This window comes from Olsenella sp. An270 (assembly GCF_002159735.1).
Lineage (GTDB): Bacteria > Actinomycetota > Coriobacteriia > Coriobacteriales > Atopobiaceae > Thermophilibacter.
Genome location: NZ_NFJF01000002.1, coordinates 1 through 110,252 on the forward strand (window position 1 = coordinate 1; position 110,252 = coordinate 110,252).

Sequence of the window (110,252 nt, forward strand, 5' to 3'; positions counted from 1 at the left end):
TGCCCGAGACGCGGCCCGCCCCGGGAGGGCGACATACGAGCGCGGCCCTGGCGCCGGGGGACCGGGGCCGGGGCGGATTTGTCGCTTGACGGAGACTCTCTCATATCAGAAATCCCGGCCCTTGTCCGGGTGCGATCTAAAAAACCCGGCCCTTGTCCGGGTGCGATCTAAAAAACCCGGCCCTTGTCCTCAAATTCGCCCGGAATCGAAGGGTTTTGCGACGCTGAATCCCTTCCGGCGGGACAAGGGCAGGCTTTTCTAGAACGCTCCCGGACAAGGGTCGATAATCCTAGAGCACCCAATGACAACAGCGGACTTTCCTAGAACGCGCCAGGACAAGGGCGGCTATTTCTGGAGTTGCCCTACGCCTCCGTTACGTCCTCAATCTGGAAGATCGGCTCAGAGAGGCGCGGGTCGGCGGCGATCTGCCCCTCGGTGGGCGTGGGGTACTCGTGCCAGGGAAGCTCCTCCTCCAGGCACTGGGAGAAGTCGTCGTCGATGGCGAGCAGCGCGTCAAAGCGCTCGGAGAGCACCTGCTCGTAGCCGTCCACCAGCGTGATGCGGTAGCGCCGCGTCTGCGTGCCCCCGCCCGCGAAGGAGGCCGTAGCCTCGAGCCTTGCCTGCTCGAAGGCGTCCTCTGCGCAGGTGAAGGAGCTCAGGTAGAGCGAGCGCTCCCATGCGACGAAGTCCTCCTGCGTGGCGGCGTGCGCGCGGAAGCTCTCGAGGTAGGCCTCGTGCGCGGCATCGATCTGGGGCTGCAGCGCCGCATGGTCTTGTTCCGCCTGCTCGTCGAGCGCCTCGATGCGCCCGAGGTGCTGCTCGTCCGTCTCGCCCTCGCGCTGCGCGTACTCGTCGTTGCTGGGGATCCACGAGCTCTGAAGGTCGAGCCACGTCTTGAGCAGCGTGAGCGTCTCGTCTGCCGTCCAGTAGGCGTCCTCGTTGGAAATCGTGAGGTAGGCAACGTCGTTGTCCGCGCCGGTCAAGCAGTCGAAGGCGAGCGAATCGATGTTGCCCTCCTCGTCGGTAGAGAGCGACACGACGGGGTACTCGTGAATCGGGTCGTGAACGCTCGGCCGGTCGATCGTGACGACGGGACTGTCCGTCACGCGGTACGTCACGGCCTCGAGGCCCTCGCCGCTCGCGCTGAGGTTGAGCGAGAGCTTGAGGTAGCTGCCGTACGTGCCGTCCTGCGGCATGAGGCCGTCGGGCGTGGCCTCCACGGCAATGGCCTCGCCGGTCTCGGCAGCCTGCGCGATAGCCAGGCCAAACGCGTTCTCGGTGCCGTCACGCTGAAGGAGCGCCGGCAGCCCCAGCGCCAGCCCTGCCGTGACGGCGCATCCCGCGGCCCCGACGAGCGCGACGCGGCGGCTGACAAGGACGCGGCGTCTCGGCTCCGCCTCCCGTGCTCGCAGCTCGCGCACGCGACTCAGCACGGCGTCGTCGAGCTCGGCGCTCGGACGCACCTCACAATACAGCTCGCCCAGGCGCTTCTCTACGCGGTTCTTCTCGCTCATGACATGCCTCCCAGGTAGACCCTCAGCTTTCGCATGGCGCGCGAGAGGCGCGTGCGCACCGCCGACTCCGAGATGCCGCATGTGGCGGCGATGGCGTCTGCAGGCAGCTGCTCCACGTAGCGCAGGTGAACGACGGCGCGATAGCGCTCGGGGAGCCGCCGGATGGCCTCCCAGAGCTGGGCGTCGGTCCAGGGTGCGTCGTCCTTCTCGGCCTGCGCGACCTCGATGCCCAGCGCATCGAACGACTGCGCGTGCCGCCTCCACCATGACCGCGCGAGGTCTCGGCAGCGGTTGAGCGTGGTACGCAGCAGCCAGGCGCGCAGGTGGTCATCATCCGCGAATTGGGTGTCGCAGCAGGCAAGCGCCACGAAGACGTCCTGGTAGACGTCCTCGGCGTCGGCGCGCGACCCGGTCTGCGAGAGCGCCAGCCGCAGCACGCTCGCTCCGTGGTCGCGCATCGCCGCGCGCAGGAACGCGTCATCTCTCGCCACCCGTTGCGGCACGTCTCGCTCCTCTCGTCTCTGCCTTGAACACGGGCCTGAGGGTAGTTTGTCCCAAGTTTTCCGCGAAGGACGACCCAAAGTTTCGCACCCAAGGCCCCCTCCCTCGCGGTTTGGGTTCACGTTTTCCGCCATCACGCGATCGCAAATTCGCTCAACTGGGCTTTCTCCGACTGCCGTCCGTTCCGTAGCGCGTGCACGAATCCAAACCGTCTGGGGGTTTGGGTTCGTGGGGTACACTGGGGCGAGAAGAACCGCGTCGCAGGGAGCCCCATGGACAAGATCGCCAGCTTCACCGTCAACCACCTCGTGCTCGAGCCGGGGGTCTACGTGAGCCGCGTGGACGCCGACCCCGCTACGGGAGCCGTGGTCACCACGTTTGACCTGCGTCTGACTGCCCCCAACCGTGAGCCGGTCATGGACACCGCCGCTGTTCACGCCATAGAGCACCTCGGTGCCACCTACCTGCGCAACGACCCTACCTGGCGCGACCGGGTGGTCTACTTTGGCCCGATGGGCTGCCGCACCGGCTTCTACCTCATCCTCTTTGGTGAGCACACCTCCGCCGAGGTGGCGCCGCTCGTGCGCGCGACCTTCGAGTTCATCCGCGACTTCGAGGGGGAGATCCCCGGCGCGCGCCCGGAGGAGTGCGGCAACTGGCACGACGCCGACCTCACGCAGGCCCGCTGGTGGGCGCGGCGCTACCTGGAGAACACGCTCGAGCACATCGACGAGGCGCACCTCGTCTACCCGGAGAGCTAGGGGGCACACGTGAAGATCGGAATCATCGGCGCGATGGACGTGGAGGTCGAGCTCCTGCGCGAGCGCCTCTTCGACCAGGAGGTCACCTCGGCCGTGGGCATGGACTTCTACGAGGGACGCCTGGGCGAGAGGGACGTGGTGGTCGTCAAGTGCGGCATCGGCAAGGTCAACGCCGGCGTCTGCGCGCAGGCGCTCGTCGATCGCTTCCACGTCACGCACCTGATCAACACCGGCATCGCCGGCTCGCTCGACCCGGAGGGCCTCGACGTCGGCGACCTCGTCGTGGCCACCGACTGCGTCCAGCACGACTTCTCCGTGGCGCCGCTCGGCTACGCGCCCGGCCTGATCCCCGGCCGCGACCGCGCGGAGTTCGTCGCCGACGCCCGCATGCGCGAGGTCGCGCTCGCGACGGCCGCCGAGGTTGCGTCCGACGTCCACGCCGTCGCCGGCCGTGTGGCCTCGGGCGACCAGTTCATCTCCGCCGAGGAGGACCGCGAGCGCATCGTCTCGACGTTCGGGGCCGTGTGCTGCGAGATGGAGGGCGCCGCGATCGCCCAGGTGGCGACCTTGAACGGCGTCCCCTTCGCCGTGGTGCGCGCCATCTCGGACAAGCCCGGCGCCGAGGGCCAGACCGTCACCTACGCCCAGTTCGAGCAGGCCGCAGCCCACCACTGCGCCAAGATCGTCGCCCACATGGTCGCCGCGCTGTAATCAACCTGCCCGCCACGGCGAGAGGGGGTAACGTCCGCCGCGAGTTCTTGCCGAGCGCTCTTCTCGGCAAGCTGTCTGAGCGCCGGATGTTGTCCCCTCTCGCCGCGGCTGCGCGGCTACATGCCCATGACCGCCATGCCAACGAGCGTGGGCCCCGTGTGCACGAGCAGGTCGGCCGAGATGCCGCAGCTGATGAACTCGACGGCGTTGCCCACGCGCTCGCGCAGGCGCGCCTCGAGCTCCCCGCGCAGGCTCGGGTCGAAGGTGCACACGGCCACGCGCACCTGGTTCCAGCGCGCCGCCTGCTCGGCGATGAGGTCGACCTGGGTCTTCAGGGCCTTCTGCCAGCCGCGCGGCTTCTTCTCGATCACGTACTTGCCCTCGCGCTCGTCGCAGGTGAGGACCGGCTTGATGTTGAGCATGGAGCCCACGCGGTAGACGGCCTCGCTGATGCGCCCGCCCTTGCGCAGGAAGTCGAGCTTCTGAACCGAGAAGTACACGCGCACGCGCTCGCTCACCGCCGTGAGCACGCTGCCCAGGCGCTCGAGCGGCATGCCGGCCTCGACCTGGCGCACCGCCTCCATGACGACCATGCCGGCGGCCACGCCGATGCTCTTGGTGTCCACCGTGACGACGGGGAAGTCCTCCATCTGCCGCGCGACCATGCTCACGGTCTCGTAGGTGGCGGAGAGGCCCGACGAGATGGTCACCACGACGGCGCCCGCGTAGCCGTCGCGCCTGGCCTGCTCGAAGGTCTGCTGGATCTTCATGGGGGAGGGCAGCGACGTGGTGGGAATCTCCTCGTCAAAGCGCCGCACGACGTCCTCGGTGGTGATGTCGACGCCGTTCTCGTAGCTCGAGCCGTCGGAGTAGTTGATGCGCAGCGGGATGACGCGCACGTCGTGAGCGGCGACGAAGTCTGCCGGCGTGTCCGTCCCGGAGTCCGTGATGATGGCGATTCGCTGGTCGTTCATGGGTCCCCCCAGGCGTGTCGGGCCGTACGTTCGCTATGATGGGAGCGTAGTTCCCCGCAACACGGTATTCAATACTAGATTGACTGTTTTTCGGTAACTGCACAGGAGCGGCACATGGGCGACAAGGACAAGATCATCGCGCTCCCGCACGTGGACGCCGCCGCGCGCGAGCGGCTCGCCGAGCGCATGCGCACCCTCCACATCACCCGGATCAGCGAGATGCCCCGCATCGAGCTCTACCTCGACCAGGTTCTCACGCTCGTGACCCAGGAGCTCGAGTTCATGCGGGTCCCCGGCGACGCCACCGTGACCGGGTCGATGGTCAACAACTACGTCAAGCAGGGCGTCATCCCGGCGCCGCACAAGAAGCGCTACACCCGCAGGCACCTCGCCTCGCTGCTCTTTGTCTGCGCGTTCAAGCGCGTCTTCTCCATCGCCCAGGTCAAGCAGCTCATGGAGCGCATCTACGCCTCGGGCGCCGACTTCGCCTGGCTCTACGACGAGGCCTGCGGCCTGCTCGAGCGCTCGCTCGCGGCCTGCTTCGACGGCGCCGACGCGCGCGAGTCCCTGCGCGAGGAAGGCGTCGGCCTGGGGGAGGCGGCCGAGAGGAGCCTCGACCCCGAGCTCGAGCGCCTGATCGAGGTGTCCGTGGCCTCGCTCGCCACGAAGGTCTTCGTCGAGCAGACGCTCCTTCTCGCCGACGGTGGCGAGCAGAGGTGACGCGCCCCGGGTCCATCTTCGACGAGCCGGCGGTCGTGCGCCGCCTCGAGCGCCGAAGCTCGCTCTCGCGCCTCACCTCGAGCAGCACCATCGCCGCCGCGGTCATGGTGGGCGCCGCCCTTCTCGCCCTCGTGGTGGCCAACTCCCCGCTCTACGAGGGGGTCGAGTACGTGCTCGAGCTGCCGCTCTCGGTGGGCGTGGGCCGCCTCTCGGTGGCGCTCACCGTGGAGCAGTTCGTCAACGACTTCCTCATGGCGGTGTTCTTCCTGCTCGTGGGCATCGAGCTCAAGTACGAGATGACGGTCGGCCAGCTGCGGCGGCCCCGACAGGCGGCGCTGCCCATGCTCTCCGCGGTGGGCGGCGTCTGCGTGCCCGCCCTCATCTACCTTGCCGTCAACGTGCTCGGCGGGGGCGAGCCGCGCGGATGGGCGGTCCCCATCGCGACCGACATCGCCTTCGCGCTCGGCGTGGTGTCGCTGCTGGGCGACCGCGTCTCCCCCGAGGCCAGGGTCTTCTTTCAGACGCTCGCCATCGCCGACGACATCCTCGCCATCGTGGTTATCGCGCTCTTCTACGGGCAGACGCCGGACCTCGCCTGGTGCGCGGCCTCGCTCGTCTTCGTCGCCGCGCTCGCCGCGCTCAACCGCGCCCGCGTCTACTCGGTGGGGCCCTACGTGGCCGTCGGCCTCGTGCTGTGGGCCTGCATGTTCAACTCGGGCATCCATGCCACGCTCGCCGGCGTCATCCTCGCCTTCGCGCTGCCGAGCCGCTCGGACGTGCGCCTCGCCGACCTCGGGGGCTGGCTCGCCGCACGCGCCCGCGACCTCGACGACACCTACGACGACGAGGGCCACGTCCTCGGCCAGCACGACTTCACCGACGGCGCCTGGCGCGTCGAGCGCGTCATGCACCACGTGACGCCGCCGCTGCAGCGCATGGAGCGCTACGTCTCGGTCCTCGTGAACTTCTGCGTGCTGCCGCTGTTCGCCTTCGTCAACGCCGAGCTCCACCTCGTGGGCGCCAACATGGCGTCGGTGCTCACGAGCCCCGTCGCGCACGGCGTCTTCCTCGGCGCCGTCGTGGGCAAGCCGATCGGCATCATCGGCGTGACCGTGCTGCTCGTGCGCCTGGGCTTCGCGCGTCTGCCGCGCGGCATGGACTGGGCCCAGGTGGTCACGGTCGGCCTCATGGGCGGCGTGGGCTTCACCATGTCCATCCTGATCTGCGGCCTCGCCTTCGCCGACCCCGCCGACGCCATCGCGGCCAAGTGCGCGATCCTTCTGGGCTCGGTCGCCTCGGCCCTTCTCGGCATGCTCTTCGGGCGGCTGCTCATCCGCCGCGGGCGAGAAGGGCGACGCCGGCGGTAGGCCCGTCCGCCGCCCGGGTCTCGCACCCCGTCATGTTGTCCGCCGCTTGGGGTATCCTAGGATGAAGACGCGGCGCCGCCCGGACGGCGCCTGATTGGAGACTCACATGCGCGGACTCAAACGTCTCTGTACGGTCATCTTCGTGCTCGCGACCGTCTTCGCCCTGGCAGCCCTCACGCTCACGTGGTACGGGCCGTGGACGGACGAGGCGACCGCCCTGCTCTACCTCGAGCCCTATGCGCTGGCCGTGCTCGCGTGCCTGATCGTGAGCGGAGTCGGGCTGCTCGTCCTTCTCGGCCGCGCGCTCTTCGCCGGGAAGCGCGTGCGCACGGTCGAGGTCGCCACGGTGGACGGCGGCGTCATCTCGGTGACGCGCGACGCCATCGCCGCGCAGGCCTCCCACATCGTCGAGGCCGACGGGACCTGCGTCGCCGCGCGCGTCCACGTGGACGCCAAGCCGCGCGGGCACGTCCGCGTGCACGTCCGCGTGCTGCCGCGCCAGACGGTCGACGTGGTCGCCAAGGGCGCCGAGCTGCACGCCGAGCTGGTGGACGGCCTCGCCGCCGTCTGCGGCGACACCGTCGAGAACGTGAGCCTGGAGTTCGTCGAGCCCGAGTCCGTGACGCTCGCCGAGACGGGCGAGGCCGAGGCCGTCGCCCCCGAGCGCGAGGCGACGAGTGCCCCGGCGCCCGAGGACACGACGAGCGAGATCACCGTCTCGATGGGCCCCGCGCGCGACGCGGAGAGGGAGGCGTAAGCGATGGCGGACGAGAAGACCCCGCGCCCCAAGATCGAGCTGGAGGACAGGGGCGAGCGCCCCGCGCCCGACGACGGCTCCTACACCGTCGGCGAGGCGGTCCGCGACGGCTCGGCGCGCCTCTTTGCCTGGGTGCGCCGGACGTTCCCGGGACACGAGCACGCCTTCTGGGGCGGCGTCCTCGGGTTCGTGGCGGCGATCCTGTTTCTGACGCTCGGCCTGTTCAAGGCGCTCGTGATCGTGGTCCTCGTGATTGTGGGCGTGGCCGCGGGCCAGGCGCTCGACGGCGACTCCAAGATCATGGACCTGCTCCGGAGACTGTTCTCACGTAACTAGCGACTGCGATTGGCCCTCGGGCGCGAGCCCCGGCAGCGAGGAGAGAGACGATGAGCAAGACGGAAGACGCGAAGACGCTTACCACCGACGCCGAGACGACCGCCGCCGCGGCCGAGGAGCCCACGATGCTCGCCACCACCACGGAGGAGAGCACCGACATCGAGGCCGTCGCCGACGACGAGGACGTGGACTCGGAGGACTCGCTGACCTTCTCCAACGGCGTCATCGAGAAGATCGCCGCGATCGCCATGCGCGAGGTGCCGGGCGTCGTGGGCATGAAGGGCAACTGGTTCAACCGCGTTCAGGACGCCTTCGGTGCGAGCGACTCCACCGCCGGCGTGACCGTGGAGGTCACCCCCGAGAGCGCCGTGCGCGTGAACATCTCCGTGCTGATCGAGTACGGCGCGTACGCGCCGCAGGTCTTCGAGGACGTCAAGCGCGCCGTGGTCAAGCAGGTCACGGGCATGACGGGCCTCGAGGTCGCCGGCGTCAACCTGCGCATCGAGGACGTCCTCACCGAGGAGGAGATCGAGCAGCGCTCGCGTCGCCCCAAGAGGGACGAGCCCGAGGACGAGGAGTAGCGGCCACGTCCGCGAGGAGGGCGACATGCGTGACAGCGTGAGCATCGCCGCCGTGGGCGCGGCGGCAAGCCACAACAACCGACCGGGCCCGGACCACATGAACTGCGGCGAGTCTGTCATCGCGGCGCTCTGGGACGCCTTCGAGCCCGACTTCCCGCGTGCCGTGGTGTCCGCGGGCGCGGGCATGGGCGCCGGAATCGGCGGGTCGCGCTGCCTCTGCGGCGCCCTCAACGGCGGCGTGGTGTTTCTCGGCCTCATGATGGGCACGATGGAGCGCACCAAGCCGCTCGCCGCCGAGCTGCACGACGCCTTCTGCGAGGAGACGGGTGTGCGCACGCCCTGCTGCTGCGTGCTCACCCGCGCGATGGAGTGGCACAGCGCCGAGCGCGAGTCCCGCTGCCAGGAGAACTGCGCCGTCGCCGCCAGGGCAGCGGCACGGATCCTCTGCCGCGAGCTCGGCGTGCGCGCGGAGGACTAGGACCTCTCGAACGTCTCCCTGAACTCGCGCGGCGTCAGGCTCTCGTCGCCCGAGGCCACCCTCGTCCTCCGGACGATTCCTCACGCGTAGGCTATGTGCAGTCCGTCCGATGTTGTGCGCACAATTGCACAATTTATACGGTACCATGCAACCGCATTTCTGCAGGTACGAAACATAGTGGTGTAAACATCAAGTGATGAACTGTGCACATACCCTCTGACGGAGTGCACATAACCTCAAGAAAGCGCGCGCCAGCAGGAGAGCGCGATGACCGCGAGCGCCGCGACGAGGCAGCACGCGTCCACGACGCCGCCCGTCTTGCAGAGGCGGGCGCTGAAGCCGTGGGGGAGGGGCCAGAACAGGCGCAGGCTACGGTAGGTGAGCGCGTCGAGTGCGAGGTGCGTGGCAAAGCCGAGCGCCAGGTACGGCGCGAGCGGCGGGCAGACCAGATAGGTCGCTGCGGCAAAGCCGGCCAGCGCGAGAAGCGAGTGCGAGAAGGATCGGTGCGCCGAGAGACGCGCAGCGCACGCGAGGGCGACGAGACCGACCGCCCCGAGCAGGAGTGGCCCGAGCCCGCGTGCCATCGCTTCCCGCGCGAGGGAGGCCCCGCTCACAGCGTCATAGACCAGTGCGCCGACGAGCAGCGCGGCGGCGCCGGCCCGCGTGAGCCGCTCCCGCCAGGGGTGCGCGGTGTCGCGCACGTCGAGGTCGGGCAGGACGGAGCCGGCGGCCCCGCCGGCGGCCGCGACCGCAAGGCCCGTGAGACCCGCGGCGGGACCCGCCGCCAGCATCGCCGCCGCCGCGCCCACCGCGAGATGCGTCCGTCCCGTCATCGCGCTCCGTTTCTCTCGTCGCCCCATGGTAGCGTGCGCTGCAATGTCGTGTGAAGTCGGCGTCAGAACGTGTTTCCAGCTGTCGGCAGAGTCGATTTGTCCCTCAGTACGGGCTCTCGTTGAGAGAGCCCTGCCTTCAAAACCGACTTCTGAATTGACGCTAGGCTCGAGCGCGCTTGACGCACATGTCACCTACCGTAAAACCCCAGATATATTTAATTCGAGAATTTGTTATTGCTCTCGCGCGAGTAGAAATCTATTCACAAGTCGGTTTTGAAGGCAGATTGTCTCCAAAATGAGCCACGCCTGCCTCCCATATGCGCGAACGGGCTTCGCAACCGCCGCCGCCCAAGCGTGCTACACTACCTAACGACAACGGGGGGCTGGCGCACGCCGGCTGAGATTGGGCCCAGGATCGCGGCCCTGACCCAGGAACCTGATCCGGGTAATGCCGGCGTAGGGACGAGCTTCGCGCGCAACGAGGCACCTACGAGAGACGGGGTGCCTTGGGTACCCGGAAGGGAGGGCGCGTGAACTGCTCGGTTGCGATTCAGTTCCTGCCCATGGACGCCACCACCGACGATGCCACGTGCGACGCGGTGGATGCCGTCATCGCCTACATCGACTCGACGGGGGTCGACTACTTCGTCGGCCCGTTCGAGACGGCGATCGAGGGCGACTACGAGACCTGCATGGAGATCCTCAAGAACTGCCAGCTCGTGGGCGCCAAGGCGGGGTGCAAGCACATGATGTGCTACGCCAAGATCAACTTCCGCCCCGACGGCGACGTCATGTCCACCGACCGCAAGATCGGCAAGTATCACCCCGGCGACCCCGAGTTCGCCCAGAAGAGCGTCGAGGCGGCGTAGCGTGTCCGCACCGAGCAAGGCCCGTCGTATAGGGGTGCCGCTCGCGGCCCTCGCCGCGCTGCTCGTGGTCTGGGAGCTTCTTGTGGACCTGGGCGTGGTGCCCAACTTCCTGCTGCCCACGCCGGTGCAGGTGGTGGCCGCCCTCGTCGAGGACGCGCCGCTCATCACCGGGCACTGCGTGGTCACGCTGGGGGAGGCAGCTGCGGGATTGGCCCTGGGCGTGGCGCTCGGTTTTGTCTTTGCGGTGCTGATGGATCGCTTCGAGACGTTCTACCTGGCCTTCGAGCCACTCATGACCGTCTCGCAGACCATCCCCACCGTGGCCATCGCGCCGCTTCTGGTGCTGTGGCTCGGCTACGGTGCCCTGCCCAAGATCGTGCTCGTGGTCCTCTCCACGTTCTTCCCGATCACGGTCTCGCTCGTCTCGGGCTTTCGCTCGGTGGACCCCGACGCCATCGACCTCATGCGCACGATGAACGCGTCGCGCTGGCAGATCTTCTGGTACGCCAAGCTGCCTGCCGCGGCCGACCAGTTCTTCTCCGGCCTGCGCATCTCCGCCACCTATGCCATCGTCGGCGCCGTCATCGCCGAGTGGCTCGGCGGCAACGTGGGCCTGGGCGTCTACATGACGCGCGTGCGCAAGTCCTTCGCCTACGATCGGCTCTTTGCGTCGATCATCGTCATCACAGCCCTGTCGCTGGGCCTCATGAAGCTCGTGGAGCTCGCCCAGCGCGTCTGCATGCCCTGGAAGAGGGCAGAAGGGAACTACCATGACCGATAAGAACCTCAGCCGCCGCCAGTTTGTCGCCGTCGCCGGCGGCGCCGTCGCCACGACCGCGCTCGCCGCGTGCGGGGGCGCCGGAACTTCCGAGCAGCCCGCCGCGGAGGGCGATTCCGACGTCGCCGAGACCACCAAGGTCTCGTTCGTCCTGGACTACACGCCCAACACCAACCACACCGGCCTCTACGTGGCCCTCGACCAGGGTTACTTCGCCGATGAGGGCCTCGAGGTGGAGATCGTCCAGCCGCCCGAGGACGGTGCGGACGCGCTCATCGGCGCCGGTGGCGCCAACCTTGGCATCTCCTATCAGGACTACATCGCCAACAACCTGGCCTCCGACCAGCCCATGCCCTACTCCGCCGTCGCCGCCGTCATCCAGCACAACACCTCCGGCATCATGAGCCGTGCCGAGGACGGCATCACGCACCCGGCCGCGATGGAGGGTCACACCTACGCCACCTGGAACATGCCCGTCGAGCAGGCCACGGTCAAGCAGTGCGTGGAGGCTGACGGCGGCAACTGGGACAACGTCGAGCTCGTTCCGTACGAGACCGACGACGACGTGGCAGGCCTGCGCGCCAACATGTACGACACCGTGTGGGTCTACGAGGCCTGGGCCGTCCAGAATGCGATCGTCCAGGACGTGGACGTCAACTACTTCAGCTTCATCTCGGTCGACCCGGTCTTTGACTACTATACCCCGGTCATCGCTGCCAATGACGACTTCGCGAAGGAGAACCCCGAGGTCGTGAAGGCCTTCCTGCGCGCTGTCAAGAAGGGCTACGAGTACGCCGTCGAGAACCCCGACGCCGCCGCGGACATCCTCTGCGCCCAGGTGCCCGAGCTCGACTCGGCGCTCGTCCACCAGAGCCAGACCTACCTTGCTGACCAGTACGTGGCCGAGGCCGAGGGCTGGGGCGTCATCGACCCCGACCGCTGGGCCGCCTTCTACGGCTGGCTGAACGACAACCAGCTGCTGGCCAACCAGATCGACGTCAACGCCGGCTACGACCTCTCCTACCTGGAGTAGCGCATGACGGCCGACGAGAGGAAGTCGCAGGCTCCTGCGCTCGAGGCACGTGACCTCACGCTCTCCTGGGACGGCGAGCGCATCGTCGTCCAGGGGGTCACCGTGGACGTTGCCCCGGGCGAGGTCTGCTGTCTCGTCGGTCGATCCGGCTGCGGCAAGACCACGATCCTGCACGCCCTCGCCGGCCTCACGACCCCCATGTCCGGTCACGTCCTCCTGCACGGGGAGGACGTGACCGGGCGGCCGGGCCGCGTGAGCTACATGCTCCAGAAGGATCTGCTGCTGCCGAGCCGTCGCATCATCGACAACGTGTGCCTGCCACTCGTGCTCTCGGGCATGCGCCGTGACGAGGCGCGCGCCAAGGCGGCACCTCTCTTCGAGCGCTTTGGCCTCGCGGGCTGTGAGCTCAAGTGGCCGAGCGAGCTCTCCGGCGGCATGCGGCAGCGCGCTGCGTTCCTGCGCACCTACCTCATGGGCGCCGACGTGACGCTGCTCGACGAGCCGTTTTCGGCGCTCGACGCCCTAACGCGCACGGACGTGCGTCGCTGGTTCGTGGACGTTGCCGCCGAGCTGGGGCTCTCCGCGCTCGTGATCACGCATGACGTGGACGAGGCCGTCTCTATGGCGAGCCGCATCTACGTGCTCGCGGGCGCGCCGGCGGCAGGGGAGCCCAGCCATGTGGCGGGCATCGTGACGGTTGACCGCGTGGCCAGCGAGAGCTTCGAGCTCACCGACGAGTACCTCGCAGCCAAGCGAGAGGTCATGGCTCTCCTCGGCTAGGTCTGCCCTCTGCATAAAAATGCCGCTCGTGCTACAAATCGGCGATTTGAAAATCAAAAGTCTCGCTCGTGTAGCGTTAATTTAGCCGAAAAAGTGAATTCGATTAAAAGAGATATATTCTTTCCTGCGGTTTCGTGATTCCCGGCGGCATAGGGAGCGATTTTTCCGAAAAACTACGCTACACGAACGAGCCTTTTGATCTCTCGAAGGCCCCTAATGCTGCACGAGCGACGGTTTTATGCGTCTGCGACCAACGCCCAGACATACGAACGGCAAGAAACAGCCCCGCCGGTTTTCCATGCGAAAGATTCTCGAAGAGTACTTCCGCGTGAAAACCGGCGGGGCGACAGACTTTCAGGCGAGCCAGACGCCTACGTGAGCTTGAGGAACTCGCGGTAGCCGCGGTAGGCCTCGTAGATGTCAGCCTTGCTCGTGGCCTCCCACGGGGCGTGCATTGAGAGCACGGGCACGCCGCAGTCGATCACGTTCATGCCGTAGGTGGCCAGGATGTAGGCGATCGTGCCGCCACCACCTGCGTCGACCTTGCCCAGCTCGGCGGTCTGCCAGGCGACGCCCCCCTCGTCCATCACGCGACGGATGGTGGCCACGTACTCAGCGTCGGCGTCGTTGGAGCCAGACTTGCCGCGGCTGCCCGTGTACTTGTTGAACGTGAGGCCGTGGCCCAGGTACGCCGAGTTCTTCGGCTCGAAGACGCTCGCGAACGTGGGGTCGAAGCCGGCCGAGACGTCGCTCGACAGCATGTTGGACGCCGCGAGGCAACGACGCAGTGCGAGCGGGCCCGACTGGCCGGCGAGCTCGAGCACCTCGGCCATCGTGTCCTCGAAGAAGTGGCTGGTCATGCCGGTGGCACCCACGGAGCCAATCTCCTCCTTGTCCACGAGCAGGCACACGGCCGTGCGCGCGGGCGTCTCGGCGTCGAGCTGCGCCACGAGGCTCGTGTAGGCGCAGGAGCGGTCGTCCTGGCCGTAGCCCAGGATCATCGAGCGGTCCAGGCCCAGGTCACGCGCCGCGCCGGCGGGGACGACCTCGAGCTCGGCGGAGAGCAGGTCCTCCTCCTCGATGCCCAGCTGCCCGCTCAGAACGGCAAGCACGCCGGCCTTGACCGGGGACTTCTTGGCATCCTCGCTCTCCTCCGAGCCCTCCTCGATCACGATCGGGCGGTTGCCCACCAGCACGTCGAGCATCTCGCCGTCGATGACCTCGCTGGCCTTCTTGCCCAGCTGCTCGCTCGAGAGGTGGATCAGCAGGTCGGAGATGCAGAAGACGGGGTCATCCTCGTCCTCGCCGATCACTACGTTCACGACGCTGCCGTCCTTCTTGGCCACGACGCCGTGGATGGCCAGCGGGATGGTGACCCACTGGTACTTCTTGACGCCGCCGTAGTAGTGCGTGTCCAGCGTGACGATCTCGTTCTTCTCCTCTACGGGGTCCTGCTTGACGTCCAGGCGCGGCGAGTCGATGTGGGCGCCCAGGATGTTGACGCCGCGCTCGAGCGGCTCGGTGCCCATGTGCAGCAGCATGAGGCTCTTGCCGCGGTTGACGGCGTAGACCTTGTCGCCGGGCTTGAGGGGCTCGCCGGCCTCGACGCGGCTCGCCAGGCTCACGTAGCCGGCCTCCTCGGCCATGGCCACCGACGCGGCGCAGCACTCGCGCTCGGTCTTGTTGTCGGAGATGAAGGCCTTGTAGCCCTCGCAGAGGTAGTGCAGCTCGTCGAGCTGCTCGGAGGTGTAGCCCTTCCAGGCGTTGGGACGCTCCATGTGACTCCCTTCTCGATCGATGTGCCGCAGAAGATTCTACCCACTTGCGCGGCGGGCGAGAAGGACGCGGGACTAGTTTGCTGGCGTATCCGGAGCGGCGGGCTCGGCCGGCGTGGCGTCGTCCTCCGCCGGCTGGTCCGCTCCGTCCGAGCCCTCGGTATCCGCCGAGTCCGAGGTGGCGTCGTCCGCTGAGATCGCGTCGTCGCCCACCGGCTCGGACTGCCCGGGCTCCTCGGGGTCGGCCGTGGCGTCACCCTGCGTCACGTCTCCGTCATCGGTCGTGACCTCGGGTTCCTCCGGTTGTGTCGTCTCGCCCTGGGGCTCCGTCTGCTGCGGCTGGCCCTGCGTGACCTGTTCCTCGGCGACCGGCGCTGCGACCTGCGGCTTGGACCCGATGCCGGAGCCCTGTGTTGCCAGGTTCACCACGAGCGCGTAGGCGAGCACGGCCACGACCCCCGCGGCCGCCGCGATCAGCGCCACGCGCCTGCGGACCCGGGCCCGCGTCCGCTCGCGGGCGGCGTCGCGCACCTCGGTCGGGGCGATCGGCGTGCCGGACGCCGCGACCTCCTCCACGCGGGCACGTCCCGACACCGAGCCGACGGCGCGCGTCTCGTCGGCCGCGTCGGACCCGAGCGCGCGGATTCTCTCGGCAGAGGAGGTGAGGATGTTGCGGTAGAGCTGCGTGGCCACCGCCGAGGCCACGGCGCCCACGACGGCGCCGATGATCGACCCGGCGATGCCGATCTGCGTCGAGAGGGCGAACGACGTCGCCGCCGCGAGCGCCGTCGCGAGCAGCTGGGAAATCGAGAAGTCCCCGAGCAGGCTGCCCGAGCGGTCGTTCTTCTCGGCCATGAGGCTCCTTCCGTGAACGATTTCACATCCCAAACGTACCCAATGGGGTCCCTGACGTGCGGCGCGGCGAGAAACGACACGAAGACCTTACAAGCCGGCGGGAAAAAGCGCGTCCCGCGGGCAACACGCCGGCATACGTGGGGGTAGAATGGACGGAGTTCTGTCCTTCGTTTTTCAACAACGTATGGAGGTCAACATGCTCGTCAACGCTACTGCCATGCTGCAGGCCGCCGCCAAGGGCCACTATGCCGTCGGCGCGTTCAACACCAACAACCTCGAGTGGGCGTCCTCGATCCTCGACGCCGCCGAGGAGCTGCAGTCCCCGGTCATCATCCAGTGCACCTCCGGCGCCGCCAAGTGGCAGATCAGCTACAAGGTCGTCGCTGACATCGTGAAGCAGCTCGTCGAGGACAAGAACATCACCGTGCCCGTGGCCCTGCACCTCGACCACGGCACCTACGAGGACGTCTTCAAGTGCATCGAGGCCGGCTTCACCTCCGTCATGTACGACGGCTCCCACGAGGAGACCTTCGACCTCAACCTCAAGCGCACCGAGGAGGTCGTCAAGGCCGCCCACGCCAAGGGCATCTCCGTCGAGGCCGAGGTTGGCGGCATCGGTGGCGTCGAGGACGGCGTCGCCTCCAACGGCGAGCTCGCCGACCCCCAGCAGTGCAAGGCCATCGCCGACCTGGGCGTCGACTTCCTCGCCTGCGGCATCGGCAACATCCACGGCATCTACCCCGACAACTGGGCCGGCCTCTCCTTCGAGCGCCTCGGTGAGATCAAGGCCCTGACCGGCGACCTGCCGCTCGTCCTCCACGGCGGCACCGGCATCCCCGTCGAGCAGATCCAGAAGGCCATCTCCCTCGGCATCTCCAAGATCAACGTCAACACCGACCTCCAGGTCGTCTTCGCCGAGGCCACGCGCGCCTACATCGAGGCCGGCAAGGACCAGCAGGGCAAGGGCTACGACCCGCGCAAGCTCCTCAAGCCCGGCCGCGACGCCATCGTCGAGCGCACCAAGGAGCTCATCGTCGAGTTTGGCTCCGAGGGCAAGGGCTGGGCGTAAGCGAGAAGAACGCGCCCGCCGCATAGGCAACGCAAGCGCCCGGTCCCGCATCGCACGGGGCCGGGCGCCATTTTATCTGTTGGTTCTTCTCGCCTGACAAAGGTGACAAAGGTGCCGGGGTTGTTTGTCAGGAAAAAACCTGACAAACAACCCCGGCACCTTTGTCAGGCTACATGGGCTTGGCGGTGCAGGGATCGGAGCCGTCGGGACGGATGAGGTCCGCGAGGGTCTTGGAGTCCAGGTAGCCCGCCGTCACGCGGCCGAGGTCGCGCCAGACGCCCACGGTGGGGCAGGTGCCCACCTGCGGGCAGATCTCCTCGTTGGTGCAGTCGAGGCAGCTCACGGGCGCGAGCGACCCCTCCGCGGCGCGCAGGAGCTCGCCGAGCGTGTAGTCCTCCGGCTTGCGCGTGAGCTTGTAGCCGCCGCCCTTGCCGCGTTGGCTCTCCACGTAGCCGGCCTTGTGCATGAGGGAGATGACCTGCTCCAGGTACTTGCGCGAGATGTGCTGACGGCGCGCCACGTCGCCGAGCGACACCCAGCCGTCGTGCGCCGCGAGGTCCGCCATCGCGCGCAGCGCGTACATCCCCTTCGTCGAGAACATGCCGGCCATGGCTACCCCCGCGCCTCGAGCATCTCGTCGAGCGTGCGCCAGGCGAGCTCGGCGCACTTCACGCGCGCCGGCATGTGCGCGATGTCGCGCAGAAGCACGCCGTCCTCCAGCGCCTCGAGCGCGGTCTCGTCGGTCTCCTCGCCGCGCACCATGCGCATGAACAGGGCGCAGAGCTCGCGCGCCTCCTCGGGCGTCTTGTCGATCATGAGGTCGCTCATGATGTCGGCGCTCGCCTGCGAGATGGCGCAGCCGTGTCCGGTGAACGCCGCCTCCTCGATGGTGCCGTCGTCGGCGAAGCGCACCGAGAACGTGAGCTCGTCGCCGCAGGAGGGGTTCACGCCCTCGTGGCTGCAGTCGGCGTCCTCCATCTGGTACTTGTAGTCGGGGTGCGAGACGTGGTCCATGAAGGCCGCGTTGTAGAGGTCAGTCACTGCCATGGAAGATCCCCCAGACCTGGCTCAGGCCGTCGACGAGGCGGTCCACGTCGGCGGCGTCGTTGTAGAACGCGAGGCTCGCGCGGCAGCACGCGAGGTTCTCCACGCCGAGCCACGCGAGCAGCGGCTGCGCGCAGTGGTGGCCTGCGCGGATGCACACGCCGGAGGCGTCGAGGATGCTCGCCACGTCGTGCGGGTGGACGCCGCGCACGTTGAAGCTGATGACGCCGTGGTGACGGGCGGGGTCGGCGCTGCCGATAAGATCGACGAAGTCCAGATCCGCCAGGCGCTCGAACGCATAGGCCACGAGTGCCGCCTCGCGCTCGGCCACGGCGTCCATGCCCACGGTCTCGGTGAGGTAGGCGAGCGCGGCGCCGGTGGCGTAGATGCCGGCGGCGTCCTGCGTGCCGGCCTCGAACTTCTCGGGCACGGGCGCCCACGTGGCGTCCTGCTCGCGCACGGAGTCGATCATCTCGCCGCCGGTGAGCATCGGCGGCATCTGGTCGAGAAGGTCGTGGCGCCCCCAGAGCACGCCCACGCCCATCGGGCCGAGCGCCTTGTGGCCGGAGAACGCGAGGAAGTCCGCACCCAGCTCGTCCACGTTGACGCGCAGATGGGGCACGGACTGCGCGGCGTCCACGACCATGATGGCGCCCACGGCGTGCGCGGCGTCCGCCAGCTTGCGAACGGGCAGCTCGCAGCCCATGACGTTGGAGACGTGCGCGCAGGAGACGATCTTGGTGCGCGGCCCGATCTTCTCGGCGATCTCTGCGTCCGTGAGCGTGCCGTCGGACTCGGGGTAGAGGTAGACGAGACGCGCGCCGGCGGCGCGGCAGGCCTCCTGCCAGGGAATCAGGTTGGAGTGGTGCTCCATGATCGTGATGGCCACCTCGTCGCCGGGGCCCAGGACGCAGGGCGAGAAGGACTTGGCCACGAGGTTCAGGCTCTCGCTCGTGTTGCGCGTGAAGACCACGTCGCGCGCATCGGGCGCGCCGATGAGGGCGGCGACCTGCGCGCGGACGTCAGCGATGGCCGCGGTGGCCGCCACGGAGAGGCTGTAGAGGCCGCGCAGCGGGTTGGCGTTCATGGTCTCGTAGAAGCGGCGCTGGGCGTCGAGCGCGCAGGCGGGGCGCTGCGCGGTGGCCGCGCTGTCGAGAAACGCGATCTCGGGGTGGGCGGCCAGCAGCGGGAAGTCCGCGCGATACGGGTTCTGACGGATGTCCATCGCCTACGCCTCCTCGTCGAGCAGGGTGCCGGCGCCCGCCTCCACGACGGCGCGGGCCTCGTCGCAAGGGGCGTGCATGAGGGCGTCCTCATAGAGGGCGCGCACGAAGAGTCGCTCGGCGTCTGCGCGGGAGAGGCCGCGGTCGGCGAGGTAGGCCAGCTGCTCGGGGCTCACGGAGCCGATTGTGGCGCCATGGTTGCCGGCCACGTCGTCCTCGTCGCAGAGGATCGTGGGCAGCGTCTTGTTGACCACGTCATCGCCCAGCACGAGCACGGTCTCTGCCTCGTTGCCCTGCGCGCCCTTGGCGCCGTGGATAAGGTCGATCGTGGTGCGCAGGCCCTTGCGCGCGGCGTCCTCGAGCACGCCGTTGTAGGAGAGCTCGGAGCGCGTGTTGCGGCCGTGCTGGCGCACGATCTCGTTGATGTCCAGGACCTCCGTGCCGCCGGCGTGGTAGCGGCAGCCCAGATCCACACGGGCGTGGTCGCCGGCGAGGTCGCAGGCAAAGCCCAGCGCGACGGTGCCGCCGCCGAGCAGGTACTGGTGCACGTCTACGCGGGCGTCATGCGCCGCGGAGATTCCCACGCTCTCGAGGTGCTGCTGGCCCGCGCCCACGCCCACGTACTCGTGCAGGTGCACGCGCGCGCCGGCCTCGGCGATCACGCGCACGAGGGACGCGGACGTGCCGGCCTCGCCGTCCTTCTCGCCTGCGCCCGCGGCCACGACGACGGTGACCTCGGCGCCGGCGCGGACCATCACGCCGGTGTCGGTGACGTCGCCCGAGCCCACGGCAACCACGATCGGCTCCTCGCGCTTCTCGCCGCGCGGGACCTCCACGTAGCGCGCGTCCTTCGCCTGGGACTCCACCCAGTCGGTGACCTCGCGACCCATCCCGCACTCCACGCCCTCGAAGAGGCGCGGCAGCGAGAAGTACACGTCGCCCTTGCGGCCGCGCGCGGGCACCGTGAGCGTGATGTCGTTCGTGCGCAGGCGGTTCCACGTCTGTGCGGGGGCAACGTTGACGCGCTCGAGGGTGAGCTCGGGCGCCAGGTCCTTCTCGGCCATCATCCGATCGCCCCTTCCATCTCGAGCTTGATGAGGTTGTTCATCTCCACGGCGTACTCCATCGGGAGCTCCTTGGAGACGGGGTTGGCAAAGCCATTGACCACGAGCGTGCGCGCCTCGGCCTCGGAGCAGCCGCGGCTCATGAGGTAGAGCACCGTGTCGTCCGAGATGCGGCCGATCGTGGCCTCGTGACCTACCTGCGCGGTGGCGTTGCGCACGTCCATCGCGGGGATCGTGTCGGAGCGGGAGATGTCGTCGAGCATGAGGCTCTGGCAGCTCACGCTGCAGCGTGCGCGGTCCGCGTGCCGGCCGATCACCACGGAGCTGCGGAACGTGTTCACGCCGCCGTCCTTGGAGATGGACTTCGTGCTCACGGACGCCGTGGTGTCCGCGCCGTTCATGATCACCTTGCAGCCGGTGTCCAGGTCCTGAGTGGCGCCGGCGAACGTGATGCCGGTGAACTCGCAGGTGCCGCGGTCGCCCGCCATGATCGTGGTGGGGTAGAGGTAGCTCACGTGGCTGCCAAAGCTGCCGGAGACCCACTCCATCTTGGCGTCGGCACCGATGGTGGCGCGCTTGGTGTTGAGGTTATACATGTTCTTGGACCAGTTCTCGATCGTGGAGTAGCGCAGGCGCGCGCCGTCCTTCACGAAGAGCTCCACAGCACCGGCGTGGAGGTTGGCCTCGTAGTACTTGGGTGCGGAGCAGCCCTCGATGAAGTGCAGGTCGGCGCCCGGCTCCACGATGATGAGCGTGTGCTCAAACTGGCCCGCGCCGGCGGCGTTGAGGCGGAAGTAGCTCTGCAGCGGGTAGGGCAGCGTCACGCCGGCGGGCACGTAGACGAAGGAGCCGCCGCTCCATACGGCGTAGTGCAGCGCCGCGAACTTGTGGTCGGTGGGCGGAATCAGCGTGCCAAAGTACTCGTGCACCACCGGCTCCCACTGGGGGTCGTGGAGGGCGTCCTCGATCGTGGTGTAGATGACGCCCTGCTCGGCCACCTCCTCGCGCATGTTGTGGTAGACGATCTCCGAGTCGTACTGGGCGCCCACGCCGGCGAGGCTCTCGCGCTCGGCCTCGGGGATGCCCAGGCGCTCGAAGGTGTCCTTGATGTCTGCGGGCACGTCGTCCCAGCTCTTGGCCTGCTTGGTCTTGGGCGAGACGTACGTGGAGATGTGGTCCAGGTCCAGGCCTTCGATGCTCGGGCCCCAGTTGGGCGCCATCTCGCGCGCGTGGTAGAGGTCGAGTGCGCGCAGGCGCATCTCGAGCATCCACTCCGGCTCGTCCTTCTTGGCGGAGATCGCGCGGACGATCTCGGGCGTCAGGCCGTCGTCGTAGCGCTCGTAGCCCTCCTCCGACTTGGTGAAGTCGTAGAGGGAGCGATCGACGTCGGCGACCTGCGTGCGCTTGCGCTCGTCGCTCACTCGGCATCACCGACCATGGGACAGCCGCCGCAGTCCTCGCACTTCTCGAAGCGCTCGAAGCCGTTCCTGTCGATGTCGGCGATGAGCTCCGCCGGGCCCTCGGCCACCATGCGGCCGTGGACCATGACGTGGGTGCGGTCGACCTCGAGGCGCTCGAGGATGCGCGTGTTGTGCGTGATCACGATCAGCGCGCCGCCCACCTGCTCGCGATAGGCCTGGATGCCACGGGAGACGATGCCCAGGGCGTCCACGTCCAGGCCCGAGTCGGTCTCGTCGAGGATGGCCAGCTTGGGCTGGAGCAGAAGGAGCTGCAGCATCTCGATCTTCTTCTTCTCGCCGCCGGAGAAGCCCACGTTGAGCTCGCGCATGAGGAAGCCCTGGTCGAGCTCCAGCTGGTCGGCGATGGCGCCCACGCGCTCGCGGAACTTGCGCGCGGTGGTCTTGAGTTCCGGGCGCATCTGGCAGATCGAGCGCAGGAAGCTGTAGAGCGGCACGCCGGGCACCTCGACGGGCGCCTGGTAGGAGAGGAAGATGCCGGCGAGCGAGCGCTTGTCGGCCGAGAGCTCGGTGACGTCGGCGCCGTCGAACTCGATGCTGCCGGAGGTCACGCGGTAGGCGGGGTCGCCCATGATGACGTGGCCGAGCGTGGACTTGCCGGCGCCGTTGGGGCCCATGAGGACGTGGCACTCGCCGGCGCCCACGGCCAGGTCGACGCCGTGCAGGATGGGCTTGTCCTCGGTTCCCGCCGAGAGGTTGCTCACGGTGAGCAGCTGGGTGGCCATGGTGGTCTGCCTTTCTCCTCGCGGGCCCGCGGGCGCCGCGTCTTTTTTGCCTAATTCATAGTAATGAGTGGGGAATTAAAGGCAAGGCCTCAGCCGAGAAAAACGTGGCTTCGCAACAATTCCTACTAGCTTGGGGGCATTTCAGGCGGGCCGGAGTGCACGCCCCTTTGCGGACGCGTTACGGCTGCGGGGCGTCTCACGGCCGAGAAGTACCATGTGCGCGGGCGCTCGACGCAAGGGAGGTGGTTCTCGGGATGGACGCGTGGAAGCGGCTCGGCGGCTTCATCGGGAGCCACATGGCGTTCGTCTCGCCTGTATGCGTGGCGCTTGGCGTGCTGTTTCCGCAGGTCGACGTCATCCTCCACCCGTTCGTGACGCCCTTCTTCGCGTTCATGACGTTCCAGAGCGCGCTCTCCAACACCTTTGGCAACCTCGCGCGGACGGCGCGCCACCCGGCGCCGATGCTCGTCTCTCTGGTGCTGGCCACGGTCGCCATGCCCGTCGTGGCGTGCGCGCTCGCAACGGCGCTCTTTGGCTCCGACCCCAACCTCGTGTGCGGCATCGTGCTCGAGTACTGCGTGCCCGTGGCGGTGGTCGCCGCCATGTGGACCAACATGCTCGGCGGCGACCCGGCGCTCTCGCTCGCCACGATCCTCGTCTCCACGGTTGCCGCGCCCGTCACGATCCCGCTCACCCTGCATGTCCTTCTCGGCCAGACGGTCGAGGTCGACGCGGCGCGGATGATGGGGGAGATGGCGGTCTCGATCGCGCTGCCGGCGCTTGTGGGCACGGCGGCGAACGACCTCTCGCGCGGGTGGGCGGCGCGCGAGCTCTCTCCGGTCATCGCCCCGGCTGCCAAGATCGCGCTCGTGCTGGTGATCCTGAGCAACTCCACCGGCGTGGCGCCCTACGTGCGCCACCTCACGCCGACGCTCGTCGCGGTGGCGGTCTTCATCGCCGCGTTCGCGTCGTGCGGCTACGCGCTCGGGCTTCTCGCCGCGCGGGCGCTGCGCTGCCCGGACGACCAGACGGCCTCGATGACCTTCCTCGTGGGGATGCGCAACATCTCGGCCGGCGCCGTGATCGCGGGGGAGTACTTCCCCGGCGAAGTGATGTTCCCCGTGGTCATAGGGACGCTCTTCCAGCAGGTGCTCGCCTCGCTCTTTGGCAGCCTGCTGCGGCGGCTGCGGCGCGCCGGGCGCGCGGGGGACGGGCACGGGGCCTAGTGGTGGCGGTACATCCGCGGGCGCGGCTTGCCGTCGTCGAGGATGACCGCGAGCCCGGCGATGACGACCAGCGCGATGAAGATGAGCTTCTTCATGGTGACCTCCCTCGTGGTTGCTGGGTCAATCCTCGCAGGGGCGCGCCCGCAGAGCCATCGACGCGGCTTACTGCCGGCTTTCACTTTCGTAAGGTTGAGGCGCGGCGGGTGCGGGATTCGTTGCCTCACCCCCTCCTCATCGCTCATCGAGTGTACGAGTTAGCCGATTTTCTCGTGAATATATGAGCATATGGACATGTATTATCTGCTGAAACATACGTACCGATGACGATTTTTGCTCGTGGTTGGCGGGTAACTCGTACACTCGGCGAAAGCGTGGGGCAAGGCGGCGGGTGAGAAGGGCCACGGGGCGAGAAGGGCCGCGACGCCCTGTTTCGGAGGGGATACGGCCGACCCGCCGCGCGGGTGCTCCGTCCGCGCCCTGTCGTAGAATGGTGCGCAGTCAAGATAGGAGGACCCATGCCCCTTACCAGAGAAGACGTCGCGGGCATCGCGGACTACGCGCGCATCGCGCTCACGCCCGAGGAGCTCGACGAGATGACCGCGTACATGAACAGCGCGATCGACCTGCTGGAGCCCATCCGCCAGTACGACCTCGAGGGCGTCGAGCCAACGTTCCACCCCATCGGCGACCTCTCCAACGTGATGGCCGACGACGTGCCGGACACCGAGGTGCGCCACCTGAGCGTGGACGTGGCGCTCAGGAACGCCGGCGCATCCCGCGACCGCAGCTTCCGCGTGCCGTCCATCCTCGGCGACCAGGGGGGTGACCGCTGATGGCAAACTTCGACCAGCTCTCCGCGCGTGAGATCGCGGCGGGCGTCGCAAACGGCGACTTCACCGCGACCGAGGTGGCCCGGGCGGCGCTTGACGCCGTGGAGGCCCGCGACGGCGAGGTCAAGGCGTTCCTGCAGGTCTCCGCAGACCTCGCGCTCGCGGCCGCCGAGGCGACCGACAAGGCCCGCGCGGCGGGCGAGAAGCTCGGTCCGCTCGCCGGCGTTCCCGTGGCCTTCAAGGACAACATGCACCTCGTGGGCACCCGCACCACCTGCGCCTCGCGCATGCTCGAGAACTACGAGTCCACGTTCACGGCCACCTGCGTCCAGCGCATGCTCGACGCCGGCGCCACGCCCGTGGGCAAGACCAACATGGACGAGTTCGCCTTCGGCAGCTCCACCGAGTCCTCGGCCTTCCACCCCACGGCCAACCCGTGGGACACGGGGCGCGTCCCGGGCGGCTCCTCGGGCGGCTCGGCTGCGGCCGTCGCCGCCGGCGAGGTCACGGTCTCCCTGGGCTCCGACACCGGCGGCTCCATCCGCCAGCCGGCTTCGCTCTGCGGCGTCGTGGGCATGAAGCCCACCTACGGCGCGGTCAGCCGCTACGGCGTGGTGGCCTTTGGCTCCTCGCTTGACCAGGTCGGCCCCTTCGGCCGCAGCGTCGAGGACGTTGCCCTGGCCATGAACGCGCTCACTGCCGGCGGGCGCGACCCGTGGGACTCCACGAGCCAGCCGGTCGACGTTGATTTTCTCGCCCACCTGAACGACCCCATCGAGGGTCGTCGTGTGGGCGTGGTGCCCGCCCTCATGGAGGCCGCCGGCCTCACCGAAGAGGTCCGCGACGCCGTGAACGCCGCCGGCCGCGCGCTGCAGGACCAGGGCGCCGAGCTCGTGGAGGTGGACCTCCCCAACATCGCCTCCGCCATCGCGGCCTACTACGTGATCGCGCCGTGCGAGGCCTTCTCCAACCTCGCGCGCTTTGACGGCGTGCGCTACGGCTACCAGGAGCAGGGCTGCGCCACGCTGGCCGAGCAGACCTCGCTCTCCCGCGCGCACGGCTTTGGCGAGGAGGCCAAGCGCCGCCAGATGCTGGGCGCCTACCTCCTCTCCAGCGGCACCTACGACACGTACTACTACCCGGCGCAGCAGGTCCGCACCCTCATCACGGCCGACTACGCCCGCGCCTACGAGCAGTGCGACGTCATCCTCATGCCGGCTGCGCCGCGCACGGCGTTCAAGTTTGGCGAGATGAGCGACCCCACGCAGATGTATGCGTCGGATCTGTTCACGATCTCCAACAACATCGTCGGCAACGGTGGCGTCTCCGTGCCGCTGGGCCTGGGCGCCACCTCCGGCCTGCCCGTCTCTGCGCAGCTCCAGGGCCCGGCCTTCGCCGACGCCACGCTGCTCACGTTTGCGCGTGCGATCGAGCGGTCCAACTCGGCCGACGGTGGCTCCGGGGCCCCCGTAGCGCCCTCGTTTGCCGGGAAGGGGGGTGAGCTCGCATGAAGAAGCTCGCCGAGGTCCTGAGAGACTGGGAGGCCGTGATCGGCCTCGAGGTTCACACCGAGCTCACCACGCTCGAGACCAAGATGTTCTGCAACTGCCGCCTCTCCCACGACGACGAGCCCAACACCAACGTCTGCCCCGTCTGCCTGGGCATGCCGGGTGCGCTGCCCGTGCCCAACGAGAAGGCCATCGAGTCGATCGTCATGGCGGGTCTGGCCACCAACTGTGAGATCATGCGCCACTCCATGTTCTACCGGAAGCACTACTTCTACCCGGACATGGCCAAGAACTTCCAGACCACGCAGGGTCCCGTGGCGTTTTGCATGCACGGCCACCTGGACCTGGAGGTCTCCGGCGCCGGCGCCAAGGAGCGCCCGGATGACACGGTCGAGAAGGACGCCGACGGCGGCTACGTTGCGCCCATCCGCATCCTGCGCATCCACATGGAGGAGGACGCCGCCAAGATGGTGCACGTGGGCGGCGAGGAGGGCCGCATCACTGCGGCCACCGAGTCCCTCATCGACTACAACCGCTGCGGCACGCCGCTGATCGAGCTCGTCACCGAGCCCGACCTGCGCACGCCCGAGGAGGCCCGCCTCTTCATGGAGAAGCTGCGCCAGACGTTCCTCACGCTCGGCATCTCCGACTGCTCGCTCGAGAGCGGCTCGATGCGCTGCGACGGCAACATCTCGCTGCGCCGCCGCGGCACCACGGAGTTTGGCACCAAGACCGAGATGAAGAACATCAACTCGTTCAAGAGCCTGCACGACGCGCTCGAGTACGAGATCTGCCGCCAGGCCGAGGTACTCGAGGAGGGCGGTATCGTCTACCAGGAGACGCGCCACTGGGAGCCCTCGCGGCGCCGCACCGTGGTCATGCGCGTCAAGGAGACCGCGGACGACTACCGCCTCTTCCCGGACCCGGACCTCGCGCCCTTCGACCTCACGGACGAGTTCATCGACCGCTGCCGCGCGCGCATCCCGGAGCTGCCGGACGCCAAGCGCGACCGCTACATGTCCGACTTTGGCCTCAAGCGCGCCGACGCCGCCCAGCTCGCGGGCGACCCGGCGGTCGCGGCCTTCTTCGAGGAGACGCTTTCTGTGGCGGGCGAGAAGGACGTGGAGACCGTGGCCAAAGTCATGGTGAACCTCGTCCCCAGCTACGACGCCCTCACGCCGGCGCAGGTCGCGAGCCTCTCGGCGCTTCTCGCCGAGGACGCGATCACGTTCGCCCAGGCGCGCGAGGTGCTCGACGCGGTCAATGGCACCAGCGAGGACCCGGCCGCCTACGTGGACGCCCACGGCATGCGCCAGTCCACCGACGAGGGCGCGCTCGGCGCCATCGTGGACGAGGTGCTCGCGCGCTGCACCGACCAGGTCCAGCAGTACCGCGACGGCAACAAGAAGGTGCTCGGGTTCCTCGTTGGGCAGTGCATGAAGGCGGCCAAGGGCTCCGGCAACCCCAAGGCCTTCAACAAGATGCTGGCGGAGCGGCTCGAGTCGTAGGGGCCCGGGACAGGCGGGGCGACCCCGCCCCTTCGTACGCGGGACTGCGCTGCGCGGAAGGTCCCGCTTAACAAAGGGGCGGGGTCGCCCCGCCTGTCCGCCCGTACTTCTCGAGAGACGCTCCCACAGTTGGGGTTGGGCTGCTAGACTTCCGGGGCGAGGGAGTTGACGTGCACGGGAGGTGCTGCGGTGGGTGAGAAGGACGGGCAGGTCGCGGAGGGCGTGGAGCCGGTCGCGGAGGAGATGACGCCCGACGAGGCGCGTCGGGCGGAGAAGCTCTCGCGGCAGCGCATGGCCTACAGCTTCCCGCAGTTCTTTGCCCTGCTCAATGCGGGACTCATCCTTACGGCGGTCGCGCTCGTGCTCTTCAAGACGCCCAACCACCTAGCCTTCGGCGGCACCACGGGCTTTGCGATCCTGCTCAACACGGCACTGCCAGTGCTTCCCGTCTCTGCGTACATGTGGATCCTGAACGCCGTGCTCGTCCTTCTCGGCCTGGTATTCCTGGAGCGCAAGGCGGTGCTGTGGAGCGCGTTCGCGTCCTTCGCGCTTTCGGGCTATACGTCGCTCTTTGAGTGGCTGATGCCGGTCACGACCTCCATCACCGGCGACCTCTGGCTTGATGTCTGCTTTGCGGTGCTGCTGCCGGCCGTGGGCTCGGCGCTGGTCTTTGACATCGGCGCGTCCACCGGCGGCACGGACATCCTGGCCATGATTCTGCGCAAGCGCACGGACCTGGAGATCGGCAAGGCGCTCTTTGCCGTGGACGTGGCCGTGGTCGTGGCGGCGATCGGACTCTACGGGCCGCGCGTGGGCCTCTACTGCGTGCTCGCGCTCATCGGCAAGACCTTCGTGGTGGATGGCTTCATCGAGTCGATCCGCCAGCGCAAAGTCTGCCAGGTCATCTGCGACCATCCGCGCGACGTGGAGGAGTTCATCGTCAAGAAGCTGGGCCGCACCGCCACGGTGACCTTTGGCTGGGGCGCGTACTCCGGCAAGCGCCAGACGATTCTCACCAGCGTGCTCTCGCGCCGTGAGGCCATGCGGCTGCGGCTCTTTGTGCGCGCGCAGGACCCGAGCGCCTTCATCACGATCGTGAGCAGCTCCGAGATCATCGGTCGCGGCTTCCGCGGCGTGAACTAGCTGGCGCGGCGTCGGGCGAGAAGCGCCTGCGCGAGCGCGTACCCGCCGGAAAAGCCGCCGATGGCGAGGCCGAGTCCCGGGGTGAGCGTGAGCTCGAGCCCCGCGACCCCGCGCCCCACGGCCCACGGATTGCCCTGCGCGACCGAGCGGACCACCAGGTAGAGCTGCCAGTTCATGACCGAGCAGAGGATGAGGACCGCGATGACGTCGGCCGCCACGAGCGCGCCCGCCACCGCGAGCTGCCAGGTGCGGCCCGTGTCCCGGAGGCCGAGCGCCGCGAGGGTGATGGCGGTCACGCACACGGCCACGTGCCCGATGCTGAGCGCCCACAGCAGGGCGGCGAGGCTCCCGCCGGAGGCGCTCTGCAGGAAGGCGACGACCTGCGCGACGCGCTCCCCGACGAGCGGCATGCTTTGCAGCGGCTCCGAGACGGTGAGCAGCGTGTCCGCCAGCCTGCCCACCGAGAGCGGCATGGTCGCGAGCGGGAGCTCCACGCCCACGACGGCCACGGTCCCAAAGAGCGCCAGCGCTCCGGCGACGATGCCCAGCACGCCCGACAGGGTCCTCGCGTTGCGCATCCCCATCATCTCCCGTCGTTCTTCTCGCCCAAAGGGGTGTCCCGACTCCCTTCCAACCTAGGTCCAAGGGGCGGGCGCGGTGGCGAGAATGACGGTGAACTTACATCTCGCACACATTCGTGGGGCTCTGCGGTGTCCTCGTAATGTGGCCACAAAAGGGTATACTGTAGCTACAGTGAGGGAGGGTGACATGACGGAGCTTTCTGCGGTGGGCGTCCGTGAGGCGAAGAACCGATTCAGCGAGCTGACCGCGCAGGTCAACGAGCTGGGGTCAACGCTCGTGGTGCTCAAGAACAACAGGCCGTGGGTCACCATCCACCCGGCCGATCCCGAGGCGGCCAGCCGCCGCGCGCGTCTCGAGCGCTTTCATGCGCTCACTGCCTCCATCGAGCGGGATGTCTCGCGTGAGCCGGATTGGGAGGCGGACAAGAGCGACCGCGAGCTGCTCGACGAGGAGAGGGTGAGGCGCTTTGGCTAGGGTCGTGCTCGACACCAACATCATCCTCGACTACCTCAGCGCGACGCGCGAGAGGCACCACGATGCCGTCGACCTGCTTGAGGCGCTGCTCTCCTCGGAGGACAGGACGCCCGTGATCCTTGCGGCCGGCATCAAGGACGCCTATTACATCCTGTGTCGCCACTATCACGACGAGGCGCTCGTGCGGGCGCGACTGGACGACTTCCGGGCGCTGATGGAGGTGGCGGAGCTTACGGGTCCCGTCCTGGACGCGGCCTTCGCGTCGGACGAGCCGGATCTCGAGGACGGCATCGTCCGTGCGACGGCGGAGCTTCTGGGCGCCGAGGCGATCGTCACGCGCGACGCGTCGGCCTATCGTGGGTCGCACGTCCCCGGCATGGATGCCCGCACGTACTGCGCCGCGCTCGAGTAGCGCCCCGAAAGCGCTCCGGAAGCGCCTGCCTACGCGTCCTTCTCGCCCGAGCGCGCCTCGTCGAGGTAGTTGTACAGAGTGTACTTGGAGATCCCGAAGTACTTGCAGACCTTGGGGCCGCTCTTGGTGATGAGGAACGCGCCGGTGTCGTTGAGGTAGCGGATCGCGCGGACCTTCTCCTCCTTGGTCATGAGCGCCACGGGCGTGCCCACGAGCTGGACGCTCTGCTCGATGAGGTCGTCCAGCAGGTCCGCCACGCTGCGCACGATCGGCTCCGGCTCGCGCGGGGCGTCCGGCTCGGTGCCCACGAGCCCGCCGATCACGTCGGCGGCGGCGCGCAGGACCGTGATGTCGTAGTTGACGGCGAAGATGCCCACGGTGCGGCCGGCGTCGTCGCGGATGAAGACCGTCGAGGACTTGAGGATCTTGCCGTCGGCGGTCTTGGTGAGGTAGGCGAGGCGGTCCTCCAGGCGCTCGGTGCCGGCATGCAGCGCCTCCAGCACCACGTGGCTCGGCCCGTCGCCGAGCTTGCGGCCGGTGACGTGGCCGTTCTCAATCGCGACGATCGAGTGGCTGGGGTCGGTCGTCTCGAGGTCGTGGACGACGACCTCGCACCCGCTGCCAAACTGCAGCGCGAGCGCGTGGGCGAGTCGCTTGTAGAAGTCGAGCTGTGTCTCGGTCATGTCGTTCTCCTCGCATTGTGTGAACGAGAGAGATGGTACCCGAAAAGGGAAGCCAGCCAAACTTTTTGTTTGGTCCCGCCCGCGCCCGAGAGGGCCGGTGAGGCCGAGAAGAACGTCCTGACGTCGCGTTATATCAACGCGAGGACAACGAAAACTTTTTGGAGGCTGCCGAGAGCCCGACCGCTCACGCCCCGCAACCTACCGTCTAACAGATTTTCATCGAAGCAGACAATTTGTTAGCACGCCCCGCGCAATACTATCGAAACATAGTCGGAGCATCGTGGAGAGGACGATTATGGCGAAGACGCAAGCGGTGGAGGAGAAGGGGTCCTCCGCGATCCTGTTCCAGCGCGAGGGGATGCCGCCCATCGGCGAGATGCTGCCCTGCGCCCTCCAGCATGTGCTGGCGTCCTTCGCCGGCATCATCACGCCCGCGATCCTCATCGCGGCCACGTTCAACTTCACTGCCCAGGAGAAGACCGACATCATCCAGGTCGCGCTGATCCTCTCCGCCATCGACACGGCGCTGCAGGCCTTCGCGCCGTTCCGTCGCATCGGCGGCAACCTGCCGATCGTCATGGGCGTCTCGTTTGCGTTCCTGCCCGCGCTCCAGGCCATGGGCGCCACGTTCTCCTTTGGCGCCCTGCTCGGCGGCGAGATCGTGGGCGGCATCGCGGCCATCCTCTTTGGCATCTTCTACGGCAAGCTCAAGGCCTTCTTCCCGCCGGTCGTCACCGGCACGGTGATCTTCACGATCGGCGTCTCGCTCTACCCGACGGCCATCAAGTACATGGCCGGCGGCGAGGGCACGCCGCTGTGGGGCACCCCGCAGGCCTGGTGCGTGGCCCTGGTCACGTTTGCCGTGGTCTTTGGCCTCAACAACTTCGCCAAGGGCACCCTCAAGCTCGGCAGCGTCTTCTTTGGCATGATCGCCGGCATCATCGTGTCCGCGCCCTTCGGCATGCTCGACTTCTCCGCCGTGGGCTCCGCCGGCATCTTCGCGTTCCCCAAGATCATGCCGTACGCGATCGAGTTCCACCCCGAGGTCTGCATCACGCTCGCCGTGGTCTACCCGATGGTGGCCATCCAGGTCATCGGCGACGTCTCCGCGGCCTGCCTCGGCGCCATGGACCGCATGCCCGACGAGCGCGAGCTCTCCGGCGCCATCGTCTCCCAGGGCTGCACCTCGCTCGTCTCCGCCTTCATCGGCGGCCTGCCCACCTCCGCGCTTGGCCAGAACGTGGGCATCATCTGCTCCAACAAGGTCGTCAACAAGTGGGTCTTCGTGACCGTGGCGGCGGTCTTTGCCGCGGCTGGCCTGCTGCCTCAGCTCTCCGCGCTGCTCACGGCCATCCCGCAGCCGGTCATCGGCGGTGCCACGGTGGGTGTCTTTGGCACCATCACCATGAACGGCGTCCGCATGTTCACCAAGGACGGCCTCACCCCGCGCGTCACCACGATCGTGGGCACCTCGGTGGTCTTTGGCCTGGGCATCTGGATGGCGTCGGGCTGCCTCGCGGGCGAGGGCATGCCCAGCTGGGTGACCACTGTTATCGGTTCCAACGCCATCACCCCGGCCGCGCTCATGGCCATCATCCTCAACCTGATCCTCCCCAAGCCGGAGGCCTAGCAAAAAGAGGGGCGAGAAGACCGGTCTTCTCGCCGGACAGATAGGAGACGTCATGTTGCTCGTCACCAACGGTCGCGTCATCACGCGCGACGCTGACAACGCTTACCTCGAGAACGGCGCCGTTGCCATCGATGGCGAGAAGATCGCCGAGGTCGGTGAAGCCGCCGCCCTGGCCGAGAAGTACCCGGAGGCCGAGGTCGTGGACGCCCACGGCGGCGTCATCATGCCGGGCCTGGTGAACTGCCACACCCACATCTACTCCGGCCTGGCCCGCGGCCTTGCCATCAAGGGCTGCAACCCCACCAACTTCCTCGAGAACCTCGAGCAGCAGTGGTGGAAGATCGACGACAACCTCACGCTCGACGGCACCCGCGCGAGCGCCTATGCCACCGTGCTGGACAGCCTGCGCGACGGCGTGACCACGATCTTCGACCACCACGCGAGCTTCTGCGAGATCCCGGGCTCCCTCTTTGCGATCAAGGACGTCTGCGAGGAGACGGGCATCCGCGCGTGCCTGTGCTACGAGACCTCCGACCGCCGCGGCGACGAGAAGCGCGACCAGGCGATCGCCGAGAACGCCGAGTTCGCACAGTGGGCCGCCAAGCAGGACTCCGGCATGATCGCCGCGATGTTTGGCGGGCACGCCACCTTCACGCTCTCCGACGAGACGATGGACAAGATGGCCGAGGCCAACAATGGCCTCACCGGCTTCCACATCCACGTCTGCGAGGGCATGAACGACGTCTGGGACAGCCGGCGGAACCGCGGCGGCATCTCGCCGATCGAGCGCCTGCTACAGCACGACCTCCTGGGCCCGCGCACGATGCTCGGCCACTGCATCCACGTCACGCCCGCCGAGATGGACATCATCAAGGAGACCGGCACCCACATCGTCAACAACCCCGAGTCCAACATGGGCAACGCCGTGGGCTGCGCGCCGGTGCTCGAGTTCTTCCGCCGCGGCATCCCGGTGCACATGGGTACCGACGCCTACACGCACGACATGCTCGAGAGCCTCAAGGTCTTCCTCATCATCCAGCGCCACAACGCCGCCATGCCCAACGTGGGCTGGGTCGAGGCCATGACGATGCTCTTCCAGAACAACCCCGCCATGGCGAGCGCCTACTTCGGGCGCGAGGTCGGCGTCCTGGCGCCCGGTGCCGCGGCCGACGTGATCGTGATGGACTACCCGGTCTTCACGCCCTTCTCGGACGAGAACATCGACGGCCACATGCTCTTCGGCATGATGGGCAAGAACTGCCGCACCACGATCGTCAACGGCAAGGTGCTCTACAAGGACCGCGAGTTCGTGGCCATCGACGAGGAGCGCATCAACGCCTGGACCCTCGAGCAGTCCAAGAAGCTCTGGGGCACGCTGAACGAGCGCACGTACTAGACCGAACTGAGGTCGGCGAGCGGGAGAGGGTCCGCGCGCCGCAGGAGAGGAGCAACAATGAGCGACGTCATGAGGCCGATCCCGTTCGCGCAGGTCATGGACTGGGTCCTGACCGAGCACGAGACACAAGGCGCCATCTTCGGCGTGCGCAAGGCCTACGTCCACGAGGGCGGTGCCGAGGCGATCTTTGCCGAGAGGATTGAGACCCCCTTTGGCCCGGCCGCCGGCCCCAACACCCAGCTCGCGCAGAACATCATCGCCTCCTACGTGGCGGGCTCGCGCTTCTTTGAGCTCAAGACCGTCCAGGTCATGGACGGCGAGGAGCTCTCCGCCTGCGTGAGCAAGCCCTGCATCGTGGCCGAGGATGAGTGCTACAACTGCGAGTGGTCCACCGAGCTCACCGTGCCCGACGCCTTCGCCGAGTATGTCAAGGCCTGGTGGGCCTGCAAGCTCATCGCCCGCGAGTACGGCCTGGGAGACCCGGACGGCTTTGTCTTCAACATGTCCGTGGGCTACAGCCTCGAGGGCATCAAGTCCGAGAAGGTCGACCGCTACATCGAGGGCATGAAGGACGCCTCCGGCACCGAGGTCTGGGCCGAGTGCCGCGACTGGGCCCTCGCCAACCTCGACCGCTTCCAGAACGTGGACGCAGACTTCGTCAACTCGGTCTCCCCGCAGGTCTCCAACTCCGTCACCGAGTCCACGCTCCACGGCTGCCCGCCCGACGAGATCGAGCGCATCGCCACCTATCTCATCACCGAAAAGGGCGTGAACACCTACATCAAGTGCAACCCGACGCTTTTGGGCTACGACTTCGCGCGCGAGCGCCTGAACGAGCTCGGCTTTGACTACATCGTCTTCGACGACACGCACTTCCGCGAGGACCTGCAGTGGATCGACGCCGTGCCCATGTTCGAGCGCCTGATCGAGCTCTGCGACGAGAAGGGCCTCGCCTTTGGCGTCAAGCTCACCAACACGTTCCCGGTTGACGTGACCCGCGGCGAGCTGCCGAGCGAGGAGATGTACATGTCCGGTCGCTCGCTCTTCCCGCTCACGATCGAGCTCGCGCGCCGCATCGCCCGCCAGTTTGACGGCCGCCTGCGCATCTCCTACTCGGGAGGTGCCGACGCGCGCAACATCCGCGAGCTCTACGCGGCCGGCATCTGGCCGATCACCATGGCCACCAACGTTCTCAAGCCCGGCGGCTACGAGCGCTTCTCCCAGATCGCCGGTCTTCTCGCCGGCGCCGAGCGCCTGGACTACGTGGACGTTGATGCCGTGACCGCGCTGGCCTCCCGCACCGCCTCCGGCAAGGACTACCAGAAGCCCATCAAGCCGGCCAAGCCTCACAAGGTCGACGCCGAGCTCCCGCTCATGAGCTGCTTCACCGCGCCGTGCCGCACCGGCTGCCCCATCCAGCAGGACATCCCTGCCTACCTCTCCCGCGTGGACGAGGGCAAGCTCGCCGAGGCGCTCCAGATCGTCATCGAGCGCAACGCCCTGCCGCACATCACCGGCAACCTCTGCCCGCACCCCTGCGGCGCCAAGTGCGAGCGCAGCTTCTACGAGCCCGAGGGCGCGCGCATCCGCGAGTCCAAGCTTGCGGCTGCCCGCGGCGGGTTCGACGAGGTCGTGAAGAAGCTCCGCGCCGCTGGTCCTTCTCGCCTCGCCTCTGCTGCCGATAAGAACGTGGCGGTCGTGGGCGGCGGCCCGGCGGGTCTCGCCACCGCGTTCTTCCTCACGCGCGCCGGTGCCAAGGTCACCATCATCGAGCGCACCGACAAGCTCGGCGGCGTGGCGCGCCACGTCATCCCCGAGTTCCGCATCTCCGACGACGACATCGACAAGGACGTGGCGCTCTGCCTCGCCTTTGGCGCGCAGGTCCAGATGGGCCGCGAGGTCACGAGCGTGGCCGAGCTCTTCGACGAGGGCTTCACGGACGTCGTGGTCGCCACGGGCGCGTGGGCGCCGGGCAAGGTGGGCCTCAAGGCCGGTGAGGAGATCGACGTCCTGGAGTTCCTCGAGGCCGCCAAGTCCGGCGAGCCCATGGACCTGGGCACCGACGTCGTGATCGTGGGCGCCGGCAACACCGCCATGGACGCCGCGCGCGTGGCCAAGCGCGCCGAGGGCGTCAAGAACGTGCGCATCGTCTACCGCCGCACCAAGAAGGAGATGCCGGCGGACGAGGAGGAGCTGCAGCTTGCCCTGGAGGAGGGTGTGGAGCTCTGCGAGCTTCTCGCCCCGATTGGCGTGGCAGGCGGCCAGCTGGCCTGTGAGGTCATGCGCCTCGGCGAGCCGGACGAGTCTGGCCGTCGCCGTCCCGAGCCCACGGGCGACACCATGGACGTTCCGGCCACGGCCGTGATCTGCGCCGTTGGCGAGCAGATCGAGCGTGGGCTCTACGAGGGCGCGGGGGTCGAGGTTGACCGCCGCGGCCGCCCGGCTGGCACCGCTACCGGCGTGGACCACGTCTGGGCCGCCGGCGACTGCCGTCGCGGTCCGGCCACCTTTGTGGAGGCCATCGCCGACGCGCAGGCCGTGGCCCGCGACCTGGCCGGCGTCGACTTCAACGCCTACGCCGCCCAGAACGTCCGCGCCGACAAGCTCGACGCCATCATGGCGCGCAAGGGCGACATTTGCCTCGACGTCGCCGGCTGCACGACGAGCCGCTGCCTGGGTTGCGCCACCGTCTGCGAGGTCTGTTGCGACGTCTGCCCCAACCGCGCGAACGTTGCCATCAAGGTGCCGGGCCTCGCGCAGCAGCAGGTCGTCCACGTGGACGGCATGTGCAACGAGTGCGGCAACTGCGCCGTCTTCTGCCCGTGGAGCGGCCGTCCATACAAGGACAAGCTCACGCTCTTCTGGAGCGCGGAGGACATGGACGCGAGCGAGAACCGCGGCTTCCTGCCGCTGCCCGACGGACGCGTCCGCGTGCGCCTGGCGTCCGGCGAGGGCACCTACGACGTGAGCGACGCCGCCTGCGGCCTGCCCGAGGACGTGCGCCTCACCATTGCCGCGGTCCGCGACGACTACGCCTACCTGCTGGCCAAGTAGCTTTCGTGCGACCCGCGGGCCGAGGTCCTTCTCGCCCGCGGGTCTCGTACGCAAGGAGGGGAGAGACATGGACGACGAGCTCAAGCGCATCTGGGTCGCCGACGAGGGCTGCATAGGCTGCCGCCTCTGCGAGCGCGCGTGCCCCACCGGTGCCATGCGCGTGGAGGACAAGCAGGCGGCAATCGACTACGCGCTCTGCATCGCGTGCGGCATGTGCGCCACCAAGTGCCGCAAGGGCGTCATCCACGACACGCTGGGCATCTACGCCCCGGCCCAGTAGGGGAGGAGACCATGGCAGCTGGAACCGCCGTCAAGGCACCCGCCGAGTACCGCTTCACCGTCAACGGCGAGGAGCAGGTCGTCACATGTGACAAGCCGCTCCTTCGCTACCTGCGCGACGAGCTTCATCTCACCTCCGTCAAGGACGGCTGCTCCGAGGGCGCGTGCGGCACCTGCACCGTGCTCGTGGACGATCGCGCCACCAAGGCGTGCGTCCTCACCACGCGCCTTGCCAACGGCCGCGACATCGTGACCGTGGAGGGTCTGCCCCACGAGGAGCAGGAGGCCTTCGTCTACGCGTTCGGCGCGGTGGGTGCCGTGCAGTGCGGCTTCTGCATCCCCGGCATGGTCATGGCGGGCGCGGCCCTCATCCACAAGGTGCCCGACCCCACCGAGGACCAGGTCAAAGTGGCCATCCGCGGCAACGTCTGCCGCTGCACCGGCTACAAGAAGATCATCGAGGGCATCCTGCTCGCCGCCGCCATCCTGCGGGGCGAGAAGAGCATCGACCCCGAGCTCGAGCGCGGCGACGACTACGGCGTGGGCAAGCGCGCCTTCCGCGTTGACGTGCGCCGCAAGGTCCTGGGCTTTGGCAAGTACCCCGACGACATCGACGAGCGCGACTTCCCCGACCTCACCTACGCCAGCGCCGTGCGCTCCAAGTACCCGCGCGCCCGCGTGGTCAAGATCGACGCCGAGAAGGCCCGCGCCATGCCGGGCGTCCTCGCCGTGCTCACGGCCGCCGACGTGCCCGTGAACGCGGTCGGTCACCTGCTCTACGACTGGGACGTCATGACGGCCGAGGGCGACGTCACCCACTGCGTGGGCGACGCGATTGCCCTGGTGGTGGCTGAGGACGCCGCCACGCTTGAGAAGGCCAAGAAGGCCGTCAAGGTGGAGTACGAGGTTCTCGAGCCCGTCCGCTCCATCGAGGAGGCCCGCGCCGAGGGCGCGCCTGTGCTCCACAAGCCCTACCTCGCGTTTGGCAACTGGGTCACGCCCGAGAACAACATCTGCCAGCAGCGCCACGTGGTCCGCGGCGACGCTGCCGCGGCGCTCGCGGGCGCTGCGCACAAGGTGACGCGCACCTTCAAGACGCCGTTCACCGAGCACGCGTTCCTCGAGCCGGAGTGCGCCGTGGCCTTCCCGTACAAGGACGGCGTGAAGGTCTGCTCGTCCGACCAGGGCGCCTACGACTCCCGCAAGGAGATCGCCCACATGCTCGGCTGGGACGCCACGCCGGAGCGCGTGGTCGTGGAGACCATGCTCGTGGGCGGCGGCTTTGGCGGCAAGGAGGACGTCTCCGTGCAGCACCTGGCCGCACTCGCCGCGCTCGCCGTGAACCGTCCGGTCAAGGTGCGCCTCACGCGCCAGGAGTCCATCAACTTCCATCCCAAGCGCCACTACATGGAGGGCACCTTCACGCTCGGCTGCGACGAGGACGGCACCTTCGTGGGCCTGGACTGCGAGATCAACTTCGACACCGGCGCCTACGCGAGCCTGTGCGGCCCGGTCCTGGAGCGCGCCTGCACGCACTCCGTGGGTCCGTACTGCTACCAGAACACCGACATCCGCGGTTTTGGCTGGTACACCAACAACCCGCCCGCCGGCGCGTTCCGCGGCTTCGGCGTGTGCCAGAGCGAGTTTGCGCTCGAGAGCCTGATCGACCTTCTCGCCGACGAGGTGGGCATCTCCCCGTGGGAGATCCGCTACCGCAACGCCATCGAGCCGGGCAAGGTCCTGCCCAACGGCCAGATCGCCGACCGCTCCACCGCCCTCAAGGAGACCCTGCTCGCGGTGCGCGACGTCTACGAGGCGCATCCCGGCCACGCCGGCCTCGCCTGCGCGATGAAGAACGCGGGCGTGGGCGTGGGCCTGCCCGACGCCGGCCGCTGCAAGATCCGCGTGGAGGACGGTCGTGCCGTGGTCTACTCCGCCACTTCCGACATCGGTCAGGGCTGCAACACCGTCTTCCTGCAGGACGTTGCCGAGGCCACCGGACTTCCGCTCGCAAACATCGTGAACGGCGAGTGCTCCACCGAGAACGCGCCCGACTCCGGCACCACCTCGGGCTCGCGCCAGACCCTCATCACCGGTGAGGCCGTGCGTGGCGCGGCGTTCCTGCTACGCGACGCCATGCTCGCGGTGGAGGAGGGGACCGAGACCGGCACGGAGCCCGTGGTGGCCCACGGCGACGGCTTTGTGGTGGAGTACGCCGACGGCACACCCTACGTGGGCCCGGGCGCCGGCTACCACGCGCAGGACCCGGTGGCCGCGCTGGCCGCCCTCGAGGGCCGCGAGTTCTCCTACGAGTACCTCGAGAAGACCGACAAGCTCGGCGCGGACGTGCCCAACCCCAAGAGCCACGTGGCCTACGGCTACGCCACGCATGTGGTGATCCTGGACGACGACGGCCGCGTGACCGAGGTCCACGCTGCGCACGACTCCGGCAAGGTGGTGAACCCCATCGCCATCCAGGGCCAGATTGAGGGCGGCGTGCTCATGGGCATGGGCTACGCGCTCACCGAGCGCTTTGACCTGGAGGACTGCGTCCCGCAGGTGAAGTTTGGCATGCTGGGCCTCTTCCGCGCGCCGGACATCCCCTACATCAACGCCATCTACGTCGAGAAGGACGAGCTGCTCGACGTGGGCTACGGCGCCAAGGGCATCGGCGAGATCGCCACGATCCCCACCGCGCCCGCGGTCCAGAACGCCTACCGTGCCCTCACCGGCGAGCTCCAGACCGAGCTCCCGCTGCGTCACTCGTACTACGCACGCGAGAAGTAGCTCCGCTTCCTCGCACATCCCTTGCAGAGGGCCCGCCGGTTTGCCATGCCCGGCGGGCCCTCGTTCTTCTCGGCTCCTCGCTTGCCCGGCCGCCCGCCCGCCTGAGCATCCATCGCGTCAAAACGGACAAAAGGCCGAGAAAACCGCCCGATTCTGTCCGTTCTAACGCGATGGATGCCAGGCGCCCCGTTTTTCTCGCTGTTGGGCGTGCTCGCGCCCGTCGCTCGTTCCATCCCGTGCCTCGAGTCTGCTCTCGCGGAGTCTGCTCCTTGCGGCTCCGTTCGCCGGACGTGCGGCGTCGGCATGTGCGGCATTTTTCTCGTTCATTACCGCCTCGAGCGGTGCTTGGGCAAGATTCGTGAGACTCCCGCCGATCTCCTCGACAAACTCGAGCATCGAGAGCGCGCCTTGTGGCAGAGAGCCCAGGGTGACTTTTGTTTCCGATTATTCTTCTTGGATGAAAGAGGATTCAGGTCGGAGGCCGCTTCATTTCCAAGCTTACCGTACATCACAATTCGCGAAACGATTGTCCGTATAAAGCAATACAGCACTGAATGTGATAATATCACATTCAGTGCTGTATTGAGGAGGGATACAGATGCTGCTGAACTTCACTCTGAGCAATTGGATGTCCTATCGTGATGAAGCTTCCCTCAGTATGATTTCCTCGCTTGAGCGGCAGCATGGGGAGACTCGCTCGGAGCTTCCGGGCTTTCGGAGCAAGAAGATCCTCCCAGTTGCTGCCGTGTACGGCGGCAACTCTTCCGGAAAGACTGCCCTCTTCAAGGGGCTCGCTGCGCTTCGCGAGATGGTCCTTACTGATCCTGGGGTGGACGGTCTGCTTCCCATTCGGCCTTTCATGCTTGACTCTCAGTCTTCGATGAGTCCGACGATGTTCGACATCACTTTCCTTGCCGGGAGGACGACGTATCGGCTTGTGGTTGAAGCTACGCGCTTCTCCGTCTCCTATGAATGCCTTGAGATAGTCAAAGAAGGCCAATCGATAGACGTTTATGAGCGCGACGCATCTCGCGATGAGCGTTTCCAGCTCAACAGAGAGCTTTTCAGCGACCCCGATCACGTACTGTACGCCGCAAAGAGCACTCGAAGTAATCAGGTTTTTCTCGGGGCGGGATTCTCCCAAAACATTGATGAGTTAAGAGAGCCTTTTGGGTGGTTTGCCGAGACTCTCGAGCTGGTGGGTGTTGAGTCGCAGGCCTGGTCGTTTGCCACGGCAGCGACCGACCGCGAGGACTTCCTCCGATATGCGGGTGAGGCGCTCTCGCGAATGGACACGGGGATATGTGGCTTGGTTGGAGAACGGGTTGAAGTTGATGCCCTCCCACCCGACGCTCGTCTGCTCAAGAGGGCATCGGAGCTCAAGGAGGATGAGACTATCACCGTCGTTGTCGACAGGGCTCCCGGCGACTACGGGTTCGAGATGCTCTCGGTTCGCGGCGGCGATTCCCGGCCGGATGTCCAGAGGCTTAGAACACTTCATCGTGGCCCCGACGGCGAGGAGCACTCTTTTGGACTAAGCGCGGAGTCCTCCGGAACCCAGAGGCTCATGGGCCTACTCCCCATGCTGTTCGACCTCTCTGGCGAGAGTGGTTCACACGGCTCAAAGGTTTTTGTGGTGGACGAGCTTGACCGCTGCTTTCACACCATGCTCACCTCCCGTCTCATAGAGGACTTTCTCGCGACGTGCGGGCCCGACAAGCGAAAGCAGCTCCTCTTTACGACACACGACCTTCTTCTCATGGACCAGTCGCTCATGCGCAGGGACGAGATGTACATCGCCCAGCGAGGGTCAGATGGGCGGTCCCAGATTGTTGCCCTGAGCGACTTCGAGGGGATTCGCTTTGACAAGGACCTGATCAAGAGCTACCTCGAGGGGCGCTTCGGCGGTATCCCGATGCTGGGTGAGGTGTCCGACCATGGGTAAGAGGAAGAACAATACGCTGGTAAGGCAGACGGGGCGGCGTGCCTATCGCCCCGTCTGCTGGGTCTCAGCCGAGGGTGCCACCGAGCGAGACTACTTCCGTATGGCGGTTTTCAAGGATGCCCGTGCCTCCGTGAAGTATCCGAAAAACGTCCATCCTTCAAGGAGAAATCCCGCAGCGGTTCTCAAGAGACTCCAGAAGGAAATCGGGTCCGAGGAGCTTAGGGATGGAGATGAGGCGTGGGTTGTCGTGGACGTAGATGACTACGAGGGCGAGCTCGGTGATCTTCTCGAGTGGTGTGACAGTCATCCGGGTTTCCACCTCGCAGTGAGCAATCCAAAGTTCGAGCTGTTCCTCGTCATGCATTTTGAGAAAGCCAACGGATGCACGACAGCGGCAAAGGTCGACGCTGCCCTTAAACGTCACATGCCCGGGTACGATAAGCGCCTGACTCCGACGCAGTTCTCGCTCGAAGACGTGAGGGGTGCGATAGCAAACGCGAGAGAGAAGCGCGTTGCCCGTGCGGATGAGTTACCCGGGCCCGGGATGACGGATGCGTTCAAGTTGGCGGAGAGTTTGCTAGGAGTATAGGTTGATTGCGAGAAGCCTTCTTGATGGGTTTACGGAGAAGCTTGAATTTGAGACCGTGTGGCAGCTCAAGCTTTACGACGGTGAGGTGTATCACTACTCCTCACTGGGGAACGTCAATCCCATCCTCTTGGGCGAAGAAGGCCTATGCCTCTGGGCGAGCAGGATTGACTGTTTGAACGACGCTTCCGAGGGGACGCTGCCCGTAATTCGGTTCGCCCAGGCCTGCGACGAGCTTAAGGCCGCTGGGAGAATTGACGAGAGTTTCTACGAATTGATCAGAGATGTTCGTCCCAACCGCACCGGGCTTATCCTCTATACGGCAAGCGGAAAGACTCGTCCGGTGAGAGATGAGTTCAAGACGTACGTCACCTCTTTTTCTGAGGACCCTGACGCGCTGGCAATGTGGAACTACTATTCCAAGGGCAACCGATATGAGGGGATGAATATAGGAGTCTCTTCTCGCGACTTGCTGAATTCTCTCAGCTCACGCCAAAACCAAGACGGAACCATGATGGCGCTCATGGTGAAGGTGATATATGACGAAAGAGAGCAGCTTGAGCTAATCGAGAGGGCACTCCTCGATTTGTATGAGAACTACGAACAGGGCTATGGGGGACACGTTAGATATCACATCGGAACGTTACTCAGTAATCTGAAGCCTGTCTTTAAGTACGCCTGCTTTTCCCACGAGAAGGAGGTGCGCTTGTTCGTCAACGTGTACAACAAGCTTGAATCTGGGGTGCGTGTTGAGTACAGAACCTGTGCCGGATACGTGGTTCCCTATGTCTCCCTCAACTTTGACAGGGCTGTTGTTTCTCGGATAACGCTTGGACCGAGTCTTGGAAGCGATGATCAGAAGGCTGTGCAGAAAAAGGTCGTTGAGGAGATGCTGAAGAGCTGTGGCTATCGAGCCGCGGTTGAGCAGTCGAACATTCCCGTGAGATACTGAGTTACACACGAACGATGTTTTCACAGAGTATATCGAGTGGCCTTGACCTCAGAAAATATTTAAAGTTTCTTAGGAGCTCGAGGGTGCAGCATCGGCATTCAGGCGAGAAGAGCGACGGTTTGATGCTGCGTAGCCGACCCGTGCACCGCGCCAATTCCCCACGTGCCAGATGAACCATGCCGACAAACGCTGTTGGTAAGGACGGCTAGCTGCATTCACGCAGAAACTATAGGAATACGTTGGTGTCGAGCGCAACTTTACGCCGGCTCATGGTAGGGCTCCATCCTCTTGAGCTCGAGCGTAGCTCTGTCGAGGATGAGCGTCTTATAGGTGCGCAGTGACTTTGGGCTTGTAGTGAGTCCTGCAAGGGCCGTTGCCGGAAGATCGCTTCCGAGGACGTAACCAACAACGACGCGCCAGCTGGTTTCGTCCTCGCTCAACTCGATGCCCTCGAGAGCTGCGTACCTGGCCTCCGGGATGAGCTCCACGAGAATCTCAACCGCTCTCTTTGCTGCTGCCTGCGCCGACGAGACGTCCATGACGAGTCCTCCAACCATGTCGTTCCTTTCTCTTCAAGTGTAGCGCGCTCGCGTTCAAGCTCTTGAGGTAGTTCCTCATGAAGCCTCCGTGCCTCCATTGAGGGGTAAGACCCTAGCACGGAGGCGGTAGGCCTTGTCTTGCAGTTGTCTTCCACGTAGCTGCGTTCCCAGCTCAAGACAGTTGAGAAGGACATATGGTTCGAATCTCTATCGACAGACGGTCGGGTTTCGTGTGTCACCGGTAGACAAGTTGCCTTGGGTGCAAATCGTTGCGTCGCGCGTCCGCACAATGGGTGTCGGGGACAGCGAACGGCATAGTCGCCGTCAAAATGGCTTGCTGGAAGAAGCGCTTGTGGACAGCGAGGGCCAGGAGTTCGCGACGCTCGCGACTTTACCGCCAAATCTTTACCGCCAGTGGCGGTAAAACCCTATCGGAGCGTGGAGGACAAGATTATTCTGCTGAGAATTATTCTGCGGAGAATAATCTTGCAGCCGAGAAGAACGCGGCGCTTCAAGCGCTGCCCATCAATCAACGCTCCCGTCACGCTACGGAAACACAGGTAGGGCAAAGTTACCCTTTGTGTAGCTGAAACTGCCCGCGCCCCGTCGAGAGGCCCTCCATGTTCGACTTCTTCATGTCCGCCATCACCGCCCTGAACGACAACGTGCTGTGGGGCGTCCCCATGGTCGTGCTGATGCTCGGGACCGGCGTGTTTTTGCTCTTCGTCACCCGCGGCGTCGTGTTCACGCGCTTCAACGTGGTCATGCGCTACACCACCAAGACGCTCTTCCAGCGCCCCGACCCGTCGGAGGCGGGGGAGGGCACCATCTCGCCCTTCCAGGCGGTGTGCACCGCGCTCGCGGCGACGCTCGGCACCGGCAACATCGTGGGCGTGGCGCTTGCCGTGGCCACGGGCGGTCCGGGCTCGATCTTCTGGCTGTGGCTCTCCGCGCTGGCTGGCATGGTCATCAAGTTCTGCGAGGTCACGCTCTCGGTGGCCTACCGCACCCGCAACGAGCGCGGCGAGATCGTGGGCGGCCCCATGTACTACATCTCCCGCGGCCTAGGGCTTGGCTGGCTCGCGATGCTGTTCGCCGCCTTCGGCTTCCTCGCGTCCTTTGGCATCGGTGCGAGCGTGCAGGCCAACTCGCTTGCCGGCAGCGTGAACGCCACCTTCGGGGTGCCGCTGCCCGTCATCGGCGCTGTGGTGGCGCTGCTTGCGGGACTGGTCCTCATCGGCGGCATCACCCGCATCGCGCAAATTACCGAGAAACTCGTGCCCTTCGCGGCCATCTTCTACCTGCTCGGCGCCGCGGCGGTGCTCGTGGTCAACGCCGGCGAGATCCCCGCCGCGATCGCCCAGATCTTCCGCGACGCCTTCACCGGCACGGCCGCCACGGGCGGCTTTTTGGGCGCCACGGTCATGTATGCGTGCCGCGTGGGCATGTCGCGCGGCGTGTTCACCCACGAGGCGGGCATGGGCTCGGCGCCCATCGCGCATGCCTCGGCCGACACCGACCACCCCGCCCGCCAGGGCCTGTGGGGCACCTTCGAGGTGTTCTTCGACACCATCGTCATGTGCACGATCACGGGCCTCGTGATCATCACCTCGGGGCTGTGGCATGCCGACCCCATGATGTCCGAGGGCGCCATGAGCTCGGCGGCCTTTGGGCAGAGCATCCCCGGCGGCCAGTACATCGTGACCGTGGGCCTCATGCTCTTCGCGTTTGCCACGCTCATCGCGTGGTACTACTACGGCGAGAAGTGCGTCGAGTACCTCTTCCGCAAGAGCCGCGCCCAGCGCGTGGCCGTGCGCGTCTACCAGGTCGCCTACGTCGCCATGGTGTTCGCGGGCTGCGTGACCAACCTCGACGTGGTGTGGGAGTTCGCCGACTGCTTCAACGGCCTCATGGCGATCCCGAACCTCATCGCGCTGATCGCGCTCTCGCCCGTGATCCGCCGGCTTGCGGCGGACTTCTTCCGCGATCCCGACCGCCGACGCCCGCGCGACACGGACTACAGCGGGATGCTGGTGTTTAGGGATGGTGAAAGCGAGCAGACGCGCGACGAATAGCTCGCCGGTCAGTGGTTGCCGGATGTACCTTTGGATGTACGAAATACAAGAGGGCGGCCGTCGGGAGCCTTTCCCGGTGACCGTCTTTCACATTCGCTATGCATATGATGCCATGCGCGGGCAGGCGGTAACCGCAGCCGCCCTGGACGCACGCCGGCCGACGCAGCAGCGGTGACGTCTATGGGAAAAGAGCTCCCGCAACCCGTACGCCTCTCACCAATCGACGGCGCGCCGCACGTCGCATGCGATGCGGCGGGTAGACTTGCGTCAAGCCACCCTGATCCGAAGGAAGCGATTGCCATGACCAAGCGTCACATCGTAGCGCCCATCCTCGCCGGCGTCCTCGCATGTGTGCTCACGGCGTGCTCGGTCGCGCCCAAGGCTCCCGAGAGCGAGCCGACGCAGACCGCCGTGACCGCTACTGCCGTAGGGAACACCGAGGCGCCAGAGCCAGAGGAACCGCCCCAGCCGACCTACATGCGCGTGCCCAACGTCACCGCCGACACCGTGCAGGAGGCCGTGACAGCTCTCGAGGACGAGGGCTTCAGCGTCGTCACTGTGAGTGACTGGAGCAGTTATTACACGGACGGTCACGTCGCCGCGCAGCGCCCGTCGGGCTACGCCCCGGAGGGCGCCTGCGTCACGCTCACGGTCTCGCTCGGCGCCAATCCCTACACGGTCGACAACGGCCCCCAGACGCGCAACATCCCCGGCGTGCGCGGCTATCCCGTCGAAGAGGCGCTCGAGGACCTCGAGGAGCACGACTTCGAAGTGACCAGCATCGACGGCCCCGAGGACGGCGTCGCGACCTACTACGAGGTCACCGGCACAGGACCGTTCTCGGCGATACTGCACACGTGTCCCGCATCCGGTGGCACCTACGACGTGTCTGCGTCAAGCTAGATGCAAAGCGAGTAGCACAAAAAAGCGCCCGGCCTCTTATGAGGTCAGCTGATATTCTATTCGGCTTCATTCACCTATGTGAGGAACTCGCCTGTGTCGAGGTCGACGAAGTCTGCGAGACAGATCTTCGCGTGGAAGTCATCGCCATATTCGCCGGCTCTCGTCTGCTCGTCGAACTTGAACGAGACGTTATAGAGTCGTCCGGCCTTGGTGCGTCTCACGAGGTTATGTCCCAGCAGAAACTCAATCGCACGGTGGTGCGCTTTGGCATCGTCGCCGTTCAGATAGAAACAGCAGACACCCGTGCCACTGCGCGACAGCGCCATGTGAGCAGCCGTGCTGCGCTTCGCCTCGATGACCGCACCCGTGATGACAGCCTCGCGAACCAGTTTTTCAGCGTGCTCGAGATCGGCGGTCATATACATCCACTTGCCGCAGCGCTTCAGATTGAGCTCGTTCACACGCTCGGTGTCGATGTAATAGACCCAATTCTGATTCTCGTCGCGGATGACGCCATCGGCTATGACTTCGATGTTCATGCCACGTTCCTCATCTAGTCGTCTCCCAGCGTCGCTTCGATTCGCCTCGTGTCTGATTATATGAGTTCGCGCCCCACGTCGTTCATAGCCCGCTACTGCACGCGTTCTGCGACAATGGGGCTACAATCCCCCTCGCGCGGGAGGTTCCCCATGACGTATGCCACCGCCCCGATTTTGCGCCGCAAGCTCGCCCCGCTCGTTCTTCTCGCCATAGTGACCGTTCTTGCCCTCGGGAGTTGCGGCAACCTGGGGGAGTTCGACGAGGAGGATGTTGCCAGGCAGGCGGAGCGGTATTACGCCGAGAAGTACGGTGACGACGCCCTCGTGGTCGACGTCTGGGAGGACCGGTCGTACGTCCTGTTTGGCTACCAGTCGTCCGGCCAGGCGTTCTGCACCATGAGCGACGGTCAGACGGTGCTCGTGGACTTTGAGGACGGCGTCGTTGGCGACAACCGGCAGCAGGACGAGATCACGGCGGCCTACGAGCAGCGCTTCCGCGAGGAGCTCGAGGGTTGCTGCGAGCGCCTGGGGGACGCGGGCTGCGACGTTGCATCCGTGACTGTGAACGGCGTCCCGCTTGAGGAGGACGGCTTCTTTGAGGGGTGCATCTCGACGTACTACTGGCCGGAGGATCAAGCTGGCGAGAAGAACGGCGAGGTCGAGACGACCGTGGAGCAGAGCGCCTCGTTCTTCTACGCGCGCTACACGGGCGACGACAGCTTTTTCGAGCAGGAGGCCTTGCGCGTCAGCCTGGGTGTGCCGTACGTTGAGATTGAGCTCTCCGGTGCGGACGCGGACTACGCGGACGGCTTCCCGACAGACGTTCCCGAGACGCCCGCGTGGGTGGCGCCCATCGAGGGGGCGTGCCGCGCGCTGCTTCCTCTGACGGACGGGGACGCGGAGACGCGGGTGGTCGTCTACCAGGCCGGGTGTCGCGATGGGGTGCCCGAAGACACCGACGCCGCCGTTCTCAGCGACGCGGAGAACGGCAAGCTCGGCGAGCTCAGTCCCTTTGACGATAGTGATACGGGTGCCGATGACATTGGCAGCTGGCTCATCGTGGAGTGGTTCCCCGTGGGCAAGGGCGTTTACGTCACCTCCGACGAGTGCGGCGTGCGTCTGCGCACGGGTGATGTGGAGCTGGAGACCGTGGAGAGTCCCGTCTCGCTGGAGGAACTCCAGGAGAGTGGGAGCCTCGAGCGCTTTGACGAGCGCGAGTTCGCACCGGGGGCCTTTGAGGCCTATAGCCTAGCGGTGGCCCCAGACCTCTTTGCGCGTCTGCCGGAAAGCGTGCGGGACAAAGGTTGGTTTAACATCAGGTTGGCGTATGACAACCAGGACCCGCAGACGGGCCTTGCGGAGCTGGGCGTCACGCCGGGCGGCCTTGCGCCCACGCTCTATCGGGTCGAGAAGAACCCCGCCGCCGAGGACGTCGACAGCGCTCCTCCCTACGAGGTGATTGCGATGCGGACGGAGACGCTGGCAAACGGCTACCAGTACAGCGAGCCAGAGCTGTTTGCTGATGTGCCCCTGCTCCTTGTGCGGATGTAGGGGGTGTATCTGGGCGAGGCGCTCTCCGCTGGCAACCATACTGGCCGGACTCACGGATGACTAAACATATGGGATTCGGACGCAATATCCTTGGGTATACAATGTACGACAAAGTAGGAGGTTGTAGTAAGGAGTATCCATGGCCACCGCAGCTGCGACCGAGTCCATCTCTGCAAAGCTTCGCAAGGACGAGAAGGACCGCTTCTCCATGATCTGTGATGAGATTGGCACCTCTCCGAGCAACGCAATCCGTATGTTCGTGTCTGCGTTCAACCGTCGCGGGGGCTTCCCGTTTGATCCGTCCAATCCCTACGGGTTTAGCCAAGAGACTCTTGCTGCGATGGATGATGCTGTGACGGGCAGGAACCTCTCAGGCTCCTATCACACCGTCAAGGAGGCAGTTGCTTTGCTCGATGAGGAAGGGGTTTGTGTTCGCAGCGAAGTGAATGGGAAATCATAACGGGACGCTGAGGATGTAACTGCTGTTCGCCGAGGAGTGAAGACGATTTAGGCGGAGTGACTCATGGAATCCGAAACATACACCGGAGAGTTGAGTTATCGGGACATTGTGTTCCGGTTTGTATACAAGCAAGGCGAGCTGAGGCTCTATCCGGATGAGAGAGACAAAGAAGTAATTCAGCACGAATGGCTGATGAAGGCAGTGCGTCCTGGAGTTTATGTTAATGGTGATCCACTGCTCATGGAGGAATCATTTCTTGAAGGTCGATGTCATGAGCTTCAGGGAGGCATCGTATTCTTAACTCAGATTGGGTCTTACATCAATAGTGTCGATTGCACTCTCATTGTCACGGTTATATCTATAATAAAAAGGGCCACGAGGTGCGCAACGGCAAGTCGCCTGTCATTATTCGGTACTTGTATCGACTACGTCTTTCCTGTCAATCGTGCATGGAAGAGTGATTTTAACTGGGATGAAGCGCAGAATAACGGGGTCGTTTCTATAACTACGTCTGACTTCGATTCAACAACATCTAAACGGTTCAAGGTTGAAGTTGGCGGAAAAGAAGTCTGCGTCTACTTTTCTGTTGGCTGGACGATAAGCCACAATATCGAGAATCCACCCATAACGCTCTCCTCGAGTCTCTCGTTCGAGTTCGAAGAGACGTCTGACTATTCGTTTCTTCTCGAGTTGTGGTACCAAGCGAAGCGTTTCCTCGGCTTTATGACTAACCAAAGTGACGTCGGGCTCTTGAGCGGTCGACTCGGCCATCGTGTGGAAAACGGAAAGTATCGAAGTTTTGCCGAGATGAAGCTTACGGAACAGATGCCTGATTTTGATGTGACCCACCTATCCAAAGGACGTTATTTGACGTTGGATAAACTTGAGGGAAATGAAGAGAAACTATTCCAAGATGTTAGTTCAAATTCTATCTACCTCAGGCACCTTCCTCGCGCTAATAAAGATAAGCATGTAATAGATGCTTCTAGGTTTGTTTTAGTTACTGCAGCATTTGAATGGGAGTTTCAGCGTCTCTATCCGGACGGAGTGCCAAAGAAGGACGTTCGTCTGGAGGGCGAGAAACAAGCGTTAGAAATAATAGATAGAGAAATCGAGTCAAGTACGGGAGAAACCAAGCAAGCGCTGAAGAGGGCAAAACTCAGCATCGGTTTCACCAATCTTCAGTCGAAGGTGATTCATGCGGCCAAGCAGTTTAGCCCGGTGATAGAAGTGTTTGGAAAAAGGCTCTACGATCTGAACGGAGAAGAATTCAAATACTCCAAAATTGGCGAACGCCTTGCCGGGCAGAGGAACAATTTTGCTCACGGGAATATCGACAAGGATTTTGAGGGAGTTGCAATTCTCGACCTGGTTTATCTTGGTTATCTGGTTCTTGCTATGCAGCTGAGATATCTTGGCATTTCCGACAAAGGAATTCAGAAGGCAATCAATGACCAGTTTGGTCTTCATGTTGCAGTTTAGTGCGTAACAAGAGCCAGACTCTCTACTGTGCTGGACAAATGAGAGATATAAAATAACAATAAAGACAGCTAGATCGTAAGCTGGACAAGGAACAGCGCTTCAGTAGAACCATTGACGTTGGCAAGTGTGAACAGCTGAGTAACCGCTTCCGGAATTGGGGAAGTCGAGGGAGCAAATCCATTTTCTGTAGCTTAATACTCGTTCCAGTAGATGCTGAAATGTGAATTCACTCATCGGGGTGAATCAATACTCGTCGAACGATGAGGCATCCAGCATTGATTGCAAAGGTCGAGAAGCGCAGGGATTTGCCCGGCGTCCGTTATGTCCACCCTCGTGGGCATGCCGGGGCCGAAGGTCTTGTCGGCGCACATCCCCTCTGGGTCAGCCAGCTCGTCGACGGGGCGCGCGAGCCCGATGCCCAGCCAGCCGCCGTTGGTCGACCGTCCCTCGATCACCATGTGGAGGTTCCCGCCCGACCTGAAGCCGACGTAGTACTTCTTCACGTACATCTCCCAGTCGGGGTGTGCCTCCAGTACCGCCTCGCGCACCTCCTCGAAGAGGCGCTCGCACACGCCGCCCTTGGCGAGCAGCGGATGGTCGGCGGCGAGTGTCCACTCGCTGCCCTTCGGCTTCTTGAGGCTCGGGCGGTACCTCTCGACGACCTCGGGCGCGACGGAGGGGTACGGCCATATCTTCACCGCGTCGGCCGACAGGAGCCTCGCGCGCTCCTCGATCGCCTTCCTGTCCCATGCATCGCGGGAGGCCACGAACTTGTTCAGGAACAGGCTGCTCGACCTGAACCCGTGGTCGGGAAGGTTGAGCTTGGTCTCGAACGGGGAGTTCGAGTACTCCTGGTTGTATCCCGTGAGCGTGAGGTTGCCGAGCGTGTCGCAGAGCTCGGCGTGGTCCTGGTCCCAGTCCGGCCCCAGCATCGCCTTCCACTCCGCGGAGCCGTCGATGCTCTGGGGCATGATGTGCTCGATCTGGAGCGCAGCCGGCAGGGGCTCCTTGGGGTTGTGGAAGCGCTCGATCTGCTCGAGGCAGTACCTCCCCTTGGAGAACCTGCTGTAGAGGTTCCGCGTCCTCAGCGCCTCGACGAAGTCCCCATCGGTCGGGAAGTACGCCGTCATCCTGGCGTCGTGGGCGAGCAGCATGGCGAGGACGTATTCCCTCGGGCTCTCGACCTGCTCGAGGTCGCGGTACATGCCGGCGAAGTAGTTGTTGAGGCCGGTCGTGTACCTGTCGACGACGGCGCGGCGGAACAGGAACGACTCGAGGTAGCCGCAGAGGTCGAGGAAGTCCTTCTTGACCAGGCGATGCGCGTCGTACAGGGCGTAGAGCGAGAGCATGAGGGGGCGGACGGGCTTGACCCCGAGGGCATCGAGCCGCTCGAAAGCGCCGGCCAGGTCCGGGTCCTCCTCGGTATGGAGGAACATCTTCGCGTAGCGCTCGGCGTAGGACCTGAGGTCGATAAGGAGCCCCTCCGGGTCCGCCTCAAGCCCCTCGTCCTGGCAGTACCACTTGAACTCGTCGTATGCCTCGTCCTCCTTGGGGCGGCGGTTCGGGATCTTGAGCCAGAGCCAGTACCACACGAACGCGTTGAACTCGTTCTCATTCTCCCGCCCGAAGAGCCCCTCGATGGGGCGCCAGTAGCTCTCGTAGAGCAGGGTCTGCCTGTCCGCAGGGAGGCGCATGAGGATGTAGTTGCGGATGAGGTCGATCGGGGACAGGGGCCTGCCCTTCGAGTTCATGGACTCGAAGATGAGCTGTGCGTTGTCCCGCTCCGCGCTGAGCTCGGTGTCGATGATGAGCAGGCTGCTCACGCCGGACCAGAAGGCGGCCGCGTTGAAGCTCTTCGCCCGCACCTTATTGCAGAAGAACTGGTAGCACTCTACGATCCTGCGCGCTGGGTTGGCCGGCAGCGGGGACTTGCTGACAATCGAGAAGAGCGTGGCCCTGTCGTCCTGCGAGAGCACGAGTCTGTAGCGGGAGTCCCCCATGTAGTCGTCGTCGTTGTACAGGTAGCGCTTCCGCAGCGCCGACACCTTGACGTCCGTGAGGAACGCACCGCGGCCCTCGTCCTCCTCGAGCCACCCGAAGAAGGCGGCGAGCATGAGGGAGAGCGTGGTCATGCGCTGCTGGCCGTCGATGAGGAGCTTCCGCTTGAGCGAGGTCGCGGTCGAGTCCTCCTGGGGGGTGTAGAGGAACGAGCCTATGAAGTGCTCCGCCCCGTTTCTGCCGGCACGCATGACGTCGCCCCAAAGCTCTCGTGCCTCGCGCTCCTCCCACGAGTAGACGCGCTGGTAGACGGGGATGATGAACTGAGTGAGGTTCGATCCGAGGAGATCGAGGAAGCGGGCCTCCACTGCCTTCATTTTCAGCGACCTTTCTTGGGGTCGAGCTCGCGCAGCCGCCTGAGGCAGCGGGACACGAGCCCGTTCGGGATGAACTCGTTCTCGAGGATGCCGTTGCTGAAGTGGTCGGCGCGGTACGCCGCCGTGAGCAGAGCGACAGCGAGCTCGGCTGGGGCGTCCGTGAGGTTGGCCCCGCTCATGCTCCCCGCAGACCACTCGAGGCCGAATCGCTCAAGGGTGTCCGTGTAGTGGTGGTCAGCGACCCTCTCGAGGTCGCCTAGGAACTCGGAGATGACGCGACCGGGCTCCTCCGTGCTCTCCCAGTCGTCGAACGCGTCGATGTAACGCGTGATGCTTTCGTACATCTATCTACCGACCCTCTCCGCGTAGAGCTTGAACAGGTGGGCGACGATCTTCTCCTCGTCGCCGCTGAAGTCAACGCCGTAGGCCGCCTCGACTGCTGCGTCGAGCAGCTTGTGTGCCGAGAAGAGCCTGCCGTAAAGGAACTCGTCACCGGGCTTGTAGAGCTGCGCCAAGCTCGCCCCCTTATAGTTCGACCGCACCTCAAGGACCGCGGAGCCCGCGGCTATGATCGCGTCTCTTCGTTCGTCGGTGAGATCGGGAAGTGGGAAGTTGTTCCAGACGATGGTGTTGGAGAAGCGACAGTCGCTCTTGAGCTCGCCGCCTACGGCTTTCTGCCACGCCATGAACGATAGGGAGGAGATCACGGCGAAGAGGAGGCCATCGGGGTCATCGGCGAAGAAACACGCGTCGGTCGCTATCTCTCCCTGCTCGCAACGCTGCGCCGTAAAGTATTTCCTGCCGCCTGAGAAGTGCCGCGGGATGCAGAGAAACGGGCCAGAGGCCTCGCGAACCTCGCCGTAAAGCCAGGGGGTATCCGCCATCTTCCGCGTGGCAGCCTTGCGCGACGCAAGCCGGAACTCACGTACCCCCTCGACTCGTTCGCGGAGCACGGGCGACGAGGCGATGTCCTGCGCGGGGGCGTCCTTGAGCCAGAGGCACCAGCGCTCCTTACCGTTGATTAGCTCCTGCGCACCGAGCGACCGACGGACGTACTTTGCCGCGATGGGGTCGGCGAGGACGGGGCACAGCTCTTCCCTGGTCTTAATCTGGAAGAATCCGCCGTCGGCGGGCTTGCCCCCAATCATCATCGGCGACAGGTCTCGACACAAAGGCCTCATGCGCTTCTCGACGAAAACGTCGGGGGCTCCGATGAGGTAGCCGTTGATGTTCTCAGGGTGCTCGACTACTGTCTCAGCATCCTTAGGATGGGTGAACAGGGTTCGCTTGGCCGAATTCCTGGAGAGGCCGACAATTACCACGTGCACGTGTGCCTCGTCCTCAGCCTGGGAGTCCCAGACGAACGTCCGGTGTGCGAACAAGATGAACCAGCCCATCCGAATTAGCGGTTTGAAGAGGGCGGGAACGGGTTGTCCCTGCGTGATTGAGTTGGTCGAGACGAAGGCGAAAGAAGCCCCGGGCTTGATCAGGAACTCCGCCGCTTTCTTGTACCAGCAGGTTGCGTAGTCGAGGTACCCGTCGTAGTCCATCCCCCATACGAGCTTGACGTCCTCGGTCTGTTCGGCGGTCTTTGTATACTGCCCGATGAACGGCGGGTTGCCCATGATGTAGTCGCACTCTTCGGCGGGGACCACATCGTTCCAGTCAATGCGCAGGGCGTTGCCCTTTCGAACAGTGTCGTACTCCTTGAGCGGAAGCTCGTTGTAGACGCGCTGGACGACCTTTGCCGTGTTGATGTCGGCTTGCTTCTCCGCTATCCAAAGGGCGGTTCTCGCCACGCAGCACGCGAAGTCGTTGATCTCGATGCCGTGAAAGTTGGCGAGCGTCACCTTGACGGGGCTCTCCGCCACGTCCTCGAAGGCGAGCGACGTCTGGCCGTCCTTCTGGAGCTCCATGAGCACACGGTTCTCCAGGCGGCGGAGGCACACGTAGGTCTCGGTAAGGAAGTTGCCCGAGCCGCATGCTGGGTCGAGGAAGGTGAGCGATCCAAGCTTGTCGTGATAAGCACGCAGGGCGCGCGTACGAGCGGAAGGGTTCTGCTTGGCGAGAATGTCATCGAGCTCCGCCTTCAGGTCGTCTAGGAAGAGCGGGTCGATGACCCTGTGGATGTTCTCGGGGCTCGTGTAGTGCATGCCGCCCGCACGACGGGCGTCATGGGAGAGCGCCCCCTCGAAGATGGAGCCGAAGACCGTGGGGTCGACGCCCGACCAGTCGAACTCCTGGCAGCCGGAGACCAGGATCTCGGTGCGGACGGTCTCGTCAAGCTGCGGAATCGCAATCTTCTCGCGGAACAGGCCACCGTCTATGTACGGGAAGCGGGCCATGAGCTCGTCGGGGTACTCGTCGGTGCGCGCCTCGTCGTCGGTGTCGAGCCAGGCGAAGAGGTCGAGGAGGGCACGCCTCAGGTGGGCGGCGTCGCTCGCCGCGACGTAGCGCTGGAAGAGTCCCGGCTCGATGAGGCCGGCGTCCTCGCAGAACATGAGGAACATGAGGCGGGTGCAGAGCACGGAGAGCGCGTGGTGGCTCTCTTCGCTGTCGGGATCGTGGTAGAGCGGGGCGATCCTGTTGTGGATCTGCCCCATGATGCGGCCCGCCTCCACGGAGACCGCCCGCGCCACGCTGGCCGGCGCCTCGCCGGCGCCCTTGAGGAACTGCAGGGCTGCGATGTTCTTGGGGAGGTCCGCGAGCTCAATCTCGAGCTGGGGGTCGTGGGTGCAGAGCGGGTCGGAGTTTCGGTCGTAGACGCGAATGGTGGAGAAGTTGCAGGTGATGACGTAGCGCGGCTGACGGCTGAGCGGCAGCCCCACGGCGTAGCCGCGCCCCTGCTCGGCGGGCGTCACCATGCGGCCCTGGCGCGGCTCCGGCTTGTCGAGGTCGACGCCGAGTGACTTCTGCTCCACGAGGGCCGACGCCGAGGGGATGAGCACGTCGATGAAGCCCGCGTGCTTGGAGCCTGAGTCAGTGACCACGGGCTCCTCGAACTTGAGCCGCTCGAGCGCGTCCTCGAGCCCGAGCACGCTTTGGAAGAGGTCAATCCAGTAGAGCTGCGTCTCTTGATTCTCGTCGCCGCGCCCGGCCCATCGCTTTGCGAACGCCTCGGCGTCGCGTTTGGTCCCCGCCATGCTATCTACCTACAATCTCAAATGGTACTTCGACTCTTCCCGCAACCATTATACGGTGCTAGGGCTACAGTTACGGAGCTTCAAATTTCGATGTAACTTAAGAGGTCGAGGCTCACGGTCTCTCCTCTCCTGCTACGAGTGGCATGCGGCGGTAAACAGCGAGTTCGTCGCAAATCCTGGTTTTTGTGCCAGAGTCTTTTGATTGAAGGACCTCTTTAATGTGCTTGAGAAATCTATAAAGACGATTATATCGATAACAGGTGAACGCCTCGCTTCTCTAAATTTGGTCTTCGAGTGGGAATATATTGCTCTGATGTCAAACTAGCAACACAATTAAAATTGCTATTCTTACGAGTAGTCCTCAGCTTTTTTGGCTTTTCACGATTAGCATGCGCGAGAATCACAGTTATTTCGTTGCTTCAGAGGGGGGGAGACATGACGGTTGGCTATCATCTGAATGTCGAGATACTTGCAAAAAGAATTGTCGAATTTGAAATTGAAAAACTAAGCGAGAGTAACGTAAAACCGTTGTCTCAAGACAAATCTGAGAATGTAATTATGACTCTCGATGATGAATCATTTGAAGATAATTTCGCCCATGGATTCACGGCGCTAGCTCTGATGTGCGTTTATATGGAGGCAACACTTAATAGCATTATTCGTGAGAACGATGTGGCGAAGTATCCGTATTGTCCAAGTGTTAGCGAAGATGTACGAGAGGCTCGCCTAGCACCTTTTCTTAGAAAAAGCATCAGCGACAAAATCAAGAAGGTGCTGAAGATTCGATTTCCTGTGGGGACAAAGGAAAATGTACTCTGGAGCTCATTTCAGCACGTTCTAGATGTGCGCGACGCTTTGATTCATTACAAGAAGAATTACGTTCAAGATGCGCTTGTTCCCGATCCACGAATGTGGCTGATTGGAGAGAGCTCGCAGGTGGTTCCTGCACCAAGCACCCGAATTAATCAGCACAGTATTGGATTGCTTTTTACAAAATCCAAGATGGCAGAACTCTGGCAAACTACGCAAGAGTTAGTCAACTATATCGTCGATCAATCAGGCTGCATGTACACTCCCGACGTGGGGCCCGTACAGAGTAATGGAAAAGATGGGTTCGCTTCGTACGTTGTTAATCGTAAGCTGTATGAGAAGACGTATGCGAAATCAGAAGAATGAATCGCATCTAACGCCACACGCGAGGCGCTCGAGTGCGGTCACGGCCTTACGGAGGAGTGGGACAACGGCAACGGCTCGCTCATGCGCACGGTCCCGCTCGCGTTCACCGACGCCACCGACGACGAGGCGCGCGCCGTCTCCGCGATCACGCATGCGCATCCTACGTCCACGGAGGCGTGTGTCGCCATGGTGCACATCGCGCGGGACCTCATCGCGGGCGCGAGCCCGGCGGACGTGGCGGGCGACGTCGCCGCGCGGCCCGTGGACGAGATTCGCTCCGGCAGCTTCGTGCGCCACACCTTCGACGCCGCGCTCTGGTGCCTGGCCAACACGTCGAGCTACGCCGAGTGCGCACTCGCCGCGGTGAACCTCGAGGACGACACGGACACCACGGCCGCCGTCGCCGGCGCGCTCGCCGGCATCGTCTACGGCATCGAGGGGATTCCGGCCAAGTGGCTCGACAAGCTGCGGGGCAAGGACGTCATCGAGAGCTGCCTGTTCTGAGGGCGAGCGATAATAACTCCGTTTTGCGGACGCCTGAAACTACGACCGCCTCGCATGTCGCGCTCAAGATTGCTCGCGAGTCCTTCTTGGTTGAGACTAGCGTTTCAATGCGCATCCGTAGCTCGTTGCGTACTATACTGTGTAATCATATGATTACACTTAGTTCGAGAGGAGGGCGATGGACCAAAGGGCGTTGTTTCTGCGGCAGGTCAAGCTGTTCGTCGAAAAGCACGGGTTCATCCTCGTCCCTCGCGAGCAGAACATCTCATTCATGGCCGAGCATGGTATGACGGTAGATGACCTGAGGCGAGTGATTCTCTCGCTAGAGCCGAGAGACATGTTCGATGGGCCGGAGCCAGACAGGGATCCTCAGCGTGCCGAGAAGTGGACCGTGGCGGAATTCTCGCCGGAGTATGAGGAAGAAACGCTGTATCTGAAGTTGTCTGTTCGAACGGACGTGGAGCGATGTAAGTGCTTGTCGGTAAAGCTGTATGTGGACCGACGGGAGACGAGGGAATGAACGTAGAGAAGACGCTGAACACGTATTGCCCCGAATGCGACCGGGAGGTCGACGCGCGGCTTGAGCACAGGGCCGAGACGTTGCCCGTCAAGGGCGAGCCGACCTCCTTTGATGCCGAGGTGGCCGTCTGTCCGTGCTGCGGCGAAGTGATTGGCGACTCCCGCGTCGAGGAGGGCAATCTGCGCCGCGCATACTCCGCCTATTGTGTAGCTCATGGCCTCATGGCCCCCGACGAGGTCAAGGAGCTTAGGAACAGCTATGGCCTGTCCCTGCGTGAGTTCAGCAAGTTCCTCGGCTTTGGCGAGCAGACGATCGCCCGCTATGAGTCGGGTGCCATTCCCGATGACTCGCACAACACCATGCTCAAGCTTGCCTCGACGGCAGAGGGGGCGGCCTCCCTGCTGTCGGTTAGGGAGAGCCAGCTTAGCGGGAGGACGACGTCAGCAGTCCGCCGGTTCATCGAGAGCAGGACCCCGCTCTCTGGGCTGGCCGCAGCTTTCGCCGCGTGTCAGTGGCCGTCTCAGGAGATGGTGACGCCGAGCGGTCGCAACGGCTTCCGTTCCTTCAGCATGGAGCGCGTTGCCGCCGTGGTGTGCGAGCTCGCCGCTCGCTGCAAGGATCTCTACAAGACAAAGCTCCAGAAGGCGATGTTCTTTACCGACTTCCTCTGCTATGCAAGGACGTCTCGATCTATGACCGGACTTGCCTACGCGCATGCGAACTATGGTCCCGTAATGGACGACAGGGACAGGATCGTCGCCGAGCTTCAGGATGCGGGCTTCGTTGAGCTCGCAGAGAAGGGCTGGGGCGAGGTCGTGGTTCCCGCGCGCCGCCCGGAAGGCGTTCTCAGCGAGGACGAGATCCGGCTCGTCGACGAGGTCGCCGACTTCGTCAATACGTTTGAGACGTCGTCGGAGATCTCGTCCTTCTCGCACGAGCTCGATGCCTGGAGCGACACCGATAGTGGCCAGTTCATCGAATACGATTCGAATGCTGGTCAGGTTGAGGCCGCAGTTGCTCGAAGAATGGCAGGCTGAACATGGGTAAGGGACAAGAGCAATCGAGTCAGCATCTAGCCCAGATCGCCGAGCCGACCGATGACGAGAAGGCTGCGGCTAAGGCCGCCCGGACGTTCGGGCGCTCCTTTGCGCATGACAGCACGGCGCTCGGGGTGGTCGCCTTCGCCCTGGTCTTCCTCATCGTCCTTGTCGTTGCCGTCGTGACGCTCGTCGGCGGCGTCGCGCGCGGCGAGTTCGGGGAGCAGGACATTACTTGGCTCGCCGTGATTGGCGGCTCCGTGTTCGTCGCATTTGCTGCGCTTGCGGTCGTGTCGGTTCTTGTCGCGCGGCATCATTACCTGCACCCGGGCAAGAGCGACGTGTTCGCGGTCGGCGGGTGCCTGTTCCACACCTCGTTCATGCGGGACAAGGAGAAGCACGAGAACGACCGCGGGATCGTCCGCATTAACGTTGTCGACATCGCGGAGTGCACCGGGTTCTACAACAGGAAGGACAGGACGGTCTGGATCCTCCCGAGCCCCGACGCGCACATCTATGACGTGTGGCGACGTGGCAGGCGGTGGGAGGACGAGCGTGAGCTGTGCCTCGCCCTCCTGGAGAAGGGGGTTCCGAACGGCGCGGACACGGACCCGTTCTTTGGCGTGGACGAGAAGTACCGGGGGTTCCTCGAGCGAATCGGCGTTCGGATAGAGGAGACGACCAAGCCCGTCGACTTCCTGGCAGGAACGTGGTCGTAGGCGAGCGACGGCTTTAGTGATTGGTAGTCGTGTGGCGCACCGAGATTCGCTTGTGAGCATTTCTCGGTACTGGTTGGCATTTCTCGGTATGAAAAACGGTATTCTCGGCCAAATAACGGTATCGAATACAAAAGAACGGTATAGAAATACAGGTTTACGGTATGTCACTCCTCCCGGCAGAACAACGCGACGAGTCCCGCTCACGCCCCTGCTAGACTAGCCCCGACCACGCGTTCTTCTCGCCCACAGGGAGGCTCTTCTCGCCATGACGCCGGACATCAGGCTCGTGGCCGTCGACATCGACGGCACGTTCATGCGCTCCAACTACACCTACGACGTCCCGCGCTTCGAGCACCTCCTGGCGCGCATGCGCGAGGCGGGCTGCAACTTTGTGGTGGCGAGCGGCAACCAGTACTGGCAGCTGCGCGACCACTTTCCCGGGCACGAGGACGAGCTGTGCTTCGTCGCCGAGAACGGCGCCTACGTCATGGACCGCGGCGAGCTCGCCTACGTGTGCACGATGCCGGAGGAGACGGTCTCCGCGGTCGTTGACCTGTGCCGCGACTACGCCGACGAGGTCCGGAACGTGCTCTGCGGCATGGAGGGCGCCTACTGCGAGCGCGGCGCGGTGACCGACGAGTTCTTCACCGAGATGCGCCGCTACTGCCACCGCCTGAGCTGGGTGGACGACTTCAAGGCCACGGGCGACCAGATCCTCAAGTTCGCGGCCGACGTGCCCAACGAGCGGACGGACTTCTTCTACGACCTGTTCCGCCGCGAGCTCGACGGCTTGGTTGAGCCCACGACGAGCGGGCACGGCTCGATCGACCTCATCACGCCCGGCTGCCACAAGGCCTCGGGCCTGGCGCGCTTGGCCGAGCGCTGGGGAATCTCCCCGGAGCAGTGCGTGGCCTTCGGCGACGGCGGCAACGACATCGAGATGCTGCGCTTCTGCGGCATCGGCTACGCGATGGACAACGCCCCCGACGACGTGAAGGCGGCGGCCGACCGCGTGTGCCCCCCTAACGACGAGGACGGCGTGCTCGTGGCCCTGGACGAGCTGTTCGCATAGGGGACTATCGCTCCGCTGCCGCTCCCAGTGCGCGGTTGATGCGCTCCGCAACGCCCACGCTTGCCACGACCTTCGCCACGTCCGGCACCACGAACGGCACGACGGCCACGGCCAGCGCCGCCGGCGCGTCGAGCGCGTAGACGTTCATGAGCTGAATCGTTCCCAGAACGTAGCTCACCGCCAGCAGCGCGATGCCGGCCGCCGCGCCGCGCGCCCTTCCTGGCAACGCGCTCGTGTGCATGATGGCGCCCGCCACGGGCATGCCTGCGGCGAAGCCCAGGAGGTAGCCGCCCGTGGGTCCCAGCAGCACGCCGAGCCCGCCCTGGAAGCCCGAGAACACCGGCACGCCCACCGCGCCCAGCAGCAGGTAGACCACCACGGTGAACACCGCGTCATGCGTGCGCATGACCTGCGGCAGGAGCGCCAGCACGAAGGTCTGCATCGTGAACGGCACCGGACCCAGCGGCACGGTGATCCACGCGCTCACGGCGAGCAACGCTATGCAGACGCCGCAGCGTGCGACTTGGCGATTGGACACGGCAACTCCCTCGTAGTCGGACGTTCTTCTTGGCTGCATTTTCGCCGAAACAGAGAGACTGCACAAAATGAGGCCGTTTCGAGGGCATTATTGTGCATTTCCTCTGTCTCGGTGATGAGCGGAACGATGGGGCTGCCGAGCTGGTGCACTTGGCAGGCGGTTTCGCTGGGCGACTCGAGGGAAAGCTGCCTTCAAAGCCGACTTGTGAATAGATTTCTGGAAGCCCGACGGGGTGGTGCCTAGGACGGGAGGGCAAACGCCCAGTTGTTTTTAATTCAATAAACAATGTTAGGTCACCACGCGGGAGAAATCTGTTCATAAGTCGGTTCTCAAGTCACTTTCTCCCGTTTTGGCGTGCCGGGCGCCGCCGGCCGAGGGGCCGCGGGCAAGAAGAACGAACGACGCGTGTGGTGGTCGTGGAGTGGTTCTTCTGGCCATGCCGTTCGCAGCCGCAAACGTACCGCCCGCGGCATCGCGAAAATTCCTCTTGAAACACTCTTGAAAAGTGGGAATATATGGGCTAACAAACATTTTGTTTGGATACCAGACAAAAAGTTGGTAAGCCCGAAGGAGCAAGGAGGAAGCGTTGAGCGAGAAGATCAAGTGGGTCGCCAACAAGATGCCTAAGAGCGACGACCGCCACCTCGGCATCATGTCCCTCGAGAACGTGGAGGCGGCGCGCAGCTTCCACCAGAGCTTCCCGCAGTACGATGTCACCCCGCTCGCCAAGCTCGACGCGCTGGCGGGCGAGCTCGGCCTCAAGAACCTGGCCGTGAAGGACGAGTCCTACCGCTTTGGCCTCAACGCCTTCAAGGTGCTCGGCGGCTCCTTCGCCATGGCCAACTACATCGCGGGCAAGATCGGCCGCCCGGTCTCCGAGATGACTTACGACTACCTCACGAGCGACGAGCTTGCGCGCGACTTCGGCCAGGCCACGTTCTTCACCGCCACCGACGGCAACCACGGCCGCGGCGTTGCCTGGGCCGCCAACAAGCTGGGCCAGAAGGCCGTCGTGCACATGCCCAAGGGCAGCGTGAAGAGCCGCTTTGACAACATCGCCGCCGAGGGCGCCGAGGTCACCATCGAGGACGTCAACTACGACGAGTGCGTCCGCATGGCGGCCGCCGAGGCCGAGGCCTGCGAGAACGGCGTCATCGTGCAGGACACCGCCTGGGACGGCTACGAGGAGATTCCGTCCTGGATCATGGAGGGCTACGGCACCATGGCCTCCGAGGCGGCCGAGCAGTACGCGGCGGCCGGCGTGGAGCGCCCGACGCACGTCTTTGTGCAGGCCGGCGTCGGCAGCCTGGCCGGTGGCGTGGTGGGCTACTTCACCAACCTCTTCCCCGACAACCCGCCCACCTTTGTGGTGATGGAGGCCGACACCGCGGCCTGCCTCTACAAGGGTGCGCTCGCCGGCGACGGCGACCCGCGCATCGTGGACGGCGACATGCCCACGATCATGGCGGGCCTCGCCTGCGGCGAGCCCAACACGCTGGGCTGGGACATCCTGCGCAACCACGTGTCCGTGTTCGTGAGCTGCCCCAACTGGGTGGCTGCCAAGGGCATGCGCGTGCTCGGCGCCCCCAGGAAGGGCGACCCGCGCGTCATCTCCGGCGAGTCCGGCGCCGTGGGCGCGGGCCTCGTCACGACCCTCATGGAGTCCGACGAGTACGCCGAGCTCCGCGAGGCCATCGGCCTGGATGAGACGAGCTCCGTGCTGCTCTTCTCGACCGAGGGCGACACGGACCCGGTGAACTACCGCAAGGTCGTGTGGGACGGCGCGTACCCCGCTGAGTAGGGGAGAGCGAGAAGAACGGGTTCTTCTCGGCAGATGACTGGTAACGAGGGCGTCAGAAAGGACGTAAGCAAAATGGCCAAGGAACTGGATTTCGAGCAGATCAAGAGCGCGGCGGAGGCGTACGGCAAGGACATGACCGCCTTCCTGCGCGCCATGATCTCCCACCCGAGCGAGTCCTGCGAGGAGGGTGAGGTCGTGGCCTGCATCAAGGCCGAGATGGAGAAGCTCGGCTTTGACAAGGTCGAGGTCGACGGCCTGGGCAACGTCATCGGCTGGATGGGCGAGGGCGACAAGATCATCGCCATCGACTCCCACATCGACACCGTGGGCATCGGCAACCGCGACAACTGGGAGGCCGACCCCTACGAGGGCTACGAGACCGACGAGCTCATCTACGGCCGCGGCGGCTCCGACCAGGAGGGCGGCATGGCCTCTGCCACGTACGCCGCGAAGATGATGAAGGACCTGGGCCTCATCCCCGAGGGCTACAAGATCATGGTCGTGGGCTCCGTCCAGGAGGAGGACTGCGACGGCATGTGCTGGCAGTACATCGTCAACAAGTACTTCGACGGCCCCGAGGACGCCCGCGAGAAGATCGAGTTCGTGATTTCCACCGAGCCCACCGACGGCGGCATCTACCGAGGGCATCGCGGCCGCATGGAGATCCGCGTTGACGTGCACGGCGTCTCCTGCCACGGCTCCGCGCCCGACCGCGGCGACAACGCCATCTACAAGATGGCCGACATCATCGCCGACGTCCGCGCCCTCAACAACAACGGCTGCGACGAGTCCACCGACATCAAGGGCCTCGTCAAGATGCTCGACCCCAAGTACAACCCCGAGCACTTTGAGGACGCGCGCTTCCTGGGCCGCGGCACCTGCACCGTGTCGCAGATCTTCTACACCTCGCCCAGCCGCTGCGCCGTGGCCGACAGCTGCGCGATCTCCATCGACCGCCGCATGACCGCCGGCGAGACCTGGGACTCCTGCCTCCAGGAGATCCGCGACCTGCCGTCCGTCAAGAAGTACGGCGACGACGTCAAGGTCTCCATGTACATGTACGATCGCCCGAGCTGGAAGGGCACCGTCTACGAGACCGAGGCCTACTTCCCCACGTGGATCAACGCCGAGAGCGCCGCTCACGTCCAGGCCCTCGTCGACGCGCACCACGCGCTCTACGGCGAGGAGCGCATCGGCTGCGAGCCGTCCATGGACAAGCGCGCCGGCCGTCCGCTCACGGACAAGTGGACCTTCTCGACCAACTGCGTGTCCATCCAGGGCCGCTACGGCATCCCGTGCGTGGGCTTTGGCCCCGGCGCCGAGAGCCAGGCGCACGCGCCCAACGAGGTCACCTACAAGCAGGACCTCGTGACCTGCGCCGCGCTCTACACCGCCGCGCTCAACCTCTACGACCCGTCCAAGAAGACCGGCGACGTCACCGTCTTCCGCGCCGGCGCCACCGACAACGACATCCAGTAGACGCTCTGACCCACACAGAAAGGAAACAACCATGGCCAAGGACTTCTCCGCGCTCCTCGACGAGCTCAAGGGCTACGACTTCTCCGGCATGTATGACGCCGACTTCCTGCACACCTGGGACAAGACCGCCGACGAGCTGCGCGCGCTCTACGCCGTGGCCGCCGCCCTGCGCAACCTCCGCGAGCGCAACATCTCGCCGCGCATCTTTGACTCCGGCCTCGCCGTCTCGCTGTTCCGCGACAACTCCACGCGCACGCGCTTCTCGTTCTCCAAGGCCACGAACCTCCTGGGCCTCCAGCTCCAGGACCTCGACGAGAAGAAGTCCCAGATCGCCCACGGCGAGACCGTCCGCGAGACCGCCACGATGATCTCCTTCATGGCCGACGTCATCGGCATCCGCGACGACATGTACATCGGCGCCGGCGACGCCTACATGGCCGAGGTCGCCGAGTCCGTCGCCGAGGCCTACGCCGACGGCGTGCTCGACCACCGTCCCACGCTCATCTCCCTGCAGTCCGACTCCGACCACCCCACCCAGTCCTCCGCCGACATGCTCTACCTCATCGAGGAGTTTGGCGGCCTGGAGAACCTCCGCGGCAAGAAGGTGGCCGTGACCTGGGCCTACTCCCCGAGCTACGGCAAGCCGCTCTCCTGCCCGCAGTCGCTCATCTCGCTGCTGCCGCGCTTTGGCGTGGACGTCACGCTGGCCCACCCCGAGGGCTACGACCTCATGGGCGACCGCGTGGAGGCCGCCAAGGCCTACGCCGCCGAGTCCGGCTGCACCTTCAAGCAGGTGAACACCATGGAGGAGGCCTTCGAGGGCGCCGACATCGTCATCCCCAAGAGCTGGGCGCCCTACGCCGCCATGGAGCAGCGCACCAAGCTCTACGCCGCGGGCGACGACGAGGGCATCAAGGCCCTGGAGAAGGAGCTTCTCGCCCAGAACGCCACCCACATGGACTGGTGCTCCACGCGCGAGCTCATGGCGAAGACCGCCAACGGCGACGACACGATCTACATGCACCCGCTGCCCGCCGACATCTCCGGCGTCTCCTGCGAGCACGGCGAGGTCATGGCCGACGTCTTTGACATGCACCGCGTGGGCATGTACAAGGAGGCCAGCTACAAGCCGTACGCCATCGCGGCCATGATCTTCCTGCAGAAAGTCAAGGACCCCGTGGCCACGCTCGCCGCGCTCGAGGCGGCCGGCAAGCCCCGCTGGAACCAGGCCTAGTCGCTCGATTCCCCAGAGTTGCCTAGAGGGGGAGCGCCCCTTCTAGGCAACTTTTCTATTCAGGAGAGGAACCATGGGTAAGAGAATCGTCATCGCCCTGGGCGGCAACGCGCTGGGCAAGAACCTGCCGGAGCAGATGGAGGCGGTCAAGCACACGGCGCGCGCCATCGTGGACCTCATCGAGCAGGGCAACGAGGTCGTGGTGGCCCACGGCAATGGCCCGCAGGTGGGCATGATCCAGGAGGCCATGACGCAGCTCACGCGCTCCGACCCCGAGAAGTACATCCCGTGCCCGCTGTCGGTCTGCGTGGCCATGAGCCAGGGCTACATCGGCTACGACCTGCAGAACGCGCTGCGCGAGGAGATGCTGGACCGCGGAATCGAGATGGGCGCCGCCACGGTGCTCACGCAGGTGGAGGTGGACCCGGAGGACCCGGCGTTCGCCAACCCCACCAAGCCGATCGGCGCCTTCATGACGCGCGAGGAGGCCGACCGCATGATCGCCGAGCGCGGCTATGACGTGATCGAGGACGCCGGGCGCGGGTACCGCCGCGTGGTGGCCTCGCCCAAGCCCGTGGGCATCGTGGAGCTGGACACCATCCGCTCGCTCGTCGAGACCAACCACGTGGTCATCGCCTGCGGTGGCGGCGGCATCCCGGTCTTCCACACCGAGGGCCACCACCTCAAGGGCGCCGCGGCGGTCATCGACAAGGACTTCGCGGCGGCGCGCCTGGCCGAGCAGCTGGACGCCGACTTCCTGGTGATCCTCACGGCCGTGGAGAAGGTGGCCGTGAACTTTGGCAAGCCCGACCAACAGTGGCTGGACGAGCTCACGCCCGAGACCGCGGCGCGCTACATCGAGGAGGGCCAGTTCGCGCCCGGCTCGATGCTGCCCAAGGTGGAGGCCGCGCTCGCCTTCGCGCAGTCCGGCGAGGGCCGCTCGTCGCTCATCACGCTCCTCGACCGGGCGGCCGACGGAATCGCGGGCAAGACGGGTACCATCGTACGTGGCTAGCAAGGGCGCGGCGGGCGAGAAGGACGGTGGGGCGCGCGGCATGAGACCCGACCTCAGGGCATATCTTCTGGGCGACGACGGGCACCGGGTCTTTGGGCCCGGTCCGGTCGAGCTGCTGGAGCGCGTGGGCGAGCTGGGCAGCCTGCGCGCCGCCGCGATTGACATGGGCATGGCCTACACCAAGGCCACGCGCCTCGTGCACGACGCCGAGCAGGCCTTTGGCTTCGCGCTCACCGAGCGGACCGTGGGCGGCTCCGGGGGCGGCGGCTCGCAGCTCACCGCCGAGGCGCGCGAGCTGATCGAGCGCTACCGCGCGTTCGAGCGCACGAGCCGCTGGGCGCTCTCCGCCGCCTACGAGACGTGCTTCTCGGGCTTTGCCGACGTGGCCCGCCTGGGCTGCGTGGTCATGGCGTCCGGCGAGGGCGCGCGCTTTGGCGGCGAGCCGGGCGAGAAGCTCGTGGCGCCGCTGGCCGGCACGGCCGTGCTGGAGCGCACGCTCGCCGCGCTGCCGGCGGGTCTCCTGGACGTCGTGGTGGTGACGCGCTGGGACGCGGTCGAGGAGCTGTGCGAGCGGCTTGGCGTTCGCTGCGTGCGCGCGGCGGGCCCGCTCAAGAGCGACACGATGCGCGCGGGCCTGGAGGCGCTGGGGCATCGCGCCGGCTGTCTCTTCGTGACCGGTGACCAGCCGCTCCTGAGCGAGAGGAGCGTGCGCGCGCTGGTGGCCGCGCTCACGCGAGAGCCCACGGCGATCGTGCGCCTGAGCTGGCGCGGTCGCCCGGCGAATCCGGTGCTCTGGCCGAACGACACGCTGGGCGCGCTGGCTCGGCTGGAGGGCGACACGGGAGGGCGCGTCCTTCTCGCCGGCCATGCCGAGCTGGAGGGTCGCGTGCGCCTGGTCGAGGCCGCCGACGAGTGGGAGCTCGCCGACGTGGACACGCCCGAGGACCTGGCGCGCCTCGAGGGTGCGCTGGCCGAGAGAGGGGAGAGCCGATGAGGAGGATCCTGGCAAACGGCACGCTGGTTACGCCTGATGGTCTGCGCCACGCCGACCTCGCGCTGGAGGGCGAGAAGATCGCGGAGATTTCCGCGCGCATCGAGCCCGGGCTCACGGACGTCGTCGAGGACGTGAGCGGCTGCTGGGTGTTCCCCGGCTTCATCGACGCGCACACCCACCTGCAGTGCTGGACCGGCATGGACTGGACGGCCGACAGCTTTGAGACCGGCACGCGCGCCGCTGCCTGCGGCGGCACCACCTGCATCGTGGACTACGCCACGGCCGACCGCGGCGTGACGATGGACGAGGCGCTGGCCGAGTGGCACGCGCGCGCCGAGGGCGGCAGCGGCTGCACGGCCAACTACGGCTTCCACATGGCGATCGCCGAGTGGGGCGAGGACTCGCCGGGGCAGATGCGCCGCATGCGCGAGGCGGGCGTGAGCAGCTTCAAGACCTACCTCGCCTACGACCACCTGCGGCTCTCCGACGCGGAGACGCTGCGCTGCCTGGAGGTCGTGCGCGACCTGGACGCCGTGCTCTGCGTGCACTGCGAGAACGGCGACGTGGTGAACGAGCTGCAGCGTCAGGTGCTCGCCGAGGGCATCACGGGCCCGGAGGGGCACCCGCTCTCCCGCCCGGCCGAGGCCGAGGCGGACGCCGTGAGCCGCCTGCTCTATCTGGCACAGATCGCGGGCGCGCGTGTCAACGTGGTGCACCTGTCCACGGAGCTCGGCCTTCTCGCCGTGCGCGCCGCCCGTGCCCGCGGCCAGCGGGGCGTCTACGTGGAGACCTGCCCGCAGTACCTCACGCTGGACGACGCGCGCTACCTCGAGGCCGGTGACGACGGCTTCGCGGGCGCCAAGTACGTGATGAGCCCTCCGCTGCGCAAGCCGCGTGATGTGCGCGCCCTGCGCGAGGCGGTGCTCGCCGGCGAGGTGGACTCCATCGCGACGGACCATTGCTCGTTCAACCTGCACGGCCAGAAGGACCGCGGCCGCGGCGACTTCACCAAGATTCCCAACGGCGGCCCCGGCATCGAGCACCGCCCGGCCGTGATGGCCACGACCTTCGAGGGCCAGCTCGGGCCCGAGGGACTCTGCCGCCTGCTGTCGGAGGGCCCGGCGCGCACCTTCGGCCTGTGGCCGGAGCGCGGGCGCCTGGCCGTGGGCGCCGCCGCCGACGTCTGCGTGTGGGACCCCTCCGCGCGCTGGACCATCAGCGCCGCGACCCAGCACCAGGCCGTGGACTACACGCCGTGGGAGGGCCTCGAGGCGCACGGTCGCGCGCACCTCGTCTACGTGGGCGGCGAGCTCGTGGCCCGCGACGGCGAACCCTGCGGCCCCACCCCCGGCCGCTACGTGGCACGATAGTCACCAGTCAGTCGTAAAGCGGGGACATCCCCCTCAAGCAAAGGAGAAGAACATGGCAATCGAGGCAATCGTCACCGACAAGGCGCCCGCGGCGCTCGGCCCCTACTCCGCCGCCGTTGCGGCCCCGGCCACCAAGGCCATCCACGTGTCCGGCCAGCTGCCGATCGACCCGGCCACCGGCGAGTTCGCCGGCGAGGACATCCAGGCCCAGACGCGTCAGAGCCTCACCAACATCAAGAACATCCTCGAGGCCGCCGGCGCCTCCATGGCCGACGTCGCCGAGGTCACCGTCCTTCTCGACGACATCGCCGACTTCGCGGCCATGAACGAGGTCTACGGCGAGTTCTTCGCCGCGCCGTACCCCAGCCGCGCCGCCTTCGAGGTGGCTGCGCTGCCCAAGGCCGCCAAGGTCGAGATTAAGGCCGTGGCTTACCTGTAGGCAGGGCCTCACGCGCGGGGGACGGCCCGTCACGCTTCACGGAGAGTGTTCGCGCTTTGCGCTCAGAACTCTCGCTTAGAAGCGTGGCGGGCGTCCGCCGTTTTGGTCCTCAGGTGCTGGGTGGTTTCCTTCCGGGTGTGTACGAAGTTGCAAGTCTGATGTTCTTGTCGGCGGGGCATCTAGCTGCGGGTTTGTAATCGTTAGGTAACCTATCAATAGCTTAATCTTGTGCACACCCGGAAGAGGGTAGCAAGACGCTGCCCACGAACGCTGGGATGGCGAGAAGGGCGGCGAGGTCGTGGGCCGCGTCCGGTGCGACGTCGGCCTGGTTGACGAGGGCGACGTCGGCGAGGGCCTCGGCGTTAGCAGCGCGGGCGACGAGCTCGGGTGTGGCGAGGTCGTCCGGCGTGCAGCCAACGAGCTCGCAGAAGAGCTCCGGGCGGTGGACCTTCTCGCGCACGGGATGGCCGAGGCCGGACGTGCCGAGCACGAGGATCGTGCGGCCCGAGCACGCGGGGATGACGGGCTCCCAGGGGGCGTGGGCCTTGAGGGGGAGGCGCCGGGCGCCGTCGGCCTCCACGAGGACGTGGTCCGCGAGGGACGCCAGCGCGTCGATGCCCAGCTCGGGGGCTACGAGCTTGCCGTCCTTCTCGGCTTGGGAGCCCACGCAGACGACGCGCGACGCTGCGAGCGCCGCCCGCACGTCCGCGGCGTCTTCCGAGGTCATGAGCGGCACGTCCGGGAACGGCAGGATGTGCGTCGTGGTGGTGAGCACGACCGTGCCCGGCAGCTCGCGCGCGAGCGCCGAGAGGAGCGACGTCTTGCCGCCGCTGCCGATGACCGACGTCACGCCGGGCCTTACGCCCAGAGTCTCTGCCAGCGCCATGCTCATCGCCCCCTTTGTGCTCCTCGACACAATCCTACCGTCTGCCGCATTGTAGTTTCCAAACTATAACGCTGTATTACTCTTTGTTTGGATGCCAAACTCATTTTTCGACGACGTCAGGAGGACCCCATGCCCACGACCGCCGCCATCGAGCTCCCGCGCACCTTCGAGGAGTTCAACGAGCAGCGCCGCCAGAGCTTCCTCAAGGTGAAGGACTTCAAGCAGGCGGGCGGCCGCCTGGTGGGCTACCTCTGCAGCTACACGCCGCTCGAGGTCATCGACGCCGCGGGGGCCTCCGGCGTGGGGCTCTGCGGCACCTCCGACGAGGTCATCTCCGCGGCCGAGGAGGTCCTGCCGGCCAACCTCTGCCCGCTCATCAAGTCCACCTACGGCTTCGCGTACTCGCAGAAGTGCCCGTTCACGCACTTCAGCGACCTCATCGTGGGCGAGACCACCTGCGACGGCAAGAAGAAGATGTACGAGCTGCTAAACGAGCTCAAGCCCACCTATGTGCTGCATCTGCCGCAGGGACGCTCGCGCGAGCACGAGCGCGAGGGCTGGTACCAGGAGGTCGTTGGTCTTAAACGGGCGCTCGAGCAACTCTACGGCATCCAGATCACCGACGACGCCCTGCGTGAGGCTGCGCGTCTGCGCAACCGTCTGCGCCGCGCGATCCTGGCCCTCTACGACCTGCAGCGGAGCGTGCCGCCGGCGATGAGCGGCGTTGAGCTCATGAGCACGATGTTCGCGGGCACGTTCAACTTTGACGTGCGCGCGTATGTGGAGAGCCTCGAGCGCCTGTGCGAGCAGCGCCGCGCGGAGGCCCAGGCAGGCGGCAGCCCTATCAGCGCGGGCGCCAAGCGCATCCTCATCACCGGCTGTCCCGTGGGCGGCGTCATCAACAAGGTGGGTGCCACGATCGAGCGCAACGGCGGCGTGGTAGTCTGCGAGGACGACTGCTCCGGCGAGCGCACCAACCGCTTCATGGTGGACGAGGACGCACCTGACATCCTGCGCGCGATCGCCGAGCGCTACCTCAAGATCAACTGCTCCGTCATGACGCCAAACGACGACCGCTTTGCCGCGACGCTCGAGATGGCGGGGAAGTACCAGGTGGACGGCGTGATCGAGTGCGTGCTCACGGCGTGCCACACCTTCAACGTGGAGTCCGCGCGCATGGAGCGCGCCGTGGAGGGCGCCGGTATCCCGTACATGAAGGTGGAGACCGACTACTCCGCCGGTGACATGGGCCAGCTCGAGACGCGCATCGCCGCGTTCATCGAGACGCTCTAGGGGGCGAGAAGAACGTGCCGTCCGGGCGCCTGGGCATAGGCGTGGACATCGGCTCCACGGCCACGAAGGTCGCCATGGTGGACGCCGCCGGCGAGCTCGTGCGCACCGAGCTCATGCCCACGGGCTTCTCCAGCGTGGACGCCGCCGAGCGCGCCCGCGCGGCGATGGAGGCGTGCAAAGGGGAGAGATACCTTTCGACGCTCGACCCGCGTGTGGTGGCGACGGGCTACGGGCGCGTGGCGGTGCCGTACGCGGACAAGGTCGTGACCGAGATAACGTGCCACGGGCGCGGTGCCGCGCGGCTCTTTGGGCCCGGCGGCACCGTGATCGACGTGGGCGGCCAGGACACCAAGGTCATTCGCCTGCGCGGCGGTCGCGTGTTCAAGTTCGTGATGAACGACAAGTGCGCGGCGGGCACCGGGCGCTTCCTGGAGGTCATGGCAGACCGGCTGGGCGTGAGCCACGACGAGCTGGCTGCGCTCGCACGTGCCGGCGAGCCGACGCAGATCTCCAGCATGTGCACCGTCTTCGCGGAAAGCGAGGTCATCAGCCTCGTCGGTCGCGGCGAGCCGCGCGAGAACATCGCGCGCGGCGTGATCGAGAGCGTGGTGGGCCGCGTGGCTGCGCTCGTGGGGTCGGCGGGCGGCATGGCGCCGTACTACCTCACGGGCGGGCTCTGTGACAATGAGTACGTGGTGGAGCGGCTGGGCGAGAAGCTCGGCGCGCCCGTGACCACCTGCCCGGAGGCACGCTACGCGGGTGCCCTCGGTGCGGCGCTCATGGCACTGGAGCTGGGGTAGGCTGTACGAGACGCGGGCCGAGGTCCTTCTCGGCCGCTGAGCGAGGCCCGGGAGGGCCGGATGGGAGACGACATGGCAGACACGGTGCTCACGATCGATGCGCGGGGTGAGGCGTGCCCCATCCCCGTGGTGCGGACCCTGAAGGCGCTTGCGGCGCTGGCCGGCCCGGGCAGCGTGGAGACCCTCGTGGACAACGAGATCGCGGTGCAGAACCTCACCCGGATGGGCGAGGGCAAGGGCTGCGCGGTGGCGAGCGAGCGCCTGGGCGAGAAGGAGTGGCGCGTGACCGTGACCACGGACGTGGCGCTGGGCGTGAGCGACGCGGAGGCGGAGTCGGCAACGTGCGAGGTGCCGGCGCCGGGCGCAGCGGCCGCAGCGGCCGCGCCGCGCCGCGTCGTGGTTGCCATCACCTCCGAGTGCATGGGCACCGGTGACGACGTGCTCGGCAGGAAGCTCATGGGGAGCTTCGTGTACTCGCTCACGCAGCTCGACGAGCTGCCGGCGACCGTGCTGCTCTACAACGGCGGCGCGCACCTCAGCTGCGAGGGCTCGGCGGCGCTCGAGGACCTGCGCGGACTTGCGGCATCCGGCGTGGAGGTGCTGACCTGTGGCACCTGCCTCGACCACTACGGCATCGCGGACACGCTGGCCGTGGGCGAGGTCACCAACATGTACGTGATCGCGCAGCGGCTGACCGGTGCGAGCCTCGTGGTGCGGCCGTAGGGTCCGGCGGGGCGTCGGGCGATGGCGCGCGTGCGGGTGCCGTCTCTGGTGGTGACGTTTCCCACCACGGCGGCGGCGATGTCATGCGAGGAGTGCTGCGAGCGACGCGGCCTGGGCGGGCGGATGATTCCGGTGCCCGGCGAGGTCGCGGCCGGCTGCGGCCTGGCGTGGAAGACCGCGCCGGAGGCGCGCGAGGAGCTCGCGGCCGCGCTGGCCGCCGACGGCGTGCCCGTCGAGGCCATGACGGTGATCGAGCTCTTGGAGTTTCGCTGAGTGGCAGGCGAGAAGGACGTGGGACCGATGATCTACCTGGACAACGCGGCAACGACGATGCACAAGCCGCAGGAGGTCGTGGACGCCGTCGTGGCGGCGATGGGCTCGCTCGGAAACGCTGGCCGCGGCGCGTCCGCGGGGGCCCTCGACGCCGGGCGCGTGGTGCTGCGTGCCCGCGAGGCGGTGGCGACGCTCCTGGGCTGCCCGCGCGCCGACCACGTGTGCTTCTCGGCCAATGCGACGGCGGCGCTCAACGCCGCGCTGTCTGGCCTGGTGGGGCCGGGAGATCGCGTAGTCACGACGGTGCTGGAGCACAACTCCGTGCTGCGCCCGCTCGCGCGCCTGGCGGACGAGCGGGGCGTGGAGGTCGCCTACGCCGGCTGCGACGCGCACGGGTTTCTCGACCTGGACGAGCTCGAGCGGCTGGTCACGCCGGGCACGCGTCTCGTTGCGGTGACGCATGGCTCCAATGTGACGGGCAACCTTGTGGACGTGGCCCGCGTGGCGCGGCTCGCGCACGCCGCGGGCGCGCTCTGCCTGGTGGACGCGTCGCAGACGGCGGGGGCGGTGCCCCTGGACATGGAGGCCATGGGCATCGACGTGGTGTGCTTCACCGGGCACAAGGGTCTCATGGGCCCGCAGGGCACGGGCGGCATGGCGGTGGCCGAGGGCGTCGACGTGCGACCGTGGGCCGAGGGCGGCTCCGGCGTGCACTCCTTCGAGCGTCGGCACCCGCTGGAGTGGCCCACGCGGATGGAGGCGGGGACGCTCAACGCTCACGGTCTGGCTGGTCTTGCGGCGGGCATTGCGTTTATCGAGAAGAACGGCGGGCCCGCGGCGGTGGGCGCGCGCGAGCACGCGCTGGCGCGGCGGCTCTACGAGGGCGTGCGCGACGTGCCGGGCGTGACGGTGTACGGCGGCTGGCCCGTGGCGCCCGAGCGCTGCGGATCGATTGTGGCACTGAACGTGGATGGGCTGGACTCGGCGGAGGTGGCCGACGCGCTGTCCTCCGGCTGGGGGATCGCGTGTCGAGCCGGCGCCCACTGCGCTCCGCTCATGCACCGCGCCCTGAGGACCGAGCGCCAGGGCATCGTGCGTCTGAGCTGCGGTTGGTTCACCACCGAGGACGAGATTGACGTCACCGTGTCCGCCATCCGCAGCCTATAATCACGTCCCGTTTTGGGAGCCGTCTGGGTGAGAACATCGGCCGTTCGCGACGTTGGACGATGGGGCAAACATTTTGTGAGGTAGACTTACTTGTTGGAAGTAGGCGTCGCGCAGAGCGTTATATTTTTGAAAATATAACGCTGACGAGGAGGTTATCCAGACATGCTGGTCGTGATTCGCGGGGCGGGGGACATCGCGTCGGGCATCGCGCTGCGCCTCTTCCGCGCGGGCATGCAGGTCGTGATGTGCGATCTCACGGTTCCCACGTCAATCCGGCGCACCGTGTGCTTCTCGGAGGCCATCCGCCTGGGCGAGACGAGCGTGGAGGGCGTGCGCGGCGTGCTGTGCGCGGACGCCGCGGCGGCGCGCATGGCTGCGGCGGCAGGAAACGTCGCCGTGCTCGTTGACCCCGAGGCCGCCTGCGTGCGAGACCTCGCACCCGACGCGCTGGTGGATGCCATTCTCGCCAAGCGCAACCTCGGCACCACGCGCGACCTGGCGCCCATTGTGATTGGCGTGGGACCCGGCTTCACCGCGCGCGAGGACTGCGACGCCGCCGTGGAGACGATGCGCGGCCACTACCTGGGGCGCGTCTACTACGAGGGCTCGCCGATCCCCAACACGGCGGTGCCCGGGCTCATCGGCGGCTACGCGGGCGAGCGCGTGATGCGCGCGCCGACGGACGGCGTCTTCGTGCCGTGCGTGGAGATCGGTGCACAGGTGGCGGCCGGCGACGTCTGCGCGACGGTGGGCGGCGAGCCCATGCGCGCGACGATCGACGGTGTGGTGCGGGGGCTCCTGCAGGCCGGCGTTCCCGTGCACAAGGGTATGAAGTGCGGCGACGTGGACCCGCGCTGTCATCCGGAGTACATCGAGAACGCCTCAGACAAGGCGTTGGCCGTGGGCGGCGGCGTGCTCGAGGCGATTCTCGCGCTCTCGGGCGAGAAGGACGAACGTGCCGAGAAGAACGCGCGTCCCGTCAACGGCTCCCTTTCCGACGAGGGCTTCGTCTCCGCGCTCGTGGCGGAGCTCGAGGCCGGACGGCGCGTGGGGCTGGCGAGCCTGCTCGCCACGAGCGGCTCGATGCCGCGCCACGAGGGAGCGCGCCTGGCGGTCCTCGCAGATGGCGAGCTCATCGGGACCGTCGGCGGCGGCGCTATCGAGCAGCTGGCCAGCGAGCGCGCCCGCGCGGCGCAGGGCGGTGGCGCTCCGAGCCTCGAGTGGTACCACACGGGCGACGCCATGACCTGCGGCGGCGACGCCCTGCTCGCGGTGCGCGCGCTCACGGCCGACGACCTGCCCGCTCTTCTCGCCGTGCGCGACGCGCTGCTGCGTGACGAGCCCGTCTGCGTGTCGGAGCGCTGGGCGGACGCCGCCGCGCCCACGATCGAGGTCGGCCCGGCCGCGCGCCTCTCCGCCCCGACCTGGGACGACGCGCGGGCCACCTACCGCGAGCCCGTCGCCGCGCCGAGCCGTCTGCACGTCTTTGGCGCCGGGCACGTGGGCGCCGCGCTCGTGGGCATGTCCGTCGCAGCGGGCTTCGAGGCGCACGTCTACGACGATCGACCGGAGCTCGCCACGAGCGAGCGCCTGCCGCAGGCAGCCACCGTGACCTGCGGCGCATTCAACGAGCTCGCCGCCAGCGCCGCCATCGGGCCGCGCGACTCCGTCGTCGTGCTCACGCACGGGCACGCCTACGACGAGACGGTCCTTCTCGCCGTGCTTTCCCGCGACGTCCAGCCCGCCTACGTGGGCTGCATCGGCAGCGCTCGCAAGGCCGCACTCGCGCGCGAGCACCTCGTCGCCGCCGGCGTGCCGGCCGAGCGCGTCGACGCCGTGGCCATGCCCATCGGCCTTGCCATCGGCGCCGTCACGCCCGCCGAGATCGCCCTCGCCATCGTGGCTCAGCTCGTCCGCCGTCGCGCCGAGCGCCGCGGCGAGGGACCGGGGAAGGGCGAGCGCGCATGACGGCCCTCGCCCGCAGACATCCCGGCCGGATCATTGCCCTTCTCGGCGCGTTGCTCGTGGCCATCGTCCTCGTGTCGCTGGCGCTCGGCCGCTATCCCATCGGCCCGGCCGACGCGCTCGAGCTCCTGGCCTCCCGCGTGGCGCCCGGCCTCGGCGACTTCTCCGCGCAGCAGGAGACGCTCTTCTTCAACGTGCGCCTGCCGCGCATCCTGCTGGTGATCCTCGTGGGTGCGAGCCTCTCGGCCGCAGGCGCCGCCTTTCAGGGCATCTTCCAGAACCCGCTCGTCTCGCCGGACTTCCTCGGCGCGTCGCAGGGCGCGGCCTTCGGCGCGTGCTGGGCCATCCTCGCGGGGGCTGGCTCGCTCGTGATCTCCGGCTCGGCCTTTGCCGTCTCGCTCGCCGCGGTGGGGATCGTGCTGCTGGTGAGCAGCCGGGCGCGCGGCAACCGGATTCTTGTCACCGTGCTCGCCGGTATCATGGTGAAGTCGCTCTTCGAGGCCGGCGTCTCCTACACCAAGCTCGTGGCCGACCCGTCCAACCAGCTGCAGGCCATCACGTTCTGGCTGCTCGGCTCGTTCAACGGCGCCAAGGTTGCCGACCTCGCGCTGGCGGCCGCGCCCATCGCGATCGGCCTCACCGGCCTCATGGCCATGCGCTGGCGCCTCAACGTCCTCACGATGTCCGACGACGAGGCGCTCTCCATGGGCGTGAACGCCCCGCGCGTGCGTGCCGTGGCCGTGCTCTTCTCGGCGCTCGTGACCGCGGCGAGCGTGGCGGTCTCCGGCCTCATCGGCTGGGTCGGGCTCGTGGTGCCGCACCTCGCGCGCGGCCTGGTGGGTAGCGACTACCGGCACCTCCTGCCTGCCAGCATGCTCGCGGGCGCGACGTTTCTCCTGGTGGTCGACGACATCGCGCGTCTCGCGCTTACGGCGGAGATCCCCATCGGCATCCTCACGTCCGTGGTGGGCGCGCCGTTCTTCCTGTGGCTCATCGTGAAGAGGGGGCGCGGCTGACATGAGCTTTGAGATCTCCGGCCTCAGCTTCTCCTACGGCGACCACGCGGTGCTCGAGGGCGTGGACCTCTCCGTTGCGGACGGCGAGCTCGCGTGCGTGCTCGGGCCCAACGGCGTGGGCAAGACCACGCTCTTCCGCTGCATCCTGGGCCTCGAGCGCCCGCGCGCGGGGACCATCCTCGTGAACGGCCGGCCGCTCGGCGAGCTCACGGTGGCCGAGCGCGCCCGCGAGATGGCCTTCGTCCCGCAGAGCCACGCGCAGGTCTTTGACTACGAGGTGCTCGACGTGGTGCTCATGAGCGCGGCGTCGCGCCTGGGTCCGCTGCGCGCGCCCGCCGCGGCCGACCGCGCCCGCGCCGAGGAGGCGCTCGAGCGCGTAGGCGTGGCGCACCTGGCGCACCGGAGCTTCATGCAGGTCTCGGGTGGCGAGCGGCAGCTCGTCCTCATCGCCCGCGCCATCGCGCAGGACGCGCGCTCGATCGTGATGGACGAGCCCACGAGCGCGCTCGACTTTGGCAACACGGCGCGCGTGATGGCGGTCGTGCGGCGGCTCGCGAGCGAGGGGCTCTCGGTGATCGCGTCCACGCACGCGCCCGACCTGGCCTATCTCTACGCGGACACGGTGCTCGCGCTCGACGGCGGGCGCGTCCGCGCGTGCGGCAGTCCGGCTGACGTCATCACCGGGCCGCTCCTGAGCGAGCTCTACGGCCTGCCCGTCGAGGTCAGCTCGCTCCACGGCGATCGGGCGCGCGCCTGCGTGCCTCTGGATATGACGAGATAGAAGGGCAGTGAGATGAGGAGAAGAACGTTCCTGTCGGTGGTCGCGGCGCTTGCGGTGGCGGTGTCGCTTGGGGCGTGCGGCGGCGCGCCGGCGGCGCAGCAGTCCGATGACCAGCAGCCCGCAGCCGAGCAGGCCACGCGCGTGGTCACGGACTCGCTCGGGCGCGAGGTGGAGATCCCGGCCGAGGTCGAGCGCATCGCGGCGTCCGGACCCGTGGCCCAGCAGGTGCTGCTCACGGTGGCGCCCGAGAAGATGGTCGGACTCTCCGGCGAGCTCACGGACGAGCAGCTCGCCTACCTCGGCGAGGACCTTGCCGACCTGCCCGTCTTTGGCCAGATCTACGGAGGCAAGGGCGACTTCAATAAGGAGGCCGTCGCCGCGGCGGACCCGCAGCTGATCATCGACATCGGCGAGGCCAAGGATTCGCTCGTCGAGGAGCTGGACACGCTGCAGGAGCAGCTCGGCATCCCGTGCGTGCACATCGACTCGACCGACCTCCACAGCTACGCCGAGCTCTATGACCAGCTCGCGGAGATCCTGGAGTCCGAGAAGGCCGCCGAGCTCGCGGACTACTGCCGCGATGCGGTGGCCGAGGTCGAGTCCGTCGTGACCGAGGTCCCCGAGGACGAGCGCCCGCACGCGGCGTACCTGCTCGGCGACACCGGCACCAACGCGATGGCGCGCGGCGGCTTCCAGTCCGGCATCATCGACATGTGCTCCGAGAACGTCGTCGTGGTGGACGACCCGTCGTCCAGCGGCAAGGGCAACGAGATCGGCCTCGAGCAAATTGCGCTCTGGGACCCCGAGCTCATCGTCTTCGTAGGCGACTCGATTTTTGACACCGTGGGCGACGAGCCGGCCTGGGCCGAGCTCAGCGCCATCAAGTCCGGCAACTACTTCCGCGCGCCGAGCGAGCCTTACAACTGGATCTCCATGCCTGCCTCGGTCAACCAGATCATCGGCCTGCAGTGGTACGCGCGCCTGTGCTACCCGGACCGCTTCGACGACGACCTGCGCGACGTGGTGGGGGAGTACTACCAGCTCTTCTACGGCCACGACCTCACGGGCGAGGGGTACGACGCGCTGATGCGCGGCGCCGTGCGGGAGTAGATCTCATTGTCTGGGTACTTTTTCGCCCTACCCTCAAGTATCGCTGTGAAGCGATAGCGGTCTGAGCTGCGCAAACTCATTGTCTGCTGTCCTGACTACTTTGAGTGCTCGAGAAAAAGTACCCAGACAATGAGTTGGGGAGCCGCGGTGCCTGTTTGTCAACCGCTTTCCTGCGGTTTTGCGGGGCCCTCGCACGGTTGCAAAAGGTTGGGTACTTTTTTGTGCATGTCCAGAGTACAAGCGCGCACGTCCTTGACGTTTTATCAGCTCAAACGCTTGTTACATTTGTCGGCTACTTTGGGGGTGAGCAAAAAAGTACCCAACCTTTTCGGGAGGCGTCAGGGAAGGGCCTCATGCAGCCGGCGGGCGCCCGACTCATCGGGGAAGAGGAGCTCGCCGGAGCGCCAGCTCTGGGCAAAGCGCGTGCGAGCGTCCTCGGCGAGCGCCGAGCGCACGACCACGAGGGCGTGGGGCCAGGCGGGCGTGGGCCCGGCATCCAGCAGCTCGAACGCTGCGGTGAGCCCGCCGCTGCAGCGCAGCTCGAGCGGGCCAATCTCGTCGATCACGAGAAGGCCGCCCTGCATGTTGCCCGAGGCCGCTGCGAGCTCGGCAAGGTGCGCGTTCACGCGGGCAAGCGCGTCGGCGTCAAAGTCCCAGCCCAGGCCGGTCGAGCACCCATCCTCGGCAGGCGTGGCGAGAAGGACGCGCTCGTGCGAGGGCAACAGCACGTTCTCGATGCCGACCTTCTTGCCGTCGCGCCACACGCCCGGCGCAAGCACGCCGCGCACGGGCACGCCAGCCGCCTCGAGCTCGCGCACACCCGCCTCGAGCCACGTGGTCTTGCCCGACCGAGTGTCTCCGGTGAGAATGAACAGCATGCCGCCTCCCAACAACCCCGCTTGGAGGAAATGATGACAGACGCGTGGTCGCTCTACGACCAGATGATCGCCCAGATTCCCGAGGACGTTCTCGTGCGGCACGTGGCCATGGGCGCTCACCACTGCCTTGTCGAGGCCGAGTGCGGGACGGGCGTGGCGGCGCTCCATCGCGGCGGCGTGCGCCTGCGCATGGAGCGCGGCTGGGTGGGGCGTCCTTTACGTGAGCTTGCGACCTGCGCCAAGTCGTGGGACTTCGAGGTGGCGTCGACGGGCGTCGCGGCGCTCAACGCCTGGCACAACCAGCTCGGGCGCCTGGACGCGCTGGGCCTGATCAGGGACGCTGAGAGCACGGACCCGTTCGTGTTTCTCGCCCCGATCGCTGCGCGCATGGCGGCGGAGAAGAACGACGGCTCGCGGCCCCGTGCGGTGGTGGTCGGCCACTTCCCACACCTCGGCGCCATCGCGGAGCATGCGAACGTCTCCGTGCTGGAGCGCGCATCCCGTGCGGACACCGACCTGCCTGACACCGCGTGCGAGTATCTGCTGCCGGATGCGGACCTCGTTGTCATGACGGGCATGACGCTCGCCAACAAGACCATGCCCCGGCTGCTGGAGCTTTCGCGCGGCGCGCTCACCTGTGTGGTGGGCCCGTCGGCCACGATCTGCGCGCCGGTGTTTGAAGCCGGCGTGGACCTCGTTGCCGGTAGCGTGGTCGCCGACGCGGCGCTGGCCCGCGAGGTCGTGACTTGCGGTGCCCCGCTCCACGGCTCCGGCGCGCTCGAGCATGTGCTCGCGGCCACGCTTTGTGGCCGCGCGGCGCTCGCGCGCTGACGCCGCGGGCTAGCTCATGCTGTTGACCATATCGTCAGTCTGTTTGATCAGCAGGTCGACAGGGGAGAGGTCCTGCCTCATAGTTGAGGCGTCTATGTAGCGCCGCCGCGCGCAGAAGCTCGCTGCCATGGACGTGCCGCGCGCGTCCGGATCGCCCTCCCCCTTCACGTAAACGAGCTGATCGGCCAGGTCGCCTGCCAGGTCTCGGCGACCCATGGCGAGAAGGACCGCAAGCAGGTCGGCAACTTGCTCGTCAGCGAGCTCCCGTACCAAGGACGCGTCGCCGTTGCGCGCCGTCGCGGCCCAGCTGACGTTCGCTGACGCATGGGCGAGCACCTGGCAGCCCGCCGGCGTGAGCCTCAGCCCCAGGTCAACGAAGGCCACACGAAAGATCATGACCGCAACGATCAGCGCAACCGACACGCCTGCGATTGCGGGGCTTGGGTCGGTGAGCGCGGCGGCCGGCCCGAACACGCACCAGAGGCAGGCGAGTATGCTGACGAGAGGGTTGAATACAAGGTAGACAAGTGGGTTCGGCCTATGAGCGAGCCCAGCTGAGCAGAGCTCGCCAACGTAATCCTTGAGGAAACGCCCGAGCCGACGGTACTGATCGGCGCTTCTCGCGTGTCTGCAGAGCTCCTCCACGCTTGAGTTCGCGGCGTCCGGGGGCATGACGAGCTTGAGTGCGTCAAGGTCGTAGCGGCTCAGGCCAGCCGTCTTCACGGCAAGGCGCAGGTGAGCGCCGTATGAGTGAATCAGCCTTTCCTTGAGGTTGCGTTGGTCTTCGTGGCGCTTTTTCGTGACAATGGGCCCCTCGTCCTCGTCGGACGTTGCAACAATGCCCGTTGCGTGGCCGCGCGCCGTGAAGGTCGCGGCTCCGTGTCCCAGCATGCGAGCGACCGCTGCGAGGGCGATCTCGTAGGCGTTTCTCTCGCTGGAGAGCTCGCTCTCCTCGTGGCAGCGCAGCGCACCGAGCAGCACCGGGTGCAGCTCGGGGACGCTGGCGGTTGCGGAAATCTCGCCAGGAATCGGCGGATCGAGCCGTTTGCTCACGCGGTTCATTGCGACGCACAGGACAAGGTAGGCAACGGGCACGCCCCATGCGACGATCCATGGGCGTGCGGTTTCCAGGATGTCTGCTGGCGAGAAGGGCATGCGCGCTCCAGTCCGATTAGCGACAACGCCCTCAGTCTAGGACGCGCCATGGCGCGCCTGGGGCAGCCGGGGCGATGCTTACGAAGCCCGTACCTTGGGACACCCGTTCTTCTCGCCAGCCTTAGAGCTCGCGCCTCTCGTAGAGCTTGAGGGAGACGGCGGCGGAGATCGCGAGTGCCACGGCCGAGAGGGCGACAAGAACTACGCAGCTCACAACCATGCCGGTTGGCGTGTCGAGCGCCTCGAGCGCAGCGGAGACAAGCTCCATGCCGGGGATGCCGCCGTCGAGCATGCCGCTGTTGCCGAGTACGACCACGGGCACCACGAAGAGCAGCACGATCACCGTGGGCAGGATCTGCGTGGCGCGCGTCTGACCCAGGCGGAAGTAGAGCGGCGTCACCACACTCGCCACGACGGCACCGATGAGCAGGGTGAAGCAGGTGACGACGGCCATGACGCCGAGCATGTCCGGGTCAAAGGCGAACGCCTCGCCGACCTCGCCGGGGAGGCCCACCGCCGAGACGACGACCGTCGCAGCGAGCGCCGCCACGAGGCCCACGACCATGCCGAGCAGGCCAAACGTCACGATGGCGGCGTAGCGGCCGAGCACGACGTCGCGCCGGGAGAGCGGGAGCGTCAGCCGGAAGAGCTCCCAGTGGTTGAGCTGGTCGTAGGCGGCCAGGCCCATCGCGCTCATCATGAAGAACATGCAGGTGAGCGTCGCCGGCATCGCGAGCGGCGTCTGCATGCCAAGTCCGATGCACAGGCTCACGAGCAGCCCCAGGCCCACGAGCTGTCGTGCGTAGTCGCGAAAGATCGTCATCTCAAGGAGGAACGCGCGCTTCATTATCGGACACCGCCCTTCAGGGTGAGGGTCATGTAGTCGTCTATGGTCATGCGGTCTACCGGGACCTCCGGGAAGTTCTCCGCAAAGGCAAAGCGGTCGGGGACGAGCACGTCGATGCCGTAGTCGTGGCGCAGGTAGCGCAGCTCGGCGTCCGGGACGACGCCCGCGTCCGCGATCTTCTCGAGGTCTGCCACGCGGCAGCGCGCGACGCCCATCTCGTCGGTGATGACGTCCTTGGGCAGGTCAAAGACGATGCGCCCGGCGTCGATGCACACGATGCGGTCCGCGATGCGCTCGAGGTCGCTCGTGATGTGGCTGCTCATGAGGATCGCGCGGCCGGGTTCGGCCACGAAGTCGCGCAGCAGGTCGAGCACCTCGTCGCGCGCCATCGGGTCCAGGCCGGCGGTGGCCTCGTCGAGGATGAGCAGGCGCGCATCGTGCGCGAGCGCGCAGGTCAGGGAGAGCTTCATGCCCATGCCGCGCGAGAGTTCCTTCACCGTCTTCTTGGCATCCAGGCCAAACTCGCCGGTCAGGCGCCCGAAGCGGTGCGCGTCCCAGGTGGCGTAGGTACGCTCGTAGATGTGCCCCACGTCCGCGACCTTGAGGTGCTCCGGAAGCGAGATCGCGTCAAAGACGACGCCGACCCGCTCCTTCACCGCCGCGCCGGACGCGCGGGAGAGCTCGTCGCTGGGCACCCCGAGCACGCTCGAGGCGCCGCCGTCCACGGGGAAGAGGCCGAGAAGGGCCTTGATGGTGGTGGACTTGCCGGCGCCGTTCTGGCCGATGAAGCCCACGACCTCGCCTTCGTTCACGGTGAGGTCCACGCCCTCCAGCGAGAAGGCGCTGTAGTGCTTGGTGAGCCCGCGGGCCTCGATGAGACTGCCGCTCATGTGACGTCCTTTCCGATGAAAAGGGGCAGTCCCTTTTCATCACTCCAGTACCAGGGCGAACATCTCGGACAGCTCGTCGTCGGTGAGGCCGACGCCGCGTCCGCGCTCCACGGCCTTGGCGAGAAGCCCCTCGACCTCCCTCATCTGCTCCTCGCGGATGAGCTCGGCGTTTCCACCGGCGACGTAGGTGCCCTTGCCCTGCACCGTCTCGATCAGGCCCGCCGCCTCCAGGTCCGCGTAGGCGCGCTTGGTGGTGATCGCGCTCACGCGCAGGCTGTTGGCGAGGGCGCGGATCGAGGGGAGCTGCTCGCCCTCCGCGAGCTGGCCCGTCACGATCGCCGACTTGATCTGGTCGGTTATCTGCTCGTAGATGGGCCTGCCGCTCGAGGTTGAGATGATGATGTCCAAGCCGTCGTCCTTCCGTGCTGGCCCGCCAGGACGTCTCCTGCGGGCCGACCGTGTATACCCGGTAAGTACAGTATATACACACCTATACACAGTGCAAGCGAGAAGGGCAAAGTTTTTCTCGACACGCCGTTTGCCCCGCTACAACCACCTTTTGTCTGTGCGAGCACAAGTCCCGGGGCGAGCGCTATACTTGCCGCGGGCGGACTTCGCGCCGCCGGAACAATCGCATAGCGCGGGGAGCTTGCAGGACGGCAGGCTGAGAGGGGGCGCGCCCGCCCCGACCCGAGGAACCTGACATGGGTAATGCCAACGGAGGGAGTTTTGCGCATGAGCACAGCTGTAGAGAAATTGGGCGGACAGGCACCGCGCGGCGAGAAGAACCTCGTCACGCAGCTCGACTATGCCCGCGCCGGGCAGATCACGCCCGAGATGCGCGCCGTGGCGGAGGCGGAGCGCCGAGACCCGGAGTTCGTCCGTGCGGGCGTGGCGGCGGGGCGCATCGCCATCCCGGCCAACGTCCGCCACCTCGAGAAGGGCCTCGTGCCGCGCGGCGTGGGCGCGGGCCTCTCCACCAAGGTCAACGTCAACCTCGGCATCTCCGGGGACGTGGCGGACGCCAGCATGGAGTGGGAGAAGGTTGGCACGGCCGAGAAGTACGGCGCGGACGCCATCATGGACCTTTCCAACTCCGGCAAGACCCGCTTCTTCCGGCAGCAGCTCGTGGAGCGCACGCCGCTCATGGTGGGCACCGTCCCCATGTACGACGCCATCGGCTACATGGAGAAGCCGCTCGTGGAGCTCACTGCCGAGGACCTTCTCGCCACGGTGCGCGCCCACGCGGAGGACGGCGTGGACTTCCTCACCATCCATTGCGGCATCAACCGTCGCGTGATCGAGACCTTCAAGGAGACCGGGCGCCTCATGAACATCGTCAGCCGCGGCGGGTCGCTGCTGTTTGGCTGGATGGAGGTCACGGGCAACGAGAACCCCTTCTTCGAGCACTACGACGAGGTGCTCGAGATCTGTCACGAGTACGACGTGACCATCTCGCTGGGCGACTCGTGCCGGCCGGGCTGCCTCTTCGACGCCAACGACGCCGCCGAGACGGCCGAGATGATCGAGCTCGGCAAGCTCACGAAGCGCGCCTGGGACGCGGGCGTGCAGGTCATGATCGAAGGCCCGGGCCACATGGCCATCAACGAGATCGCCGCCAACGTGACGATGGAGAAGCGCCTCTGCCACGGCGCGCCGTACTACGTGCTCGGCCCGCTCGTGACGGACGTGGGCGTGGGCTACGACCACATCACGGCGGCCATCGGTGGGGCCATCTCGGCGAGCGCCGGGGCAGACTTCCTCTGCTACGTGACGCCGGCCGAGCACCTCTGCCTGCCCGACGCAAAGGACGTGCTCGACGGTCTTATCGCCACCCGGATTGCCGCGCACGCGGCGGACATCGCCAAGGGCGTGCCCGGCGCGCGCGAGGCGGACGACCGCATGGGCGACGCCCGGCGGCGCCTGGCCTGGGGCGAGATGTGGGACTATGCGCTCGACCCGGACACGGCCCGTGCGCGCCACGAGGCCTCGCCCGCCTCGACGGAGGGGACCTGCACCATGTGCGGCAAGATGTGCGCCGTCCGCACGGTGAACAAGGTCTTCGAGGGCACCACGATCGACCTCGACCTGGAATAAGGGGCTGCCATGGCACAGATAAACGGCAGGACCGCGCCCGAGGCCGACGGCCGGACCGTCGCCGAGGTGCTGGAGCAGATGGGATACGAGCGTGCCCGCGTGGCGTGCGAGCTCAACGGGGAGATTCTTCCCCGCGCCGAGTTTGATGTCCGCCGGCTGACGGCCGAGGACGCGCTCGAGGTCGTCCGCTTCGTGGGAGGCGGCTGATGGCGGGGGAGAGGGACGTCGAGAGGGGCGGTGCCGTCGTGGGGGACGCTCTCCCCGACGCCCTCGAGTGCCGTATCGGGCACGAGGCGCGGGAGCGCCTGCGCGCGGCGCGCATCGGGATCGCAGGGGCGGGCGGGCTCGGCTCCAACATCGCCGTCATGCTTGCGCGCAGCGGGGTGGGCGAGCTCGTTGTCGCCGACTTTGACGTGGTTGACGAGGGCAACCTCAACCGTCAGCACTACTTCCGCGAGCATCTGGGCCGTCCCAAGGTCGAGGCGCTCGCCGAGCAGCTCCTCGCCATCGGCTCGGGCACGCGCGTGCGTGCGCTGCGCACCCGCGTCACGCCCGAGAACGCCCGGGGGATCTTCGAGGGGTGCGACATTGTCTGCGAGGCCTTCGACGACCCCGAGGCCAAGGCGCTTCTCGCCGAGGAGCTCCTCACCCTGCCCGAGGGTCCCGTGCTCGTCACTGGCAACGGCATGGCGGGCGCGGGCCCGGCGAGCGAGATCGTCACGAGGCGGGTGAGCCGGCGCTTCTACGTCTGCGGCGACGGCGCGTCGGACGTCGGGGCGACCGGTGCGCTTCTCGCCCCGCGCGTCGCGCTCTGCGCCGCCCAGCAGGCTCTTCTCGCCGTGAGGATCGTCCTGGGGCTCGAGGTCTCCTGACGTCCCCGGTTATCTGGCAACCAAACGCGCCGCGGGCCGACCTGTTTTGCGGGGCCCAGCGCCCGCGACGCCCATCAACGAAAGGAAGCACCATGACAGAGCACATCGCATCGGGCGCCGTCGCGCCCAGCGCGGACACCTGGACCCTCGGCGGCAAGGAGTTTGCGTCGCGCTTCATCCTGGGGTCGGGTAAGTTCAGGCTCGACGTGGTCAGGGCGGCTGTGGAGGACGCGGGCGCGCAGATCGTGACCCTTGCTGTTCGCCGCGCCAACACCAATCAGGAGGGGAGCATCCTCGATGCCGTGCCCGAGGGCGTGACGCTTCTGCCCAACACCTCGGGCGCCCGCACGGCGGAGGAGGCCGTGCGCATCGCCCGCCTCGCGCGTGAGCTCGGCTGCGGCGACTTTGTCAAGGTCGAGGTCATCCGCGACGCGCGCTACCTCCTGCCCGACAACGCAGAGACCGTCCGCGCCACCGACATGCTGGCGAGCGAGGGCTTCACGGTGCTGCCGTACATGTACCCCGACCTCAACGTCGCGCGCGACCTGGTGAGCGCGGGCGCGGCCGCCGTCATGCCTCTCGGCGCGCCCATCGGCTCCAACCGCGGCTTGGTGACGCGGGACTTCATCCGCATCCTCATAGAGGAGATTGACCTGCCGGTGATCGTGGACGCGGGCATCGGGCGCCCGTCGCAGGCGTGCGAGGCCATGGAGATGGGCGCGGCTGCCGTCATGGCCAACACGGCCGTGGCCACCGCCGGCAACATCCCGCTCATGGCGCGCGCCTTTGGCGACGCGGTGCGGGCCGGTCGCGCGGCGTTCCTTGCGGGTCCCGGTCGCGTGCTCGACGGCGCGGGCGAGGCCTCGAGCCCGCTCACCGGATTTCTGGGGGAGGAGGCCAGATGAGCGCGGACGAGAAGAACGTGCAGGTAGTGGGGCCTGAGACCGTACCCGTGGGCAAGCGCTGCCGGCGCATCGTCTCCATGGACGAGAAGGACATGGCGCACGCCATCCACACCGACTACGGCCTGGACACCATGACCTTCCTGCCCGACATGGACGTCCTGGACAACGGCATGTTCGACCGCGTGCTCGACGCCGTGGAGGCCTACGACCCCGACGCCGTGACCGCCGCCGACGTGCGCCGCGTGCTCGACGCCGACGTGGTGGAGCCCGCCGACTTCGGCGTGCTCGTGTCGCCCGCGGCCGAGCCCTTCCTCGAGGAGATGGCCGAGCGGGCCCGGGCCGAGCGCGTGCGCTGGTTTGGCACAAACATCCAGTTCTTCACGCCGCTCTACTTGGCAAACTACTGCGAGAACCGCTGCGTGTACTGCGGCTTCAACTGCGAGAGCGGCATCCGTCGCGCCCGCCTGGACGAGGGGCAGACCATCGCCGAGCTCGACGCCATCGCCGCCACGGGCCAGGAGGAGATCCTGCTGCTCACCGGCGAGGACCCGGTGACGTCGGACGTGGACTACATCGCACGCGCCTGCGAGCTCGCGGCCGCGCGCTTCAGGAATGTTGGCGTCGAGGTGTACCCCGCCAACGTGGCCGACTACGCGCGCCTGCACGAGGCCGGCGCGGACTTCGTGACCGTGTTCCAGGAGACCTATGACCCGGTGCGCTACGCCAAGCTCCACCTGCGCGGCCGCAAGCGCATCATGCCCTACCGCTTCGAGGCGCAGGAGCGCGCGCTCAGGGGCGGCATGCGCGGCGTGGCTTTCGCGCCGCTGCTTGGCCTCTCGGAGTTTCGCCGTGACGCGCTCGCCTGCGCGCTGCACGCCTACTACGTGAGCCGGGCCTACCCGCACGCGGAGATCTCCTTCTCGTGCCCGCGCCTGCGTCCCGCCGCGGGCGCCGTCACGCCTAACGGGCCGCACGTGAGCGAGGCGCAGCTCCTGCAGGTTATCTGCGCCTACCGCCTGTTCATGCCCTTCGCCGGCGTCACGGTCTCGTCGCGCGAGTCGGCGCGCTTCCGCGACCACGTGGCCACGATCACGGCCACCAAGGTCTCGGCCGGCGTGTCCACGGGCATCGGCGAGCACGCGCACCAGGCCGAGGAGGGCGACGACCAGTTTGAGATCGACGACGGCCGCAGCCTGGCCGAGATGTGCGCCGCCATGCGCGACATGGGGCTCGAGCCGGTCATGAACGACCACGTTCTGGTGTGAGGGCGCCCATGGGATCGCTCTTTGATGGAGGCTTCCTGCGCGTTGCCATGACGGACCGGCGCCGCTGCGCGCGGCCGCTGCCCGAGCAGGTGGCGCGGGTCGCCGGTGCCTACGACGCGCTCATCATGCGCGAGAAGGACCTGGACGACGGTGCGTACGCCGCGCTTGCCCGCGAGGTCATGGAGGCCTGCGAGCGCGCGGGCGTCGCCTTTGTCGCCCACGGCCACGTGCCCGCCGCCCGTGAGGCCGGCGCGTCTCGCCTGCACCTGCCGCTGCCCGCGCTTGAGCGTGACGGCCGCCCGGAGGGGTTTGACCTCGTCGGTACCAACGTGCACGAGGTGGACGAGGTGGCGGTTGCCGAGGGACTCGGCGCCGACTACCTTGTGGCGAGCCCCGTCTTTGCGCCGTCATGCAAGCCGCTCCCGGGCCGCGGGGTCGCGTTTCTCGAGCAGGTCATCGCTGCGGCCCATGTGCCGGTGCTCGCCCTCGGCGGCATCACCGACGCCACCGAGCCTGCCGTCCGCGCCGCCGGTGCCGCCGGTGCCGTCCGCATGTCCGACGCCATGGCGTGAGCCCAGGAAAGGAGACGCCCCTCATGGACGCCAATCACATGGATGTGGGACCCGTCGTCCGCGGGTCCTTCTCGCCCGCCGACATCCGCCGCGGCATGCTGCTCTACGCGGTGACGGATCGCTCCTGGCTCAGGGGGCGTTCGCTCGTGGATTGCGTCCGCGCGGCGGTCGCGGGCGGAGCCACCTTCGTGCAGCTCCGCGAGAAGGGCCTCTCGACAGACGAGATTGTGGCGGAGGCGCGACAGCTCCTGCCCCTCTGCCGAGCGGCCGGCGTGCCCCTCGTGATCGACGACGACGTGGAGGCGGCCCGGCGCAGCGGCGCGGACGGCGTGCACGTGGGGCAGTCTGACACGGCGTGCGCCGCCGCGCGCGAGGCGCTCGGGCCGGACGCCATCGTGGGGGTCTCGGCCCACACGGTGGAGGAGGCGCTCGCCGCTCAGGCGGCCGGTGCCGACTACCTGGGTGTGGGGGCGCTGTTTGGGACGTCCACCAAGTCCGACACCGTGGCCGTGTCCCTCGAGGGCCTCGCGCGCATCTGCGCCGCCGTGGATATCCCGGTGACGGCCATCGGGGGCGTGAGCACGCGCACGCTGCCCTCGCTCGCGGGGACGGGCGTCGCCGGCGCGGCGGTGGTCTCGGCGATCTTTGCCGCCGAGGACATCGAGGCCGTAACGCGCGAGCTGCGCCGCCTTGCCGCGGACGCCGTCGGGTCGAGATAGGGGGTCTCATGGACACGAGGAGCTGGAGCGTTCCCGCGGTGCTCGCGATTGCCGGCTCGGACTCGAGCGGCGGCGCGGGCATCCAGGCGGACATCAAGACCATCGCCGCGCACGGGCTCTTTGCCGAGACCGCGATAACCGCGCTCACGGCGCAGAACACCTGTGGCGTGCGCGACGTCATGGAGGCCACGCCCCAGATGGTGGCCGAGCAGATCGACGCCGTCTTCGAGGACATCCCACCCGCCGCGGTCAAGGTGGGCATGGTGTCCTCCGCGGCGATCGTCGAGACCATAGCCGAGCGGCTCGAGCACTGGGGCGCCAAGAACGTGGTCGTGGACCCGGTGATGGTGGCCACCTCGGGCGCGCGTCTCATAGACGACGGTGCGGCGGCGGCGCTCGTGGGGCGCCTGCTGCCGCTCGCGCGCGTGATCACGCCCAACATCCCCGAGGCGGAGGCTCTTCTCGGCGAGCCGGTGCGCTCTGAGGCGGAGCAGGAGGCGGCCGCGCTCGCGCTTGCCGAGCGCCTGGGCTGCGCCGTGCTCGTCAAGGGCGGTCATGGCGTGGCGGACGCCAATGACGTGCTGGTGGAGTCGGCTGTCGATGACGAGGGCGTCCCGCGCGTGACGTGGCTGCGTGCCCCGCGCGTGGAGACCGAGAACACCCATGGCACGGGCTGCACGCTCTCGAGCGCCATCGCCTGCGGCCTGGCGGAGGGCCTCGCGCTGCCCGAGGCGGTGTCGCGTGCGAAGGACTACCTCACCGGTGCGCTCTCCTCCGGTCTGGATTTGGGACGCGGCTCCGGTCCCGTGGACCACATGTGGCGCCATCGCGCGAAATAACGCGCGAACCGCTCGGCGTTAGCTTCGCAGCACCTTCTCCAGCGCCTTGCCGCGGGCGAGCTCGTCGACCAGCTTGTCCAGGTAGCGGGCACATCTCTCCACGGGGTCCTCGATCGCGGCCACGTCCACACCGCAGACCTTGCCGGTGATGAGCGCGCGGTTGGGGTTCAGCGCCGGGGCCTCGTCGAAGAACTCCTGGTAGGTGACGCCGCGCTCAAGCTGCCGGGCGAGGCCTGCCTCGTCGTAGCCGGTGAGCCAGCAGCACGCGGCGTCGACCTCCGCGCGCGTGCGCCCCTTGCGCTCGGCCTTCTGCACGAGCAGGGGATAGACCTTCGAGAACGACATCTCCGCGATCGACTTGCGCGCCATGGGACCTCCAATGATACGAGGGGACAGTCCCTTTGTATCACTCCGGATCGGGGCTGTGCATGAGCTGGGTGAGCGCGAGGCACGCGACGCCGATGCCCAGGAGCCCGAGCGCGTTTCTCGGCTCCACCTCGTCCATGACGGTGAGCGCGGTCACGCCCACGCCCATGGCGAGCGCGACCGCCTTGAGGACGAGCTCCACGAGCGCGGGCACGCGGGACCCCGTCGGCTCCTCCTGCGCAGCTGTTTTCACCTCGAGCAGCTCGTCCACCGAGGTGCCCAGCACCTCGGCGAGCTTAGGCAGCGACGCCACGTCCGGGAACGACAGGTCGCGCTCCCACTTGCTCACTGCCTTGTCTGTGACGCCCATCTGCCGGGCGAGCTCGAGCTGCGTCAGGCCCTTCTCCTTGCGCAGGGCGGAGATGGTGGCGCCAAAGGTCTGCTTGGTCATGGTGGTCCTTTCGCTGGGGTCCGTCTGGCAGGGACATCGTCATGCGACGCCACCCCGCGCTCAACCGACCGCCAGTTGAGTTGGCTCGACCGTTGGTAGAGTCCCAGTTTACGGCAGGTAACCTTGCGAAACCGTTAGGGGAGCATAAGCCCGGGCGATGGCGCGTCGGGCGGGCGAGAAGGACGATGGGCCTGTCACTGATGCCGGCCGGAAGGAGCCGCCATGCCCGTCACCCTGCGCGTCGCGCTCGGCAACGTCTCGCGCTGCGCACGCGACTATTCGGTCTATCTTGTCACGCTCGCCTTTGCCACGTGCCTGCTCTATGCCTTCAACGCCTCGGGCGACTACCTCCTGGCGATGCCGCTCACGGGCTCGCAGCTCGAGGTCATCCACAAGGCGCGCGACATCACCGGTGCCTTCTCGGTCTTTGTGGTGCTGGTCTTCGCCGTGCTCGTGGCCTACGCCACGCGCTTCATCGTGCGGAGGCGCTCGCGGGAGTTCGGGACGTACGCGCTGCTCGGGATGCGCACGCCGGCGCTCGCGGCGATACTTGCGACGGAGGGCGTGCTCGTGGGGCTCGCGGCGCTGGCGGCGGGCCTCGCGCTCGGTGCGGCGGCGTCGCCTGCCTTCGGCGCGATCGCGGCGTTCGTCTTTGGCGTGCCGTGGCGGTTTGCCTGGTCCTTCTCGCCCGCGGCCGCGCTCGACGCGTGCGCGTGGTTCGCCGGGATCGAGGGGTTGGCGATCGTGCTCTCCGTGGTTGACGTACTGCGCCGGCCGCTCGTGGAGCTGCTTGAGCGGGACCGAGCGCCGGAGCGGCTCGCGCTGTCTGACAACCGTGGCGTGACGCGTGCGCAGGCGGTGCTGGCCGTGGTTCTTCTCGTTGTGGTGTGGGGCTCGTGCGTGGCCCAGCCCGGGCTCTTTGTGCTTGCGATCCTGCCGATGGGATGGGCGGCCTATGTGGCCACCTCGCTCGTCTTTCGCCTGGTGGCAACGGGTGTGCCCGGCTGCGTGCGCCGCGGCTCCCGCTACTGGGAGGGGCTGCGCGCCTTCACGCTGCGGCAGGTGGAGGGTCACGTGTCCACGGGCTGCCAGGCCCTCTCGTGCACCTGCGTGCTCGTGGCGTGCGCGGTTTGCATGATCTGCGCGGGGCTCCTGTTCTCGGTGGGCCAGCGCGCGGCCGGGCTCGCGGACCCGAGCGCGCCGGCGGAGGCGTCGCTCGCGCCGATCGGCTACGTGGGGATCTTCTACGGGGAGGCGTTTCTCGTGGCCGCCGCTGCGGTGCTCGCGCTGCAGCAGGTGAGCCAGGCCGCGGACGGGCGGAGCGCCTATGCCACGCTTGCCGCGCTCGGGACGGACGAGCGGGAGGCGCGCGGCGCCGTGCGGGCGCAGGTGGGCGTCGCCTTCGTGCTACCGGCGGCGCTCGCGGTGGTGCACGACTGCTTTGGCCTTCTCCTAGTGCGCCAGCTCGCGCTCGGGGTGCCCGACGAGGTGTTTCTCGTCATCGCGGCCTGCTCGGTCGTGGGCACGCTCGGGCTTCTCGTCCTGTACTACCTGCTCTGCGTCCGCGAGTGCACGCGTGTGCTGCTGGGTGGGGCGTCGAGTCTTGGTTGACCGCGCGCGAGAAGGACCAGTTTCTATGTCATATCTATCGCCAGCGTGCGCTCGCCGCGAAGAACTTGTCGCTCGCCCAGACGATAGGCGAGCAGTACCAGCATCCAGCAGATGGCGGCGAACACGGCAACGTGCACGATCGGCATGTTGGCAAGAAATGCTTCCCAGGTTACAGGGCTCGCCTCTACCGCGAACACGGTAATGAGGAGGTTGAGCGCTGCCGCCCATGCGAGGGGTCTCGCCACGATGAGGGTGGCCTCTCTGGTGAACATCCTTCTCACCTGCCTGTGGGTGATGCCCGCCGAGAGCAGCTGGGAGACTTCGCACCGGCGTTCGGGAATCCTGCCAAGCACGCTCGAGAAAACGTCTGAGATTCCTATACAGGCAAGCACACCAGCAAAGACATCAACAAAGAGCCTGAGGCCTGCTCGTGAGTCCTCGTCGCGCTTGGCCTCCTCGGTGAGACTTAGCACTTCTATGTTTTTGTTGCCGGAGAAGCGATTCTCCAGCGCATGAGCTATCTCAGTCTCCGCTGTCGGCGACGTAACGAGGATGTTATAGAAGAGGTCACCGCTTTCGGCTTTGTGCTCGTCACCAAGCGTGACCGATGACACGCCGTCCATGGCGAGAAGATCGTTGATGAGCGCGTCGTCCGCGCCTGCAGCGGCGCCGTCGTCAATGGTTATGCGGACATCCCATACTCCGTCATAGCGTTCGAAGTAGGTGACCTGGGTGGACAGATGCGACAAGGTCTCGAAGTTGATAAGTGTCACGAAGGCGAGAATCGCAAGGGCAATTGAGGCGTTGGCGGTGCGCATGGTGCGCCTTCGCGAGCGTAGGGACTGTGCTGCGAGCGACGTCTCGATTCTCAGCCGTGTGGCGAGCGCCCGAAAAATAGGGCCCGGGCGTCGTTTGGTAGCATAGTCGTCGTCACCCTCGGACATCGCCTTGATCACGCTGATTTTTCCAAGGCGGCGTGCGGGCAGGAGCGCTGAGAGCGCTACTGTGGCAGTCGCAACGAGAAGGCCGAGAAGGACTGCGAACGGCGAGAGGCCAACCACGGGCTCATAGGTGCGCGCGTTGGCAGTTAGCGCGAGCACTCCCGCAACGAGCACGAGCGCAAGCCCCATGCCCACGAGGACGCCAAGGCAGGCCGCGGGAAGCGAGAGCACACATCCCTCTGCAAGGAGTAGCCGCCTGATCTGCGCGTCGTTTGCTCCGATTGACTTCAGAATGCCAAGCTGACGAATGCGAGCACTCATGGAAACGCCAAAGGCGCTCTTGAGCATGAGAACGAGCGCCAACGCGCTTATCGCCGTCACTACGCCAAAGGCGATGGTCGAGCCTGTGACGCTCGGCGTCTCGCCGAGGTAGGCCATGCGCGCGAGGTAGTCGGTAACGAGCATATGGGCAACGCCGACCACAAGCCCGAGCAGAGCGGATGCGACGAAGGAGATTGCGGCGAGCGAAGTGACCGAGGCACGGTTATGACGGATGTAGCTCGTAAGGTAGTCGCGAAGCATAGCTACTCCTTTCCGTCGACGACACGTCCGTCGGAGATGCGTACGACGCGGTCAGCCGCAGCTGCCACGCTCTCGTCGTGGGTGACGAGGACGATGGTGGTACCAAAGCGCTCCCGCACCTTTCTTAGGAGGCCCACGACCTTCTCGCCGTTTTCGCGGTCGAGGCTGCCTGTGGGCTCGTCGGCGAGGACGACGGCAGGACGCGAGACGAGAGCGCGGGCGATGGCCACGCGCTGCTGTTGCCCGCCGGAGAGCTCGGAGGGCATGCTCTTCTCGCAGTCCGCGATGTCGAGAAGGTCAAGGAGCTCGGCAACCGTTGCCGGGTCCGGACGAGACCCGTCGAAGCGCACGGGAAGCTCTACGTTGTCTCGCACGGAGAGGAACGGGACAAGATTGTGGAACTGGTAGACGAGACCGACGGTGTGTCGGCGATAGAGGGCAAGCGCGTCTGCGCCAAGCGTGGAGAGATCCATGCCGTCCACGACCACGCGACCAGCGGTGGGGGCGTCCACGCCGCCAAGGATGTGCAGCAGCGTCGACTTGCCGGAGCCCGAGGCGCCCATGATGGCTACGAACTCACCCCGGCGCACGGTGAGCGTGGCACCATCGAGCGCCCTCCGCTCCGCTGCGCCCTCGCCGAAGACGCGCGTGACGTCCTCGACGATGACCGCTGGGTCGGCATGGTTGCTGCCGATGGTTAGGGACTGCGCTCCGGTTACGGAGGTGCCATCAAGTGACACGTCGAAGGGGATGCGCCGCTCACGGTCGACCTTCTTTGCAAAGAGCGTGAACGCTGTGGTCATGCTCATTCCGAGGTCGCGACAAATTCCCTCCATGGAGCGCTTGGTGTCCTGATCGAGCCGGAAGTTGACGAGCGTGGTCTCGGACATGGGATCCCCCTTAAAGACATTGTCTTTATATTATCTTACACAGAGAGAAAACAAAAGCTGGCACTTGGAGTAAATGCCAGAATGCATGTGGATTACAAAGTGGTCTAACGTGGTATAAATGGAATCAAATAATGACACTTGGACAATCGGCAGAGGAGGTCCCATGGCAACGACAATGACGTCGCTCAACACCAAGCTGAGCACCGAGGAGAAGGACGCCTTTGTCAGGAACACCGCTGCTCTGGGTCTGACGCCGTCCGCTGCGATCAAGGTGTTCGTCCACATGTTCAACGAGTGCGGTGGCTTCCCGTTTGAGGTTCGCCGGCAGGTGAGCGACGAGAGCGTGACGTACCTCGCCACAGATGACTACGAGCGCTTTGCGAGCGCGCTTGACTCTGCCGTTCCCGTGGCCACCCGCGAGCTGCTCGATCGCGAGTTCTCATGGGAGGACTAGCGTTTCGTCGCATTCGCCTGCTTCGCGATGACGATGACGTGAGCGGGTTCTCCTCCGGCAACAGCGACAACGACGCTTGGTTCAAGGAGCGCGCGCATCGTGCGATGCGTGACGGGACGGCGCGGGTGTATGTCCTGCCCCTTGCTACCGGTGAGATTTGCGGATTCTACGCCCTGAGCACTCATGCGGTTGCGCGCGTTGGGACGCTTGCCGGCTCGTTGCGCCGAAACGCCCCGAACCCGATTCCCTGCACGCTGCTTGGCCAGCTTGCCGTCGATGAGCGCTACCAGGGGGAGTCGGCGGGAGCCAGATTGCTGCAGGACGCCATTCGCCGCGCGGCCGCGGCGTCGCGCATCGTCGCATCGCGTGCGCTTGTCGTCGACCCGGCTGACGAGCACGCGGAGGGCTTCTACGCTCACTTTGGGTTCCAGCGCCTGGAAAGCGATTCTCGTCGCATGTTCGTGCGGCTCTAGTGCGGGCATCGAGTCTCGGTTGACCGCGTGCGAGAAACGTCAACCAGCACTCCTTTGATGCCACCCTCGCTCGACCGCATACTGGAGGTGAAAGCCGGCTGCTGCGTCGAGGGGGAGGCATGGGCAAGAGCATCAACATCGGTCGCACCATCGCGCGGGAGCGGCGCCGCGCGGGCGTCACACAGGAGGCGCTTGCCGCCCACCTCGGCGTCTCGAAGGCAGCCGTGAGCAAGTGGGAGCTCGGCCAGAGCCTTCCGGACGTGAGCCTGTTGCCGCGCATCGCCGCGTACTTCTCGCTCACCCTGGACGAGCTCTTCGACTGGCACGACGCGCTTTCTCAGGAGGAGTTCGCCGCATTCTATGCCAAGGTATACGCACTGGGCGAGAAGGACCTTGGCGCCGCGCACAAGCGGCTGCGCGCGCTTGCCTCGGAGCACTACTCGGACGCGAACCTGCTGCTCATGCTGGCGTCACTCCTCACGGTCTGGGCGGACGGCATGGCCACGCCGTTTGCTCCGGCGGGCGAGAAGGAGGGTGCGCCCGATGCCCCGCTTGATGCCGACGACCTCGCCGACGAGGCGCTTGCCCTGCTCGACCGCGTGCTCGAGGTGGCAACGGACCCCACTGCCCTGTATCTCGCGCAGCAGCAGAAGGCCACGACGCTCTTCCAGGCAGGCAGCTACGCAGAAGCAACGACGCTGCTGGAGTCACTCGTGCGCCGACAGGACACGAGCGCCCCGACGATGCTTCTGGCCTCTGCCTACCGCAAGCTCGGCCGCAACGACGAGGCCCTCGACCTTCTGCAGGCGGAGCGCCTGCGCGCGGCGAGCTTCGTGCTCTCGTCGCTCATGCAGGAAGTGGGGATGCGAGATGATGCGGCATTTGCGCGGTTGGCTGGCAACGCCGCAGAGGTGGTCTTTGAGGCTCTCGACATGGGCGCGGTGAACCCGTTTTTCTCGGCAACGATGTCCCTCGAGGTGGCGGAGGTACTGCGCAAGGCTAGCGAGAAGGACGGTGCGCTCGAGGCGCTTGCGCGAGCAATCGAAGCTGTGACCCTGGAGCATCAGGACGCGACAGACTCTCCGCTCTGGGATCGCATGGCCGACCGTCTCGACCCCGCCCGTGCCGGCGAGGCATGGGCCGAGCACAAGGCACGTCAGGCAGACGAGGCAAGATTGCTCATTCGACAGGGTCTCGCCGAGCGCACGTCGTCTCCTGAGTGGCAGAGGATTGTGAGCGAAGATCCTCGTTACCGCGACATTCTTGCGAAGGCTCTGCGCTGATGCTCCGCGTGACGATCTCGTCCTCGTCGCGTCCGGTCACCATGCAGTAGACGAGGAAGACGAGGCGTACGCCGAGGTTCAGGAACAGCAGAGCGAATATGAATCCAAGGCCGCCTAGGACTACCTGCTGGATGATCGACGTTGGCCCGACGATGAGAACGAATTTCACGGTGTCGAGCACCCTGAGCGCGAAGGCTGCCGCCGCGACCGCGACGATGACACGTGCGGGCAGCCAGACGCGGCAGACCGCCTGGAGAGACCTGATGGAGCTCATGATGAGTATCGCGAAGACGAAGAACGCAACGCCGAAGCCCGCGGCGCAGCCGAGCGTGAAGCCGAGGTCGAAGGGCTGATCGTTCGCCCGTGTCCCCGCGAAGCCGACCGCCGCGCCGAACGCCGCGCCCAGCAGCGCGAATATGACGTACACCACGACGTCGAGTCGCCGCTTGCCGTGGATGACATCGCCCGCGTACTGCATCTCGTCAGATGTGGGCGGTCTCATGAATGCAACCATGCTGAGCATCCTTCCCTAAGGGTGCGCCTAGGGTAGTCGCACGTCGCGTGCCGTGCGTAACGAGCCAGTAAGCGCTCTGAAAGGGTTTGTGGCGCGGTCCCGTGGGAAAGGACGGTATCGTAGCCATAGGACAGGCTGCTTGGAATCGGGGGGCGTTTGCGCATGGGGTCCGGTCGAACAGGACGAAGCGTCGCCTTCGCGCTCGCTGCGGCGGCGCTCTACGCGCTGAGCACACCGTTCTCCAAGGCGCTGCTTGCCGTTATCGCGCCGAACATGATGGCGGCGCTGCTGTATCTCGGCGCGGGCGCCGGCATGACGGTGCTTTCGCTCGCTGACGGCGTGCGCGTCGAGCGCGGCGAGGCGCGCGGACGGTCCCTCGAGCGGGCGGACGTCCCCTACGTGGCTGCGATGGTCACGCTCGACGTTGCGGCGCCTCTGCTGCTCATGGCCGGACTCTCCCTCTCGTCGGCGGAGAGCGTCTCGCTGCTGAACAACTTCGAGATCGTGGCGACCGCCCTTATCGCCCGCCTCGCGTTCGGGGAGCGGGTGGGGGCGCGTGCGGCAATCGGCATCGGTGCCATATCCCTGGCGTGTTTTCTCCTGTCTTGGGACGCAGGCGCGTGGGGGTTCTCCGCCGGCTCGCTTCTCACGCTTGCAGCATGCCTGTGCTGGGGCATCGAGAACAACTGCACGAACAGGCTGTCGGACTGCGATCCGGTTCACGTTGTCGTCATCAAGGGGTGGGGCTCGGGCACCGGCGCGCTTGTCGTGGCGCTCTGCGCGGGCGACGCCCTGCCGACGCTCGTTGACGCGGGGCTTGCGCTCCTGCTCGGGTTCGTCTCATACGGGCTGTCTATCGCCTGCTATGTGCGCGCCCAGCGCGACCTGGGGGCGGCACGAACGAGCGCGTTCTACGCGGTGAACCCCTTCATTGGCAGTGCGCTGGCGTTCGCTCTGTTCCGCACGCCGCTTGCGCCGACGTTTGTCCTCGCGCTCGTCCTTATGGTTGTTGGCACATGGCTCGTGGCGCCGCGAGAGCCTAGTGCGCCTCGCCCACCAGCTTGAGCCCGACGACGCATGCCACGAGACCCGCGATGAGCAGGATCTTTGCCCACGAGAACGACTCCGCGCCGGAGACGACGCCCCATGCCACCGTGAGCGCGGCGCCGATGCCCACCCAGACGGCGTAGGCGGTGCCCAGCGGAATCGTGCGGACGGCGTGGCTGAGGCCGAGCATGCTCGCCGCGAGCGCGACGACAAACACGATCGAGGGGACGGGCTGTGAGAAGCCCTCGGAGCGGTCGAGGGCCTGGGCCCAGACGGCCTCCATCGCGCCCGACACGACCAAAATGGCCCAATCCATGACAACCTCCCAGATAGATGCGCCGTCTTTGCGATTCTGGTACGGCTGCCCTCGTCAGAGACCCGTTGGGTCGGGCGAATCGTAGCATAGGTTCAGGCTTGAGGTTTCTGTCTGCTACAATAAACCGAGCAGATTATCTCATCGGTTTGGAACAGATATGAAAAACGAGTTGGTAAATCGACCGGTTTATCTTGACTGGCTCAACCGATGGAAGGACCGTGATGTCATCAAGGTCGCAACGGGCCTCCGCCGATGCGGCAAGTCAAGCGTGCTCGAGCTGTTTCGTCGACAGCTCCGTGAGGGTGGCATTGCAGATAGCAACATTCTGAGCATCAACTTTGAGAGCTGGAACGAGGAATATCCGCTCGATGCCCGAGAGCTCTATCGCTATATCGTCCAGCGTCTGGGCTCCGGTACGAACTATGTGTTTCTCGACGAGGTGCAGCATGTGAAGGAGTTCGAGCGAGCCGTTGACGCACTCTACGTTCGCGATGATGTGGACCTGTATATCACGGGCTCGAATGCCTTCTTCCTATCTGGGGAGCTTGCCACGTTGCTCACGGGTCGCTACGTCGAGCTGCGTATGCTGCCCTTCTCCTTTGCGGAGTACTGGTCTGCGAGAGGCGGTGAGGAGAACCTCGAGGATGCGTTCAACCGATACCTAACCTATGGCGGCATGCCCTTTGCGGCGAGACTTGATGACCCCCAGTCGATTTCCGATTACTTGGGGGGCGTGTTCAACACGGTGCTTGTTGAGGATGTGGCGAGACGACATCCCCGCATGGATATGAGGGCGTTCAGGGATCTCTCGGCGTTTATCGCAGACAACGTGGGAAATATCACCTCGCGAAAGCGCTTGGCCGCTGGGCTTGCCCAAGCGGGGACGAAGGTGTCCCCCGCGACGATTGGGGCATACCTCGACGCGCTCATGGAGAACTACCTGGCGTTCAAGGCGGGGCGTTATGACCTTAAAGGGCGGGAGTACCTTGAGACGCTTGAGAAGTACTATCTTGGCGACCTGGGCTTTAGGTTCTGGCTCCTTGGAAAAGAACAGGGCGATCTGGGTAGGAGGCTCGAGAACGCCGTCTACCTTGAGCTGCTGCGGCGCTATCGCACCGTTTGCGTTGGCAAGGTGGGAACGGCAGAGGTCGATTTCATCGCCATGGGTCAGGATGGTCCCGAGTACTATCAGGTTGCGCAGACGGTACTCGATGAGACGACGCGAAACCGTGAGTTTGCGCCGCTCGAGGCGATTGCCGATAACTACCCCAAGACCGTTCTGACGCTCGACCGTGTTGGGGTGGGGGACTATCGGGGGATTCACCATCTCAACGTAATCGATTGGATGCTCGGCGAGTAGCTGCGCAACGGGCTGTTTCTTGTGCGGCTTCGGGCGCGCGGTGACAATGGGCCTACCGAGAGACCCGAGCAAGGAGGACCCATGGCTATCAAGGACGTCATCGCCGCCATCCGCAAGGAGGCGAACATCACGCAGGAGGAGATGGCGCGCAGGCTCTACGTGACGCGGCAGGCCGTGAGCCGCTGGGAGCAAGGCGAGACGACCCCCGGGATCGACATGGTGAAGCTCATCTGCGTCACCTTTGGCGTGCCGCTCGAGCGCTTCTTCGACATGCCCATGAGCTACTACTGCCAGTGCTGCAGCATGCCCATCCCCGACGAGGAGATGCACGGCACCGAGGCCGACGGCTCCAAGAGCGCCGACTTTTGCAAGTACTGCTACGACCACGGCGACTTCACCGCCAAGGGCATGTCGATGGACGAGTTCATCGAGGCCACGGCCCCCATGGAGGCAAAGGCACTCGGCGTCTCCCTCGACGAGGCAGTCTCGCTCATGGCCACGCTGCTGCCGCACCTCAAGCGCTGGCGCGAGGTCGCCGAGAACGAGGAGGCCTACGGCGCGGAGGTCCGGGCTGCCTACGGCGACGAGGTGGTGGACGTGGCCAACGAGAAGTACGTGGCGATGGGGGAGGCTGCGCACCTGCAGGCCGAGGAGCTGGCGCTGGCGATCAACGAGCAGCTGCGACGTGCGATGGAGGCGGGGGATCCGTCTGGTCCGGAGGCGCACAAGCTCGTGGCGATGCACGGCCACTGGCTGCGCATGTACTGGCCGGACGGCCTCTACACGCCCGAGGCACACAAGGGCCTGGCCGACGGCTACGTCTCCGACGAGCGGTTCCGCGCCTACTACGAGAAGGTGGCCCCGGGTGCCGCGCAGTTCCTGCGCGACGCGATCCACGCGTGCGCGTGATATGCCTAGGGGTCGTGTCCTGGTCCTAATAGGACGTGTGCCCTTTCTTATTCGGTTATCGGTCCTTGTTCTCTTATACCTAGCAAATTGCAAGATATTTACTTTTGCTAGGACATCCTAGTAAAACGAGCTATCGGCGGCACGCCCGGTATAATCGGGGCGTGAGTCCAGCCGAAGGAGACGCGCCATGGACCTCTCACGCATAGACGCCCTCCTGCTCTCGCGCCCCGGTGCCGCCAAGGCCCTCCACGAGAAATGGGGATGGATGGTGTACTGGGTGGGCGGCAGGCAGTTCGCCTGCGAGCTCGCCGCCTCTCCCGACGCCAAGCCGCCCTACGCGGGGCGCCACCTGCTCTCGCTCAAGTGCGACCCCGATCGCATCCTGGAGCTGCGCGCCGAGCACCCGGGCGCGGTGCTGCCCGGCTACTACTCCGACGGCCGCACGTGGGTCTCCGTCGACCTGGACTCCGACCTGCCCGAGGATCTCGTGCTCGACCTCTGCGACATGAGCTACGACCTCGTCTTCTCCAAGCTGCCGAAGCGCGTGCAACGGGAGATCTCCGGCGAGTAGCGCTACCCCGCGAGCGCGCGCAGCGCGTCGGCGGCTGCCTGAGACGTGAGGTGGAGCCTGAGGCCGATGGGGCTTACCTCGAGCCCCACGACGGGCGACCCCTCATAGGTGGTGACCTCGAGACCCTTGTACTCCTTGAGGTCGTCGGCGCTTTGTCCAAGCTTTTGCGTCTCCGGCTCCCACAGCTCGAAGACGTACTCTGCGTCGGCGTCCGGTTCCTCAGCCAGGCCACTCTCCTCGGAGAACGGCTCGAAGGCGTCCTCGATCTCCGTCTGGTCGGTCACCTCGCGAATGACCTCGCCGGTCTGGGCATCTCTCACGACGAGGCGGCAGACCTTGCCCCAATCAACGTCCGAGAGCGTGTCGGCGAGCTCCTGTGCCTGGCCGGCTACCTCATCCGCCTGGTCAGCGATGTCGTCCGGCCCGGGCAGCCCGAAGCACCCTGCGAGGGGCAGCGCGACGGCCGCGGCGAGCAGTGCGGCGATGGCGGCGTGGACTCTCATGAATCTCCCCTCGACGTTCTTCTCGCTCATTCTATTCCTCAGTTCGGAACGTTGGTGCGTCACACCTTGAGCGACTGCAGGTACGCCTTTTGCTCCGTCGCAATGCGGCGGCTCTCGCGCGCCTTCTGGAGCGCCTTGTTGTGCGTCCAGGCGTCGAGGGCGATAGGCCGCCGCTCAAAGAGGGGAAGGGTCGCCTCGGGCTGCTTTATGAGGGCAAATGAGAAGTACCAGGCGCGTGCCATGTTGACGTAGTACTCGGGGCGGTCGATGCCGGCGACGAGCGCGAGGTGCTCGGGTTCGAAGGCATCGTCCAAGAAGAGCGTCATGAGCTGGACCACCCCAAAGCGCACCGTATACTCCGGCTCCGCGGCGATCCACCCACGGATACGCTCGAGCACCGCCGGCAGGTCGCGCTTGAAGGTGGGGACGCGGATGAGGTCGCAGGTCGCCCAGTTATCGACGAAGGGGAGAAAGGCGTCGAGCAGCTCGAACGCCTCCGCGGGCGTCTTTGCCATCCGGCCGATGAGCTCGCCGTGCAGGTTGTTCTCGTCGTAGGTCTCGTGCGGGAGTGCTGCGAGGAACGCGCGCGCCTCTTCGGGTCGCTCGCGTGCGAGCCTGCGCGCGTAGTCGCGCAGCGCCGGCGTGCGCACGCCGAGGATGCGCGCGGGGTCGACGGTCGGCACGAGCTTGGCCTGGAAGTCCCGATACGCCGGGTCGGCGAGCCCCTCGAGCTCGCGCCGGATGCGATCGACGCTCTCGGAGGTCGCAGAGGTGCAGGCTCCCATGGATCTCCTCTCGGCCGGGCTTCTCGTTCATTCTATCTTTGCTCGGGGTGCGCCGACAAAACCTCACAGATGGCGAATGTTTTTCAAATCAGATTCGTTGCCAACTGGGAAAACTCGGTCAGCTCAAGATAAAAGAGACACTACCTGTGGGGTTTACAAGCTCGAAACAAAACAGGAGTCATGTCCAGAAACCAAAACATTCGATATTTGATCGCTCATTTCTGCCCTTAAGCAAACGTTAGGAACTGCCGCGTTCTTCTCGCGTATCCTTGTGGCCGATACGAGGGGAGGGGCGCATGGGCGCACGTGTGCTGGTGGTGGACGACGAGCCGGAGATCTGCGAGCTCGTGCGCGTCTACCTCGAGGCGGAGGGCTTCGAGGTGGAGACGCTCGGCGACGGCTCGTCGGCGGCCGCGCGGGTGACGGATGCCAACGCGCCAGCGCTCGACCTTGCGATCCTCGACGTCATGCTGCCCGGTGCGAGCGGCCTCGAGGTCTGCCGCGCCATCCGCGAGCGCCACAGCTACCCCGTGATCATGCTCACGGCCCGCGGCGAGCAGGCGGACAAGATCGCCGGGCTCACCCTGGGTGCGGACGACTACGTGGTGAAGCCCTTCCTGCCGCTCGAGCTCGTGGCGCGCGTGAAGGCGCAGCTCAGGCGCTATACCACGTACAACGCGGCAGGCGGGGCGCGCGGCGAGAAGGACGGCGTCATCGCGTGCCGCGGCCTCGTGCTCGACGTGCCGGCCCACGAGGCAACCCTGAACGAGCGCCCGCTCGCCCTCACGCCGACGGAGTTCTCCCTGCTGCGGATCCTGCTCGAGGCCGACGGCGCGGTCGTCTCCGCGCGCGAGCTCTACCAGCGCATATTTGGCGACGAGTACTACGAGCGGGGCTCGGGCTCGATCACGGTGCACGTGCGGCACCTGCGCGAGAAGATGGGCGACTCCTTCGAGGACCCGCGCTACATCAGGACCGTCTGGGGATTGGGGTACAAGATTGAGCGCTAGCAAGAAGAACGGCGGGGCGCGATCGATCGTCCTGACCGTCGCGGTGGTGGCGGGCGCGATCCTGGTCGCATCGGCGGCGTTCAGCACGGTCTTCGGCTTTGTGGACAAGGCCTGGAACGGCTCGTTCATGGACTGGCTGGCCCCGCAGATTCTGAACGTCGACAATCTGAACGAATTTGGCCTCTGGCCGGAGATGGTGCTGGACGTCTCTGGCACCAAGTACTTCTTCATGCAGCTGGGCATCTGCGGCATCGTGCTTCTCGCCGTGGGCTGTGCGGTGGCAGCCGTCCTCTCCGCCCGTCGTGCGCGCCGCGAGGAGCGAGCCCGCGCCGCTGAGCTGCTGCGCGTTTTTCTCGCCCACGACCTGGAGGCCCACGAGGCGTTCCCGTCCGGCTGGGAGGAGCTTGCGCTCGTCGCCGCCGACGCCAAGCGTGCCGCAGCGGAGCGGGAGCGCCAGCTCGCCGACGAGTCCGCGCGCAGGAGCGACCTCGTGACCTACCTCGCGCACGACCTCAAGACGCCGCTCACCTCGGTGATCGGCTACCTCTCGCTCCTGGACGAGGTGCCGGACATGCCCGAGGCGCAGCGCGTCCGCTACACGGGCGTCGCGCTGGACAAGGCGTGCCGCCTCGAGCGCCTGGTGAACGAGTTCTTTGACATCACGCGCTACAGCCTCACGAATATCGAGCTCGAGCTTGCGCCCGTGGACCTCGCCGGGCTTCTCGTCCAGCTCGCCGACGAGTTCTACCCGGCACTTTCTGCCCACGGCAACGTGGCGCAGGTGACGGTGGCGGGCACGGTGCGGACCGTCGAGCGGCCGGGCGAGCCGCTCGTGGTCACGGCCGACGCGGCTCGTCTCGCGCGCGTCTTTGGCAACCTGCTGCGCAACGCGATTGCCTACAGCGACGAGGGGACGCCTGTTGAGATTGAGGTCTCGGCCGGGGAGGGGAGCGTCGTCGTTGCCGTGTCCGATACGGGTGCGACCATTCCCTCGCACAAGCTTCGCGCGATCTTTGACCGCTTCTTCCGGCTGGACGAGTCCCGTGGGAGCGCCACCGGCGGTGCCGGCCTTGGCCTTGCCATCGCGCGCGAGATCGTGGAGCTGCACGGCGGCACCATCTCCGCCGCGAGCGAGAACGGCCGCACCACCTTCACCGTCGAGCTTCCGCTCTCACGCTGAGAAGGCCCACAGGTTCAGACACTGCCCGAGCACGCGCTCGAGGTCCCAGGGGCGCGAGCTGCGCTCGGCGTTGTTGGGGTCGTGAACGACGACCTCGCCGTCCTCGGTCAGGCCCGTCAGCACGATGAAGTGGCCCGTGGTGGTAAAGTCCCCTGGCCCCACGCTGCAGATGACGGGCTTCCCGCCGAGAAGCGCCTCGCGAACAACGCTCGCGCTGGCAGGCAGTTCCTCGGAGACGAGTCCCAGCTTCGCTGCGCCGTCGGTCATGAGAGCCCACGCCGTCATTCCGTTGCTCACGTAGCCGTCGCGTTCCGAGAAATCCGCCATGGCGGCGGGGTCGAGGTCGTCGCGCCCGGTGAGTGTCACGTAGACCATCGAGAGGCACGTGGGGCCGCAGCCGTTCTTCTCGACGGTTCCTCCGGCGTAGGGGTGGCTCGCCCACTGTGGGTCGGTCTGGTAGAGGAAGGGAGTTTCGCCCGCCCGCCACTCCGAGCGGGGCGTGGAGTGGTATGACACGGAACCGCCCGTGTGCTCCGCCCCGCTCTCCATTGAGGTCACAACAAGCCAGGCGACAACGGCGAGCGCGACTGCCAGCACCCCGGCGACCCCAAGAACGAGCGGCACCCGCCGAGCCCTCCTACGGTTGATGTACCTGCACGGCGCCACACGAATCTTGCTCATGCTTCCCCCTTCGACTTGGATTGCCCAAGCCTAGGGGCGTCCGCCATAACGGCGCATGAACCGACTGCTAAGACTTCCCTAAGGTGCTGAGGTCCTGCTCGCCACGCGTCTACGCGCCCGGGGTTGCCTCGGCCGCCATCTCGAGCGCACGGGTGACGAAGCTGATCTTCCGCTCGTACGAGCTGCCGTCGCCCGCGCGTACGGAGACCTCGGCGACGGCGATCTGGTCGTCCTCGCTCGGCTCGGTGCCGCCCATGAGGGTGGTCCACTTCACTGAGACGTCATCGGCGGAGAGCTCGCCGTCGCACTCGATCTCGTAGCTCACCGGCTCGAAGAACCCGGAGTTGGACTCGGCGGAGACCGTCGCCGTGCCCGGCGCGGCCTGCGTCACCCGCACGGTGTAGTAGACGACGTCCGCCTCCGAGCTCACGTACTTCTCGTTGGGGGAGACCGTCTCCTCAAAGACGACCGTGCCGGCAGAGGTGGCCCCGCAGCCGAGAAGAACGAGCGCGCACGCCAGGCAGAGCATCGCAAGAACCGCAGTCACCCTCTTCATGCGAGCCTCCCGTCGTCGACTGCTCTATAGTCTAGTCACTCATCGGCAAGGGAGGCCCATGCCACGCACCCTCTACATCGATGCCGACGCGTGCCCGGTTACGCGCGAGGCGCTCACCTGTGCGCGGCGCTCCCGGGTGCCCGTCGTTATCGTGGGCAACACCACGCAGAACCTCGAGCGGCACATTCGGCGCGACGACCCGCGCGACGCGGATCACGCTCGCGGTCGCGACGCCACGCACGCCGGCTTCTGGGTGGATGTGCTCGACGTTTCGATCGGCGCGGACAGCGCGGACTTTGCGATCGTGGAGCGCCTGCAGCCGGACGACGTGGTGGTCACGCAGGACATCGGCCTCGCGAGCATGGTGCTCGGGCGCGGTGCGGCGGCCATCGGCGTGCGCGGGCGCGTCTACACCAAGGCCACGATCGACATGGACCTCTTCATCCGCCACGAGGAGAAGAAGGTGCGTCGCGCCGGCGGCCGCACGCGCGGGCCGGCGGCCTTCACGGACGACGACCGCGAGTGCTTCACCCGCAACCTCACTGACCTTCTCAGCAGGTAACGGCAGCAACCGGCAGCCTACGCTACAACGACGCTCTTCTCGCCGCGCAGGACGGCGCGGCCGATGACCGCGGCGGGGAGGCCCTCGTCGCGCAGGGCGTCGACGAGCCGCTCCGCGTCCAACTCGGGCAGCGCCAGCAGCAGGCCGCCGGAGGTCTGCGGGTCAAAGAGGACGTCGGTAAGGTCGAGCGGCAGCGCTTCGGCGAGCGCCACGCGCGGGCCAAAGAAGTCCCGGTTGCGGTAGGCGCCGGCGGGGATGAGGCCGAGCGCCGCCATCTCGCGGGCGCGCGCCATGACGGGCACGGCATCGGCGGCAATCTCGAGCGTGACGCCCGAGGCCTCGGCCATCTCGCAGGAGTGCCCCATGAGCGAGAAGCCCGTGACGTCGGTGGCGGCGTGCGGCCAGAAGCCCAGCTCGCGGGCCAGACGGACGGGAGCCTCGTTGAGCGTGGCCATGGAGTCCGTGGCCACGCGCACGCCAGCGTCGTCCAGAAGGCCGCCCTTGTGCGCGGTGGTGAGGACTCCTGTTCCGAGCGCCTTGGTGAGCACGAGCGCGTCTCCCACCTGTGCGCCGCCGTTCTCCAGCCGCTCGTCCAGCTGCACGAAGCCCGTCACGGCGAGGCCGTACTTGGGCTCGTGGTCGTTGATCGAGTGGCCGCCCGCCACGACGCACCCGGCCCGACGGCACGTCTCGGCACCGCCAGCCAGGATCTGCCCGGCGACCTCGATGCCCAGGCAGTTGGGGAAGCACAGGAGGTTGAGCGCGAGCGCGGGCCGCCCGCCCATGGCGTAGACGTCGGAGAGCGCGTTGGTGGCTGCGACCTGGCCAAAGAGGAACGGGTCGTCCACCATGGGCGGGAAGAAGTCCGTCGTGGCGATGAGCCCGCGACCGTCGCCGAGGTCCCACACGCAGGCGTCGTCGGAGGCGTCAAAGCCCACCACGAGCTCCGGCGCGTCCAGGCGCGGCAGCCCCGCCAGCACGCCCGCGAGCTCGCCCGGCGCGATCTTGGCCGCGCACCCGGCGGCCTCCACGAGCTCCGTGAGCCTCACGCCCGTCATGTCCATGTCCGTGCTCCTCTCGTGTTGCTTCAGACAGGTAGTTCAAGTTTTTCCAACGAAAGTGCCTCGGCGCCTCTTG

112 protein-coding genes and 2 riboswitches are annotated in these 110,252 nt (G+C 66.3%); of the genes, 75 read left to right on the forward strand and 37 right to left on the reverse strand.

Annotated elements, in window-relative coordinates; translation table 11 throughout:
- Positions 1-362: 362 nt before the first annotated feature.
- Entirely contained in the window at positions 363-1,514 is a 1,152-nt protein-coding gene (locus B5F73_RS02315) for a hypothetical protein (RefSeq protein WP_087225869.1), read from the reverse strand.
- Complete coding sequence (locus tag B5F73_RS02320; protein WP_158094740.1) at positions 1,511-2,017, reverse strand: RNA polymerase sigma factor; 507 nt, start codon at positions 2,015-2,017, stop codon at positions 1,511-1,513. Before B5F73_RS02320 ends, B5F73_RS02315 begins: the two co-directional genes overlap by 4 nt.
- A gap of 270 nt (positions 2,018-2,287) precedes the next feature.
- On the opposite strand from B5F73_RS02320, the gene B5F73_RS02325 reads away from it, so the two are divergent.
- Together B5F73_RS02325 and B5F73_RS02330 are read left to right on the forward strand one after the other, a co-directional pair.
- Complete coding sequence (locus B5F73_RS02325; protein ID WP_087225877.1) at positions 2,288-2,776, forward strand: S-ribosylhomocysteine lyase; 489 nt, start codon at positions 2,288-2,290, stop codon at positions 2,774-2,776.
- Positions 2,777-2,785: 9 nt separating this feature from the next.
- Entirely contained in the window at positions 2,786-3,487 is a 702-nt protein-coding gene (locus B5F73_RS02330; RefSeq protein ID WP_087225881.1) for a 5'-methylthioadenosine/adenosylhomocysteine nucleosidase, read from the forward strand.
- Positions 3,488-3,603: 116 nt separating this feature from the next.
- Here the strand turns inward: B5F73_RS02330 and B5F73_RS02335 are convergent, their stop codons facing one another.
- Positions 3,604-4,461: a DegV family protein gene (locus B5F73_RS02335; RefSeq protein WP_087225884.1), complete on the reverse strand. Its 858-nt coding sequence runs from the start codon at positions 4,459-4,461 to the stop codon at positions 3,604-3,606.
- Between the two features lie 114 nt (positions 4,462-4,575).
- Here B5F73_RS02335 and B5F73_RS02340 point away from each other — a divergent pair, with 114 nt between their 5' ends.
- The 6 genes from B5F73_RS02340 (at position 4,576) to B5F73_RS02365 (ending at position 8,700) form a co-directional block, all read left to right on the forward strand.
- Positions 4,576-5,181: a DUF1836 domain-containing protein gene (locus tag B5F73_RS02340; protein WP_087225887.1), complete on the forward strand. Its 606-nt coding sequence runs from the start codon at positions 4,576-4,578 to the stop codon at positions 5,179-5,181.
- The gene (gene nhaA, locus B5F73_RS02345) at positions 5,178-6,548 is read left to right on the forward strand and encodes a Na+/H+ antiporter NhaA (protein WP_087225890.1); all 1,371 of its coding nucleotides are present in this window, start codon (positions 5,178-5,180) and stop codon (positions 6,546-6,548) included. The genes B5F73_RS02340 and nhaA overlap by 4 nt, the downstream gene beginning before the upstream one ends.
- 106 nt (positions 6,549-6,654) lie before the next feature.
- Positions 6,655-7,305 carry an alkaline shock response membrane anchor protein AmaP gene (gene amaP / locus B5F73_RS02350; RefSeq protein WP_087225893.1) on the forward strand — a complete coding sequence of 217 codons (651 nt, stop codon included), beginning with the start codon at positions 6,655-6,657 and terminating at the stop codon, positions 7,303-7,305.
- 3 nt (positions 7,306-7,308) lie between these two features.
- Positions 7,309-7,641: a DUF2273 domain-containing protein gene (locus tag B5F73_RS02355; RefSeq protein ID WP_087225896.1), complete on the forward strand. Its 333-nt coding sequence runs from the start codon at positions 7,309-7,311 to the stop codon at positions 7,639-7,641.
- A gap of 125 nt (positions 7,642-7,766) precedes the next feature.
- On the forward strand, positions 7,767-8,222 hold the full coding sequence (locus B5F73_RS02360) for an Asp23/Gls24 family envelope stress response protein (RefSeq protein ID WP_143803124.1): 456 nt from the start codon (positions 7,767-7,769) through the stop codon (positions 8,220-8,222).
- 25 nt (positions 8,223-8,247) lie between these two features.
- Positions 8,248-8,700 carry a C-GCAxxG-C-C family (seleno)protein gene (locus B5F73_RS02365; protein ID WP_087225901.1) on the forward strand — a complete coding sequence of 151 codons (453 nt, stop codon included), beginning with the start codon at positions 8,248-8,250 and terminating at the stop codon, positions 8,698-8,700.
- Positions 8,701-8,936: 236 nt separating this feature from the next.
- On the opposite strand, the gene B5F73_RS02370 is transcribed toward B5F73_RS02365, so the two are convergent.
- Complete coding sequence (locus B5F73_RS02370) at positions 8,937-9,533, reverse strand: metal-dependent hydrolase (protein ID WP_158094741.1); 597 nt, start codon at positions 9,531-9,533, stop codon at positions 8,937-8,939.
- Between the two features lie 368 nt (positions 9,534-9,901).
- Positions 9,902-10,013: riboswitch (TPP riboswitch) on the forward strand.
- A 50-nt stretch (positions 10,014-10,063) separates the two neighbouring features.
- Here B5F73_RS02370 and B5F73_RS02375 point away from each other — a divergent pair.
- Genes B5F73_RS02375 through B5F73_RS02390 form a run of 4 tightly spaced genes read left to right on the forward strand, consistent with a single transcriptional unit; the run spans position 10,064 to position 12,993 of the window.
- Positions 10,064-10,402, forward strand: coding sequence for a thiamine-binding protein (locus tag B5F73_RS02375; protein ID WP_087225906.1), 339 nt, complete (start codon positions 10,064-10,066; stop codon positions 10,400-10,402).
- Position 10,403: 1 nt separating this feature from the next.
- Positions 10,404-11,183, forward strand: coding sequence for an ABC transporter permease (locus B5F73_RS02380; protein ID WP_087225909.1), 780 nt, complete (start codon positions 10,404-10,406; stop codon positions 11,181-11,183).
- Positions 11,173-12,213, forward strand: a complete 1,041-nt coding sequence (locus B5F73_RS02385; protein WP_087225911.1) for an ABC transporter substrate-binding protein — start codon at positions 11,173-11,175, stop codon at positions 12,211-12,213. Before B5F73_RS02380 ends, B5F73_RS02385 begins: the two co-directional genes overlap by 11 nt.
- Before the next feature lie 3 nt (positions 12,214-12,216).
- The gene (locus B5F73_RS02390; RefSeq protein WP_087225914.1) at positions 12,217-12,993 is read left to right on the forward strand and encodes an ATP-binding cassette domain-containing protein; all 777 of its coding nucleotides are present in this window, start codon (positions 12,217-12,219) and stop codon (positions 12,991-12,993) included.
- Between the two features lie 371 nt (positions 12,994-13,364).
- Here the strand turns inward: B5F73_RS02390 and B5F73_RS02395 are convergent, their stop codons facing one another.
- Complete coding sequence (locus B5F73_RS02395) at positions 13,365-14,771, reverse strand: aminopeptidase (RefSeq protein WP_087225916.1); 1,407 nt, start codon at positions 14,769-14,771, stop codon at positions 13,365-13,367.
- Between the two features lie 72 nt (positions 14,772-14,843).
- Complete coding sequence (locus tag B5F73_RS02400; protein WP_087225919.1) at positions 14,844-15,623, reverse strand: hypothetical protein; 780 nt, start codon at positions 15,621-15,623, stop codon at positions 14,844-14,846.
- A gap of 196 nt (positions 15,624-15,819) precedes the next feature.
- Here B5F73_RS02400 and fba point away from each other — a divergent pair, with 196 nt between their 5' ends.
- Positions 15,820-16,692 (forward strand): class II fructose-1,6-bisphosphate aldolase, encoded by an 873-nt coding sequence (fba, locus tag B5F73_RS02405; protein WP_087226790.1) that lies wholly within the window; start codon positions 15,820-15,822, stop codon positions 16,690-16,692.
- A gap of 169 nt (positions 16,693-16,861) precedes the next feature.
- Here fba and B5F73_RS02410 read toward each other — a convergent pair whose 3' ends face one another.
- The 6 genes from B5F73_RS02410 to sufC are packed head-to-tail and all read right to left on the reverse strand — an operon-like array spanning position 16,862 to position 22,226.
- Positions 16,862-17,302, reverse strand: coding sequence for an Rrf2 family transcriptional regulator (locus tag B5F73_RS02410; protein WP_087225923.1), 441 nt, complete (start codon positions 17,300-17,302; stop codon positions 16,862-16,864).
- Between the two features lie 2 nt (positions 17,303-17,304).
- Positions 17,305-17,739: a Fe-S cluster assembly sulfur transfer protein SufU gene (gene sufU, locus B5F73_RS02415; RefSeq protein WP_087225926.1), complete on the reverse strand. Its 435-nt coding sequence runs from the start codon at positions 17,737-17,739 to the stop codon at positions 17,305-17,307.
- The gene (locus B5F73_RS02420; protein ID WP_087225929.1) at positions 17,726-18,961 is read right to left on the reverse strand and encodes a SufS family cysteine desulfurase; all 1,236 of its coding nucleotides are present in this window, start codon (positions 18,959-18,961) and stop codon (positions 17,726-17,728) included. Before B5F73_RS02420 ends, sufU begins: the two co-directional genes overlap by 14 nt.
- Before the next feature lie 3 nt (positions 18,962-18,964).
- Complete coding sequence (locus B5F73_RS02425) at positions 18,965-20,023, reverse strand: SufD family Fe-S cluster assembly protein (RefSeq protein WP_087226792.1); 1,059 nt, start codon at positions 20,021-20,023, stop codon at positions 18,965-18,967.
- The gene (gene sufB / locus B5F73_RS02430; protein WP_087225932.1) at positions 20,023-21,444 is read right to left on the reverse strand and encodes a Fe-S cluster assembly protein SufB; all 1,422 of its coding nucleotides are present in this window, start codon (positions 21,442-21,444) and stop codon (positions 20,023-20,025) included. Before sufB ends, B5F73_RS02425 begins: the two co-directional genes overlap by 1 nt.
- Positions 21,441-22,226, reverse strand: a complete 786-nt coding sequence (gene sufC, locus B5F73_RS02435) for a Fe-S cluster assembly ATPase SufC (protein ID WP_087225935.1) — start codon at positions 22,224-22,226, stop codon at positions 21,441-21,443. Before sufC ends, sufB begins: the two co-directional genes overlap by 4 nt.
- A 254-nt stretch (positions 22,227-22,480) precedes the next feature.
- Between sufC and B5F73_RS02440 the strand changes: the two genes are divergently transcribed.
- From B5F73_RS02440 to B5F73_RS02460, 5 genes are all read left to right on the forward strand, one after another.
- Complete coding sequence (locus tag B5F73_RS02440; protein WP_087225936.1) at positions 22,481-23,452, forward strand: bile acid:sodium symporter; 972 nt, start codon at positions 22,481-22,483, stop codon at positions 23,450-23,452.
- Positions 23,453-23,967: 515 nt separating this feature from the next.
- Positions 23,968-24,285 carry an Asp-tRNA(Asn)/Glu-tRNA(Gln) amidotransferase subunit GatC gene (gene gatC / locus B5F73_RS02445; RefSeq protein WP_087225939.1) on the forward strand — a complete coding sequence of 106 codons (318 nt, stop codon included), beginning with the start codon at positions 23,968-23,970 and terminating at the stop codon, positions 24,283-24,285.
- Entirely contained in the window at positions 24,285-25,793 is a 1,509-nt protein-coding gene (gene gatA, locus B5F73_RS02450) for an Asp-tRNA(Asn)/Glu-tRNA(Gln) amidotransferase subunit GatA (protein ID WP_087225942.1), read from the forward strand. The genes gatC and gatA overlap by 1 nt, the downstream gene beginning before the upstream one ends.
- Positions 25,790-27,298 carry an Asp-tRNA(Asn)/Glu-tRNA(Gln) amidotransferase subunit GatB gene (gene gatB, locus B5F73_RS02455; RefSeq protein WP_087225945.1) on the forward strand — a complete coding sequence of 503 codons (1,509 nt, stop codon included), beginning with the start codon at positions 25,790-25,792 and terminating at the stop codon, positions 27,296-27,298. The genes gatA and gatB overlap by 4 nt, the downstream gene beginning before the upstream one ends.
- A 189-nt stretch (positions 27,299-27,487) precedes the next feature.
- Complete coding sequence (locus B5F73_RS02460) at positions 27,488-28,441, forward strand: YitT family protein (RefSeq protein WP_239379772.1); 954 nt, start codon at positions 27,488-27,490, stop codon at positions 28,439-28,441.
- On the opposite strand, the gene B5F73_RS02465 is transcribed toward B5F73_RS02460, so the two are convergent.
- Positions 28,438-29,019 carry a hypothetical protein gene (locus B5F73_RS02465; protein WP_239379773.1) on the reverse strand — a complete coding sequence of 194 codons (582 nt, stop codon included), beginning with the start codon at positions 29,017-29,019 and terminating at the stop codon, positions 28,438-28,440. The two genes, B5F73_RS02460 and B5F73_RS02465, sit on opposite strands and share 4 nt — an antisense overlap.
- Before the next feature lie 190 nt (positions 29,020-29,209).
- On the opposite strand from B5F73_RS02465, the gene B5F73_RS02470 reads away from it, so the two are divergent.
- Entirely contained in the window at positions 29,210-29,497 is a 288-nt protein-coding gene (locus tag B5F73_RS02470) for a type II toxin-antitoxin system Phd/YefM family antitoxin (protein ID WP_087225951.1), read from the forward strand.
- Positions 29,490-29,909 (forward strand): PIN domain-containing protein, encoded by a 420-nt coding sequence (locus tag B5F73_RS02475; protein WP_087225954.1) that lies wholly within the window; start codon positions 29,490-29,492, stop codon positions 29,907-29,909. The genes B5F73_RS02470 and B5F73_RS02475 overlap by 8 nt, the downstream gene beginning before the upstream one ends.
- Positions 29,910-29,938: 29 nt before the next feature.
- Here the strand turns inward: B5F73_RS02475 and B5F73_RS02480 are convergent, their stop codons facing one another.
- Positions 29,939-30,592: a helix-turn-helix transcriptional regulator gene (locus B5F73_RS02480; RefSeq protein ID WP_087225957.1), complete on the reverse strand. Its 654-nt coding sequence runs from the start codon at positions 30,590-30,592 to the stop codon at positions 29,939-29,941.
- 295 nt (positions 30,593-30,887) lie between these two features.
- Between B5F73_RS02480 and B5F73_RS02485 the strand changes: the two genes are divergently transcribed.
- From B5F73_RS02485 to B5F73_RS02520, 8 genes are all read left to right on the forward strand, one after another.
- Positions 30,888-32,222: a solute carrier family 23 protein gene (locus tag B5F73_RS02485; protein ID WP_087225960.1), complete on the forward strand. Its 1,335-nt coding sequence runs from the start codon at positions 30,888-30,890 to the stop codon at positions 32,220-32,222.
- A 52-nt stretch (positions 32,223-32,274) separates the two neighbouring features.
- The gene (ssnA, locus tag B5F73_RS02490) at positions 32,275-33,618 is read left to right on the forward strand and encodes a putative aminohydrolase SsnA (RefSeq protein ID WP_087225963.1); all 1,344 of its coding nucleotides are present in this window, start codon (positions 32,275-32,277) and stop codon (positions 33,616-33,618) included.
- 57 nt (positions 33,619-33,675) lie between these two features.
- A complete protein-coding gene (gene ygfK, locus B5F73_RS02495) occupies positions 33,676-36,672 on the forward strand; it encodes a putative selenate reductase subunit YgfK (protein ID WP_087225966.1) in 2,997 nt (998 codons plus the stop codon).
- A 67-nt stretch (positions 36,673-36,739) separates the two neighbouring features.
- Entirely contained in the window at positions 36,740-36,952 is a 213-nt protein-coding gene (locus tag B5F73_RS02500; protein ID WP_087225969.1) for a 4Fe-4S binding protein, read from the forward strand.
- 11 nt (positions 36,953-36,963) lie between these two features.
- The gene (gene xdh, locus B5F73_RS02505) at positions 36,964-39,738 is read left to right on the forward strand and encodes a selenium-dependent xanthine dehydrogenase (protein WP_087225972.1); all 2,775 of its coding nucleotides are present in this window, start codon (positions 36,964-36,966) and stop codon (positions 39,736-39,738) included.
- Between the two features lie 598 nt (positions 39,739-40,336).
- A complete protein-coding gene (locus B5F73_RS02510; protein ID WP_087225975.1) occupies positions 40,337-41,683 on the forward strand; it encodes an ATP-binding protein in 1,347 nt (448 codons plus the stop codon).
- Entirely contained in the window at positions 41,676-42,272 is a 597-nt protein-coding gene (locus tag B5F73_RS02515; protein ID WP_087225978.1) for an RloB family protein, read from the forward strand. The genes B5F73_RS02510 and B5F73_RS02515 overlap by 8 nt, the downstream gene beginning before the upstream one ends.
- A 1-nt stretch (position 42,273) precedes the next feature.
- The gene (locus tag B5F73_RS02520) at positions 42,274-43,221 is read left to right on the forward strand and encodes a DUF2971 domain-containing protein (protein ID WP_087225981.1); all 948 of its coding nucleotides are present in this window, start codon (positions 42,274-42,276) and stop codon (positions 43,219-43,221) included.
- Positions 43,222-43,478: 257 nt separating this feature from the next.
- Here the strand turns inward: B5F73_RS02520 and B5F73_RS02525 are convergent, their stop codons facing one another.
- The gene (locus tag B5F73_RS02525) at positions 43,479-43,778 is read right to left on the reverse strand and encodes a hypothetical protein (RefSeq protein WP_087225984.1); all 300 of its coding nucleotides are present in this window, start codon (positions 43,776-43,778) and stop codon (positions 43,479-43,481) included.
- A gap of 602 nt (positions 43,779-44,380) precedes the next feature.
- On the opposite strand from B5F73_RS02525, the gene B5F73_RS02530 reads away from it, so the two are divergent.
- Positions 44,381-45,835, forward strand: a complete 1,455-nt coding sequence (locus B5F73_RS02530) for a sodium:alanine symporter family protein (protein WP_204206244.1) — start codon at positions 44,381-44,383, stop codon at positions 45,833-45,835.
- 300 nt (positions 45,836-46,135) lie between these two features.
- A complete protein-coding gene (locus B5F73_RS02535) occupies positions 46,136-46,738 on the forward strand; it encodes a PASTA domain-containing protein (RefSeq protein WP_158094742.1) in 603 nt (200 codons plus the stop codon).
- Between the two features lie 74 nt (positions 46,739-46,812).
- On the opposite strand, the gene B5F73_RS02540 is transcribed toward B5F73_RS02535, so the two are convergent.
- The gene (locus tag B5F73_RS02540) at positions 46,813-47,277 is read right to left on the reverse strand and encodes a hypothetical protein (RefSeq protein WP_087225990.1); all 465 of its coding nucleotides are present in this window, start codon (positions 47,275-47,277) and stop codon (positions 46,813-46,815) included.
- A 150-nt stretch (positions 47,278-47,427) separates the two neighbouring features.
- On the opposite strand from B5F73_RS02540, the gene B5F73_RS02545 reads away from it, so the two are divergent.
- The 3 genes from B5F73_RS02545 (at position 47,428) to B5F73_RS09205 (ending at position 50,770) form a co-directional block, all read left to right on the forward strand.
- Positions 47,428-48,828: a hypothetical protein gene (locus B5F73_RS02545; RefSeq protein ID WP_239379774.1), complete on the forward strand. Its 1,401-nt coding sequence runs from the start codon at positions 47,428-47,430 to the stop codon at positions 48,826-48,828.
- Between the two features lie 139 nt (positions 48,829-48,967).
- On the forward strand, positions 48,968-49,288 hold the full coding sequence (locus tag B5F73_RS02550; protein ID WP_087225993.1) for a type II toxin-antitoxin system RelB/DinJ family antitoxin: 321 nt from the start codon (positions 48,968-48,970) through the stop codon (positions 49,286-49,288).
- A gap of 63 nt (positions 49,289-49,351) precedes the next feature.
- Positions 49,352-50,770, forward strand: coding sequence for a hypothetical protein (locus tag B5F73_RS09205; RefSeq protein WP_143803108.1), 1,419 nt, complete (start codon positions 49,352-49,354; stop codon positions 50,768-50,770).
- Positions 50,771-51,000: 230 nt separating this feature from the next.
- Here B5F73_RS09205 and B5F73_RS02555 read toward each other — a convergent pair whose 3' ends face one another.
- The 3 genes from B5F73_RS02555 to B5F73_RS09470 are packed head-to-tail and all read right to left on the reverse strand — an operon-like array spanning position 51,001 to position 56,288.
- Positions 51,001-53,145 carry a DUF262 and DUF1524 domain-containing protein gene (locus B5F73_RS02555; RefSeq protein WP_087225996.1) on the reverse strand — a complete coding sequence of 715 codons (2,145 nt, stop codon included), beginning with the start codon at positions 53,143-53,145 and terminating at the stop codon, positions 51,001-51,003.
- Between the two features lie 2 nt (positions 53,146-53,147).
- Positions 53,148-53,489, reverse strand: a complete 342-nt coding sequence (locus tag B5F73_RS02560; RefSeq protein ID WP_087225999.1) for a DUF6508 domain-containing protein — start codon at positions 53,487-53,489, stop codon at positions 53,148-53,150.
- A complete protein-coding gene (locus tag B5F73_RS09470; RefSeq protein ID WP_087226002.1) occupies positions 53,490-56,288 on the reverse strand; it encodes a DNA methyltransferase in 2,799 nt (932 codons plus the stop codon).
- Positions 56,289-56,723: 435 nt separating this feature from the next.
- Between B5F73_RS09470 and B5F73_RS09210 the strand changes: the two genes are divergently transcribed.
- The 6 genes from B5F73_RS09210 to B5F73_RS02590 all read left to right on the forward strand — a co-directional run bounded on the left by B5F73_RS09210 (position 56,724) and on the right by B5F73_RS02590 (position 61,316).
- A complete protein-coding gene (locus B5F73_RS09210; RefSeq protein WP_143803109.1) occupies positions 56,724-57,464 on the forward strand; it encodes a hypothetical protein in 741 nt (246 codons plus the stop codon).
- Positions 57,465-57,968 (forward strand): ADP-ribosylglycohydrolase family protein, encoded by a 504-nt coding sequence (locus B5F73_RS02570; protein ID WP_255376234.1) that lies wholly within the window; start codon positions 57,465-57,467, stop codon positions 57,966-57,968.
- A 178-nt stretch (positions 57,969-58,146) separates the two neighbouring features.
- Positions 58,147-58,488, forward strand: coding sequence for a type II toxin-antitoxin system MqsR family toxin (locus tag B5F73_RS02575; RefSeq protein WP_087226008.1), 342 nt, complete (start codon positions 58,147-58,149; stop codon positions 58,486-58,488).
- Positions 58,485-59,525, forward strand: coding sequence for a type II TA system antitoxin MqsA family protein (locus B5F73_RS02580; RefSeq protein ID WP_087226011.1), 1,041 nt, complete (start codon positions 58,485-58,487; stop codon positions 59,523-59,525). The genes B5F73_RS02575 and B5F73_RS02580 overlap by 4 nt, the downstream gene beginning before the upstream one ends.
- 2 nt (positions 59,526-59,527) lie before the next feature.
- On the forward strand, positions 59,528-60,244 hold the full coding sequence (locus tag B5F73_RS02585) for a hypothetical protein (protein WP_087226014.1): 717 nt from the start codon (positions 59,528-59,530) through the stop codon (positions 60,242-60,244).
- A gap of 265 nt (positions 60,245-60,509) precedes the next feature.
- Positions 60,510-61,316: a Cof-type HAD-IIB family hydrolase gene (locus B5F73_RS02590; RefSeq protein WP_087226017.1), complete on the forward strand. Its 807-nt coding sequence runs from the start codon at positions 60,510-60,512 to the stop codon at positions 61,314-61,316.
- A gap of 4 nt (positions 61,317-61,320) precedes the next feature.
- Here the strand turns inward: B5F73_RS02590 and B5F73_RS02595 are convergent, their stop codons facing one another.
- Complete coding sequence (locus B5F73_RS02595) at positions 61,321-61,854, reverse strand: biotin transporter BioY (RefSeq protein ID WP_087226020.1); 534 nt, start codon at positions 61,852-61,854, stop codon at positions 61,321-61,323.
- A gap of 586 nt (positions 61,855-62,440) precedes the next feature.
- Between B5F73_RS02595 and dpaL the strand changes: the two genes are divergently transcribed.
- The 7 genes from dpaL to B5F73_RS02630 all read left to right on the forward strand — a co-directional run bounded on the left by dpaL (position 62,441) and on the right by B5F73_RS02630 (position 70,186).
- Positions 62,441-63,655 carry a diaminopropionate ammonia-lyase gene (dpaL, locus tag B5F73_RS02600; protein WP_087226022.1) on the forward strand — a complete coding sequence of 405 codons (1,215 nt, stop codon included), beginning with the start codon at positions 62,441-62,443 and terminating at the stop codon, positions 63,653-63,655.
- 72 nt (positions 63,656-63,727) lie between these two features.
- Positions 63,728-65,134 carry a YgeY family selenium metabolism-linked hydrolase gene (locus B5F73_RS02605; protein WP_204205500.1) on the forward strand — a complete coding sequence of 469 codons (1,407 nt, stop codon included), beginning with the start codon at positions 63,728-63,730 and terminating at the stop codon, positions 65,132-65,134.
- A 31-nt stretch (positions 65,135-65,165) separates the two neighbouring features.
- Positions 65,166-66,368, forward strand: coding sequence for a knotted carbamoyltransferase YgeW (gene ygeW, locus B5F73_RS02610; RefSeq protein ID WP_087226025.1), 1,203 nt, complete (start codon positions 65,166-65,168; stop codon positions 66,366-66,368).
- 73 nt (positions 66,369-66,441) lie between these two features.
- Entirely contained in the window at positions 66,442-67,383 is a 942-nt protein-coding gene (arcC, locus tag B5F73_RS02615; RefSeq protein ID WP_087226028.1) for a carbamate kinase, read from the forward strand.
- On the forward strand, positions 67,376-68,377 hold the full coding sequence (locus B5F73_RS02620; RefSeq protein WP_143803110.1) for an NTP transferase domain-containing protein: 1,002 nt from the start codon (positions 67,376-67,378) through the stop codon (positions 68,375-68,377). Before arcC ends, B5F73_RS02620 begins: the two co-directional genes overlap by 8 nt.
- Complete coding sequence (hydA, locus tag B5F73_RS02625; protein WP_087226034.1) at positions 68,374-69,747, forward strand: dihydropyrimidinase; 1,374 nt, start codon at positions 68,374-68,376, stop codon at positions 69,745-69,747. Before B5F73_RS02620 ends, hydA begins: the two co-directional genes overlap by 4 nt.
- Positions 69,748-69,799: 52 nt before the next feature.
- On the forward strand, positions 69,800-70,186 hold the full coding sequence (locus tag B5F73_RS02630; RefSeq protein WP_087226037.1) for a Rid family detoxifying hydrolase: 387 nt from the start codon (positions 69,800-69,802) through the stop codon (positions 70,184-70,186).
- A gap of 220 nt (positions 70,187-70,406) precedes the next feature.
- Here the strand turns inward: B5F73_RS02630 and yqeC are convergent, their stop codons facing one another.
- Positions 70,407-71,072: a selenium cofactor biosynthesis protein YqeC gene (yqeC, locus tag B5F73_RS02635; protein WP_087226802.1), complete on the reverse strand. Its 666-nt coding sequence runs from the start codon at positions 71,070-71,072 to the stop codon at positions 70,407-70,409.
- A 129-nt stretch (positions 71,073-71,201) separates the two neighbouring features.
- Here yqeC and B5F73_RS02640 point away from each other — a divergent pair, with 129 nt between their 5' ends.
- The 9 genes from B5F73_RS02640 to B5F73_RS02680 all read left to right on the forward strand — a co-directional run bounded on the left by B5F73_RS02640 (position 71,202) and on the right by B5F73_RS02680 (position 80,200).
- The gene (locus B5F73_RS02640) at positions 71,202-72,365 is read left to right on the forward strand and encodes a double-cubane-cluster-containing anaerobic reductase (RefSeq protein ID WP_087226040.1); all 1,164 of its coding nucleotides are present in this window, start codon (positions 71,202-71,204) and stop codon (positions 72,363-72,365) included.
- 14 nt (positions 72,366-72,379) lie between these two features.
- A complete protein-coding gene (locus tag B5F73_RS02645) occupies positions 72,380-73,165 on the forward strand; it encodes an acyl-CoA dehydratase activase (protein ID WP_239379775.1) in 786 nt (261 codons plus the stop codon).
- 72 nt (positions 73,166-73,237) lie between these two features.
- Entirely contained in the window at positions 73,238-73,888 is a 651-nt protein-coding gene (yedF, locus tag B5F73_RS02650) for a sulfurtransferase-like selenium metabolism protein YedF (RefSeq protein ID WP_204206245.1), read from the forward strand.
- Between the two features lie 21 nt (positions 73,889-73,909).
- Positions 73,910-74,161, forward strand: a complete 252-nt coding sequence (locus B5F73_RS02655; RefSeq protein WP_087226045.1) for a DUF3343 domain-containing protein — start codon at positions 73,910-73,912, stop codon at positions 74,159-74,161.
- Positions 74,162-75,328, forward strand: a complete 1,167-nt coding sequence (locus B5F73_RS02660) for an aminotransferase class V-fold PLP-dependent enzyme (protein ID WP_239379776.1) — start codon at positions 74,162-74,164, stop codon at positions 75,326-75,328. It begins immediately after the preceding gene.
- 162 nt (positions 75,329-75,490) lie between these two features.
- On the forward strand, positions 75,491-77,296 hold the full coding sequence (gene yqeB / locus B5F73_RS02665) for a selenium-dependent molybdenum cofactor biosynthesis protein YqeB (RefSeq protein ID WP_087226051.1): 1,806 nt from the start codon (positions 75,491-75,493) through the stop codon (positions 77,294-77,296).
- On the forward strand, positions 77,293-78,309 hold the full coding sequence (locus B5F73_RS02670) for an iron ABC transporter permease (RefSeq protein ID WP_087226054.1): 1,017 nt from the start codon (positions 77,293-77,295) through the stop codon (positions 78,307-78,309). Before yqeB ends, B5F73_RS02670 begins: the two co-directional genes overlap by 4 nt.
- A gap of 1 nt (position 78,310) precedes the next feature.
- A complete protein-coding gene (locus B5F73_RS02675; RefSeq protein ID WP_087226057.1) occupies positions 78,311-79,090 on the forward strand; it encodes an ABC transporter ATP-binding protein in 780 nt (259 codons plus the stop codon).
- 12 nt (positions 79,091-79,102) lie between these two features.
- Positions 79,103-80,200 carry an ABC transporter substrate-binding protein gene (locus tag B5F73_RS02680; protein ID WP_087226060.1) on the forward strand — a complete coding sequence of 366 codons (1,098 nt, stop codon included), beginning with the start codon at positions 79,103-79,105 and terminating at the stop codon, positions 80,198-80,200.
- A 338-nt stretch (positions 80,201-80,538) separates the two neighbouring features.
- On the opposite strand, the gene B5F73_RS02685 is transcribed toward B5F73_RS02680, so the two are convergent.
- A complete protein-coding gene (locus B5F73_RS02685) occupies positions 80,539-81,078 on the reverse strand; it encodes a nucleoside-triphosphatase (RefSeq protein ID WP_158094743.1) in 540 nt (179 codons plus the stop codon).
- A gap of 33 nt (positions 81,079-81,111) precedes the next feature.
- Here B5F73_RS02685 and B5F73_RS02690 point away from each other — a divergent pair, with 33 nt between their 5' ends.
- Positions 81,112-81,909 carry a DUF364 domain-containing protein gene (locus tag B5F73_RS02690; RefSeq protein ID WP_158094744.1) on the forward strand — a complete coding sequence of 266 codons (798 nt, stop codon included), beginning with the start codon at positions 81,112-81,114 and terminating at the stop codon, positions 81,907-81,909.
- 9 nt (positions 81,910-81,918) lie between these two features.
- Here B5F73_RS02690 and B5F73_RS02695 read toward each other — a convergent pair whose 3' ends face one another.
- The 4 genes from B5F73_RS02695 to B5F73_RS02710 all read right to left on the reverse strand — a co-directional run bounded on the left by B5F73_RS02695 (position 81,919) and on the right by B5F73_RS02710 (position 85,209).
- Entirely contained in the window at positions 81,919-83,064 is a 1,146-nt protein-coding gene (locus B5F73_RS02695; RefSeq protein ID WP_087226069.1) for a hypothetical protein, read from the reverse strand.
- A 121-nt stretch (positions 83,065-83,185) separates the two neighbouring features.
- Positions 83,186-83,911 carry an ABC-2 transporter permease gene (locus B5F73_RS02700; RefSeq protein ID WP_087226072.1) on the reverse strand — a complete coding sequence of 242 codons (726 nt, stop codon included), beginning with the start codon at positions 83,909-83,911 and terminating at the stop codon, positions 83,186-83,188.
- Complete coding sequence (locus B5F73_RS02705; protein WP_087226075.1) at positions 83,911-84,801, reverse strand: ABC transporter ATP-binding protein; 891 nt, start codon at positions 84,799-84,801, stop codon at positions 83,911-83,913. Before B5F73_RS02705 ends, B5F73_RS02700 begins: the two co-directional genes overlap by 1 nt.
- 39 nt (positions 84,802-84,840) lie before the next feature.
- Positions 84,841-85,209: a GntR family transcriptional regulator gene (locus tag B5F73_RS02710; RefSeq protein WP_087226078.1), complete on the reverse strand. Its 369-nt coding sequence runs from the start codon at positions 85,207-85,209 to the stop codon at positions 84,841-84,843.
- A 223-nt stretch (positions 85,210-85,432) separates the two neighbouring features.
- A riboswitch (TPP riboswitch) is annotated at positions 85,433-85,545 on the forward strand.
- On the opposite strand from B5F73_RS02710, the gene thiC reads away from it, so the two are divergent.
- The 8 genes from thiC (at position 85,537) to thiD (ending at position 92,070) form a co-directional block, all read left to right on the forward strand.
- Positions 85,537-86,898, forward strand: a complete 1,362-nt coding sequence (thiC, locus tag B5F73_RS02715) for a phosphomethylpyrimidine synthase ThiC (RefSeq protein WP_087226081.1) — start codon at positions 85,537-85,539, stop codon at positions 86,896-86,898. (Overlaps the previous riboswitch by 9 nt.)
- A gap of 9 nt (positions 86,899-86,907) precedes the next feature.
- Complete coding sequence (thiS, locus tag B5F73_RS02720; RefSeq protein WP_087226084.1) at positions 86,908-87,105, forward strand: sulfur carrier protein ThiS; 198 nt, start codon at positions 86,908-86,910, stop codon at positions 87,103-87,105.
- Positions 87,105-87,770 (forward strand): sulfur carrier protein ThiS adenylyltransferase ThiF, encoded by a 666-nt coding sequence (gene thiF / locus B5F73_RS02725; protein ID WP_087226087.1) that lies wholly within the window; start codon positions 87,105-87,107, stop codon positions 87,768-87,770. Before thiS ends, thiF begins: the two co-directional genes overlap by 1 nt.
- 92 nt (positions 87,771-87,862) lie before the next feature.
- Positions 87,863-88,675 (forward strand): thiazole synthase, encoded by an 813-nt coding sequence (locus B5F73_RS02730; protein WP_087226090.1) that lies wholly within the window; start codon positions 87,863-87,865, stop codon positions 88,673-88,675.
- Positions 88,672-89,940, forward strand: coding sequence for a 2-iminoacetate synthase ThiH (gene thiH / locus B5F73_RS02735; protein ID WP_087226093.1), 1,269 nt, complete (start codon positions 88,672-88,674; stop codon positions 89,938-89,940). Before B5F73_RS02730 ends, thiH begins: the two co-directional genes overlap by 4 nt.
- Before the next feature lie 8 nt (positions 89,941-89,948).
- On the forward strand, positions 89,949-90,512 hold the full coding sequence (locus B5F73_RS02740) for a thiamine phosphate synthase (RefSeq protein WP_087226096.1): 564 nt from the start codon (positions 89,949-89,951) through the stop codon (positions 90,510-90,512).
- 23 nt (positions 90,513-90,535) lie between these two features.
- Complete coding sequence (gene thiE, locus B5F73_RS02745; protein WP_239379777.1) at positions 90,536-91,231, forward strand: thiamine phosphate synthase; 696 nt, start codon at positions 90,536-90,538, stop codon at positions 91,229-91,231.
- A gap of 8 nt (positions 91,232-91,239) precedes the next feature.
- Positions 91,240-92,070 carry a bifunctional hydroxymethylpyrimidine kinase/phosphomethylpyrimidine kinase gene (thiD, locus tag B5F73_RS02750; protein ID WP_087226099.1) on the forward strand — a complete coding sequence of 277 codons (831 nt, stop codon included), beginning with the start codon at positions 91,240-91,242 and terminating at the stop codon, positions 92,068-92,070.
- Between the two features lie 18 nt (positions 92,071-92,088).
- On the opposite strand, the gene B5F73_RS02755 is transcribed toward thiD, so the two are convergent.
- Positions 92,089-92,439, reverse strand: a complete 351-nt coding sequence (locus B5F73_RS02755) for a DUF2200 domain-containing protein (protein ID WP_087226102.1) — start codon at positions 92,437-92,439, stop codon at positions 92,089-92,091.
- Positions 92,440-92,476: 37 nt separating this feature from the next.
- Positions 92,477-92,887, reverse strand: a complete 411-nt coding sequence (locus B5F73_RS02760) for a helix-turn-helix transcriptional regulator (RefSeq protein ID WP_087226105.1) — start codon at positions 92,885-92,887, stop codon at positions 92,477-92,479.
- Positions 92,888-93,109: 222 nt separating this feature from the next.
- Here B5F73_RS02760 and B5F73_RS02765 point away from each other — a divergent pair, with 222 nt between their 5' ends.
- Positions 93,110-94,498, forward strand: a complete 1,389-nt coding sequence (locus B5F73_RS02765) for an FtsX-like permease family protein (protein ID WP_087226108.1) — start codon at positions 93,110-93,112, stop codon at positions 94,496-94,498.
- Between the two features lie 23 nt (positions 94,499-94,521).
- Here B5F73_RS02765 and B5F73_RS02770 read toward each other — a convergent pair whose 3' ends face one another.
- Positions 94,522-96,021 carry an ABC transporter permease gene (locus tag B5F73_RS02770; protein ID WP_087226111.1) on the reverse strand — a complete coding sequence of 500 codons (1,500 nt, stop codon included), beginning with the start codon at positions 96,019-96,021 and terminating at the stop codon, positions 94,522-94,524.
- A 2-nt stretch (positions 96,022-96,023) separates the two neighbouring features.
- Entirely contained in the window at positions 96,024-96,911 is an 888-nt protein-coding gene (locus tag B5F73_RS02775; protein ID WP_239379778.1) for a type II toxin-antitoxin system RelB/DinJ family antitoxin, read from the reverse strand.
- A gap of 163 nt (positions 96,912-97,074) precedes the next feature.
- Between B5F73_RS02775 and B5F73_RS09425 the strand changes: the two genes are divergently transcribed.
- The 3 genes from B5F73_RS09425 to B5F73_RS02790 all read left to right on the forward strand — a co-directional run bounded on the left by B5F73_RS09425 (position 97,075) and on the right by B5F73_RS02790 (position 99,121).
- Positions 97,075-97,365, forward strand: a complete 291-nt coding sequence (locus tag B5F73_RS09425) for a type II toxin-antitoxin system RelB/DinJ family antitoxin (protein ID WP_143803111.1) — start codon at positions 97,075-97,077, stop codon at positions 97,363-97,365.
- 38 nt (positions 97,366-97,403) lie between these two features.
- Entirely contained in the window at positions 97,404-97,838 is a 435-nt protein-coding gene (locus tag B5F73_RS02785; RefSeq protein ID WP_158094746.1) for a GNAT family N-acetyltransferase, read from the forward strand.
- 119 nt (positions 97,839-97,957) lie between these two features.
- On the forward strand, positions 97,958-99,121 hold the full coding sequence (locus B5F73_RS02790) for a helix-turn-helix domain-containing protein (RefSeq protein WP_087226118.1): 1,164 nt from the start codon (positions 97,958-97,960) through the stop codon (positions 99,119-99,121).
- Here the strand turns inward: B5F73_RS02790 and B5F73_RS09220 are convergent.
- Positions 99,018-99,635 carry a hypothetical protein gene (locus B5F73_RS09220; protein ID WP_143803112.1) on the reverse strand — a complete coding sequence of 206 codons (618 nt, stop codon included), beginning with the start codon at positions 99,633-99,635 and terminating at the stop codon, positions 99,018-99,020. The genes B5F73_RS02790 and B5F73_RS09220 overlap by 104 nt on opposite strands.
- A 162-nt stretch (positions 99,636-99,797) precedes the next feature.
- Between B5F73_RS09220 and B5F73_RS02800 the strand changes: the two genes are divergently transcribed.
- On the forward strand, positions 99,798-100,700 hold the full coding sequence (locus B5F73_RS02800) for a DMT family transporter (protein ID WP_087226124.1): 903 nt from the start codon (positions 99,798-99,800) through the stop codon (positions 100,698-100,700).
- Here B5F73_RS02800 and B5F73_RS02805 read toward each other — a convergent pair.
- Positions 100,675-100,998, reverse strand: coding sequence for a multidrug efflux SMR transporter (locus B5F73_RS02805; RefSeq protein ID WP_087226127.1), 324 nt, complete (start codon positions 100,996-100,998; stop codon positions 100,675-100,677). The genes B5F73_RS02800 and B5F73_RS02805 overlap by 26 nt on opposite strands.
- A 157-nt stretch (positions 100,999-101,155) precedes the next feature.
- Here B5F73_RS02805 and B5F73_RS02810 point away from each other — a divergent pair, with 157 nt between their 5' ends.
- The 3 genes from B5F73_RS02810 to B5F73_RS02820 all read left to right on the forward strand — a co-directional run bounded on the left by B5F73_RS02810 (position 101,156) and on the right by B5F73_RS02820 (position 103,838).
- Positions 101,156-102,358, forward strand: a complete 1,203-nt coding sequence (locus B5F73_RS02810) for an ATP-binding protein (protein ID WP_087226130.1) — start codon at positions 101,156-101,158, stop codon at positions 102,356-102,358.
- Positions 102,359-102,439: 81 nt separating this feature from the next.
- Complete coding sequence (locus B5F73_RS02815) at positions 102,440-103,267, forward strand: TipAS antibiotic-recognition domain-containing protein (RefSeq protein WP_087226133.1); 828 nt, start codon at positions 102,440-102,442, stop codon at positions 103,265-103,267.
- A 187-nt stretch (positions 103,268-103,454) separates the two neighbouring features.
- Positions 103,455-103,838, forward strand: a complete 384-nt coding sequence (locus B5F73_RS02820) for an MmcQ/YjbR family DNA-binding protein (RefSeq protein WP_087226136.1) — start codon at positions 103,455-103,457, stop codon at positions 103,836-103,838.
- Between the two features lie 2 nt (positions 103,839-103,840).
- On the opposite strand, the gene B5F73_RS02825 is transcribed toward B5F73_RS02820, so the two are convergent.
- Together B5F73_RS02825 and B5F73_RS02830 are read right to left on the reverse strand one after the other, a co-directional pair.
- The gene (locus tag B5F73_RS02825) at positions 103,841-104,371 is read right to left on the reverse strand and encodes a hypothetical protein (protein ID WP_087226139.1); all 531 of its coding nucleotides are present in this window, start codon (positions 104,369-104,371) and stop codon (positions 103,841-103,843) included.
- Between the two features lie 29 nt (positions 104,372-104,400).
- Positions 104,401-105,126, reverse strand: coding sequence for a DNA alkylation repair protein (locus tag B5F73_RS02830; RefSeq protein ID WP_087226142.1), 726 nt, complete (start codon positions 105,124-105,126; stop codon positions 104,401-104,403).
- 296 nt (positions 105,127-105,422) lie between these two features.
- Between B5F73_RS02830 and B5F73_RS02835 the strand changes: the two genes are divergently transcribed.
- Positions 105,423-106,136: a response regulator transcription factor gene (locus B5F73_RS02835; RefSeq protein ID WP_087226146.1), complete on the forward strand. Its 714-nt coding sequence runs from the start codon at positions 105,423-105,425 to the stop codon at positions 106,134-106,136.
- Entirely contained in the window at positions 106,126-107,316 is a 1,191-nt protein-coding gene (locus B5F73_RS02840) for a HAMP domain-containing sensor histidine kinase (protein WP_143803113.1), read from the forward strand. Before B5F73_RS02835 ends, B5F73_RS02840 begins: the two co-directional genes overlap by 11 nt.
- Here B5F73_RS02840 and B5F73_RS02845 read toward each other — a convergent pair.
- Together B5F73_RS02845 and B5F73_RS02850 are read right to left on the reverse strand one after the other, a co-directional pair.
- Positions 107,308-107,997, reverse strand: a complete 690-nt coding sequence (locus B5F73_RS02845; RefSeq protein WP_204206246.1) for a C39 family peptidase — start codon at positions 107,995-107,997, stop codon at positions 107,308-107,310. The genes B5F73_RS02840 and B5F73_RS02845 overlap by 9 nt on opposite strands.
- A 109-nt stretch (positions 107,998-108,106) precedes the next feature.
- Positions 108,107-108,553 (reverse strand): hypothetical protein, encoded by a 447-nt coding sequence (locus tag B5F73_RS02850; protein WP_087226152.1) that lies wholly within the window; start codon positions 108,551-108,553, stop codon positions 108,107-108,109.
- 58 nt (positions 108,554-108,611) lie between these two features.
- Between B5F73_RS02850 and B5F73_RS02855 the strand changes: the two genes are divergently transcribed.
- Positions 108,612-109,115 (forward strand): DUF188 domain-containing protein, encoded by a 504-nt coding sequence (locus B5F73_RS02855; protein WP_087226155.1) that lies wholly within the window; start codon positions 108,612-108,614, stop codon positions 109,113-109,115.
- Positions 109,116-109,132: 17 nt separating this feature from the next.
- Here B5F73_RS02855 and selD read toward each other — a convergent pair whose 3' ends face one another.
- Positions 109,133-110,173 (reverse strand): selenide, water dikinase SelD, encoded by a 1,041-nt coding sequence (gene selD, locus B5F73_RS02860; protein ID WP_087226812.1) that lies wholly within the window; start codon positions 110,171-110,173, stop codon positions 109,133-109,135.
- Between the last annotated feature and the right edge of the window lie 79 nt (positions 110,174-110,252).

Coding starts and splice junctions, on each gene's coding strand:
- B5F73_RS02315 (WP_087225869.1), bottom strand. CDS start 1,514: ATGAGCGAGAAGAACCGCGTAGAGAAGCGCCTGGGCGAGCTGTATTGT.
- B5F73_RS02325 (WP_087225877.1), top strand. CDS start 2,288: ATGGACAAGATCGCCAGCTTCACCGTCAACCACCTCGTGCTCGAGCCG.
- B5F73_RS02335 (WP_087225884.1), bottom strand. CDS start 4,461: ATGAACGACCAGCGAATCGCCATCATCACGGACTCCGGGACGGACACG.
- B5F73_RS02340 (WP_087225887.1), top strand. CDS start 4,576: ATGGGCGACAAGGACAAGATCATCGCGCTCCCGCACGTGGACGCCGCC.
- amaP (WP_087225893.1), top strand. CDS start 6,655: ATGCGCGGACTCAAACGTCTCTGTACGGTCATCTTCGTGCTCGCGACC.
- B5F73_RS02355 (WP_087225896.1), top strand. CDS start 7,309: ATGGCGGACGAGAAGACCCCGCGCCCCAAGATCGAGCTGGAGGACAGG.
- B5F73_RS02360 (WP_143803124.1), top strand. CDS start 7,767: ATGCTCGCCACCACCACGGAGGAGAGCACCGACATCGAGGCCGTCGCC.
- B5F73_RS02365 (WP_087225901.1), top strand. CDS start 8,248: ATGCGTGACAGCGTGAGCATCGCCGCCGTGGGCGCGGCGGCAAGCCAC.
- B5F73_RS02370 (WP_158094741.1), bottom strand. CDS start 9,533: ATGACGGGACGGACGCATCTCGCGGTGGGCGCGGCGGCGGCGATGCTG.
- B5F73_RS02385 (WP_087225911.1), top strand. CDS start 11,173: ATGACCGATAAGAACCTCAGCCGCCGCCAGTTTGTCGCCGTCGCCGGC.
- B5F73_RS02390 (WP_087225914.1), top strand. CDS start 12,217: ATGACGGCCGACGAGAGGAAGTCGCAGGCTCCTGCGCTCGAGGCACGT.
- B5F73_RS02395 (WP_087225916.1), bottom strand. CDS start 14,771: ATGGAGCGTCCCAACGCCTGGAAGGGCTACACCTCCGAGCAGCTCGAC.
- B5F73_RS02400 (WP_087225919.1), bottom strand. CDS start 15,623: ATGGCCGAGAAGAACGACCGCTCGGGCAGCCTGCTCGGGGACTTCTCG.
- fba (WP_087226790.1), top strand. CDS start 15,820: ATGCTCGTCAACGCTACTGCCATGCTGCAGGCCGCCGCCAAGGGCCAC.
- B5F73_RS02410 (WP_087225923.1), bottom strand. CDS start 17,302: ATGGCCGGCATGTTCTCGACGAAGGGGATGTACGCGCTGCGCGCGATG.
- sufU (WP_087225926.1), bottom strand. CDS start 17,739: ATGGCAGTGACTGACCTCTACAACGCGGCCTTCATGGACCACGTCTCG.
- B5F73_RS02420 (WP_087225929.1), bottom strand. CDS start 18,961: ATGGACATCCGTCAGAACCCGTATCGCGCGGACTTCCCGCTGCTGGCC.
- B5F73_RS02425 (WP_087226792.1), bottom strand. CDS start 20,023: ATGGCCGAGAAGGACCTGGCGCCCGAGCTCACCCTCGAGCGCGTCAAC.
- sufC (WP_087225935.1), bottom strand. CDS start 22,226: ATGGCCACCCAGCTGCTCACCGTGAGCAACCTCTCGGCGGGAACCGAG.
- B5F73_RS02440 (WP_087225936.1), top strand. CDS start 22,481: ATGGACGCGTGGAAGCGGCTCGGCGGCTTCATCGGGAGCCACATGGCG.
- gatC (WP_087225939.1), top strand. CDS start 23,968: ATGCCCCTTACCAGAGAAGACGTCGCGGGCATCGCGGACTACGCGCGC.
- gatA (WP_087225942.1), top strand. CDS start 24,285: ATGGCAAACTTCGACCAGCTCTCCGCGCGTGAGATCGCGGCGGGCGTC.
- gatB (WP_087225945.1), top strand. CDS start 25,790: ATGAAGAAGCTCGCCGAGGTCCTGAGAGACTGGGAGGCCGTGATCGGC.
- B5F73_RS02465 (WP_239379773.1), bottom strand. CDS start 29,019: ATGCGCAACGCGAGGACCCTGTCGGGCGTGCTGGGCATCGTCGCCGGA.
- B5F73_RS02470 (WP_087225951.1), top strand. CDS start 29,210: ATGACGGAGCTTTCTGCGGTGGGCGTCCGTGAGGCGAAGAACCGATTC.
- B5F73_RS02480 (WP_087225957.1), bottom strand. CDS start 30,592: ATGACCGAGACACAGCTCGACTTCTACAAGCGACTCGCCCACGCGCTC.
- B5F73_RS02485 (WP_087225960.1), top strand. CDS start 30,888: ATGGCGAAGACGCAAGCGGTGGAGGAGAAGGGGTCCTCCGCGATCCTG.
- ssnA (WP_087225963.1), top strand. CDS start 32,275: ATGTTGCTCGTCACCAACGGTCGCGTCATCACGCGCGACGCTGACAAC.
- ygfK (WP_087225966.1), top strand. CDS start 33,676: ATGAGCGACGTCATGAGGCCGATCCCGTTCGCGCAGGTCATGGACTGG.
- B5F73_RS02500 (WP_087225969.1), top strand. CDS start 36,740: ATGGACGACGAGCTCAAGCGCATCTGGGTCGCCGACGAGGGCTGCATA.
- xdh (WP_087225972.1), top strand. CDS start 36,964: ATGGCAGCTGGAACCGCCGTCAAGGCACCCGCCGAGTACCGCTTCACC.
- B5F73_RS02510 (WP_087225975.1), top strand. CDS start 40,337: ATGCTGCTGAACTTCACTCTGAGCAATTGGATGTCCTATCGTGATGAA.
- B5F73_RS02515 (WP_087225978.1), top strand. CDS start 41,676: ATGGGTAAGAGGAAGAACAATACGCTGGTAAGGCAGACGGGGCGGCGT.
- B5F73_RS02525 (WP_087225984.1), bottom strand. CDS start 43,778: ATGGTTGGAGGACTCGTCATGGACGTCTCGTCGGCGCAGGCAGCAGCA.
- B5F73_RS02530 (WP_204206244.1), top strand. CDS start 44,381: ATGTTCGACTTCTTCATGTCCGCCATCACCGCCCTGAACGACAACGTG.
- B5F73_RS02535 (WP_158094742.1), top strand. CDS start 46,136: ATGACCAAGCGTCACATCGTAGCGCCCATCCTCGCCGGCGTCCTCGCA.
- B5F73_RS02540 (WP_087225990.1), bottom strand. CDS start 47,277: ATGAACATCGAAGTCATAGCCGATGGCGTCATCCGCGACGAGAATCAG.
- B5F73_RS02545 (WP_239379774.1), top strand. CDS start 47,428: ATGACGTATGCCACCGCCCCGATTTTGCGCCGCAAGCTCGCCCCGCTC.
- B5F73_RS02550 (WP_087225993.1), top strand. CDS start 48,968: ATGGCCACCGCAGCTGCGACCGAGTCCATCTCTGCAAAGCTTCGCAAG.
- B5F73_RS09205 (WP_143803108.1), top strand. CDS start 49,352: ATGGAATCCGAAACATACACCGGAGAGTTGAGTTATCGGGACATTGTG.
- B5F73_RS02555 (WP_087225996.1), bottom strand. CDS start 53,145: ATGAAGGCAGTGGAGGCCCGCTTCCTCGATCTCCTCGGATCGAACCTC.
- B5F73_RS02560 (WP_087225999.1), bottom strand. CDS start 53,489: ATGTACGAAAGCATCACGCGTTACATCGACGCGTTCGACGACTGGGAG.
- B5F73_RS09470 (WP_087226002.1), bottom strand. CDS start 56,288: ATGGCGGGGACCAAACGCGACGCCGAGGCGTTCGCAAAGCGATGGGCC.
- B5F73_RS09210 (WP_143803109.1), top strand. CDS start 56,724: ATGACGGTTGGCTATCATCTGAATGTCGAGATACTTGCAAAAAGAATT.
- B5F73_RS02575 (WP_087226008.1), top strand. CDS start 58,147: ATGGACCAAAGGGCGTTGTTTCTGCGGCAGGTCAAGCTGTTCGTCGAA.
- B5F73_RS02580 (WP_087226011.1), top strand. CDS start 58,485: ATGAACGTAGAGAAGACGCTGAACACGTATTGCCCCGAATGCGACCGG.
- B5F73_RS02585 (WP_087226014.1), top strand. CDS start 59,528: ATGGGTAAGGGACAAGAGCAATCGAGTCAGCATCTAGCCCAGATCGCC.
- B5F73_RS02590 (WP_087226017.1), top strand. CDS start 60,510: ATGACGCCGGACATCAGGCTCGTGGCCGTCGACATCGACGGCACGTTC.
- B5F73_RS02605 (WP_204205500.1), top strand. CDS start 63,728: ATGGCCAAGGAACTGGATTTCGAGCAGATCAAGAGCGCGGCGGAGGCG.
- ygeW (WP_087226025.1), top strand. CDS start 65,166: ATGGCCAAGGACTTCTCCGCGCTCCTCGACGAGCTCAAGGGCTACGAC.
- arcC (WP_087226028.1), top strand. CDS start 66,442: ATGGGTAAGAGAATCGTCATCGCCCTGGGCGGCAACGCGCTGGGCAAG.
- hydA (WP_087226034.1), top strand. CDS start 68,374: ATGAGGAGGATCCTGGCAAACGGCACGCTGGTTACGCCTGATGGTCTG.
- B5F73_RS02630 (WP_087226037.1), top strand. CDS start 69,800: ATGGCAATCGAGGCAATCGTCACCGACAAGGCGCCCGCGGCGCTCGGC.
- yqeC (WP_087226802.1), bottom strand. CDS start 71,072: ATGGCGCTGGCAGAGACTCTGGGCGTAAGGCCCGGCGTGACGTCGGTC.
- B5F73_RS02640 (WP_087226040.1), top strand. CDS start 71,202: ATGCCCACGACCGCCGCCATCGAGCTCCCGCGCACCTTCGAGGAGTTC.
- yedF (WP_204206245.1), top strand. CDS start 73,238: ATGGCAGACACGGTGCTCACGATCGATGCGCGGGGTGAGGCGTGCCCC.
- B5F73_RS02655 (WP_087226045.1), top strand. CDS start 73,910: ATGGCGCGCGTGCGGGTGCCGTCTCTGGTGGTGACGTTTCCCACCACG.
- yqeB (WP_087226051.1), top strand. CDS start 75,491: ATGCTGGTCGTGATTCGCGGGGCGGGGGACATCGCGTCGGGCATCGCG.
- B5F73_RS02670 (WP_087226054.1), top strand. CDS start 77,293: ATGACGGCCCTCGCCCGCAGACATCCCGGCCGGATCATTGCCCTTCTC.
- B5F73_RS02675 (WP_087226057.1), top strand. CDS start 78,311: ATGAGCTTTGAGATCTCCGGCCTCAGCTTCTCCTACGGCGACCACGCG.
- B5F73_RS02680 (WP_087226060.1), top strand. CDS start 79,103: ATGAGGAGAAGAACGTTCCTGTCGGTGGTCGCGGCGCTTGCGGTGGCG.
- B5F73_RS02685 (WP_158094743.1), bottom strand. CDS start 81,078: ATGCTGTTCATTCTCACCGGAGACACTCGGTCGGGCAAGACCACGTGG.
- B5F73_RS02690 (WP_158094744.1), top strand. CDS start 81,112: ATGACAGACGCGTGGTCGCTCTACGACCAGATGATCGCCCAGATTCCC.
- B5F73_RS02695 (WP_087226069.1), bottom strand. CDS start 83,064: ATGCCCTTCTCGCCAGCAGACATCCTGGAAACCGCACGCCCATGGATC.
- B5F73_RS02700 (WP_087226072.1), bottom strand. CDS start 83,911: ATGAAGCGCGCGTTCCTCCTTGAGATGACGATCTTTCGCGACTACGCA.
- B5F73_RS02705 (WP_087226075.1), bottom strand. CDS start 84,801: ATGAGCGGCAGTCTCATCGAGGCCCGCGGGCTCACCAAGCACTACAGC.
- thiC (WP_087226081.1), top strand. CDS start 85,537: ATGAGCACAGCTGTAGAGAAATTGGGCGGACAGGCACCGCGCGGCGAG.
- thiS (WP_087226084.1), top strand. CDS start 86,908: ATGGCACAGATAAACGGCAGGACCGCGCCCGAGGCCGACGGCCGGACC.
- thiF (WP_087226087.1), top strand. CDS start 87,105: ATGGCGGGGGAGAGGGACGTCGAGAGGGGCGGTGCCGTCGTGGGGGAC.
- B5F73_RS02730 (WP_087226090.1), top strand. CDS start 87,863: ATGACAGAGCACATCGCATCGGGCGCCGTCGCGCCCAGCGCGGACACC.
- thiH (WP_087226093.1), top strand. CDS start 88,672: ATGAGCGCGGACGAGAAGAACGTGCAGGTAGTGGGGCCTGAGACCGTA.
- B5F73_RS02740 (WP_087226096.1), top strand. CDS start 89,949: ATGGGATCGCTCTTTGATGGAGGCTTCCTGCGCGTTGCCATGACGGAC.
- thiE (WP_239379777.1), top strand. CDS start 90,536: ATGGACGCCAATCACATGGATGTGGGACCCGTCGTCCGCGGGTCCTTC.
- thiD (WP_087226099.1), top strand. CDS start 91,240: ATGGACACGAGGAGCTGGAGCGTTCCCGCGGTGCTCGCGATTGCCGGC.
- B5F73_RS02755 (WP_087226102.1), bottom strand. CDS start 92,439: ATGGCGCGCAAGTCGATCGCGGAGATGTCGTTCTCGAAGGTCTATCCC.
- B5F73_RS02760 (WP_087226105.1), bottom strand. CDS start 92,887: ATGACCAAGCAGACCTTTGGCGCCACCATCTCCGCCCTGCGCAAGGAG.
- B5F73_RS02765 (WP_087226108.1), top strand. CDS start 93,110: ATGCCCGTCACCCTGCGCGTCGCGCTCGGCAACGTCTCGCGCTGCGCA.
- B5F73_RS02770 (WP_087226111.1), bottom strand. CDS start 96,021: ATGCTTCGCGACTACCTTACGAGCTACATCCGTCATAACCGTGCCTCG.
- B5F73_RS02775 (WP_239379778.1), bottom strand. CDS start 96,911: ATGTCCGAGACCACGCTCGTCAACTTCCGGCTCGATCAGGACACCAAG.
- B5F73_RS09425 (WP_143803111.1), top strand. CDS start 97,075: ATGGCAACGACAATGACGTCGCTCAACACCAAGCTGAGCACCGAGGAG.
- B5F73_RS02790 (WP_087226118.1), top strand. CDS start 97,958: ATGGGCAAGAGCATCAACATCGGTCGCACCATCGCGCGGGAGCGGCGC.
- B5F73_RS09220 (WP_143803112.1), bottom strand. CDS start 99,635: ATGGTTGCATTCATGAGACCGCCCACATCTGACGAGATGCAGTACGCG.
- B5F73_RS02800 (WP_087226124.1), top strand. CDS start 99,798: ATGGGGTCCGGTCGAACAGGACGAAGCGTCGCCTTCGCGCTCGCTGCG.
- B5F73_RS02805 (WP_087226127.1), bottom strand. CDS start 100,998: ATGGATTGGGCCATTTTGGTCGTGTCGGGCGCGATGGAGGCCGTCTGG.
- B5F73_RS02810 (WP_087226130.1), top strand. CDS start 101,156: ATGAAAAACGAGTTGGTAAATCGACCGGTTTATCTTGACTGGCTCAAC.
- B5F73_RS02815 (WP_087226133.1), top strand. CDS start 102,440: ATGGCTATCAAGGACGTCATCGCCGCCATCCGCAAGGAGGCGAACATC.
- B5F73_RS02820 (WP_087226136.1), top strand. CDS start 103,455: ATGGACCTCTCACGCATAGACGCCCTCCTGCTCTCGCGCCCCGGTGCC.
- B5F73_RS02825 (WP_087226139.1), bottom strand. CDS start 104,371: ATGAGCGAGAAGAACGTCGAGGGGAGATTCATGAGAGTCCACGCCGCC.
- B5F73_RS02830 (WP_087226142.1), bottom strand. CDS start 105,126: ATGGGAGCCTGCACCTCTGCGACCTCCGAGAGCGTCGATCGCATCCGG.
- B5F73_RS02835 (WP_087226146.1), top strand. CDS start 105,423: ATGGGCGCACGTGTGCTGGTGGTGGACGACGAGCCGGAGATCTGCGAG.
- B5F73_RS02845 (WP_204206246.1), bottom strand. CDS start 107,997: ATGAGCAAGATTCGTGTGGCGCCGTGCAGGTACATCAACCGTAGGAGG.
- B5F73_RS02850 (WP_087226152.1), bottom strand. CDS start 108,553: ATGAAGAGGGTGACTGCGGTTCTTGCGATGCTCTGCCTGGCGTGCGCG.
- B5F73_RS02855 (WP_087226155.1), top strand. CDS start 108,612: ATGCCACGCACCCTCTACATCGATGCCGACGCGTGCCCGGTTACGCGC.
- selD (WP_087226812.1), bottom strand. CDS start 110,173: ATGACGGGCGTGAGGCTCACGGAGCTCGTGGAGGCCGCCGGGTGCGCG.